Annotated in this window: 76 protein-coding genes and 1 tRNA gene (1 of these 77 running past the window's edge); 47 read left to right on the top strand and 30 right to left on the bottom strand. The window is 28.3% G+C overall.

The annotated features are described in order from the left end of the window. Positions 1-160: 160 nt before the first annotated feature. The 3 genes from ACPYPZ_RS00005 to ACPYPZ_RS00015 all read left to right on the top strand — a co-directional run bounded on the left by ACPYPZ_RS00005 (position 161) and on the right by ACPYPZ_RS00015 (position 3,070). Positions 161-1,594, top strand: coding sequence for a DnaA ATPase domain-containing protein (locus tag ACPYPZ_RS00005; protein ID WP_426461283.1), 1,434 nt, complete (start codon positions 161-163; stop codon positions 1,592-1,594). Between the two features lie 136 nt (positions 1,595-1,730). After that, complete coding sequence (locus tag ACPYPZ_RS00010; RefSeq protein WP_426461284.1) at positions 1,731-2,843, top strand: DNA polymerase III subunit beta; 1,113 nt, start codon at positions 1,731-1,733, stop codon at positions 2,841-2,843. An 8-nt stretch (positions 2,844-2,851) separates the two neighbouring features. Further along, complete coding sequence (locus ACPYPZ_RS00015; RefSeq protein WP_426461285.1) at positions 2,852-3,070, top strand: RNA-binding S4 domain-containing protein; 219 nt, start codon at positions 2,852-2,854, stop codon at positions 3,068-3,070. A 49-nt stretch (positions 3,071-3,119) separates the two neighbouring features. Here the strand turns inward: ACPYPZ_RS00015 and ACPYPZ_RS00020 are convergent, their stop codons facing one another. The 6 genes from ACPYPZ_RS00020 to ACPYPZ_RS00045 form a co-directional block, all read right to left on the bottom strand. Next, positions 3,120-4,334 (bottom strand): hypothetical protein, encoded by a 1,215-nt coding sequence (locus tag ACPYPZ_RS00020; protein ID WP_426461286.1) that lies wholly within the window; start codon positions 4,332-4,334, stop codon positions 3,120-3,122. Between the two features lie 2 nt (positions 4,335-4,336). Then, complete coding sequence (locus tag ACPYPZ_RS00025; RefSeq protein ID WP_426461287.1) at positions 4,337-5,665, bottom strand: hypothetical protein; 1,329 nt, start codon at positions 5,663-5,665, stop codon at positions 4,337-4,339. After that, complete coding sequence (locus tag ACPYPZ_RS00030) at positions 5,646-6,614, bottom strand: hypothetical protein (protein ID WP_426461288.1); 969 nt, start codon at positions 6,612-6,614, stop codon at positions 5,646-5,648. Before ACPYPZ_RS00030 ends, ACPYPZ_RS00025 begins: the two co-directional genes overlap by 20 nt. 72 nt (positions 6,615-6,686) lie before the next feature. Beyond that, positions 6,687-8,807, bottom strand: a complete 2,121-nt coding sequence (locus ACPYPZ_RS00035) for an ATP-dependent Clp protease ATP-binding subunit (RefSeq protein ID WP_426461289.1) — start codon at positions 8,805-8,807, stop codon at positions 6,687-6,689. A 221-nt stretch (positions 8,808-9,028) separates the two neighbouring features. Continuing rightward, positions 9,029-9,565: a hypothetical protein gene (locus ACPYPZ_RS00040; protein ID WP_426461290.1), complete on the bottom strand. Its 537-nt coding sequence runs from the start codon at positions 9,563-9,565 to the stop codon at positions 9,029-9,031. 179 nt (positions 9,566-9,744) lie between these two features. Further along, complete coding sequence (locus ACPYPZ_RS00045) at positions 9,745-10,371, bottom strand: ribonuclease HII (protein WP_426461291.1); 627 nt, start codon at positions 10,369-10,371, stop codon at positions 9,745-9,747. Positions 10,372-10,409: 38 nt separating this feature from the next. On the opposite strand from ACPYPZ_RS00045, the gene ACPYPZ_RS00050 reads away from it, so the two are divergent. From ACPYPZ_RS00050 to ACPYPZ_RS00060, 3 genes are all read left to right on the top strand, one after another. Next, positions 10,410-10,937 (top strand): hypothetical protein, encoded by a 528-nt coding sequence (locus ACPYPZ_RS00050; RefSeq protein WP_426461292.1) that lies wholly within the window; start codon positions 10,410-10,412, stop codon positions 10,935-10,937. An 81-nt stretch (positions 10,938-11,018) separates the two neighbouring features. Beyond that, positions 11,019-12,791, top strand: a complete 1,773-nt coding sequence (locus ACPYPZ_RS00055) for an ABC transporter ATP-binding protein (RefSeq protein WP_426461293.1) — start codon at positions 11,019-11,021, stop codon at positions 12,789-12,791. Then, entirely contained in the window at positions 12,791-14,605 is a 1,815-nt protein-coding gene (locus ACPYPZ_RS00060) for an ABC transporter ATP-binding protein (protein ID WP_426461294.1), read from the top strand. Before ACPYPZ_RS00055 ends, ACPYPZ_RS00060 begins: the two co-directional genes overlap by 1 nt. 15 nt (positions 14,606-14,620) lie before the next feature. On the opposite strand, the gene ACPYPZ_RS00065 is transcribed toward ACPYPZ_RS00060, so the two are convergent. Together ACPYPZ_RS00065 and ACPYPZ_RS00070 are read right to left on the bottom strand one after the other, a co-directional pair. Next, complete coding sequence (locus tag ACPYPZ_RS00065; protein WP_426461295.1) at positions 14,621-15,319, bottom strand: ribonuclease HIII; 699 nt, start codon at positions 15,317-15,319, stop codon at positions 14,621-14,623. A 9-nt stretch (positions 15,320-15,328) separates the two neighbouring features. Next, complete coding sequence (locus tag ACPYPZ_RS00070; protein ID WP_426461296.1) at positions 15,329-16,261, bottom strand: Cof-type HAD-IIB family hydrolase; 933 nt, start codon at positions 16,259-16,261, stop codon at positions 15,329-15,331. Between the two features lie 217 nt (positions 16,262-16,478). On the opposite strand from ACPYPZ_RS00070, the gene pyrH reads away from it, so the two are divergent. From pyrH to ACPYPZ_RS00110, 8 genes are all read left to right on the top strand, one after another. Then, a complete protein-coding gene (gene pyrH / locus ACPYPZ_RS00075; RefSeq protein ID WP_426461297.1) occupies positions 16,479-17,195 on the top strand; it encodes a UMP kinase in 717 nt (238 codons plus the stop codon). Beyond that, positions 17,195-17,746, top strand: a complete 552-nt coding sequence (gene frr / locus ACPYPZ_RS00080) for a ribosome recycling factor (protein ID WP_426461298.1) — start codon at positions 17,195-17,197, stop codon at positions 17,744-17,746. The genes pyrH and frr overlap by 1 nt, the downstream gene beginning before the upstream one ends. 77 nt (positions 17,747-17,823) lie before the next feature. Further along, on the top strand, positions 17,824-19,176 hold the full coding sequence (gene mnmE, locus ACPYPZ_RS00085; RefSeq protein ID WP_426461299.1) for a tRNA uridine-5-carboxymethylaminomethyl(34) synthesis GTPase MnmE: 1,353 nt from the start codon (positions 17,824-17,826) through the stop codon (positions 19,174-19,176). 1 nt (position 19,177) lies between these two features. Beyond that, the gene (locus ACPYPZ_RS00090) at positions 19,178-19,990 is read left to right on the top strand and encodes a TatD family hydrolase (protein ID WP_426461300.1); all 813 of its coding nucleotides are present in this window, start codon (positions 19,178-19,180) and stop codon (positions 19,988-19,990) included. Further along, positions 19,980-20,762 carry a 16S rRNA (adenine(1518)-N(6)/adenine(1519)-N(6))-dimethyltransferase RsmA gene (rsmA, locus tag ACPYPZ_RS00095; RefSeq protein WP_426461301.1) on the top strand — a complete coding sequence of 261 codons (783 nt, stop codon included), beginning with the start codon at positions 19,980-19,982 and terminating at the stop codon, positions 20,760-20,762. The genes ACPYPZ_RS00090 and rsmA overlap by 11 nt, the downstream gene beginning before the upstream one ends. Positions 20,763-20,840: 78 nt before the next feature. Then, positions 20,841-22,361, top strand: a complete 1,521-nt coding sequence (locus tag ACPYPZ_RS00100) for a DUF2130 domain-containing protein (RefSeq protein ID WP_426461302.1) — start codon at positions 20,841-20,843, stop codon at positions 22,359-22,361. Further along, positions 22,342-24,930: a UU173 family protein gene (locus ACPYPZ_RS00105; RefSeq protein ID WP_426461303.1), complete on the top strand. Its 2,589-nt coding sequence runs from the start codon at positions 22,342-22,344 to the stop codon at positions 24,928-24,930. The genes ACPYPZ_RS00100 and ACPYPZ_RS00105 overlap by 20 nt, the downstream gene beginning before the upstream one ends. A gap of 26 nt (positions 24,931-24,956) precedes the next feature. Beyond that, positions 24,957-25,448, top strand: a complete 492-nt coding sequence (locus ACPYPZ_RS00110) for a hypothetical protein (RefSeq protein WP_426461304.1) — start codon at positions 24,957-24,959, stop codon at positions 25,446-25,448. 108 nt (positions 25,449-25,556) lie between these two features. Here ACPYPZ_RS00110 and ACPYPZ_RS00115 read toward each other — a convergent pair whose 3' ends face one another. Beyond that, positions 25,557-26,585 carry an IS30 family transposase gene (locus ACPYPZ_RS00115; RefSeq protein WP_426461305.1) on the bottom strand — a complete coding sequence of 343 codons (1,029 nt, stop codon included), beginning with the start codon at positions 26,583-26,585 and terminating at the stop codon, positions 25,557-25,559. Between the two features lie 299 nt (positions 26,586-26,884). Between ACPYPZ_RS00115 and rpsL the strand changes: the two genes are divergently transcribed. From rpsL to ACPYPZ_RS00135, 4 genes are all read left to right on the top strand, one after another. Beyond that, on the top strand, positions 26,885-27,295 hold the full coding sequence (gene rpsL, locus ACPYPZ_RS00120) for a 30S ribosomal protein S12 (protein WP_426461306.1): 411 nt from the start codon (positions 26,885-26,887) through the stop codon (positions 27,293-27,295). A 57-nt stretch (positions 27,296-27,352) separates the two neighbouring features. Beyond that, entirely contained in the window at positions 27,353-27,823 is a 471-nt protein-coding gene (rpsG, locus tag ACPYPZ_RS00125) for a 30S ribosomal protein S7 (protein WP_426461307.1), read from the top strand. A 25-nt stretch (positions 27,824-27,848) separates the two neighbouring features. Then, a complete protein-coding gene (gene fusA, locus ACPYPZ_RS00130) occupies positions 27,849-29,939 on the top strand; it encodes an elongation factor G (protein WP_426461308.1) in 2,091 nt (696 codons plus the stop codon). A gap of 86 nt (positions 29,940-30,025) precedes the next feature. Next, on the top strand, positions 30,026-31,930 hold the full coding sequence (locus ACPYPZ_RS00135) for a M13 family metallopeptidase (protein ID WP_426461309.1): 1,905 nt from the start codon (positions 30,026-30,028) through the stop codon (positions 31,928-31,930). A 53-nt stretch (positions 31,931-31,983) separates the two neighbouring features. Here the strand turns inward: ACPYPZ_RS00135 and ACPYPZ_RS00140 are convergent, their stop codons facing one another. The 4 genes from ACPYPZ_RS00140 to ACPYPZ_RS00155 form a co-directional block, all read right to left on the bottom strand. Continuing rightward, entirely contained in the window at positions 31,984-33,024 is a 1,041-nt protein-coding gene (locus ACPYPZ_RS00140) for an energy-coupling factor transporter transmembrane component T family protein (RefSeq protein WP_426461310.1), read from the bottom strand. Continuing rightward, positions 33,017-34,159: an ATP-binding cassette domain-containing protein gene (locus ACPYPZ_RS00145; protein WP_426461311.1), complete on the bottom strand. Its 1,143-nt coding sequence runs from the start codon at positions 34,157-34,159 to the stop codon at positions 33,017-33,019. The genes ACPYPZ_RS00140 and ACPYPZ_RS00145 overlap by 8 nt, the downstream gene beginning before the upstream one ends. Further along, complete coding sequence (locus ACPYPZ_RS00150; RefSeq protein WP_426461312.1) at positions 34,144-34,950, bottom strand: energy-coupling factor transporter ATPase; 807 nt, start codon at positions 34,948-34,950, stop codon at positions 34,144-34,146. The genes ACPYPZ_RS00145 and ACPYPZ_RS00150 overlap by 16 nt, the downstream gene beginning before the upstream one ends. 135 nt (positions 34,951-35,085) lie before the next feature. Next, complete coding sequence (locus tag ACPYPZ_RS00155; RefSeq protein WP_426461313.1) at positions 35,086-36,405, bottom strand: hypothetical protein; 1,320 nt, start codon at positions 36,403-36,405, stop codon at positions 35,086-35,088. Between the two features lie 336 nt (positions 36,406-36,741). Between ACPYPZ_RS00155 and dnaX the strand changes: the two genes are divergently transcribed. From dnaX to rsmI, 6 genes are read left to right on the top strand one after another with little or no spacing between them, the layout of a single operon-like run. After that, positions 36,742-38,985, top strand: coding sequence for a DNA polymerase III subunit gamma/tau (gene dnaX, locus ACPYPZ_RS00160; protein WP_426461314.1), 2,244 nt, complete (start codon positions 36,742-36,744; stop codon positions 38,983-38,985). 3 nt (positions 38,986-38,988) lie between these two features. Next, complete coding sequence (locus tag ACPYPZ_RS00165) at positions 38,989-39,276, top strand: YbaB/EbfC family nucleoid-associated protein (protein ID WP_426461315.1); 288 nt, start codon at positions 38,989-38,991, stop codon at positions 39,274-39,276. After that, positions 39,276-39,863, top strand: coding sequence for a toprim domain-containing protein (locus ACPYPZ_RS00170; protein ID WP_426461316.1), 588 nt, complete (start codon positions 39,276-39,278; stop codon positions 39,861-39,863). The genes ACPYPZ_RS00165 and ACPYPZ_RS00170 overlap by 1 nt, the downstream gene beginning before the upstream one ends. A 10-nt stretch (positions 39,864-39,873) precedes the next feature. Beyond that, a complete protein-coding gene (gene tmk / locus ACPYPZ_RS00175; RefSeq protein WP_426461317.1) occupies positions 39,874-40,527 on the top strand; it encodes a dTMP kinase in 654 nt (217 codons plus the stop codon). After that, complete coding sequence (locus tag ACPYPZ_RS00180; RefSeq protein WP_426461318.1) at positions 40,517-41,446, top strand: hypothetical protein; 930 nt, start codon at positions 40,517-40,519, stop codon at positions 41,444-41,446. Before tmk ends, ACPYPZ_RS00180 begins: the two co-directional genes overlap by 11 nt. Next, the gene (rsmI, locus tag ACPYPZ_RS00185; protein ID WP_426461319.1) at positions 41,436-42,152 is read left to right on the top strand and encodes a 16S rRNA (cytidine(1402)-2'-O)-methyltransferase; all 717 of its coding nucleotides are present in this window, start codon (positions 41,436-41,438) and stop codon (positions 42,150-42,152) included. Before ACPYPZ_RS00180 ends, rsmI begins: the two co-directional genes overlap by 11 nt. Positions 42,153-42,372: 220 nt before the next feature. Here rsmI and ACPYPZ_RS00190 read toward each other — a convergent pair whose 3' ends face one another. Both ACPYPZ_RS00190 and ACPYPZ_RS00195 read right to left on the bottom strand, forming a co-directional pair. After that, positions 42,373-44,304, bottom strand: coding sequence for a DNA gyrase/topoisomerase IV subunit B (locus tag ACPYPZ_RS00190; RefSeq protein WP_426461320.1), 1,932 nt, complete (start codon positions 44,302-44,304; stop codon positions 42,373-42,375). A gap of 51 nt (positions 44,305-44,355) precedes the next feature. After that, a complete protein-coding gene (locus ACPYPZ_RS00195; protein ID WP_426461321.1) occupies positions 44,356-45,465 on the bottom strand; it encodes a DnaJ C-terminal domain-containing protein in 1,110 nt (369 codons plus the stop codon). Positions 45,466-45,900: 435 nt separating this feature from the next. On the opposite strand from ACPYPZ_RS00195, the gene ACPYPZ_RS00200 reads away from it, so the two are divergent. From ACPYPZ_RS00200 to ACPYPZ_RS00255, 12 genes are all read left to right on the top strand, one after another. Next, positions 45,901-47,142, top strand: a complete 1,242-nt coding sequence (locus ACPYPZ_RS00200) for an N-acetylmuramoyl-L-alanine amidase-like domain-containing protein (RefSeq protein WP_426461322.1) — start codon at positions 45,901-45,903, stop codon at positions 47,140-47,142. A gap of 3 nt (positions 47,143-47,145) precedes the next feature. Continuing rightward, positions 47,146-48,018: an N-acetylmuramic acid 6-phosphate etherase gene (locus tag ACPYPZ_RS00205; RefSeq protein ID WP_426461323.1), complete on the top strand. Its 873-nt coding sequence runs from the start codon at positions 47,146-47,148 to the stop codon at positions 48,016-48,018. Position 48,019: 1 nt separating this feature from the next. Then, positions 48,020-48,343 (top strand): PTS lactose/cellobiose transporter subunit IIA, encoded by a 324-nt coding sequence (locus tag ACPYPZ_RS00210; protein ID WP_426461324.1) that lies wholly within the window; start codon positions 48,020-48,022, stop codon positions 48,341-48,343. A gap of 11 nt (positions 48,344-48,354) precedes the next feature. Next, entirely contained in the window at positions 48,355-48,939 is a 585-nt protein-coding gene (locus ACPYPZ_RS00215; protein ID WP_426461325.1) for a hypothetical protein, read from the top strand. Next, positions 48,939-49,247 (top strand): PTS sugar transporter subunit IIB, encoded by a 309-nt coding sequence (locus ACPYPZ_RS00220; RefSeq protein ID WP_426461326.1) that lies wholly within the window; start codon positions 48,939-48,941, stop codon positions 49,245-49,247. The genes ACPYPZ_RS00215 and ACPYPZ_RS00220 overlap by 1 nt, the downstream gene beginning before the upstream one ends. Next, on the top strand, positions 49,247-50,710 hold the full coding sequence (locus ACPYPZ_RS00225; RefSeq protein WP_426461327.1) for a PTS sugar transporter subunit IIC: 1,464 nt from the start codon (positions 49,247-49,249) through the stop codon (positions 50,708-50,710). Before ACPYPZ_RS00220 ends, ACPYPZ_RS00225 begins: the two co-directional genes overlap by 1 nt. Positions 50,711-50,724: 14 nt before the next feature. Continuing rightward, the gene (locus tag ACPYPZ_RS00230; RefSeq protein ID WP_426461328.1) at positions 50,725-51,129 is read left to right on the top strand and encodes a hypothetical protein; all 405 of its coding nucleotides are present in this window, start codon (positions 50,725-50,727) and stop codon (positions 51,127-51,129) included. An 8-nt stretch (positions 51,130-51,137) separates the two neighbouring features. Beyond that, positions 51,138-52,226 carry a DUF871 domain-containing protein gene (locus tag ACPYPZ_RS00235; RefSeq protein WP_426461329.1) on the top strand — a complete coding sequence of 363 codons (1,089 nt, stop codon included), beginning with the start codon at positions 51,138-51,140 and terminating at the stop codon, positions 52,224-52,226. After that, on the top strand, positions 52,216-53,379 hold the full coding sequence (locus ACPYPZ_RS00240; RefSeq protein WP_426461330.1) for an anhydro-N-acetylmuramic acid kinase: 1,164 nt from the start codon (positions 52,216-52,218) through the stop codon (positions 53,377-53,379). The genes ACPYPZ_RS00235 and ACPYPZ_RS00240 overlap by 11 nt, the downstream gene beginning before the upstream one ends. A 53-nt stretch (positions 53,380-53,432) precedes the next feature. Next, entirely contained in the window at positions 53,433-54,209 is a 777-nt protein-coding gene (locus ACPYPZ_RS00245; RefSeq protein ID WP_426461331.1) for a hypothetical protein, read from the top strand. A gap of 359 nt (positions 54,210-54,568) precedes the next feature. After that, positions 54,569-64,138 (top strand): hypothetical protein, encoded by a 9,570-nt coding sequence (locus tag ACPYPZ_RS00250; RefSeq protein WP_426461332.1) that lies wholly within the window; start codon positions 54,569-54,571, stop codon positions 64,136-64,138. 293 nt (positions 64,139-64,431) lie between these two features. Further along, the gene (locus ACPYPZ_RS00255) at positions 64,432-64,617 is read left to right on the top strand and encodes a hypothetical protein (RefSeq protein WP_426461333.1); all 186 of its coding nucleotides are present in this window, start codon (positions 64,432-64,434) and stop codon (positions 64,615-64,617) included. A 50-nt stretch (positions 64,618-64,667) separates the two neighbouring features. On the opposite strand, the gene ACPYPZ_RS00260 is transcribed toward ACPYPZ_RS00255, so the two are convergent. The 11 genes from ACPYPZ_RS00260 to ACPYPZ_RS00310 all read right to left on the bottom strand — a co-directional run bounded on the left by ACPYPZ_RS00260 (position 64,668) and on the right by ACPYPZ_RS00310 (position 81,858). Beyond that, a complete protein-coding gene (locus ACPYPZ_RS00260; protein WP_426461334.1) occupies positions 64,668-69,533 on the bottom strand; it encodes a DUF4011 domain-containing protein in 4,866 nt (1,621 codons plus the stop codon). 383 nt (positions 69,534-69,916) lie between these two features. Next, the gene (locus ACPYPZ_RS00265; RefSeq protein WP_426461335.1) at positions 69,917-70,846 is read right to left on the bottom strand and encodes an NAD(P)/FAD-dependent oxidoreductase; all 930 of its coding nucleotides are present in this window, start codon (positions 70,844-70,846) and stop codon (positions 69,917-69,919) included. Between the two features lies 1 nt (position 70,847). After that, positions 70,848-71,825 (bottom strand): prolipoprotein diacylglyceryl transferase, encoded by a 978-nt coding sequence (gene lgt / locus ACPYPZ_RS00270; protein WP_426461336.1) that lies wholly within the window; start codon positions 71,823-71,825, stop codon positions 70,848-70,850. Beyond that, positions 71,815-72,771, bottom strand: coding sequence for an HPr(Ser) kinase/phosphatase (hprK, locus tag ACPYPZ_RS00275; RefSeq protein ID WP_426461337.1), 957 nt, complete (start codon positions 72,769-72,771; stop codon positions 71,815-71,817). Before hprK ends, lgt begins: the two co-directional genes overlap by 11 nt. Positions 72,772-72,828: 57 nt before the next feature. After that, positions 72,829-75,672: an excinuclease ABC subunit UvrA gene (uvrA, locus tag ACPYPZ_RS00280; protein ID WP_426461338.1), complete on the bottom strand. Its 2,844-nt coding sequence runs from the start codon at positions 75,670-75,672 to the stop codon at positions 72,829-72,831. Between the two features lie 7 nt (positions 75,673-75,679). Beyond that, positions 75,680-76,162: a hypothetical protein gene (locus tag ACPYPZ_RS00285; RefSeq protein ID WP_426461339.1), complete on the bottom strand. Its 483-nt coding sequence runs from the start codon at positions 76,160-76,162 to the stop codon at positions 75,680-75,682. Continuing rightward, positions 76,162-78,156, bottom strand: coding sequence for an excinuclease ABC subunit UvrB (gene uvrB / locus ACPYPZ_RS00290; protein WP_426461340.1), 1,995 nt, complete (start codon positions 78,154-78,156; stop codon positions 76,162-76,164). Before uvrB ends, ACPYPZ_RS00285 begins: the two co-directional genes overlap by 1 nt. Then, positions 78,156-79,727: an AlwI family type II restriction endonuclease gene (locus tag ACPYPZ_RS00295; protein ID WP_426461341.1), complete on the bottom strand. Its 1,572-nt coding sequence runs from the start codon at positions 79,725-79,727 to the stop codon at positions 78,156-78,158. Before ACPYPZ_RS00295 ends, uvrB begins: the two co-directional genes overlap by 1 nt. Next, on the bottom strand, positions 79,717-80,625 hold the full coding sequence (locus ACPYPZ_RS00300) for a DNA adenine methylase (RefSeq protein WP_426461342.1): 909 nt from the start codon (positions 80,623-80,625) through the stop codon (positions 79,717-79,719). Before ACPYPZ_RS00300 ends, ACPYPZ_RS00295 begins: the two co-directional genes overlap by 11 nt. Next, a complete protein-coding gene (locus tag ACPYPZ_RS00305) occupies positions 80,615-81,643 on the bottom strand; it encodes a DNA adenine methylase (protein ID WP_426461343.1) in 1,029 nt (342 codons plus the stop codon). Before ACPYPZ_RS00305 ends, ACPYPZ_RS00300 begins: the two co-directional genes overlap by 11 nt. Before the next feature lie 2 nt (positions 81,644-81,645). Further along, a complete protein-coding gene (locus tag ACPYPZ_RS00310) occupies positions 81,646-81,858 on the bottom strand; it encodes a helix-turn-helix domain-containing protein (RefSeq protein ID WP_426461344.1) in 213 nt (70 codons plus the stop codon). 551 nt (positions 81,859-82,409) lie between these two features. Here ACPYPZ_RS00310 and ACPYPZ_RS00315 point away from each other — a divergent pair. From ACPYPZ_RS00315 to ACPYPZ_RS00340, 6 genes are all read left to right on the top strand, one after another. Then, entirely contained in the window at positions 82,410-93,509 is an 11,100-nt protein-coding gene (locus ACPYPZ_RS00315) for a hypothetical protein (RefSeq protein ID WP_426461345.1), read from the top strand. Between the two features lie 355 nt (positions 93,510-93,864). After that, a complete protein-coding gene (locus ACPYPZ_RS00320) occupies positions 93,865-97,338 on the top strand; it encodes a hypothetical protein (RefSeq protein WP_426461346.1) in 3,474 nt (1,157 codons plus the stop codon). Positions 97,339-97,498: 160 nt separating this feature from the next. After that, a complete protein-coding gene (locus tag ACPYPZ_RS00325; RefSeq protein ID WP_426461347.1) occupies positions 97,499-98,482 on the top strand; it encodes a DNA cytosine methyltransferase in 984 nt (327 codons plus the stop codon). A gap of 36 nt (positions 98,483-98,518) precedes the next feature. Next, positions 98,519-101,101 carry a DNA topoisomerase IV subunit A gene (locus ACPYPZ_RS00330; protein ID WP_426461348.1) on the top strand — a complete coding sequence of 861 codons (2,583 nt, stop codon included), beginning with the start codon at positions 98,519-98,521 and terminating at the stop codon, positions 101,099-101,101. Between the two features lie 93 nt (positions 101,102-101,194). Beyond that, positions 101,195-104,887 (top strand): phosphatidylinositol-specific phospholipase C domain-containing protein, encoded by a 3,693-nt coding sequence (locus ACPYPZ_RS00335; RefSeq protein WP_426461349.1) that lies wholly within the window; start codon positions 101,195-101,197, stop codon positions 104,885-104,887. A gap of 18 nt (positions 104,888-104,905) precedes the next feature. Continuing rightward, positions 104,906-105,718: an HAD-IIB family hydrolase gene (locus tag ACPYPZ_RS00340; protein ID WP_426461350.1), complete on the top strand. Its 813-nt coding sequence runs from the start codon at positions 104,906-104,908 to the stop codon at positions 105,716-105,718. 15 nt (positions 105,719-105,733) lie between these two features. Here ACPYPZ_RS00340 and ACPYPZ_RS00345 read toward each other — a convergent pair whose 3' ends face one another. After that, positions 105,734-106,852, bottom strand: a complete 1,119-nt coding sequence (locus tag ACPYPZ_RS00345) for a DNA-methyltransferase (RefSeq protein WP_426461351.1) — start codon at positions 106,850-106,852, stop codon at positions 105,734-105,736. A 126-nt stretch (positions 106,853-106,978) separates the two neighbouring features. Between ACPYPZ_RS00345 and ACPYPZ_RS00350 the strand changes: the two genes are divergently transcribed. The 5 genes from ACPYPZ_RS00350 to ACPYPZ_RS00370 all read left to right on the top strand — a co-directional run bounded on the left by ACPYPZ_RS00350 (position 106,979) and on the right by ACPYPZ_RS00370 (position 112,470). After that, positions 106,979-107,965, top strand: a complete 987-nt coding sequence (locus ACPYPZ_RS00350) for an ECF transporter S component (protein ID WP_426461352.1) — start codon at positions 106,979-106,981, stop codon at positions 107,963-107,965. A gap of 9 nt (positions 107,966-107,974) precedes the next feature. After that, positions 107,975-110,428 carry an MAG1360 family OppF-related protein gene (locus ACPYPZ_RS00355; protein WP_426461353.1) on the top strand — a complete coding sequence of 818 codons (2,454 nt, stop codon included), beginning with the start codon at positions 107,975-107,977 and terminating at the stop codon, positions 110,426-110,428. A 321-nt stretch (positions 110,429-110,749) separates the two neighbouring features. Beyond that, complete coding sequence (locus ACPYPZ_RS00360; RefSeq protein WP_426461354.1) at positions 110,750-111,247, top strand: dUTP diphosphatase; 498 nt, start codon at positions 110,750-110,752, stop codon at positions 111,245-111,247. Between the two features lie 22 nt (positions 111,248-111,269). Then, positions 111,270-111,353: transfer RNA gene (locus tag ACPYPZ_RS00365), tRNA-Leu, on the top strand. A gap of 31 nt (positions 111,354-111,384) precedes the next feature. After that, positions 111,385-112,470 (top strand): M42 family peptidase, encoded by a 1,086-nt coding sequence (locus ACPYPZ_RS00370; protein WP_426461355.1) that lies wholly within the window; start codon positions 111,385-111,387, stop codon positions 112,468-112,470. A gap of 51 nt (positions 112,471-112,521) precedes the next feature. On the opposite strand, the gene ACPYPZ_RS00375 is transcribed toward ACPYPZ_RS00370, so the two are convergent. The 3 genes in view from ACPYPZ_RS00375 to ACPYPZ_RS00385 are tightly spaced (at most 33 nt apart) and all read right to left on the bottom strand, a layout consistent with a single transcriptional unit that may run on beyond the window. Continuing rightward, a complete protein-coding gene (locus tag ACPYPZ_RS00375; protein ID WP_426461356.1) occupies positions 112,522-113,433 on the bottom strand; it encodes a M48 family metallopeptidase in 912 nt (303 codons plus the stop codon). Between the two features lie 33 nt (positions 113,434-113,466). Further along, on the bottom strand, positions 113,467-114,432 hold the full coding sequence (locus ACPYPZ_RS00380; RefSeq protein ID WP_426461357.1) for a hypothetical protein: 966 nt from the start codon (positions 114,430-114,432) through the stop codon (positions 113,467-113,469). Next, positions 114,425-115,343, bottom strand: partial view of an RluA family pseudouridine synthase gene (locus tag ACPYPZ_RS00385; protein WP_426461358.1) — the 3' portion only. The gene runs 38 nt beyond the window's last position; 919 of the gene's 957 nt are visible here — the last part of the coding sequence; the start codon falls outside the window, past its right edge; its stop codon occupies positions 114,425-114,427. Before ACPYPZ_RS00385 ends, ACPYPZ_RS00380 begins: the two co-directional genes overlap by 8 nt.

Raw genomic sequence — 115,343 nt, forward strand, 5'->3', positions numbered from 1 at the left:
TTTTTAACATACTTATTAACAATTTTATTAAGATGTTTATAACTTACTTTTAACTCTATATTTAAGCATTAAAAGATGTTAATAATTTTAAATAAAAAAAGTTATCCAATTATTTATATTTTTTATTGAATTCACAAGTTTAAAATAATAAAATTATTATATGAATAATAATGAGCAAAATATTAGTTTAATGAACACTACCGCATCTTTAAATACGTACACAGAACAATTTAAAGAATTTATGCAAAGTGAGATAAATGACAATATGATGTATCAAACATTTTTCAAAAATGTAAGGATTATCAGATTTCAAAATAATATAGTTACAATCTTAATCAAACTATCTTCTCCAAGTTATACAAGCAAAATTAAAATTATGTTTAACGATAATATTAATAAAGCGATTCGTGAAATTTTTGGACCAAATATTAAATATCATTTAGTTGATAAAGAAGATATTGAATTTGAAAAAGAAATTCAAAAACACGAAATACCAACAAATGAAGAAAATACAACACCTGAAGAAAAGAAAAAAGAAGTAAAAACTATAAAAAATCAAGGAAATATGAATAGAAATTACACTTTCGATAATTACGTTGTTAGCGAATTTAACAAAGAACCTGTCGAAGTATGTAAAAAATTATTGGAAGAAAATTCAGATTTACCTATTATTTATATTTCAAGTAAATCAGGTTATGGTAAAACACACTTACTTCATGCTTTAGGTAATGCTTTTTTAGATAAAAATAAAACAGCAATTTATGTTAACCCAACAAACTTTACAAGAGATATCTCAGCTTTATTACAAGAAAATAATCAAATCAAGATTGCAAAAATTATTAAATATTATTCTGAAATAGATTTATTACTTTTTGATGATTTTCAAATTTTTGGAGATGGTCAAAAGAAAGCTACAAAAAACTTTATTTTCCAAATCATTGATGGAAGAATGCAAAAAGATAAACCAACAGTTATTGCATGTGAAAATGAAGTAAACGAGCTTTCTTCAATGTTTGATGAAAGATTAATTACTCGCTTTAGTTCTGGATTTATCACAAAGATAAAAACACCAAATAATCAAGATTTAGCGAAAGTTTTTGACTTTTTACTAAAATCTTATGAATTTAATGAAGATGATTTAGATGAAAAATCTAAGTCATATGTTATTAGAAATCACTCAACTAATATTCGTGCTCTCTCTGGTGCCGCAAGAAGAATTAGTTACTTTAAGAAAGATATTGTTAATGCTGACTATGTTTACAACGTAATAGTTAATTGCTTTAAAGAAGTAGTAAAAAGTCGTGAAAATATCACACCAGAAATTATTTTAAAAACTGTCGCAAAATATTATGGAGTATCTGTAAAAGATATCGTTGGAAAAAGCAGAGTTAGCACAATAGTAATTGCAAGACATATTTCTATGAATATGTTTAACCAAATCTTAAATTTATCTTCAACTGAAATAGGAAAATATTTTAATAGAGATCATTCAACAGTTTTAAATGCACTTAAAAAATATAAAGAAGAGAATTTAGATAAATCAACATCAGAAGCGATGAATTATCTAAAAGAAAAGATATTCGGAATAAACTAGGTACTTACTAGTTAATTATCCACAAGCAAATTTATATAAAAAGTTTATTTTTTTAATTAAAAATTATTAAATAATTAATTTTTTATTATTTATCCACTTATCCACAATATATATTTATTATTTAGGAGAATAGGCTATGAAATTCACAATTTCTAAAAATCTAATTGAACCAACAATTGATTTTTTATTCAATTATGTTGATGTAAATGATACTAATCATTTAGGAAAAATGATCGGAATCGAAATAGATTCTAATGTTCTTAAATTTATAGTTAATACAAATAACTTTGGAGTTAAAAAAGAGTTTGAAGTTGATGAAAATACAATCAAATTAGAAAACTCAGGAAAAGTAATTATTAATGCTTCAATCTTAAAAAATGTTGTTAAGAAATTTGATAAAGAAATTACATTCGAAACAAATAATGAAACTATTGTTATTACCGAAGGATTGACCAGATACGAATTAGCAACATATAATGAACACAAGTTCTTTGTTATTGATTTCTCAGATTCATCTAACCGTTTTGAAGTTAATTCAGAAATGTTAGATAAAACAATAAACGATGTTTGTGTTTCAACATCAATTGCTACTGATAAATTAAACTCAACAATGTATAAATGTGTTCATATTAAAAATGAAGATAATTTAATTAGACTTAGTGCCACAGATTCATATAGAATGTCAACAGAAACAATCAAAACAATAGTTCCTATTAATATTGATGTAGTAATTGAAGCAAAAAGCTTAAAAAAATTAATTACTAAAGAAACCCCTAAAAAAGTATTTGTATTTTTTAACTCAAGTAAATTAGGTATTTCATACGAAAATACTATAATTCAAGCTAACTTAACTTCAATTCAATATATGGATACATCAAGATTATTCAAATTTGATGTAGCAAATGTAATTAAAATTGACAAAAGCGAATTAAATAATTTAATTAACAAAGCATTATTTGTTACAAATGATAAGTCAAGACGTTTAGAATTTAAATTCTCACAAATGGGTATTAATTTAAATTTTGAAGTACCAGAAATTGGATATTCATCTGCTCATACTTCAAATTATGAATTAGAAGGTCCTGATTTTGAAATGGATTTAGATTACCTATATCTTAAAGATGCAATTAGCACTTTAGAAAATGGTAAAATTATAATATATATTAGCGATAAGTATGATAAGTTGTTATTTGTATCAGAACATGATGAAAATAATAAACAATTAATTACTCCATTGAGAAAATACTAGGAGGATATATGATTATCAAAATCAAAGGAGATAGTATAAAAGTTAGTCAATTTTTAAAGAAAATTGACGAAATTCAAACTGGTGGTGCTTCTAAATCATTTTTAGAAACTAATACAGTAAAAATTAACGGTGCGATAGCAAAAGGACGTTCATCAAAAATTCGTCCTGGTGATATAGTATGAGTTAATGATACTTTAATTAAAGTGGAATCAACAGAAGAAGAATAAAAAAGCAGAACTAGAATTTTTTTCTAATTTCTGCTTTTTATTTTGGAATTTAAACTAAAGAATAATCACGTATTCTTTCACTTAAATACTTCAATGTTTTTATATCTAAATTATTATTTAAATATAAACTAATAAAGACGAATAAAATATTTATATTTATAAAACAAAAAATCATATATATAAAAAATTGGTATTCAGATTTAGAAATAATTAAACCGATAATTAAAATAGGTAAAATAGAGATAAAATGAATAAAATAAAAATATAAGTTTCATTTATTTTCTTTTCTTAAATACTTTAACTCTAATTTATTTATCTCGTCAATGTTTATTCAATTGAAATTAAAATTAAAATAAATAAAATTATTTACGTAAATATATAAATTTGATTTTGAGTTTAATATTTTATTCATTTCGAAAATAGAGTCGTTTTGACTGTGGTATTTTGTTAATTTATATAATAAAACTCAAAAACCAAAAAATAGCTCTAATAATAAATAACCAATTAATATATAAGTATAAAAATTATGATTTTTTCAATAAATAGAAAAAAATACTATAAATAGTAAACCTAATAAAGATAAGAAAAACCAAATAATTAAACCGTATGAAATTTTTTTCTTAAAAATATATGATGAATCTAAATTGTTTTTATAATTTAAATTAAATTTAAAACTTTCTTCGTTAAAATAATGATTTATTAATTTTTTCTCCGTTTTTTTATAGATTGATAAATAAGTTATATAAATAATGAAATTAATTATAAAAATCAAATAAAAAATAATCATATCAATATCAGTATAAAATAAATTATTAAAGTTTTCTGATGTTAAAAGTAAAGATAGAAGTGGTATATAAACTAAAGATATATAAAAAATAAAAGTAAATCTATATTGAAAATATTTTTTCAAAATATTATATTTAATAAAATGTTTAATTTTAAAATCACTTAAATTAAACATTTCTTTTTTTATATTTACAATATAAGTAATTAAATAAATAATTATATTTTTTTGATTAATTTCTTTTTTTAATTTTAAGATTTCCTTAAATAAACAAATAAAAAATATTATTAATAATAATGTCGTTAAAGAAATGAAAGAGAGACAAAGAATGTTGGTATTTTCTAAATTTTTATATCAAACAAATAAAAAATCTATTTCTAGAATTAATAAATTAAAAAATAATATTATTGAACACATTAAATTAGATATAAAAAATAATTTCTTTTTATATTTAAAATATAAATTTAATTTTTTATACATAATTAATATCCACGACTAGAAATAAATTTTAATAATTCTTTATGTGTTTCTGATGTAAAAATATTATCTCTAACCTTTATATCTATCATACACATTACTAATGCTTTTATTAATTTGTTTATTGTTTTTAAGTGCATTTGATTATACTCGGAGTCTTTATATAAGGTTTTTAATGTATATTTGATATAAATCAATCCATCTAAAGCTCTAAAATTAATATATTGTTTTTCTATTTCTGAAAAAAGATTAGTGAATTCTGCAGACTGTGATTGAAAACAAGCGTGAATTCAATAATTGTAATTTTCTACAATTTTTACATAAAAATTCATAAAATTTAAACCTTTTTCGCTTGGATTTTCAACCAATTGAACATATTGATTGGTAATATATTTTAATTTAGAAATTTCCCCTTCTTTTTCTAAAGGTGTTATTTTTTTATTAAAAGGTAAACTTAATTCATTTATTTTTAGCATTAATTCAGCGATTGGTTCACAATTTTTATTTATACCTAATAATTCCAAATGATAAAAATAATTTCAATCAACTAAAATTTGATCTTTTTTAGGTTGTCTATATCCTTCTGAAAACGTATGACTCATATGTTTTGAAATTCAGTGTATTAATGTCTTTTCTACTTCGTCTTTTAATTTTATTAGAAATTCTTCACTAATATCATCGTCGCTAAATACTGAATTAATTTCCTTTCAAAATAAACAACCATAACCTTTTAAGTTTTTTTCTAAATATTTTAATAAGTTTGTTGATGAAGAATCTGTTATGTCTTTACTTATTGCTTTTTTAATAGCATCATCCACAAAAGGAGAAACAAATTTTTCAAAAAAATTAGTTACATCAATACTGTTAAAAACAGGTTTTAAAAAATTTACACTTGGTTTACCAGCAAAAATGAAGAGAATGCTAGAAATTATAAATAAATCAGATTCTAGTTGTTTTTTACGACTGTATTCACTAAAATTATCATTAGGCTTTTTATATATTTCGTAAATTTTATCTCAAATACGATTAACTTGAAAATTAAAATCTATCAATTTATTCACTTCTTCTGGCCTTGCAGACCTATCAGTATTCTTTTGTTTTAAAATTAAATCAGGATTTATATTAAAAATTATTGATATATGTTTAATTAATTTTTCTTTCTCAGATTCGGTTTTTAGATTAATTTCAAATATTTCTGACAGTAAATTTTTAGAAGTGTTTTTTATTAAATTTAAGTAAGATAAAAACTCTTTATGATAAAGGTTTTCTTTAATAATAATTTCATCATTTTCTTTTATAAAACTAGGGTTAATATTAACATTTGTGATACTCATAATAGTTCCTTACTAAAAGTAAAAATAATTTATAAAAATCCAAACAATACATATTAGAATTTATTTTTTTATAAAAAATATTATGTAAATTCACACTTAAATCGAAAATTTGATTTATTTTATTTTTTATGTTATGCATTAAAATTTTTCATAAAGCAACGTCTCTAAAATGAAAAATATTATTTTTTTCATTATAAAGATTTATATCATTTACGTTATATTTTATGATGGTATCAAAGATCACGTTTCTTAATTCGTAAATATAAAACAAAAACTTATTGAATTTTTTTAAACTTGAATTATTTTTAATTTTATTGAGATAAATAAATATTTTTCTCTTGTTTAGGTGTGTATTAAAGTAAGAAAAAGAGTTATAAATTTGATTTAAAGGGTGATTGTATGATGATAGTAAATTAATAGGCGCATCCAATAAAAAACAATTTATTATATTTAAAGAATCTCGATTATTTATCTTTAAATCTATTTTTGATAAATCGAAATTAACTCTTTGTATTTTTTTAGTTTTGTCTATATTTTTTGAATCTCATTCCAACCTTTCGGAAATGGTTAATAATTGAATAATTTTTGAAAATTTAAAATATTTATAATTAACAACTTTAATACCGTTTCAATTTTCAATAAATTCATTATTAATAAATTTATTTAATAAACTCTCTATTTTTATTATTTTATTGTTTATTTTGATCAAATAAATTTTATGTGTTAATTCATCTTTAATCTTTTTTATAATCTCAAAATTTAAAATAAATTGTTTTCATCTTTCTGTGGTTTTGCTAATCTTTTCGGTTTGAGTTTGTTTTAATATAACATCAACATCTAAAAAATTCCTATTAATTCATTTTCTTTGTTTATACATATAACTACCATATAAAACGAAAAATATATTATTATGCGAAATTTTTGTAAAGATATCGTTTAATTCTTTCATAATTAATAACACCTAAAATTATTATATTCTTTTTTTAATAAAAATACCAGTCTGTGAGACTGGTACAGCAATTTATTTAACTAATTCAAAATTATCTTTAGAAACAGTTAATACATTTTTAATTTCAGGTAACAAATCACCTTCGATAATCTTAAATGCGATAAAGCTTTCGATATGTTTTTGGATATATCTTTTAATTGGTCTTGCGCCATATTCTGGATCGTAAGCATCCTGAACAATTTTAGAAACAACTTTATCATCAAAATCTAAAATAATAGATTTGCTTTCATATATTCTATCTTTAAGTTTATTAAGTTCTAATTTAATAATTTCTTTTAATGCTTCTTCACTAAGCGGCTTGAATTGTACAATTTCATCAATTCTGTTGATAAATTCAGGTTTCATAAATTGTAATAAGATTTTTCTTAAATCTTTAAGAGGAACATTTCCATTATCTTGAATAATTTCGCTTGCTCCTAGGTTAGAAGTCATAATTACAATTAAATTACGACAGTTAATTAATTTTCCACTAGAATCTGTGATTGTACCATTATCAAGTAATTGTAAGAAAACATTTAAAACATCCGCATGAGCTTTTTCGATTTCATCTAATAATAAAATTGTGTATGGATTTTTACGAATTTTTTCCGCTAGTGTTCCACTTTCGTTAAATCCAACATATCCTGGAGGAGCACCAATAATTTTAGATACTGAGTGTTTTTCCATATATTCACTCATATCTAAACGGATCATTTGTTTTTCGCTATCAAATAATTCATAAGCTAATTTACGTGCTAATTCTGTTTTACCAACTCCAGTAGGTCCTAAGAATAAGAAACTAGCAAGAGGTTTGTTTGGATCGTTAATATTTGCTTTGCTTCTCATAATTGCTTGTGAAACTAATTTAACAGCTTCTTCTTGACCGATTAAAACTTTGTTTAAGTTTTGTTCCATATTAATTAATTTAGCTTTTTCGGTTTCAAGTAGTTTGTTAACAGGGATTTTAGTTCACTTAGAAATAATTTGAGCAATTTCTTCTTTTGTAACAATATCTTTAATTAAGCTGTCTTTGTTTCTTGATTTTTCTGATAGTTCTTTTAATTGTTTTTCTTTATCTGGTAATTCTCCATATTTAATTTTTGATGCTAATTCATAATTACCTTCGTTTTGTGCATTATTCATTCTAAATTTAAGGTTTGAAATTTCTTTTTGAATTAATGAAATTCGATTAAGTTGTTCTTTTTCTTCATTTCATTGTTTAGTTAATCTATCAATTTCGTCGCTTAAATCTTTAATTTTTCCACTCAATTCTTCAATAACTGGATCATCTTTTTTATGTGTTGATAATAATGCGGCTTTTTCGACTTCAAGTGTAATTCTTTTTTGTTGTGCTTTTTCTAAACTTTCAGGTTTAAAATTCATTTCAGTTTTAATTGTGGCAGCAGCTTCATCAACTAAATCGATTGCTTTATCTGGTAAAAAACGATCGGTGATATATCTGTTTGATAAATTTGCAGCAGCAATTAAGGCGTTATCGTCAATTTTAACTTTATGATATTGTTCTAAACGACCTTTAATTCCACGTAAGATAGTAATGGTGTCTTGCACGCTTGGTTCGTTAACATCAATTCTTTGCATTCTCCGTTCAAGAGCAGGGTCTGATTCGATGTACTTACGGTATTCATCATATGTAGTAGCACCAATTAAGTGTAAAGCACCACGCGCCATTAATGGTTTAATAATGTTTGCGGCATCCATACCAGCATTTGAACCTGCCTTACCAGTACCGATTAACATATGGATTTCATCGATAAAAATAATTGTTTCGTTTTTAGCTTCTTCAATAGCTTTAAGAACTTCTTTAAGACGTTTTTCGAATTCACCTTGGTAAGAAGCACCGGCAATTAAGGAAGCTAAATCTAATTCGATAACTTCAGCATTTTTTAAATTTTCAGGAACTTGTCCATCTAAAATTTTAATAGCTAAACCTTCAACAATAGCAGTCTTACCAACTCCTGGTTCACCTACTAAAACAGGATTATTTTTAGTTTTTCTACTTAATATACGTATCATCCTTCTGATTTCTTCATCTCTACCAATAACGGGTTCGAGTTTATTTTCTTTTGCTAAATCAGTTAAATTTCTACCGTATTTTTTTAAAGGATTTTCATTTGGTTCTCAACTTGCATTCATACTTACCTCCTATTAAAATTTTAGCATTTTGAAACTTCTCATATCACAATATAATTGATTAAAAAATACAATTAATTTTTATAAATTAGTTTCCAAAACAAAACTACATAAAAAACTTTTAGCTCTATTTTATAGTGTTAAATGATTTTTAATAAAAAAGATTACATAGAAAATTCTATGTAATCAAGAAAAAAATATTGTTTTTACAATATTTAAAATTGTTAAAAATATAGTTTTTTAACAGCTTGTTCAAATTTAAAAATATTTAAATTAAATTGTTTTTGGTAATTATAAAAAACATATTTTAATAAATAAAGAGTTAATTCCTTAGAGGTGAACTCACTAGTGTTAATGAAATCTGCTCCTAAAGTTAATTTTTGCGATGCAAATATCATTGTAGATAAAATTAATCTTTCGTAATATTGATCTGATTGTTTTGTTTTAAAAGCTAAATCATCTCTTAAATATTGATCTAAATACACTTCATTTCTACCTGTTTTATTAAATTGATACATATAAGCTTTTTTATATTCAAGTGATGGTGTAGCTTCTAAATTATAAGCTCTAAAATCATCTAAACTAATTTTGATAGGATGATTCATTTTAAAAATATAACAAACAACAAAAAATATTAAAACAATTCAGAAAACAATAGAAATTGAAAGAATGATAAACGGAATATATAAACTAAATTTAGCAAAATCAATATTTGAAGTGTTGTTTTTATATGTGTTAAATGTAGTAAAAATATAAACCAACACAAGAATAATAGTGATTAAAATCAAGCATCACAAAGTGATGAAACGATTTAAAAATTTTTGTTTTAGTTTTTTTGAATATAAACCGCTTTTATAGAGTTTTTTTAAATTATTTATATGACCAACGTAAAATAAAGTAAATAACATTAATATAGATCAAGTAAGTATTACGTAATACATTATTTCACACCTCCTTTAATTATGTTTTGAATAGGTTTGTAACTTTTTCTATGTAAATTAGTAACTCCACATTGTTGAAGTGCTTCGCTGTGCTTCTTAGTTCCATATCCTTTATGTTCGTCAAAATGATATTGTGGAAATTCTTGACTAAGTTGTCTCATATATCTATCTCTTTGAACTTTAGCAATTATACTTGCGGCTGCAACGTTTTTTGATATTTCATCCGCTTTAGCAAAACTATAAATATTTTCACAAGGAACGCTAATTTTTTCAAAATCAGTAATTACAACATCAATTTTAATATTTTTAGATATTTCATTAAAACATTGTTCCATACCTAAAACACTAGCTTTTTTAGGACCGATTTGATCGACAGTTTCGTTATCTATAAAAGCCACAAAATACTCTAATGCTAATTCTTGAGTAATTAAGTCATATAATTTTTCTCTTTTAGCTTCAGGGAATTTTTTTGAATCGTCAATTAATTTTAAATTCGACTCAGAAACATCAGGTTTTAAAACACAACCAGCAACCACAATAGGTCCTGCTCACGCACCTCTTCCTGCTTCATCTAAACCGAGTATCTTAGAATTTTTTCATTCTTTTTCTATATTATGTATATCCATAAAATAAATTATATAAATAATATTGATAAAATTAAACTATGGCAGATTATATTATTGGAAAATGCAGTACTTGCAACAAGGTACAAGAATATTATTTTGGTGATTTTGAATTAAATACAGAAATTAAGTTTTTTCTTGAAATGATCAAAACAAAACAAATTAACTTATTTAAAAAAGAAAAATTTATGGATTTTTATAAAGACTACATAAAAAATAATGTTAAAACAACAGAAGTAACTCCAGAAAAAATAGACGAAACACTTGATAATTTATATAAAGAAATAATGAATTTCTTTTCAGATGAAGAAAAACAATTGCTGCAAAAAAATATTCTTATGGAATATCAACAAGCGGTAGTGCCGGTTTATAAAACCGAGTATTTTCATAACCCTGAAAAAGGTGTTGTTTATCATCACCAACACCTATATTTAAAATTTCTAGGTGGATTAGATTATGTTAGAGATTATGATAATTATCAAATATTTAAAGCTAATGTGGAAGAAGATACAATGCTTTGTCCATTCGATGGTACGTATACAGTTAAAAAGATTAGTCAAAACGACTAATTTTTTTCTTGCTCGAACATCTTTTTATGGTTTTTACTCTTAAAAAGCTATAAATAAATTTAAAAAAAATATAATTTTTGTATGTGAAAAATATTTAAAAAGCTACCTAATTCAACAAAATGAAGAATAGGTTTATGTATCTTTATTTCAATATTTCCTAGCTTGTTTACAATGCTGATTCCACAGTTTGTCAAACAATTTATTAAAATCAGTGATATTACTCATCAAGTTAATTATGTTGAAATATTAAATTGAAAAATTTACCCTGAAACAATCAGTGTTTTATGGTTGCTTGTTATTTTAACTATTGTAGCTGCTCTGTTAAATGTTTTTGTTAATTTTGCGTCAATGCGTTTATCAGAGTACACAATCAGTCACATTCGTCATTTAGTTAGAATGGACTTATTTAAAAAATTAGTTAGTTTAAGCAGAGATGATATAGATGAAATTTCATATCCAACAATTATTACTCGTTTTGGAAATGATATTAGCAAAATAAATGGTGGTTTTTTTGTTATTTGTCGTTCATTTGCAAATGGTATTTTATTAATAATTTGAGGTTTTGTTTTTTCTTTACTGACAAGTTTAAGTTTATCTATCGCGATTGTTGTGGTTTTACCACTATTAATAATTGGTTCAATATTTGCGATTAAAAAAATCTTTCCTTATTATTCAAAAGAAAATACGTATTTAGATAAATTAAATGGAAGAGCTAAAGAAGATATCAATGGGATTGAATTAATAAAATCATACAATTTAGAAGAAGTTAAATTTAATCAATACAATGATGAAAATAAAAAACTCTTAAATATAGGTTGAAAATCAGCGAAAACTTCAGGTATAGCTTGACCTATTATTAACTTTTCTGTTTCACTAGGAAACATAATTGTTTTCTTAATATTAGGACTCACAGCCCATAATTTTACAAACCAAAACATCGGAAATCAAATTAGTAATGTCTTTTTATTTAGTTCATACTTAGGGTTAATTTCAAGTGGAGTATTTCAAGTTTGTTTTGAGTCAAACAAATTATTTAGAGCAGGAATAAGCTCAAAAAGAGTTTTTGAAATTTTAAATTTAGAAAGTTCTATTAAACCAGTTAATAGTGATATTAAAGTGGAAAATGGAAATGTAGAATTTAAAAATGTTACTTTCACATATAAAAATAATAAGAAAACACATGCATTAAATGATGTTAGTTTTAAAATTCCTGAAAATTCATCAGTTGGAATTATAGGTAAAACAGGTTCAGGAAAATCAACAATAGTTTCATTATTATTAAGAGAAATTCAACCTAATAACGGTAAGGTTTTAGTAGGCAATCATAATATTGAGCAAATTAATACTGAAAGCTTTTATAGAAATATTTCAGCAGTCTTTCAAAAACCGATGTTATTAAGTGGTAGTTTAAAAACTAATTTAAGTTTTGCTCAACCAGATGTACAAAATGAATTATTAGAAAAAGTTGCTACATTATCTTGTGCTGACTTTATTAAAGAATATGAAGATGAATATGAGCAAATAATTGGTCAACATGGAATTAATTTAAGTGGTGGACAAAAACAACGTCTTGCAATTGCTCAAGGTTTACTTAAAAATCCAAAAATTTTAATTTTAGATGATACTACCAGTGCTTTAGATAATGAAACGGATAAAAAAGTTCGTGAAAATATTTTAAAAAACTTTAAAAATACAACCTTAATTGTTATTGCTCAAAGAATTAAATCTATCCAAAATATGGATAAAATAATCGTTTTAAATGATGGAGAAATAGTTGGAGAAGGAACACATGAAGAATTATTAAAAAATAACCCATATTATCAAGAAATATATAAATCACAAAAGGAAAAATAATGAGATATAACTTTAATCGAACAGAGCAAAAAACAAAGTTTAAATTTAAAGATATTAAAGAAATCTTTAAATTAGTTCCTTTTTCTAAAAAGAATTGAGTTTACTTAATTCTTATTGTGTTATTTTCATCTGCACTAGGTAGCGGAATTTCTTGATTAACAGGGTTTATAATGAATAAATTTTTCAGTGCCGAAAATTTTGAAAGCACTTGAGCACAAAATATTACTTTCTTTTTCATTTTACTTTTAGTGCTTGCTTTATTTTATATTTTTAATCAATTATTAAATATTGCAAACAACTTGATAATAGGAAAAATATTTTCAAAATATTCATTTTTATTAAGAAAAGAAATTTACTTAAAAATACAAAGTTTACCAATGAGTTTTTTTGAAAATGAAAAAACTGGTGATTTAATGGCTGCGATTACTAATGATACTCAGAACTTAAGCGATTCTGTTTCTAGTATTGTTTCAAACATTTTAAGAGTAGGATTTACATTTGGAATTACATTAACCTTAATGTTTGTTTACGCACCAATCCTTGCATTAATTGCTGTTTTAATTATTCCTACAAGTGCTATATTTTTCTTCTTTGTAATTGGTAGAACTCGTGGATATTTTAGAAAGGCACAAGATGCGTTTGGAGCTTATAATGGTTATTTAGAAGAAGTGCTCGATGTTTTACCTCTTGTTAGAATTCATCAACAACAAGATCAAGTTTATAAAGAATTTGAAAAATATAGTTTAGCAGAAAGAGATGCGGGTCGTAAATCGGTTTTATTCTGACATGTTTTAAGACCAACATATAACTTTATTCACATTGTCAACCAATTAATTATCATCGCTTTAGCTACATACTTTTATCTACATAACATTCCAAGTTACGGAATAGTTCCTTTAAATTTTGGTATTATCACTTCATTTTCTATGTATATTAGTACACTAACTAGTCAAATTATGTCTATCATTGATTTTTCAAGTACTATGCAAAACGGATTAGCTTCTTGAGATAGAATTAAACGTATTTTAGATTTAGAAAGTGTTGATACAGATCCTAGTTTAAAAGAATTGCAATTTAAAGAAGGCAACATTGAATTTAAAGATGTTAATTTTGCCTACCCTTCTAATTTAGATAAAAAAGTTTTACATAATATTAGTTTTAAGATTAAACAAGGTGAAACGCTAGCATTAGTTGGTCACACAGGATGTGGAAAAACAACAATTGCAAAATTACTTTCAAAATATTACAAACCATTAAGTGGAAAAATATTAATTGACAACCAAAATGGAACGGATGTAACTGAAAAAAGTTGAAGAAAGAATATTGCTATAGTATCACAAGATGTTTTTCTATTCGAAGATACCTTTATGAATAATTTCAAATTAGTTAATAAAGATATTTCTGAGGGAGAAATTATTAATATTTGTAAGCAAACACAATTAGATGAATACATTTCAAAATTACCTTTAGGATATGACACATTAATTACTCATAATGGTGCAAACCTATCCCAAGGTCAAAAGCAATTAATTTCAATTACTCGTGCTCTTGTTTCTAATAAACCAATTATTATTTTTGATGAAGCTACAGCAAATATTGATACAGTAACTGAAGAGAAAATTCAAAACGCAATGAAATTCTTAATGAAAAAGAAAACAATGCTGATTATTGCTCACAGATTGAGCACGATTATTGATGCAAATCAAATTTTAGTAATTCAACAAGGAAAAATTATTGAAAGCGGAACACACGAGGAATTAATAAATTTAGGTGGAAAATATAGTTCTTTATACACTTCAGGTTTTAATGAATAAAAGAAACACACAAAATTAATTTGTGTGTTTTCTAATTTTAAAAGTTGTTTTACATACTTCGTTTAAAGCTGTTTTTCCGTGTAATTGCTCAAATTCTAAAACTTTATCCTGGACTGCCGAATTAGCTCCTAAAGGAAAAATGAAGTTTCATTGTTTGTTTTGTTCTTGCATGTGTTTTATAAGTAAATAACGAGCAATAATTGATGCACAAGCAACGGATAAACTAATGCTTTCAGCTTTTTCTAACAGAATAATATCAATATTAGGGTCTTGAATTTTTGCTCAGTTATTTTCAACTAATATATTTTTATAATATTTTAAAATTGCGTTAGTAGTTGAATATTTATCAATAATAACTAAATTAGCTTGGTTATCACGTTCAAGTAGTGTATTTAAAGCTTTAATATGACTAAAGAATTTTAATTCGTTAGCGTTGTAATTTTTAGATAGCGAGTTATAACCTTTTTGAGTTAGTTTATATGAGCCGTAGCTAATTTTTCCTATTAATTTAGGAGCAATAAATAAAATTTGCTTTTCACTAAGTTTTTTAGAATCTTTTACTCCAAGATCGATAGCTCATTGCTCTAATTCTTGTGGTAAAAAAGCAGCAACAGAAATAAGTGGTGTGAAGTAATCTCCAACACCAGTTTCATCTATTCCTATTACTTGCTTTTCTTTTAAATTGATATTATCTAAATTATCAGTAAATTTCATAATTTAATTTTATTCTTCTTCAGTAAATTTAGCAACTTTTTTAGCTCTAGTTTTTGATTTTTCAATTTCTGTTTTAGGATCATCAAGGAATTTGTTAATGTATCAACCAACTCCACCTTCTTTGTTTGTTTTATTACATCTAATTGTTGCGTATTTTTTAACATCTTTAGTAGCGTTAGACATAGCTACAGAGATGTTAGCAACTTTAAACATAGGTACGTCATTAAATCCATCACCAAGTGCAATTGTGTTATTTACGTCAATGTCATAGTAACGAATTAACATACTTAAAGCTTTACCTTTGTTAGCTGTGATGTTAGTCATATCAAAAACAGGAGATAATCCTTCACCTTTTGATCAGTAAGAGAATTCTGCTAAATCACCATAACGTCTTTTAAGATATTGTCTTAGGTGTTCAACGTCAGTATCTTTTTTAACATCAAAAATAATTCCTGTAGGCATTAAAGGTAGTTTGTGGAAATCTAAACCAATTTTTAGGTTAGATGAAGTGTTGAAACCAAACACTTTTTCTAAATCTGGGTCACGGTGTTGTAATTGAACTCAGTCTGGTCCTTCAATTGCAATGTTTGAAACTTCTTTACTTACGATTGGATCACCTAATACGTATAATGCTTCATTTAAGTTTAAATATTTAATATAAGGAATGAAAGCATCATCATAAGGGTGATGAATGTGAGCACCGTTATAGTTAGAAACAACAGTTTTTAAACCTAATTCATCATAGATGAATTTAGTACTTCTTCATGGTCTACCAGTTAAAATACAAACAACGTGTCCTTCGTCTGTAGCTCTTTTAATTGCAGCAACAGTTTGGTCGTGAATTTGTCCAGTTGCACTTGATTGTAATGTTGTACCATCTAAATCAATTGCGAATAAGTATCTATCTTTTTTGCCTTTTGTAATTCTTAATTCATCGTGCATATGTCTCCTTTAAAAATATAAAAATATTTTTCAGTCCTAAAATTATACTAGATTTATAAAATTGTGGTTTTATTTCCATAGTATTCCAGTTTTTATTTTTTCTAAAAAACTTTAATATTTTTAATACTAATTAGGTAAAATTTTGTTAATTAGGTTATATTTGTGTTATTATAGAGCAAATATAATGATGTACTTGAACTTCATTTAAGGAGAAAAAATGAAATATAAGCGTATTTTGCTTAAGCTTTCTGGTGAAGGTTTTGCGAATAAAGAAAAACACCTTGCAATCGATTATGAATTAGTTTCTAGAATTGCTGAACAATTAAAAGAAGTTGTAGCTCAAGGAGTAGAAGTTTCTATTGTTATCGGTGGAGGAAACTTCTGAAGAGGGGCTTCAGCTGAAAAAAATGGTATTCCAAGAAATAGAGCTGATTATATCGGAATGTTAGCAACAATTATGAATGGTTTAGCACTTAGAAGTGGATTTGAACACGCAGGATTAAAAGCGCGTGTACAAAGTTCATTAAATATTGATAAAAGAGTTGCTGAATACTACATAAATGAAAAAGCATTAAAATATCTTGAAGAAGGTGAAGTTGTAATTTTTGTTGGTGGTACAGGACGTCCATACTTCACAACAGATACAGCAGCTACTTTATATGCTTCAGAAATTGGTGCTGATGTAATTCTTATGGGAAAAAACAACATTGATGGGATTTACGATTCAGATCCTAAGAAAAACCCAAATGCTAAACGTTTTGATAAAATTACATATGATGAAGTGCTTGAGCGTGGTTTACAAGTTATGGACTTAACAGCTACAAGTATGGCTAGAGACAATAATATTAAATTAATGGTTTTTAACCTTTTAGAAGAAAATTCTATTGTAAGAGCTTTAAAAGGTGAAATTACACATACGGAGGTAATTAAATAATGGATTTCGATTTATATCAATTAGAATTCGAAGATAAATGTGAAAAAGCTATTAATCACTACAAATTCGAAATGTCAAAAATTTCAACAGGGAGAGCTAACCCACAAATTATTAAAGGAATTAGAGTTAACTACTATGATGTAATGACACCATTAGAAGAACTTGTTAACATTAGCGTTCCTGAACCTCAACAACTTTTAATTAAACCTTACGACATTAGTTCAGTTAAGGAAATTTTAAAAGCTTTAGACAAAGCTAACTTAGGAATTATTCCAGTAGATGAAGGTAACCAAGTACGTTTAACATTCCCTGCTTTAACAACCGAAAGACGTAGAGAAATGGTTAAAAGTATTTCAAAATACACAGAAGCTGCAAAGGTTGGTGTAAGAAATGCTCGTCAAGATGTAAATAAAGCAATTAAAAATAATGAAGAATTATCAGAAGACTTACAAAAAAACTTTTTAGACAGAATTCAAAAATTAGTTGATAAACAAATTAATTTTATTAACGAATTAGCAAAAGAAAAAGAAGATGAGTTAATGAATAAATAATTCACATTTGCTCCTTATGTATATAATATACATAAGGAATTTTTTTATATATTGACCTAATTATAAAAGGAGAGATAATGTACGATAATATTGCTGCAATCAGTTCAGGAATGCATATTAATCAACCGATTTCGATTGTAAGAATTTGTGGTCCTGATGCTGTAGAAATAGTTAAAAAGATTTTTAAAGGTAGAACAGGACAAGATCACCAAATTACTTATGGACATATTTACGATAAGGATGAGCTAATTGATGAAGTGCTTGTGATGTGATTTGTTGGGAAAGAAAAAGATGGACAAATCATTTATAACAACTATGTGGGTGAACCGCTGGTAGAAATCAATTGTCATGGTGGTATTGTGGTAACCAACACCATTTTAGAGTTATTACTTAAAAATGGAGCGAGACTTGCTGATAAAGGTGAATTTACAAGAAGAGCTTTTTTAAATGGAAAAATGGATTTAATTAAAGCAGAAGCTGTGCATGACTTAATCTTTTCAAAAACAAATTTACAAGCTAAAGCATCAATTAATCGTTTTAACGGTAAAACAAGTGGTTTAATTGATAAATTCTTGTATGAATTAGGGTATTTAATTGGACTATGTGAAGTTAATATTGATTATCCAGAATATGATGATATTGAACAATTAGATACAGGGATAATGATTGAAAAAGTTAAAGGACTAATTACTGAGTTAAAACAAATTGTTAAGATTTCAGAAGATTCTAAATATATTTTTGAAGGTGTAAGGGTTGCGTTATTAGGAAAACCTAACGTTGGTAAAAGTAGTATTTTAAACTCATTACTTTCAGAAGAAAAAGCAATTGTTACTGATATAGCAGGTACAACTAGAGACTTAGTTGAAGCTAGTTATCAAATTGATGGAATGCTTTTTAAACTAGTAGATACAGCTGGTCTTAGAAAAACAGATGAAAAAATTGAACAAATCGGAATTAAAAAATCTTTAGAACAAATTGAACTTGCGGACTTAGTTATTCACGTTATCGATCCGACTCAAAGCAAGGATGAGTTTGATGAAAAAATTGAAGCTCGTACTAAAGAATTAGGTAAATATTACATCAAAGTTCAAAACAAAAAAGATATTGAAACAATAGAAGCAAATGATTTAATTTATATTTCAGCAATCAATAATGATATTAAACCACTTGAAGAAGCACTTGTTTCTAATTTTAAAAATATCGATATTATGGATGAAAGAATCTTTAATAATACAAGACAACTTTCATTAATTAAAAGTGCATTAATGAGCCTTGAAGACTCATTAAACGCAATGCTTGATTCTCAAACATATGATGTAATTATCATTGATTTATATAATGCTTGAGATTCATTACAAAATATAAAAGGAAATGTAAACAGAGAAGACTTATTAGACATTATGTTTAGTAATTTCTGTTTAGGTAAATAATATGAGTAAAAAAAGAAATAAATTTGTCGATGCACACTGCCATTTAAGCATGGAGTATTATAAATCTCAAGAAATTCTTGATGAAATTATTAATGCTACTTACCACAATCGTGTTGAATTCTTAATTGTAAATGGTGGACACCAAAAAGAAAACATTGAAGTTAAAGAACTTGCTAAAAAATATCCTGCAGTAGTAAAACCTTGTGTTGGTTTTCACCCTGAAGATAAACCAGATGGAACTGAAGGTGCAAAATTAGAACCATTAATTGATGAAACAGTTGTTGGTGTGGGTGAAATAGGACTTGAATATTTTTATGATTGAGGTTCAACTAGAGAACAACAATTAGAAAGTTTAGAAGCTCAAATTTTAGTTGCAATCAAACATGATTTACCTGTTGTGGTGCACTTAAGAGATAAAGAAGATAGTGAACAAGCGTATGAAGATTTTTACTTTATTATGCAAAGATATCCAAACCTTAGAGTTATGTTACATACATATGCAGGAACTCTAAAATGAGCTGAAAAATTTATGGAATTTAAAAATCTTTATTTTTCATTTAGTGGTGTTGTAACTTTTGGTACTGCAGAACATACTCGTGAAGTAATTAAGTATTTACCATTAGACCGCATTTTAACAGAAACAGATTCTCCGTTTTTAAGAGTTCATCCATATACAGGTGAAAAAAATGAACCTAACACAGTTTTATATGTTGCATATTACATTGCTGGATTAAAAGGTATTGGAATGGAAAAATTTGTAGATCGTGTAAATAGAAACTTAAGAAATTTATTTAGATTAAAAGATGAAAAATAAAAAAGAAGTATTTGCTAAAAAACAATACGGACAAAATTTTTTACACGATAAAAATATTATTAATAAAATCTTAAATGTATTTCCTTATCAAAACCAAAATGTTTTAGAAATTGGACCAGGTAGAGGTGCTCTAACAAAAGAATTGGTTAAAGATGCAAAACAACTCACATGTTTTGAAATTGACCAAGATATGGTTAATATCTTAGAAAAAGAAATTGTAGCTGATAATTTCAAGTTAGTTCATCAAGACTTTTTAGAAGCAGATTTAAGTGATATTCAACCTAATACTTACGTTATAGCAAATATTCCTTATTACATTACTACTGAAATACTTTTTAAATTATTTGAAAATAGAGATAAATTTAGCGGTGTTTTATTAATGGTTCAAAAAGAAGTTGCTGAAAGAATTACAGCAAGCAAAAATTCTAAAGATTATTCTAAATTATCAATTAGTTCACAATATCTAGCTGATTGTAAAATTGAATTTATTGTACCAGCAGGTTGTTTTGTTCCTGCTCCAAAAATTGATTCAGCGATTATTTCTTTACGTTTTAAAGAACAAGAAGAAACTAAAGAATGAGAACAAATAAAGGACTTCTTTAAGTTGTGCTTCTTAGCTAGACGTAAAAAACTTTCGTATGCATTAAAAACAGTTTATAAACCAGAAGTAATTCAAGCTGCATATCAAAAATTAAATAAAGATGATAATTTAAGAATTCAACAACTAGATTTACAGGAAATAATTGAACTTTATCATTTATTAAATAAATAAATTGAGCGTAAGCTCTTTTTCTTTTCCGCAATCACTCCTAAACAAAATATAATTTATTTATTATAAGAAGAGGTTAATATGAAAAACATTAAATTTAAATTAGTTGATATTGAAAATCTTGAATTTGAAATTCTTGAAGATGCACCAAAAGGCTCACATTTTACATTAAAAGATTGAACTGTGGATGATGCTGCAATCATTAATGAATACGCTCTCAATAAAAAAGATGAATATCGAGCTGCAATTTTAAAAGAACATAATGATTACATTAATAAAAATTGAAAAAATATGTATCAATATAAAGAGTTAATGGAATCTTTTGATAAAAAAGAACTTTCTTGAAAAGAAACTGAATTAAAATATCGTTCTGAAATTGAGCTATTAAAACAAAAACAAGATATTGCGATTCAACAAGCTAAATCAGAATTCCAAAGTGAAATAGATAACTTAAAAGCTAAGGAAATGATTAATCTTGAAAGAGATAAATTAATCAAGGAAGCTCACGAAAAAGAAATTAAAAGAATTTATGAAACTGTAGAGCAAGAAAAAAGAAATCTTTCTTTTGAAAAAGAAAAAGCAATTACAGAGTTAAATCATCAAATGCAAATCCAAGCATTAAAATTAAGAAATGAAATTGAATTAGAGTTTGAAAATAAAAAACAAACTGAAATTGCAAAAATTGCAACAGAAAAAGAAACTCTAGAAAAAGAATTGCAAAACTGAAAAGGTAGATATGAAGGATTAACAGCAAGAAGATCTAGTCAAACTATGAAAACTCTTGCTAATGAGTTTGAAGATGAAGTACAAAGAGTTTTAGAAAATACATTTGGTGTATTTGACGAAATTGAATTTCAAAGAACCACAACACCTGTTGAATATTTAAATGAAAAAGGTGAAAAAGAAAGAGAAATGCCTGATTTTGAAGTTGTTTTTTATGATAAAAATGATAAAGAAAGAACAATTGGAAAAATCGTAATTGAAGCTAAGTCATTACAAACAACAAAAGGTTCAAAAGAAAATAAAGACTTCCTTAAAAAACTTGAAAGTGACAGAAAAAATTTTGGAGCAGATAAAGCTATTTTAGTGACTGAATTAAACCCTAATGATGATTTCTTTATTCAAACTGATAAAGCTTATCCAAATATTTACATCATCAGAATTGACATTTTAGCGAGCTTATTAAAACTTTTTTATTTAATAGCTAAAAAAGAAGCTGAAATGGAAAATAAATTTAATGTTTATAAAACACAAACATTGAATAAAGAAGAAATTTTAAATGAGTTTAGAAAATTTAAATCAGCATTATTAGAAAATCAAATAACTTATTTAAAAAATGGTGTTGGTGATTTGCAAAAAGAAGTTAATAACCTTTCGAACACAGTTATAAAAATGCAAGGTATTATTGATAGTAGAATTTTGAGCCATACAAGAACAATTGAAAACAAAATCAATCAATTTAATATTGAAAGAAAAATTATTTCACGTCTTGATAAAATAGGTCATTTTGAAAATGAATCAAATATTTGCAAATTAGAAGATATTAAAACTGAAACTGAAGAGGCAAAAGAAAAGGACATAAATGAGCCAACAACCAAATAATAATGAAATAGTAGTTTCTTGAAGTAATTTTAAAAAGATATTTGATAAAAATCCTACACTTATATATCGTAATGCAGAAGAATTAAAGAAAGAGTTGCAGCGACTTTGAGACAATATCTCGCAAGAAAAAATTATCATTGATGAAACAGATAGCGATGATGATTTTAATGATGAAGAAATTGATGAAAATACAATTAAAAAAATGATTCAAACAACTGAAACAAAAATTATGGAAGATGTTATGAATTTTGATGAATTCAATAATAAGACTTCACACCTTTTTGATTGATTTGAATTTAGTGATAACGAAAAAACTACACCTATTGAATTAAATGAACAATATGTTTTAATCAAAGGGAATAGTTTTAATCAATACAAAGCAAAAGCAATTGACTTTTATATTAATAAATATAGTTATAAACCAGAACAAGTTAAATATATTAGTGTTAGAAATAATGCAGCAGAAAAAGTAGAATTAACTAAGAAGCTTTTAAGTGACGATTCTGTTGATTTAATAGTAAACCCAACTTTTGCTGTAAATCATATTTTTAATAATAAAGAATATAAATTTATAGTATCAGCTAGTTTATATGATAAAAAACTACAAAAATTTACAGATATTAGTTTTAAATCTTTTGCTTCAATTATTGATAACCAAAAATGTTTATATCTTTATTTATGTTTAAAAGAACTTGGTGAAAACTTAGTTAATTTCCAAGATTACAGTGTGATAATTATTGATCCGCTCTTAAAAATAACCAAGAACTTCAAAAAAGGAGAAATTTCATTTTATGAATCTTTTGGTTCAAATTATAGAACTGAAGCGATTAATCCAAGTAAAGTTAAAGAATTAGAAGAAGTAAAAATTCAAAAACTTTTAAATGATACAGGGTTAATTAATCTACTAGAAATAGGAGATTTTAGTTCTTGAAAGAAATCGAAGTTTTCTTTTTATAATTCAGTTAAATATAATAATCAAATTTCTTACAAGACAAGTAATCCAATTTTAAAACAGAGTTGAAATTTAAGTAGATTTAAATCAATGGATGATTTTATAAATCAATTTAATGAGCCGTCTGCTTTTATTTTTAAAAGCGTTGAATATTCTGATTTTTACAAAAAGTTAGATGATTATTTAATAGTTTTAGATAAAGCTTGAGAAGAATTTGGAACAGATAAAAATATTTCGCAAGAGCAACTTAAATATTTCTTCTTAAGTAATGGTAATAAAGTAACAGAAATTCCAAACGGAGATAAAAAACCAAAAGTATTTAAAGAACCATTGATTGACTTACTTTACCAAAAATGATTTGAATTTAATCAATTAAATTATGAGTATGAAAATCAAATTAAAACTCGAGATGCAAATGCTGCGTTTATGAGTAATTCAAATAAGTATTATGCTGGATTGAATATTCCTAAATGAATTCAAAAAGATGTTGAGTTAAAAACATTATTAATTAACGTTCTGCTTGCTCATGATTTCGAAAGATTATCAGGTAAATATTATCAAGGTCGTGAAATTTATGATTATGGGTTTGTGAAGTTAAAGAATGATTTGTTTTATAAAACACAAGACTTTTTTAATTTTAATGTGGCTAATTTAATAAAAAGATTACATATTAAGAATGCAAGAATTTGCTGATATGACTATGAAGGTTTTTCTGATTTATTTCCTGTTTTAGATTATGTTAATCCTTACAACCAAGTAGTAAATCAAGTTTCAATCATCATCACACAAAATGGAAAAGAATTAAGCTGTGAAAATATTGTTAAAGATACTCAAACACTAAGCTTAAAAGACTTATGTGAAATGATTGAAGCTATTTATGCTGATAAAGCTGATTATTTTGTGGTATTTAATAAAAGCTATGAAAATACTAGAAATAAAGAAATTTTGGAGTTAGTTATTAATACCGTAAATGCTAATAAAGATATTGAGTTTTTAAATTGATTTTTTAACAGATTTGATACAGTAGAAAACTTCGCTAATATGATTAATCATATAAATGATAATACAGTCGATCTTGCTGATTCTTTTATGATTGTGGATTTAAGCAAAAATAAATATGCAGCATTTAATACTTCGACCGCTGATACATATAGTTCTTTTAGGGTTGAAAACCATAAAATTCTTAAAGAAGAAAATGCTGATAATTTTATAGCAAAAAATATCGCCACTTTCGGTCGAATGATGATTAGTATTAAGTATTTAAAATATTTTTATTCAATTAAGAAAATAGAAAAATATATTACTCACTATGAAATAGATTTAAAAAACAAAATAGTACCTTATACATCACTTAAAGAAGTTCAAAAAGGTACTGATGCAATGGAAAAAGCGATTCAAAGATATTTAGGAAGTATAGGTGATAACTTATGAAATAACCTTTTTGTTCCTAATCTTAAAAAATATTGCGAAAACGATGTGCGTGCAATGCTTATGGTTTATGACTTTGTTATGGAAATCTTAAAATCTGCTTATCCAGAAATTGAAGATTATCAATACGAATTAGTAGATGAAAATCAAAGATATGAACTTAAAGAAGGAAAATTAATTGTTATTTAATAATATAATATATATAAGGAGATGTTATGATAGAAAAAATAAAACAACTTAAAAAAATTAACTTAGCACAAATGATACTTTCTGGTATTTTTATCACATTTAGTTTTATATATATAATTGCATTTTTAGTATTTGTAATAAATTATATGAATCGCATACCTTTAGTAGAAGATATGAATTATAGTGCTGGTTATGAAGAAAGAGTGCAGGCATACATTCGTAATTGCTGAATTTTCGTAGGTGTTGGTACCACGTTTGCATTCTTGTTAGGTATTCCTATTCTAGTATTGATGATTGTTTCTTTAGTGAAATTTTCATCAATCACTGGTGAGGTAAAAAGTAGATTTGCTGATAATCCAAGCAATGAATTATTAAATAAAATCAATCAATCTACAACATTAATTTACGTATTTATAATTTTAGGATATTTAATTAATGGTTTATTTATCATCATGTATTACATTGGTGTTGTTAGAATGAATAAAATATTAGATGAAATCGAAAAAGCATATAACTAAACAGAAATTAATAAGTCACACAATTTAGTGTGACCCTTAATTAACCTTTACAGTGCAACACTTAGGTTAAAAATAGAGCCGACATTAATTTGTCGGCTTTTTCACAACTTATTCAAGTTCTGCTAACTTTTCTAGCTCCTTATTTAATTTGTCTATTTCGTCTTTTAAAACTTGATTTGAGCATTTTCATCCGAGTATTTTTCTTGGTAAATTGTTTATTTCTCAGACTGTTTTTTCTATTGCCTTATCACTAACTTTAGTAAAGTCAGTACCTTTTCTATACCTTCTGCGAAATAAACCGTTCGAGTTTTCGTTGCTACCACGTTGAAAAGAACAATATGGTTCTGCTTTGTAAATATTGAATTGAAATTTCTTAGCTATGAATTGTAGTTTATTAAATTCAAAACCATTATCAGAAGTAATAGATAAAACCGGTATATGCAAATTTCACAAATCTGTAATTATTTTATTCAGAACCTTATTGATTTCTAAAGGGTTTTTAGAACGAACTCTTTTTGCTATAAAAAACCTTGATTTACGTTCATTGAAAGTTAATATATTGTCAGTGTTTGAACTTTTCAAACCGATAACTAAATCTATTTCTCAATGTCCAAATTCTACTCTACTTTCAATGTGTTTTGGACGTAAACCAATAGGAAAAACGTATTTATTTCGTGTTAGTCTTTTAATGCCAACACTTCTTTTTGGAGTTAATGATTTATGTCTAATTTTTTGTAACTTTTCTTTATTTCAGTGTCTATCATTAACTCATTTATAAACAGTTTTAGTGCTAGGAATAGATATATTTGTGTAATTGTGTTTGATGAATTCAATAGTAGGTTCAATTTTCATATATTGCTTTTTATAAAGTAAATTAAACAATTTTATGAATGTTTGATATTTAGGATCAGTAAACGGAAAAGACTTTTTTCAAGAATATCTTTTATATGCTTTTACATTAGCTTTTTGCGGTTCATATTCTCCGTTAATTTGATTTCTTTTAATCTCTCTAAAAATTGTCGATGGTGAACGTTGTAAAATTTTCGCAATGTTTCTAATGCTTTTATGTTCGATATTGTATAAAGTATCAATTATTTCTCTTTCCTTACGTTTTAAAGTTTTAAATTTTGGTTGCATAATTTATAATATTTAAGCATCCACTATTGTTTAAGCTGTGAAGTGGATGTTTTCTTATTCAAATTTTGCAGAATAAAAGCAACACCCTAATATTATTTTACTAATAAAAGGGTGTTGCACTGTAAAGTACAATTAGGGGTCACACAATTTAGTGTGACTTTTTCAATGCAAGAAAAAAATTAAAAAATATGATACACACGGAGAAGTTGTTGTATAATAAACAAGCTATTTCAAATATAGCTCTCATAACACATTTTTATAATTAAAAATAATAATTACATGAAAGGAAGAGGAAATCAATGCCTACAACAAACCAATTAGTTACAAATGGTCGTAGCTCAAAGATTAAAAAACAAAACGCTCCTGCGTTAAACGTTAGCTACAACTCATTAGTTAAAAAAGCTAAAAAAATGGCTTCTCCATTTAAACGTGGTGTATGTACTCGTGTTGCTACAATGACACCTAAAAAACCTAACTCAGCTTTACGTAAATATGCTCGTGTTAAGTTATCAAACGGAATGGAAGTTACAGCATATATCCCAGGAGAAGGACACAACCTTCAAGAACACTCAGTTGTTTTAATTCGTGGAGGACGTGTTAAAGACTTACCAGGGGTTAGATACCACATCGTTCGTGGAACACAAGATGCAGCTGGTGTTGCAAAACGTAACCAAGGACGTAGTTTATACGGAACAAAAAAAGCTAAATAATAAAGCTTTTTAAAAACAAAATTAATTAAATTCAATTTTAAATAATAGGAGGAAAATATGTCAAGAAAAAAACAAGCGCCTATCCGTGAAGTACTTGCAGATCCTGTTTTTAACTCAGTAATCGTTACAAAGTTAATTAACCAAATTATGCTTGACGGAAAAAAATCAATCGCTCAAGATATTTTATATTCAGCTTTTGAAATCATTAAAGAGAAAACAAACAGAGAACCAATGGAAGTTTTCTTAGAAGCTGTGGAAAACATTACACCACAATTAGAAATCCGTACAAGAAGAATTGGTGGAACAAACTATCAAGTTCCTACAGAAGTTCCTGCACGTAGAAAACAAACATTAGCACTTAGATGATTAGTGCAATACGCTCGTTTAAGAAACGAAAAAACAATGGACGTTCGTTTAGCTAACGAAATCATTGACGCATCAAACAAAACAGGTGGAGCTATCAAAAAACGTGAAGATACACACAAAATGGCTGAAGCTAACCGTGCATTCGCACACTTCAGATGATAATTTGTATTTTTAGGATAAATAATTTATGGCAAGAGAATACGAATTAAAAGATTACCGTAACATCGGTATTATGGCCCACATTGATGCGGGAAAAACAACAACAACAGAAAGAATTTTATTCCACACAGGTAAAATTCACAAAATCGGTGAAACACACGATGGTGCTTCACAAATGGACTGAATGGCACAAGAACAAGAACGTGGTATCACAATTACTTCTGCTGCTACAACAGCTTTCTGAAAAGGAAAAAGAATTAACATCATCGATACTCCAGGACACGTTGACTTCACAGTTGAGGTAGAACGTTCATTACGTGTACTTGATGGTGCTGTTGCGGTTCTTGATGCTCAATCAGGAGTTGAACCTCAAACAGAAACAGTTTGAAGACAAGCTACAAACTACAAAGTTCCACGTATCGTTTACGTTAACAAAATGGATAAAGCAGGAGCTGACTTTGCTGCTTCTGTTGCATCTGTTAAACAACGTTTAGGTGGAAACGCTGTTGCTATTCAATGACCAATTGGAGCTGAATCAGACTTCAAAGGAATCATTGACTTAGTTACAAGACAAGCAGTTACATACAACGGTGAAGCTATGGAAGAAGAATTTCCTACAGAAATTCCAGCTGACTTAGTAGAAACAGTTGAAATTAAACGTCAAGAATTATTAGAAGCTGTTGCAAACTTCGATGAAGAATTAATGATGGTTGTTTTAGAAGGTGGAGATATCGATGAAGAAACATTTAAAGCAGCAATTAGAAAAGCTACTTTAACATCAGAATTTTTCCCAGTAGTTTGTGGTACATCATTCAAAAACAAAGGTGTTAAGAAAATGATCGACGCTGTTGTTGATTACTTACCATCACCAGTTGATGTTCCAGCTATTAAAGCATACGACGGAGAAAACGAAGTTTCAGTTGAAGCTACAGATGATGGTGCATTCGCTGCATTAGCATTCAAAGTTATGACTGACCCATTCGTTGGATCACTTACATTCTTCCGTGTGTACCGTGGAGTATTAGAAAAAGGTTCATACGTAATTAACTCAACAAAAGATCAAAAAGAACGTATTGGACGTATCTTACAAATGCACGCAAACAGCCGTGTAGAAATCGACGAATGTCGTGCTGGAGATATCGCTGCTGCTGTTGGACTTAAATTCACAACAACAGGTGATACATTAGTTGCTGAAAAAACAGCTCCAATCGTATTAGAAAAAATGGTATTCCCAGAACCAGTTATTTCTCAAGCACTTGAACCAGAATCAAAAGCTGCTACAGAAAAATTATCATTAGGACTTCAAAAATTAGCTGCTGAAGACCCTACATTTAGAACATACACAGACGAAGAAACAGGACAAACAATCATCGCTGGTATGGGTGAATTATACCTTGATATCATCGTTGACCGTCTTAAACGTGAATTCGGTGTGCAAGCTAAAGTTGGTGCACCTCAAGTTTCATACCGTGAAACAATTACAAAAACAGCAGATGTTGAAGGAAAACACATCAAACAATCTGGTGGTAAAGGACAATACGGACACGTATGAATTAAATTCGAACCAAACCCAGATGGTGGATTTGAATTCGTTGATAAAATCGTTGGTGGTAAAATTCCTAAAGAATACATTAAATCAATCCAAAAAGGACTTGAAGAAAAAATGGCTGCTGGTATTTTAGCAGGTTACCCAATGATTGATATGAGAGCTACATTATTTGATGGATCATACCACGATGTCGACTCTTCAGAAATGGCTTACAAAATTGCTGCTTCTAAAGCACTTACAAAAGCTAAAGACCTTATTGGAACAGTATTATTAGAACCAATTATGGATGTTTCAGTAGTTGTTCCTTCAGATCACATGGGGGATGTAATCGGTGACTTATCACGTCGTAGAGGACTTGTAAACGATCAAGAACAAAGAAACGATGGTGCTGTTATCGTTAGAGCTCACGTTCCACTTGCTGAAATGTTCGGTTACTCAACAGAACTTAGATCTATGACAAGTGGTCGTGGAACATACCAAATGCAATTTGATCACTACGAAAAATGTCCAAAAAACATTTCTGATGAAATCATCAAACGTAGAAACATTCAAGCAAAAGAAGAAGAATAATAATTTTCTAAAAAACACTAGTACAACTAGTGTTTTTTCGTATTTTTATAACTAAAATTTATATAATTTACAAATAAAGGAGAGAAATGCAAAAAGATTTATTAAAAAATGATTTTTATGAATATGTAAACAAAAAATGAATCTCAAAAAGTAAAATTCCTGCTTTTTTAGGTTCACTTAGCTCATATTCAGAATTATATTTACACATCGAAAAAGAATTAAGAAAATTAGTTGCAGACTGAGCAAGTGGAAAACAAGAAATTCCAGCTGATCCACAAATTTATCAAATGGTGCAACTATATAAAATGTTTAAAAATACAAAAATGCAAGAAAAACAAGGTTGAAAACCAGTTTTAAATCAATTAGAATTAATTGAAGAGTTAACATCATTTAAAGAACTAGATTCAAGATACTTAGAATTTAATGAATTTGCATCATTTTTACCTTATAGTTTTGAAGTTGGTGAGGATTTCATTAATAACAAAGTATACACACTTTGATTTAATGGTTTAGGTTCATTATTGCCTTCTAAAGAATATTATTCAAATGCTAAAGGGAAAAAGATTTTAGCAGTATTAAAAAAAGTCGCTCTCAAATATTATGTTGATTTAGGAAAAACTAAGGCAGAAGCAAAAAGGATGATTGATTCTGCTGTAGAATACGATAACTATTTATCACAATTCTTATTATCTAGTGTTGAAAAAAATCAAATTGAAAAGCTTTATAACCCATATTCAGCTAAAGACTTACAATCATTTAGCCACAGATTTGGATTCGTTAAACATGCAGAAGCATTAGTAAAACAAGAAATTGAACAAATTATCGTTCCAAATAAGAAATTCCTTGAAAATATTGAAGAAATATTATCAGAAGAACATTTTAAAGGGTTTAAAAACTTAATGTACTTACACGAAGTTTTAAGTGCAGGTTCATATTTATCACCTTCAACTCGTAAAGAATATTTTGAATTAAATAAAGTACTTTCAGGTGCAACAAAACAATCACCAATTAGTAGATGAGCTTATAATCAAACATTAGGTTACTTTTCTGAACCATTTAGTTTATATTACGGAAAATCACATTTTAGCGATGAAGCTAGAAAAGACGTACTTAGAATGATTCAAAAAATCATTAACATCTATAAAGAACGTTTAACTGTAAATGAGTGGTTATCTAAAGACACAATTAAAAAAGCAATTATTAAATTAGAAAAAATCGTTCCTATGGTTGGATATCCAGACTATATTTATCCATACTATGCCAAATTTATTGTTACACCTTATAAAGATGGTGGTTCATTAACTTCTAATATGAATCATTTTGATAAAATTTCCGAAGAATTCAGTTTTTCTTTATACAAAAAAGAAGTTGATCCAAATATTTGAGGAATGTCTTCATACGAAGTTAATGCTTACTTTAACCCATTAGCTAATAGAATTGTTTTCCCAGCAGGGTACTTACAAGCTCCATTTTACTCATTAGATCAAAATTCAAGTGCAAATTATGGTGGATTAGGAATGACAATTGCTCATGAAATTTCACACGCATTTGATAATAATGGTGCACAATTTGATGAATTTGGAAGCTTTAACAACTGATGAACAGAAGATGATTACAAAGCATTTAAAGAAAAAACACAATTAATGATTGACTGATTTGATGGGTTTGAAACACAATTTGGAAAAATTAATGGTTCATTAACTGTGTCAGAAAATATTGCTGATCAAGGAGGAATTTTAGTTGCTCTGGAAGCTGCTAAAACAGAACCGGATTACAATCCTGAAGCATTCTTTGAAAATTATGCATATTGTGAAAGAGAAAAATCACGTGAAGAAGTTGCATTACGTAGATTGCTTACAGATCCACACTCACCAGCGAAAGAACGTGTTAACTTACAATTAAAAATTTGTAAAGAGTTCCAAGAACACTACAAATTAGAACCAAAAGATAAAATGTTTGCAGAAGCAGAAAAAATCTTTAAAATTTGATAATCAAAGCAATAATAAAAAAATGGATATTCCTATTTTTAAGGAGCATCCATTTTTTATATAATGTTAAATCATTTAATAACTTCAGGAAAATCTGCTGGAAAGTGATTGATGTAATATGAAAATATTGATAAACCAATAATAACAATAACTACCACTAATCCAGTAAAGAAATCAGTTCATCCAGGTTTTAATAAACGATATTTAGTTCTTTTTTGATATGGATCATATCCACGAGTTTCCATTGAGTTAGATAAATCTTCTGCTTTAGCAAAGCTTGATACGAATAAAGGAATGATTAAAGTGGTTAAAGCCACAATTTTATCCTTAAAGCTTCCGTGTTTAAATGAAACACCACGAGATGTTTGAGCTTTCATAATTCTGTTTGCTTCATCTAATAATGTCGGAATAAATCTAAGTGCGATAGAAATAATCATCGCAACAATATGAACAGGAAGTTTAAGTAATTTAAATGGTCATAAGATGTCTTCAATAGATTTAGTTAATAAGATTGGTCTAGTACTATTTGTTAGAACAGACATTGCGAGAATCATTATATAAATTCTTACGAATAAAGACACAGTACGGTTCAATGCAGCTAATGATAAACCGTAGTAATTAGTTCATTCATAAATATCTTTACCATTTTCTTGGACTTGTTGAAAAGCATTTTTAATATCTAAAGCATTGTAAATTTGTAAAATTTTATCCTGTTCTTTTACAAAATTATCTAATGCATCAGGATTAAGTGGCACATCATAAATATATTTATCACTTTTAGCAAATAACACAACAAATTGTTTAGGTAAGTAATCTAGCTTAATAACACTTTGTAAGTCTAAAGTATAAATATTTACTATAAAAAGTACAATCGCAATAAATAATGGAATTTTCATCATTCTAAATGTACTTCTAGGACGATTTGTGACATGCATATGTGCAATCATTAAAGGAATTAATAGAACAATTAAACCAAAGAAATTGGGTACGAAGAAAACTAAAATAATGTAAGCAATTGTGATTAATAATTTTAATCTGGGATCTAAATTGTATAAAAAACCTTTTCCAGGAATATAACGACCAAAAATACTATTCATTAGATTCCTTTCTTGTGTTTAAAAATTCTGCTAATTCTTCAAGTGAGTGTACCTCAGGTACATCAATTCCAATTTCACGTAATTCATCAACAAAGTCTAATAATTGTGGTGGTTGTAAATTATTATCTCTAAGTAGCTTAACGTTATTTAAAACAGCATAAGGTGTATCATCAGCAATTAATTGCCCTTCTTTTAATAGAAGTACTCTATTTGCTCTTTCTAAGATGTTATCTAAATCATGCGATACATTAATGATTGTTTTACCTTGTTTATTTAAATCGCTTAAAATATCAAGTATTTCAACCACACCCTTTGGGTCTAATCCAGCAGTAGGCTCATCAACTACTAAGTAATCTGGTTCCATAGCTAAAATACCTGCTAGAGCAACCCTTCTTTTTTGTCCACCAGAAAGCTCGAAAGGACTTCGTTCAAGATATTCTTCAGGCATTCCTACTTGTAATAAACATTCCCTAGCTTTTTCGTAAGCTTGTTCTTTGTTCATACCAAATGCGATAGGTCCAAAAGCAATATCTTCTTGAATTGTCCCTTTAAATAATTGATATTCAGCAAATTGGAATGCAACACCTACTTTGCTGCGAATTCTTTTAAACTTCTTTTTACTAATAAAACTTTTTCAAGCAGTTTTCCCAGTTGTAAAGTTAGCTTCACCTTCTTGATAACTTTTTAATTGATAAATTTTATGGATAATAGGTGAGTTTTTAAGGTAATCTTGTGAGAACTTTTCTTTTAAAAGAAGTCAATCGCTTTTAGTTAGTTTTTGATTATGTTCTTTTTTATAATTGCTTTTATATATTTTTAAAGCCTTGTTTAATGCTTTATCTAATTGTTTACCCAACTTTTTTAAAGCTTTACGTTTAGTATTTTCAATTTTGCTTAAAGCACGTTTATTGTCAAGAGCTTTTTCATCAACAAAAGTTCAATCAATATAACCAGATGTAGGTTCTAAAAGATTATTTAGATGTTCAATTAAAGTTGTTTTTCCGCTTCCTGTTGAACCGATTACTCCAATGTACTCTCCTTGATTGATTTCTAAAGATACATTATTTAAAGCTTGGAATTCTCAAGGAGTATTTTTGTTAAATATATGTGAGATATTATTTATTTTAATTTGCATATTTCTTTAACCAACTCCTCTCGATTGTATGTAGGGTCAATACCATCAATTAATGAACTAAGTTTATAAATAAAAGGTGAGTCAATTTTAGCAATATCAATAATTTCTTTGTTATTTAAAATTTCTTTTGGTGAACCTTGAGCAATTAATTTACCTTGAGCAAAGACTAAACATCGATCAGCAAGAATAGCTTCATCCATATTGTGAGTAATTGAGATTAATGTTTTATCTTTATTTGCCTTAATTTCGCGAATGATTTTTAATACTTCATCTTTTCCCTTTGGGTCAAGCATAGAAGTTACTTCGTCAAAAATAATTACATCAGGATCTAAAGCTAAAACACTTGCAATCGCGACACGTTGTTTTTGACCACCTGATAAGGTTTGTGGTTCACGATCAAGATATTTTTGCATATCAACACGGTTAGCAAAAACCTTTACTCTTTCTTGCATTTCATCGTGTGACATTAATTTGTTTTCTAAACCAAAAGCAATGTCGTCTTCAACGCTAGAACCAATAAATTGGTTATCTGGATTTTGGAAGACAATACCAATTTTGTTTCTGATGTATTGCAAAGTTTTTTTGCTATATAAAACTCCATTGATTGAGATGTTACCTTCTTGTGGCTTAAGCAGTGCTACAAGTATTTTTGATAATGTACTTTTACCACTACCGTTGTGACCTAAAATAGCAACATATTCACCTTTATTTATTTCGAATGAAACGTTATTTAAAACGTTTTTAGTACTCTTTAAATCGTACTTAAATGAGATGTTATTGACTTTAATCATATTTAAATTTTATTAAATTCTTTATTTTAGAAAAATTTTATTTTTGTTATGTTTTTAATAAAAAATCATCACATTTTACCTCTAGACAATAATGGTTATATGTGATAGAGAATGTGATGATTATTCAAAATAGTTTTAAGAGAAATAGATATCGGTATTATTAAGTCTGATTAATTCTTTACGTGCATATACAAGTCATAAACTTGACATGAAGTTAAATGAAAAAGTATAAATTCCACCAATAATAAAGATAATATAAATTAAATACGTTGGTTTATAAAGTGATGCGTCAACAATATCTGTAAAAGGGTTATACAATATCAAAATTACAATAAATAATAGATTTAATAAGTCTTTACAAATTGATTCGATATTTTCTTGTAAACCTAAAGTTTTTAAATATTGATTGTAAGACTTATTGTCTAAATCAGGGAATTTAATTTTCATATTCATTCAGAAAGTATAAACATCTCTTTTAAAAGGGTTTCTAATAAATTTTGCGTCTTTGTATTTAAATATTTTTTGCATAAATGATTTTCAATATTTATAATCAATTATTACAGATACGCCTATTAAAAATAATGAGTAAAGACAAGAAATGATTATACTGATAATATCTCAAGCACTATATTTTACTGGTCTAGGAGTTCAGTTTTGCATATTTGAGAATATTGCAATAGCTCTTGGATTAGTTTTTATAATGTATGAAGTTGCAATAATGGTACCAATTAAAAACAAAATAGCTAATATATTAATTCACACAAAAATAGCTCTATATCAAGATTTCATTGGGATATTTTCAATTGCTTGAAAATTTAAATTATTATATTTTTTAAGTAATTCGTATTTATCAGTTTCAGCAGATGCAGTATCTCAAAATGTACTATATTGTCTAATTCTTATGTAAATATTATTATAAACATAGACAAAAATGCATATTCCTGTTCCGATAATCATTAATGGAACTCAATCTTTTTGTTGTATTTCTAGAATGCTTGTTAATGAACGTAATCCAGGAATAATAAAGAATCAAATTAACACATAAATGAAAAATGTATACATTATTCTTTTGAATGTGAAAGTTTTAAAAAGTTGATTTTCAGTTTTAAAAGCAAACTCTAAATTTGAGTTAAAATATATAGCTTTATTTAAAATTTTGTATAGATAAAATACTTTATAAGCCTTATATTTTAGTCTAAAAAGATTTTTGTTAATTAAATATAAACCTATTCGATAATATAATCAAAATAAGATAGTAATCAAAAGTGCAAGAGAATAAATGATTAAAATTACTAAACTATAATTTGAATTCTGAATGAAATAATCTTTATAAATAAATTTATAGATTGAAATAATGAAAACAGGAAATAACCCTGTAATAAATATTATTAAGTTAGATAGTAAATTATTTATAAACGACAGTTTATTAATTGATTTTTGTAATGCTATAGTCATAATTGTATTTAATATTAGATAAGACATCCTTGTAAAGTAAATTAAGAATTATTTATACCTAATATTTTCTCCAATCTTATATAAAGTATGTTAAAGCTATGTGTAAGTAATTTATTTTTTTTAATTTATAAAATATATTAGCGATATTAATCAAATAACTACCACACTTTAATTATATTCTTTTAGAGTTCACTATGTCATATTTATATGATTAGGTTTTTTATTTTCATAAATGAGAAAATTTTATGAAAAAAGATTAATGAGATGCTTATTTTGTCTAATTCAACATTAAATAAAATATAATATAAAACAATAAAGAATAATAGAGGTAAGTCAATGAGTTACAAGGCATTATATAGAAAATATAGACCAACTACTTTTGAACAAGTAGTTGGACAAGATCACATTATTACCACTTTAAATAATGTTGTTAATTCTCGAAAAATATCTCACGCTTATTTATTTAGTGGACCAAAAGGAACTGGTAAAACTTCTGTTGCTAAAATTTTTGCAAATGTATTAAACTGTATGCATAATGAGAATTTAGCAAAAGCATGCCCTAAATGTTTAGAAAAAATTAATTCATCTGTAGATGTGATTGAATTAGATGCAGCTTCAAATAATGGTGTTGATGAAATTCGTGATTTAAAAGAAAAAATTGAGCAAACACCACTAGAGTCTAGATATAAAGTTTATATTATTGACGAGGTTCATATGTTAACTAAAAATGCATTTAATGCATTATTAAAAACATTGGAAGAACCACCAAAACACGCTATTTTCATTTTAGCTACTACTGATGCACATAAAATTCCAGTTACTATTTTATCTAGAGTTCAAAGATTCAATTTTAGAAGAATGACTGAAAAAGAAATTGTGCAGCATTTAGCGTGAATTTTAAAACAAGAAAAAGTTACCTATGAAGTAGAAGCGTTAAAATCAATTGCTCGTTTATCATCTGGTGGTATGCGTGATGCTTTATCAATTGTTGAACAAGCAAGTGTATTTCAAAATGGAAACATTACAAATGAAGCGATTTTAAAGAATTTTGGAATTGTAAGTTATGATGAAATTATTGAATTAGTTAATAAATTAATCCAAAAAGATGCTGGTTTTGTAATTCAAGAAATTACCAAACTTAAAGAAGAGGGTATCGATCCAAATCAGTTAATTATTAATTTAGTAACTGTAATTAAAGAATGAATTTTAGTATATCAATCAAACGATTCTAAATTAGCAGATTCGCTGACAGTTAGTCAATTAAAAGCATTAAAAATAGGTTCGCTTAAACAAGCATTAAAGTGCAGTGATGCATTTTATGATATATTAACTACCATTCAAAAAACAGAAATGCCTTTTAGTTTAATAGAGTTAGGTTTAATGAAGCTAATGAGTAATCTTGATGATAAAAATGTTAATTCTAAACCTGAATACAAAATTCAAGAAATTAATAAGCCAATTAGTCCAGTCTTAAAAGAACCAGCACAGCAAAAAGTTGAAATTGTTAAAGAAGTGGAAAAACCTAAACCACAATATCAATCTGAAGTACCACAAGAAAAGCAAACTCAACCGACAATGCGTGAACTTAATTTTAAATTATCACCTAAAGAAGTTGTTGAAAAAGAACAAACTGAGACTATTGAGATTACTAAACCAGAACCTAAACCTGTGATTAAAGAGAAATTTACAACACAAAGCAGCACAATAGAAATTCCTTTACAAACTAAGAAAACTCCAGATGTAAATGAATTAAAAACAATCACAACAACAATAGATACGACAAAAGAAATTAATCCAATTGAACGTAAAATAAGTTTAGATCGTGTACATCATAAAATGACTTCTGATGACTATTTAAACTTAAGCGATACAAATCCAATTTTTAATGATGAAAAAACTGTCTCTCATTCTGATTTTGACCAAAAAATGGAAAATACTAATGAATTTATTCTATTTGATAATGAGCAAGAAGGTGATAGAACAGACATTGATGCTGATTTATCAAACGATAGTGTTGAGTACGAAACCGATAATTTAATCAATACTAAAGAAATTGATTTAGGATTTGTCTCAGCTATTGAAAACGAAAAAGATACTGAGTACCTTGCGAAGTTATTTGCTAAATTATTCTTTGATGCACAAGCTTGATCAAGAAACAAGCTTTGATTATATGAATTAAAAACAGTATTGCGTAATTTACAAATTTCTCCTAACCCAGAATATAAAACTGTTTTAAAATTATTAAACGGTTGTGAAATTTTAGGTGTTAATATTAACTATATTTTAATAGTTGCTGACGAAGAAAAAGTTGGACAACTTAACAAAAATAAAACAAATATAGCGCTTCAAAAATTCTTTAAAGAAGTATTCGGAAATTATTTAAATGTATTTCCAATTACAAGAGAAGAAAAAGAAATTATTGCAAACTATATAATTAAGTGAAAATCAAATGGTCCACAAATTATTGAAAACTTTAGAGGCCCAGAAAAATTAGAGCTAAAAAATAGTGATTTAGATCCAAAAATTCAACAAGCTTATGAGATTTTTGGTAAAGATATAACAATTAAGAAAAAGGGGTAAGATATGAATCCAGAAATGATTAAAAGATTAAAAAGAATGCAAGAAGAATTAGTTGCAAAACAAAACGAATTAGAAAGAACAGAATTTACTGTTGAAAAACAAGGAATTAAAGTTGTTGTGCTTGGTGATCACACAGTAAAATCAGTGGAAATTGATGAATTATTAATCGATCCAGAAGATAAAGAAATGATTGAAGATTTAATTGTAATTGCAATTAATGAAGCACAAGAAATGATTAAAGTAGAAAAAGAAAAATTAATGCCACAAATGCCTGGTGGATTAGGATTTTAGTGTTTAACTCTCCTACAATTGAAGAGTTTATTCAAAAAGTTAGAAAAATTCCAGGTATCAGCAAAAAACAAGCTGAAAAAATCGTGCTTTGAATTTTAAATAATTCAGAGCAAGATGTTTTTTTACTGGCTAATGATTTTAAAAGAGTTAAAGAAAATATTCAATTTTGTGAAATCTGCGGAAATGCAAAAGAAAAAAATCAAGAGTGTGATATTTGCAGTGAAACAGATAGAGATAATATTTTATTAGTTGTTGAAAACGTTGGTATTATCGAAAAAATTGAAAAAGCAAAATTCTATTATGGTAAATATTTTGTTTTTAAAAATCTAATTAAAAAAGAAGAAGATTTACCTAAAATTCAAGAAGACATTCAAAGATTAATAGAACACGCAAAGGATTTTGATGAAGTTATTTTAGCTATTTCACCAACATTAGATGGTGAAATAACAAACGCTATTTTAAAAAAGAAATTAAGAGATAGAAATATTAAAGTTAGTCAATTAGCAATTGGTTTACCACTAGGCTCATCAGTTGATTATATTGATGAAAATACTTTAAGATTATCAATTACTAACCGAAGTAAATAATGGAGGTTCTATGTTTATTACTTTTGAAGGTTTGGATGGTTCAGGAAAAACCACAATTATTTCTAAGCTACATCATCAATTAGTGAAAGATTATCCATTTCTAGAAATGGTATTTACACGTGAACCTGGTGGTGAAAATGTGCCTGAAGCTGAAAAATTAAGAGAAATTATTTTAAATAATGAAACAAAATTATCACACGTTTCTGAAGCACTGCTTTATTCAGCTAGTCGAAGAATGCACTTAGAGAGGGTGGTTTGGCCAGCACTAAAAAGTAATAAATTAGTTATTTGCGATCGTTATATCGATAGCTTTTATGCATATCAAGGATTTGCGAGAGGACTTGGTTATGATTATGCAAAGTCATTAACAGAATTAGTGATAGAAAAAACATATCCAGATATTACTTTTTTCTTTGATATTTCACCTGAAGAATCGAGAAAAAGACGTGAAGCAAATAGATTAGTAATTGATCGGTTAGAAAATGAAAAGCAAGCTTTTCACGAAAAAGTTTATAACGGTTATCAAACATTAATTAATGAAGAGCCAAATCGTTTTATGATTGTTGATGCAACAAAAACACCTGACGAAGTTTTTTATGATGTTTATAATCAATTAATTAACTCACACCAATTTAAAGAATACATTAAAAACTATGCTAAATAAAAATCAACTCACTAAAATTGAAGAGTCGGTTCAAAACAAGAAAAACCATCATTTATATTTGATTGCTGGTAAACCTAATTTCAATATCGAAAATGATTTGCTAGAATTTACTAATTTATTTTTAAATGAAAAAGTCGAGTCATTTAATGCTGAAATATTACCAAGCAATCTTTTTTTATTAGGTTTTGATGATGATTCTTCAAAAAGTAATTTAGAAATTACTTTCGCAAGAGCTATGATGAAAAATGAAGGTGATGAGTTTAAAGTAGTAGTTATTAATCAATTAGAAAAGTTTTCAATTCAAGCATTAAATGCATGCTTAAAGTTTATTGAAGAACCTAGTGATAATGTAGTTATTATTGCTAGCACAAACAATTTAAATGCAATAATTCCAACAATTCGCTCCAGAGCGCAAATAATTCATTCTCAATCTGAAAATCCAATAGCGATATATTCTCAATTTATTGCTAACGGAATAATGGAACCATTTGGTTTAATTGCGTCATATTTATCAAACGATATTCAACAAGCAAAAAAATATATCAGTGATGAATATATAGCTATTTTTGATAAATTATGTGCTGCATATATTGAAATGTTAAAACGTGATAATAAATTTTATTTATATGCGTTTTTAACAGAAAACTTAAACAAAGAAACACCAAATGAAAATGTGTTTATTTTAAATTCTATGTTATTGATTACAAAAGCACACTTATTGTTTCATAAACATAACTGAACGAACAATAAATACTTAGATAGAATAATTACTATTAGCAAAAAATTAAATGGAAAAGTTGATGCTTTTACACTGATTCAAATTATTGATGAATTTACAAATGCATTAAAAGGGAATGGAAACTTTTTATTGCAAAAAGAAAAATTTTTAATTGATTTATTGGAGTTATATGAATGGTAAGTTATATGTAGTTGGTACACCAATAGGTAATTTAGAAGATATTACTTTACGTGCTTTAAGAATTTTAAAAGAAGTTAATTATATTGCTTGTGAAGATACTAGAGTTACACAAAAATTACTGTTACACTATGATTTAGGTCACAAAAAGCTAATGACCTATAATAATTTCACAGAAAAAAAATCAACAAAGGGACTTTTAGAATTACTTAATAGTGGCGAAAATGTTGCGTTAGTTTCTGATGCTGGAATGCCAGTGGTGAGCGATCCTGGATTTGAAGTGATTAAACAAGCACGCGAAAATGGGTTTGAAATTGAAATTATACCTGGTGTAAATGCAGCTGTTACAGCATTTGTTGGTTCATCGTTTAGCAATAATTTTAGTTTCGTAGGTTTTATGAAAGATAAAACCCAACAAAGAATTAACTTTTTAGAAACCTTAGAAATCGGTACTTATATCTTTTATGTTTCACCACATAAACTAGAAGCGACATTAGATGATATTTATACTGTTTTTGAATCTAATGCACAAATTTGTTTAGCTAGAGAATTAACCAAAATGCACGAAAGCTGATATTTTGGAAATGCTTTAGAAGTAAAAGAAAAATTATTAGAAAATAATGAAGTTCGTGGTGAATTCACTTTAGTTTTAAATCTACCAAAAATTAAAAGAGAAAAAGTTTCTAAATATGTTAAAGACAAAAAATAAGATGATGATCTTGAGTTATTACTTAAGGAGTCATCTTATTTTTTATATTTTGTTTTCAAGTTATTTATCTTTTAAAACTTTCATGACTATAATATAGACATATTTGTTTTTAAGTGCTTTTAACGAATTGAACCGTTATTAAGAGTGTTTATTTTTTTGATTTATATAAACTGTGAAATAAAAGTGAGGTAATAAAAAATCTCCACATAGGAGATATAAATTAATTACTTTCTGAGCTTGCTAATAACATAAAGTCATCTTCATTTGTGAAATCAACATTAGCATCAATTCATTCACGACGTACAGCAACATTATCACCCATAAGGGTACTTACACGTCTTTCCGCTAAAGAAGCATCTTCAATCGTAGCTTGAATTAATGTTCTAGTTTTAGGGTCCATTGTTGTTTCTCAGAGTTGATCTGCGTTCATTTCACCAAGTCCTTTATATCTTTGAAGCTCAGTTTGACCTTTTTCGGATGCTAAAATATCTTTTAATTCATCATCATCTCAAGCGTATTGAACTGTTTTTTTAGTTTTATTTGTAATTTTATAAAGCGGTGGTAATGCAATATAAACTCTACCAGCTTGCACTAATGGTTTCATAAAACGATAGAAAAATGTTAATAAAAGAATTTGAATGTGTGCTCCATCGGTGTCAGCGTCAGTCATAATAATAATCTTATTATATTGAGCTTTGGATAAATCGAAATCCTTACCAAATCCAGCACCGATTGTATTGATGATTGTACCTATTTCGGTATTTTTTAGAATATCAACTAGCTTAGATTTCTCACTATTAATAACTTTTCCACGTAAAGGAAGAATTGCTTGATATCTACGATCTCTACCACTTTTTGCACTTCCACCAGCAGAATCTCCTTCGACTAGGAACAATTCTTTTTCCTCAACTTTTTTAGATGTTGCAGGAGTTAACTTATCACTTAAAATAGTTTTTTCTTTTAAAGCTTTTTTAGATTTACGTACTTCCTCACGTCTTTTGCGTTCTTCTTGTCTTAATTCATAAGCGCGTTTGATTTTTTCTAGTACTTTCTTAGCTGTTTGTTTATTTTCTGCTATTCAAGTTTCTAAATATTTAGTCACTATTTCTTCAACAACTATTTTTGCATCAGGTGTACCTAATTTATCTTTGGTTTGACCTACAAATTCAAGCAAGTTTTCAGGGACTTTTAGAGAAAGGACGCATGTTAATCCTTCACGAATATCATCACCATCAAATAAATTTTTACTTTTTAAAATATTTTCTTTTTGAGCAAATTCATTAAATGTTTTGGTGATTGCGGTTTTTAGTCCAACTTCGTGAGTACCACCATCTTTGGTTTTAACATTGTTAACAAAACTTAAAATTAAATCATTATATGAGTCTGTTCATTGGAAGGCACAAGATACTTCGATATCTCTTTTAGTGTCGGTAAATGAATATGGAACAGTAATTTGTGTTTTTGAATCGTTTAAGAAGTTTAAAAAAGCAATAAAACCATCTTGGTGTTCGTAAACTTCGATTGTATCAGTCGCTTCATCTTTAAGAACTATTTTTAGATTTGGAATTAAAAATGAACTTTCTTTTAAACGTTCAGCAATTTTATCAAAACTAAGAGCAGCTTTTTTAAAGAAATTATAATCAGGTCAGAATTGTACCTGAGTACCAGTTTCTTTAGTTGTTCCAATAATATGCGTTCTTTCGATTATTTTATCTTGTTCAAATACAGTTAAATAAATATTGTTATTACGATAAACGGTAGCTTCTAAACGGTGTGACAGTGCGTTTACAACACTTGATCCAACACCGTGGAGTCCACCTGATGATTTATAGACATTACCATTAAATTTACCACCTGCATGTAGCTCAGTGAAAACGAGTTCTACCGCAGTTTTAGATTGACCTTTAGCTTTTTCGACTGGTATTCCACGACCATTATCTAAAACTATTACTGATCCATCTTCTTTAAGGGTTACTTCGATTTTAGTTGCAAACCCAGCTAATGCTTCATCGATTGCATTATCAACAATTTCTCATACTAAATGGTGTAGCCCATGGACGTCTGTACCACCAATATACATACCTGGTCTTTTGCGAACCGCTTCAAGTCCTTTTAATTGGGTAATATCTTCTGCTGTATATTTATTTTCCATAGTAATTCAATTATAACAATAAAAAAAGTCTAAAATATAGACTTCTTTTTATTATTTAGCAGAATTTACAATATTTACAAAATCTTCATTAGTTGTATCGTGAACTTTTTCGAGGGTTTCTTTAATTAGTTTTGTATCAGATCTACTTAATTCTGGTGCAATAACTTGTATTTTGAAGTATAAATCACCAACTTTTGATGCAGTTTTTACACCTTTACCTTTAATCATTACAAATTGACCGTTTTGATAGCTTTTCTTTAATCTGATTTTTTCATTTCCGTATGGAGTTGGAATTGTAATTGTGTTTTCTAACATTAAATCAATAAATGAAACTGGAATTGTAATTAAGATATTATTACCTTCACGAGTAAAGAATTTGTGTGGTTTAACTTGAATTTTAATGTAAAGATCACCAGAAGGTCCGCCGTTATGTCCTATACCACCAAATCCAGCAAGTTTTAATTTTGTTGAGTTTGATGAACCAGCAGGTATTGTAACCTTAGTCATTTTCTTAACTTTGATATATTTTTGTCCGTTACATTGAGAACATTTTTTCTCAATCATTTTTCCAGTACCTGAACATGCACGACATTCACTCACTGACACATGTTGACCAAAAAGACCGTTTTTGACTTCTTCTTGCATTCCTCTTCCGTGACATACATTACATGTTTTTAAGTCGTTTTTGCTTTCAGCACCTGTTCCACCACAATGTAAACATAATTCATATTTAGTAAATTCTTTTTCGAATGTAGTTCCATGAATTGCATCCATAAATGAAATTTCATAAATCATTTGGTAGTCATCACCATGTTGTGGACCTTTATTTCTATTTTGTGGTCCAAAGCCTTCAAAACCACCAAAACCACCAAATATGTTTTCAAAGATGTCTCCGAATCCACTAAAACCACTAGCACCACCAAATCCAGCTTGTCCGTTTACACCGTCCATTCCAAATTGGTCGTATTGTTTTCTTTTTTCTTCATCAGAAAGCACACTATAAGCTTCGTTAAGATCTTTCATTTTTTGGTCGCTAGTTCCATCTTTTAAAACATCAGGGTGATATTTTTTGGCTAATTTACGATATGCAGTTTTAATTTCTTGTTGAGTAGCATTTTTATCTACTCCTAAAATTGAATATAAATCTTTGTTGTTATTCATAGTATTATGATTTTAGCACAATTATGGTTAATTTGCTAAATAAAAACATAATAAGTGTGCTTTGATATAAGCATCAATAATTTAAGATTAATGGTCTTTTTAAAAAATAAGGTTATTTACATAAAATTTCGTGAACAAATAAGGGTGTTTTTCCCAAAATTGTTTTACTTTTACAAAATTTGAAAAAGCACTATTAGAAATGCTAAAATATTATTGTAAAAAGTGGTTTTAGAAAAGTATTCTATAACTAAAAAATATCGCTTTCTCAGATTACCAGGTTGTAAAACCTGGTTTTCTTCTTTTTTTTCTTATATGTAAATAAATTTAATATTTTTAAATACTTCATAAAATATAAAATATTTAAATACTATATTTTAAGATAAGGGTTTTAACTAAATATAATTTTAGTGTAAAACAAATTTATAAAAGGAGAATATGAAACTCAAAAAACTCTTATATTTATCTTCTGTAATTTCACCAATTATGCTTGCTCCACTATTTACATCATGTGTTCAAAGTGAAGAAAAGCAAAAAGAAGATAAACTCAAAAATGAGTTTTTACAAGCTTATAAGAAATATGTTTTAGAACACTATAAAAGTCAAACTGCTAATTTTGAAAAGTGATCTAATTCAGAAGTACAAGCTTATAAAAAAGCTCATCAATATGAAGTGAAAGATTTTGTTGGTTTTAATAATCAAAAACGTTATTTGATTACCAATTCAGGTTCTCAAGAAATGATTAATAAAATTAACGAAGCTAAAAAAACTGATAAATATAGTTCATTAAAGACTACTGCTGAAAAAGTTACATTCATTTCAAGTCAATTTATGAATCAACCGTATTATGCAAATCGTATGTTTGGTTCAAAAGACTTACAAGAAGAATTTGTGGTCTTACTTAATGAATTAGATTGTTTTACATACTTAGATTATATAAATGCGTTCTTACTCGATCAAACCAATACAACCGAAGGGTTCTATCAATCATTAATCCAAACACGATACAATCATTCATCAATTAATTATGTAAACCGTAAGCACTTCTTTACTGATTGAGCCTACGGACAAAAACCAAGTGATGGACAATTAGGAACGATTAAAATCGTTACAGATTTAGTTAAACCTAGTGATAGCTTACCTGTAAAGGATATTATCACAGTTGAATTTGTAAAAAATGGACAAATTCAATATGAAATGAAAGACAAATTAGATGATAAAGGTAACGTGGTTAAAAATGATAAAGGTGAACCTGTTAAAGTTAAAACAGATAAAAAATTAACTGATGGAAACGGCAATGTATTGCGTAAAGATGTCCTACCTGGTGTAGCACAAGAACCACGGAGTGTGTCATACATTCGGTGAGATGCTGTTACAGACGAATTAATGAAACAGTTTAAAACTGGAGATTTAATTATGCTAGCAGCATCTGGTTCTATCAATGATTGATTAGATGTTACACACTGTGGACTATTAATTAATGGTGAAGACGGAAAAGCATATTATAGAAATGCATCTTCACAATCAACTAATATGAAAGTAGTGGATAGTAATCTAGTTGAATATCTCAAATATAGAAACACAGATAAAGAAGGAAAACTAAAAGCAAAACCATCTGTGCCTGGAATTTTGGTATATAGAATTGATGATCCTAACCAACAAGAAGATTCGGCAAAGTAATTTATGTTTAAAAATCTTTTAATTTTAGAAACTGAACAGCGAAATACTCTTACATCTGAATTATCAAACTTAAGCACTGAAGAAATCATTAGATCAATTAATTACCAAGATAGTTTAGTGGCTGATGCTGTTGCAAAAGCCACTAAAGATATTGAAAAAGCAGTTTATCTAGCGATCAAATCTATAGGTGAATTAAAAGGTAGAGTTATTTACTTTGGAGCTGGTACTTCTGGTCGAATTGGTATTTTAGATGCATCTGAAATTTATCCAACATATGGAGTTAAAGGAAAATTTATAGGTATTATTGCTGGTGGTAAAAAAGCATTACATACGCCTTTAGAAGGTTCTGAAGATAATACTGAACAAGCTGTTTTAGATTTGAAGAAGATTAATTTTTCAAATAAAGATTTATTAATTGGAATTACAGCTTCAGGACGCACACCATATGTAATTGCTGGACTTAAATATGCAAATGAAATAGGAGCTGGTTCGGTGCTTATTACAAATAATAAAAATACCGAAGGTTCAAAAATAGCTCAAATTACTATTGAAGCTCTGACTGGTTCTGAAGTAATCACAGGTTCAACTAGAATGAAAGCTGGTACTGCTCAGAAATTAATTTGCAATACAATTTCAACAACCACAATGGTTAAGTTAGGTTATGTAGAAAGTAATTATATGATTAACGTTGTACCGACAAATCAAAAATTAGAACAACGTTGCAAAAATATGATTAAAGAAATTACACACGCAAGTGATGAATTAATCGAAAGAGTATTTAATCAAACTAAAAATGTTTGAATTTCTCTTTTAATGATTCAAAACAACTGAGACTATCCCAAAGCTAAAAAGGAGTACTTGAAAAAATTAATTTAATATGGACAACAAACTTGAACAATCTTGCTTTGAAATAATTTCCTATGCTGGTGGTTCAAAAGCGTTATTTTTAGAAGCTGCTGATTTAGCACTAGAATTTCGCTTTGATGAAGCACTAGCGAAAGTTAAGGAAGGAAAAGAACTTTTAAAGCAAGCCCATAAAATACACGCAGAATTAATCACAATGGATGTCCGTGGTGAATTACCTAAAATTCCGTTGCTTTTAATTCATGCTGAAGATCAATTTATGTCTAGCGAAGATTCGCAGACATTAGCTCAAAAAACTATCAAAATTATGAAAGTAATTGAGCAGAAATTAAAATAGAAAGGAATTGTATGACTAAATATAAGCTTACAAAAATTGTTAGTCTAACAATCTTGACAGCGATCTTTTCTATTGTTGCTACCTTATCGTTCATTCCAACTATTAAACAAACTTCACAAACACAACAAGTGGTAGAACACTTAAATTATTCAAACATTAATTTTATTGTTACAGTAACGATCACTGCAATTTGTACTTTTGCTGCTTTAGTTAGTTTTATTAAGAAAATTTATACAGCAAAAAAAGAAGATGCCTTTAGCAAGAAAGATAGATTACTAAATAGATATTTAATTTTTGGTGGTACATTTGTGGTTCTTGCGGTTATTATTACTTTATTTGGTGCAATAGGTTATAAAGTATTTTTAAATGATATTCAAATTCCTGTACTTCCAGATGGTGTTAATACACAAGAACAACCAATTTTTAACCAAATTAATGGTGAATTTGCCGCTACAAATAACTACATTAAACAAATTCTATTAAGTTTTGTATACATCTATTCAATTGCTTTATTTATATTCATTGTTTACAAAATTGTGATTGCTGTACAAAATAAAAAACAAAATCAAAATGAACCCAAGGAGGTATTAGTTTAATGAAAGCGCTACTAATTTGTTCTGGTGGAATGAGTACACAAATTTTAATTGCTCAATTAGAAAAAGAAGCTCTTAAAGCTGGAATGCAAATTTTTTCAGCAAATGCTATTGGTGCTAATGAGATGGATGATTATGAAGATGGCTTTGATATCATTCTCGTTGCACCACAAATTAAATATAAATTCGATGAAATAAGCGAATTTGCGAATAAAAAAGGTGTAAAAGTTTACCAAATTGACTTAACTGAATACAATCCAGTCGGTGCTGGTAAACTCATTAAAAACCTACAAAAATTTATGGAGGAATAATGACAAAAGCTAAACCCAACGTTAAAAGCAAACTAAAAAATATGTTTAGTACTTTTGAACGTGTGCTAATGCCGTTTATGGGTAAGCTTGGAGAAAATCGTTATATTAATGCAATCCGTAATGGAATGGTAGCTATTATTCCGATTCTATTAATTGGTTCGACATTTTTAATTATTTTCTTCTTTCCAACTGGTAAGAGTTCAACATTTGGAGTTGATTACTTACTTAAAGTATCACCTAAATGAGCATATTTCTTAATGCTTCCTTACCGTATAACTTACCCTATGCTAGGGTTCTTTGCAGTAATTGGTATTACTCGAAGTCTAGCAAAAAGTTATAAATTAGACGATCAGCAAGCAATCTTTATGTCAATCGTTGTATATTTGATTTCAATTGTAGGTCCAACATATAAAAGTATTGGAAACCCTTCATTTACAACTGGACAATTAGGCGCTGCTACCGTATTTGGTGGAATTTTAATTTCTATTTTTACAGTTGAAATATTTAGATTATGTCTAAAATATAAAATCACAATTAGACTTCCAAAATCAGTTCCACCAGTTATTGCTAAACCATTTAATGCTCTTATTCCAATGTTATTAGTTATTCTTCCTTCTGTATTCTTATTCAACTTTTTAGAATTTGATATTCATAAATATGTAAGTTATTTATTATCACCAATTCAATCAGTTGTTGCAGGAAATAACTATTTTGGATTTATTGTTGTTGTAGTGTTCTTTATGGTGCTTTGAATTGCTGGTATTCACGGTGCTGCTATTGTTGGTGCACTTGCAAGACCATTTTGATTAATTGCTCTTGCACAAAACACCGCATTACTTAATCAATTAGAAATTAACCAAATTTTCGTAAAAGATGGTGCTAACATTTTAGTAGAACCATTCTTCCAATGATTCGTATGAATCGGAGGAGCAGGAGCAACATTAGGGCTTATTATCGTAATGTTACTAATCGCTAAGTCTAAATACATTAGAGCAATTACATATCCTTCAATTCTACCTGGTATCTTTAATATTAATGAACCAATTATTTTTGGATATCCACTTGTTTTAAATCCTTATTTAGCGTTACCATCAATCCTAGCACCGATTGCAATGGGAACAGTAACATTTATTCTAATGAAACTCAATTTAGTTCCAGTTCCTGTGCAATTAGTTGGTTGAACCTTACCTTCACCAGTTGGTGCGGTGCTTTCTACAGGCTTAAGCTGACAAGCAGGATTACTTGCTTTTGCAAATATTGCAATTAGTGCATTAATTTGATGACCGTTTGCGAAAGCTTATGACAAAAAATTAGTTCGTGAAGAAATCGAACAAGAATACCTTGAAAGAAGTGAATCATTTAAAAAACAAGGTATAGAATTTAATCACGAAGAACTTAGACAAGAAATTGCTAAAGAAATTAATTCACGTAGTATTTTTAAACTTAAAAAACATAAAAAATAATTAAAAGAGGGAATATGCTTTTACTAGAAAAAGAAGAAGCTGTAGTAGCACCAGAATTTAATACGGATGCTTGATTATTTATTACTTGAGCATTAGTTTTAGTTGTTGGTTACTTTATTGCGTTTTCACTATATCGAAAAACTAATTTCTTTAAGAAAATCAAAACTTGAATTATTTTAGTTTTACCCTTTGCGTTATGCTTAATTATTGCTCTACCAATGGTAATTTCAGATATTAATTTAAACATAACTACTTATGCAGCGTCATATCCAACAGTATTTTTCTTTGGTGTCGCTTGTGCTGTGTTTCTCGAACGTTGAAATGAATGACGAGAAAAGAAAACAGCAGCAGCTAAAAAAGCACATCCTTCTTATTTTGAAAAACAAGAAAGCTATAAAAATAATAAAAAGAACAAATAGGTATTAATATGTTAGGTATTTCAATTTATCCAGAAAAACAAAAGAAACAAGATATTTTAGATTACTTGTCTATGTGTGCAAAATATGGAGTTAAAAGAGTGTTTTCCTGTCTGCTAAGTGCAGAAGGGAACAAAGAAGATATTATTCAAGAATTTCAAGAAATAAATAATTATGCAACTAGGCTAGGAATGGTAGTTATTTTAGATGTAAATCCAAGAGTTTTTGATAAATTAGGTGTTTCATATAATGATTTATCTTTATTTAAAGAATTAGGTGCTAGTGGTATTCGTTTAGATATGGGCTTTGATGGTAAAAAAGAAGCTGATATGACGTATAATCCTGAAAATTTAATGATAGAAATTAATATTTCAAACGACAATAAATATTTAGACAACATTCTTTCATATCATCCTAAAATCTCAAATTTAATCTCATCACATAATTTTTATCCACAAAAATATACAGGACTATCATTTGAATTTTTTAAACGAATTACACAGAAATTTAAGGATAACAGTATTATAACAGCTGCGTTTGTAACTTCAAAAAATGCTACTGTTGGTCCTTGACCTTTATCGCACGGATTATGTTCTCTTGAATTACTAAGAGATAAATCACTTAAAGCTCAGACTAAGTTCTTATATGCTACAAATCTGATTGATGATGTAATTATTGGTGATGCTTTTGCAAGTGAAAGAGAAATTCAAGAATTTACAGAAGCATCAAAAGACTATATTACTTTTACATTAACCACTGAATCACTTTCAAGCAATTCCTTAATCGAAAATAAAATTTTATTTGAAGAAAATCACTTTAGACGTGGTGACACTAATGACTTTATGGTTCGTTCAACTCAATCACGTGTTAAATATAAGCAAGAATCATTTAAACCAAATAATACTCCTAAAATTTTAAAACGTGGTGATGTAGTCATTTGCAATAATAATTATGGTCAATATAAAGGTGAATTACAAATTATTTTACAAGAGCAAGAAAACATCGAATTAGGTCGAAATAAAGTTGGTCAAATAATTGATGAAGAACTTGTGCTATTAGACTTCTTAGAACCTTTAGAAAGATTTAAATTTGAAAAATAAATATTATATTATTGGTTTAATGAGTGGCACAAGTGTCGATGGACTTGATGTTGCATATATAGAGCTTGACATTCCTAATATTAATGAACCGTTAAATATATCTACTAAATTATTAAATTTTGATATTTTTGACTTTCCACAAGAGTTGAAAGAAAAAATATTTCGCTCATTTAATCATGCTATAGATTCTCGCTTTCTGTGTTCATTAAATTTTGAACTCGCAGAATTTTACGCACAATCTATTAATTCGTTTATTAAAAAATATAATCTTGATTCTAAAAAGATTGATTTTATTGCTTCACACGGACAAACTATTTATCACTTAATTGATCCCAACTATCAAGAAGTAAAGTCGACTTTACAAATTGGAGACATCTCGGTTTTAGCACAATTAACTAATATTAATGTTATCGGAAACTTTCGAACTGCTGATGTTGCAGTTGGTGGTCAAGGGGCACCGCTTGTACCTAAAACAGACTGATTATTATTTCATAAACCTAACACTATGCGTTTAATGCAAAATATTGGTGGAATGGGAAATGTTACAGTAGTCACAGAACGTTTCAACGACACATTTGCGTATGACACGGGTCCTGGGAATGTTTTAATTGATTTAGCTATGCAAAAGTTTTATAACAAACCATATGACCAAAATGCAGAGGTTGCTTTTTCTGGAAAAATTAATCAAGAGTTATTTGAGTTTATTCTCAGAAATGATAAATACCTTGATATAAAACCACCAAAGAGCACTGGAAGAGAATATTATTCAATAGAATTTTTAAATAATTTAATCACACATTTTCCTAATATTAAAAAGCAAGACTTTATTACCGCACTCACATATTACACTGCATATTCAATTTATGATTCATATCATAAATTTGTATTAAAGCCAGATTTACCGACAGAAATTTACGTTTCTGGTGGCGGTGCAAATAATAGTTTTATAGTGCAATCACTAGAACAATTATTTAAAAAAGACAATATTCCTGTTTATAAAAGTGATGTGTTAGGTATAGATAAAGATGCAAAAGAAGCGATTGCTTTTGGAATATTAGGTTATTTAACTTGAAATCATTTACCAAGTAATGTTCCGAGTGCAACAGGTGCAAAAAAAGAAGTTATTCTTGGACAAATAGCTTTTGTTAAGTAGCGAGAAATCGCTATTTTTCTTTTCTTAAGAATCTAATGGACTAAAATTAAATTATGAAAATAAATAAAAATTTATCACAAGAAAGTGAATATGTTTCAAAATTAATTTCTTGTACAAATGAAAATAATGATGTTTATAGTTTTATTGCAAAAGAGCTCTTAAATAATGTTAATTCAAAAATTCAAATCAAACATGCTAAGGATTTTTGTGAAACAATTGGTGTTTCACCAGCAGCTTTTTCTTATTTTAGTAAAAGAATTGGATTTGAAAATGTTAAAGAATTAGTATTTATTCATAACCAAATAATAAAAGTTAATACAAATGTTAAAAAAGAAATAGTAGATCAAACAGTTCAAGAAGCTGCAAGATTGATTGATTTAGCACATAAAATACTTTTTATTGGTGTTTCAGGTGCTGCTGGACTAAATTTAGACTTGCAGTTATCACTCCTTAGAATGGATAAAAATGCCATTTTGGTATATAACAAATATGAACAAATTGGCTTATCACGATTATTGAAGAGTAATGATGTAATGATTGTTAACTCAATTTCATTACAACATAAATGAATGATAAATATAATAAAACAAACTGAAGCTAAAGTGATTTTAATCAGTTCTTGAATACCAAAAGAGATCCAAAATAAAGTAAATGTTTATTTTCAAGTGGAAACAGATGAAAGAACTGATGGCTTAAGACTTTTTACCAGCAAGGGTCGAGAAAAAACTTTAGTGTTTTATAAAGATATTTTTAAAGAATTGCGTAATAATAAATCTAACTTTGAAAATCTGCAAAAATCTTCGTATCAAAATATCAAAAATAGTAAATAGTTGTAAATATCAATACATACTTTTTGTTAGTTTAGAGTGTATAGAAATACACTCTTTTTTGTTATTAATTTCTGGATATTAACATTTAAATAAAAGTCTCCAAATTAATAAAAATATGACATTTATTATAATTTTGTTCCAGTTTATTTGCACTTTTTTGTTAGTTTGCAACGATAATTTAATAACTTTTAACCCTAAAAAATAGAATAATTCAGTTTTCGGGCTCTCTAAGCATATAAAATGCAATTTTTAATAAAAATTTGATATATATATATTAAAAGTAAAAGTATACATATATTAATTTAAAGCAAAAGTAATTAAGTTATTACTTAATAAAAATTGGCTATAAGGAGATATATATGAAAAATAATAAACATACTAAAGCCTTGTTACTTACATCAGCAGCAGTAACAATGGGTTCTATTGTTCCTTTTACAATGTCGGCTGCAACAGATGAACAGGCTGCAAATATTCCTGCATCAAGTGCTAATTTTGTTAATTGAATAAAGGACCGTGAGACACAATATTATAGCTATTTAGACAACAATGGTGCTTTTTATCTTAACTATGATAATGGTGGTGTTTTCAATAATGATAATGTTATGTTAACTGTAAGAGAAGACTCACCAAGCCCGTTTCCAGGGTTAGCACCACTAAATGCTGCAGAAGAACAATCTTGAACAATCATCTTTAATCAAGGTTTCCCATGGGGTTATGCAAATTACACAAGTAATTTCAGATTTGGTATCTTTATTTCTAGTGATTTAGATTTTGTTCCTAACAGTTTTTGAATTAAAGCTTACGAAAGAAAAAGCTCTAAGGTTTTATTAGATAAACCAATTTCAGAATTAAGTAATCAATATCCTAATGCATTCACCACATATTCATATGTGTTTAATACAGAAAAAGGTTCTGATCCAAAAAAATACATTTTTGCTCCAAACGGTGGATATATTTCTAATATTACTACTTCGAATATTGCTCCAGGTTCTGGTGCTGATCCGTGAAATTTCTTATTATCACAAACATTGTTATTCCCTAATACTTCACAACCATACATTAACGCAAAAAATGACTTTAATGCTTTAGGACACGTAATTGGATTTTTCACTAAATTCCCATATATGTCTGGTCCTGATGCTCCTGCAGTAGAAGTTGCGTTTAAAACAAGAAAAAGAGTTTCTAAACAAAATTCCGCTTCTGTATTAAATAACAAAAATAATGTTGCTGCAAGTGGAATGCCTAACGGTGATGAATTGTATGCAAAATATGATTTAAACCCTAAACCTAACCAAACATTCGTTGCAGGATATTGAGGTGATCAACCTAATAACAATGGTTATAAAAATGGATATTATAAACGTGTTCAATCAATTTTCTACAACAGAACACAATATCAAACAGCATATGTTAATGCTAAATTAAATATTTCTGAAGTTAATGGACAAGAATTGCCTGAAATCGCTAAAACACCTAAAGCTAAATATAGTTTTTATTACAATGATTTATCAAACCAAGTGGGTGCTTTAAACTTTACTGAAGCAGATTTTCCAGCTGATGGAGTTACTAAAAAAGCTGTCTTTACTTATGATGGTTCAATCATTCCAGCTTACGATCAAAACTCAGATAAAATCAAACGTGAAGTTACTTTCTATGATGAGTTAATTGGTGAAAACTACTTTGTGGAAGGTCAATTAGCTTATGATTGAAATGTCTTTACTTATACAGATAATCAAACTTTATGATTTAACAATGATTGATATCAAGAAAAAGTTAAACTTTTAGACAAAATTAAGCAAGATGCAGTTGCAAACGGTTGAAGTCAAAACAGAGTTAATAATGCAATTAAAGAAATGAGACAAGCTGGTGAACTTAAATTAAAATCTAAGAACGAAACAGCAGAACAACTTAAATCACAACCAACAATTCAAGATGTTCAAAAAAGAATTGAATATACAAAACTAATTTTTGATAAAGTTCTTAACCCATTCCAAAGCGATGTAAATGGTGAAACTGCTATTTCAAAAACTGATAACTACATTTATGCATCACCAGACATTAAGTCTGAACTTGATAAGTTAATTAATAAATTTAAAACTTATTACAAAGATGGACCTGATGGTAAGAAAATCGAACAAGTTAATGATGATGCTACATTAAATGGTGAACAAATGGAAGATGATTATGATCGAGCTATCGAATTAATCGAACAACTTGATGGTGAACTTCGTAAACAACAACAGGAAGCTGCTCAAGCACTTGAAGATCTTGAAAACTTAACTGATAATCAAAAAGAACAATTTGTTGACCAAATGGCAGGTGCTACTACTCCAGAGCAAATGGCTAAAATCATTGAAAATGCTCAAAAATTAAATGAAGTAATGGGTGAGCTTAAAGATAAGATTGATACAGCTAATGAAGTAAAAGATGATCAAACCTATGAACAATCATCACCAGAAAGCAAAGGTGTATTTGATAAAGCTTTAGAAAACGCTAATAATCTTATAAATGATGAAAATGAACCAACTTCAATTAATCCAAGCGATATTCAAGGACTAATTGATAAATTAAATAATGCAATTGATAACCTTGATGGTGGTGTTAAATTAGAAGATGCTAAAAAAGAAACTCAAAAAGATATTGATGAGTTACCTTACTTAAACCTCAATCAAAAAGATGCACTTAAAAAAGCAGTAAAAGCTGCTAATAGCTTAGCTGAAGTAAATAATATTTGAGATGATACAGCACTTCCGTTAAATAAAGCAATGGGTGATTTACTAACTAAAGTAAATAACTTAACTGCTTTAAAACCTGAAACTAAATATAAAGATGCAACAAATAAAACTGATTTTGATAATGCACTAAAAGAAGCTAATGATTTATTAAATAAAATTTCTGGTCCAAATCAAAATACACAAGTAGTTACTAGTCTTTCTGATAAATTACAAGAAGTCTGAGATAAATTAAATGGTGAACAAGAGTTTAACACAGCAAAAGAAAACGCTCTTAATCAACTTGATTCAAATAATGTTGATGGATTAAAATATTTAACTCAAGCACAAAAAGAAAATATTACTAAGCAACTTAATGCGGCTAAATCAATTGAAGAATTAACACCAATTATGAATGCTGCAAAAGCATTAAATGGAGCAATGGAAAAAGTTGCTGCTATTCAAGAAGAAGCAGAAGCGGTTAAACAAACACCAAATTATATTGCTGCATCTAAAACTTCACAAAATGCATTTAACGTAGCTGAAAAAGATGCTGTCAATGCAGTTGCTCCAACTGCTGCACCAACATTAGAACAAGCACAAGCAATTGTGAAATCTTATGAAGATGCTAAAAATAATTTAAATGGTGATCAAGTTCTTAAAAATGCTAAAGATGCTGCTAAACAATACATTGATAGTTTATCTAACTTAAATGACGCTCAAAAACAAGCACTTAAAGATCAGGTAGATGCTCAAGAAACAGCTGATGCTATTTCTACTGTGCAAACAGATGCTAAAGCATTAGATGATGCTATGAGTGAATTAAAACAAGAATTAGCAAAAGCTAAAGCTGCTCAAAATACTCCAAATTATACTAACGCAGATAACCAAGCTGCTGTGACTGATGCAATTACTGCTGCTGATGCAGTTGCACCAAAAACAGGTAATAATGCTGATACCGATGCAGTTAAGAAATTAACAGAAGCTCTTAAAAAATCTGTTTCCGAACTTAATGGAGATGAAAAATTAGATGCTGCTAAAAAAGCTGCAGAAGATGCAATTGATGGAATGCAAGATTTAACACCAGAACAAAAAGCTGCACTTAAAAAAGAAGTTAATGTCAAAAATAACGTTGCTGATGTGACAGGTGTTCAAACTAAAGCTGATAATTTAAATAATGCAATGAATGCATTAAATGATGCTATTACAAAAGCAAATACAGCTAAAGAAACACCAAACTATACTCAAGCTACAAATCAAGCACCATTTAACGATGCATTAAGTAATGCAAATGATGCTAAAAATAATAGTGGTTCAAACTTAGATCCTGAAAGCATTCAAACACTTGCAAAATCATTAAATGATGCTACTACTGATTTAAATGGAAATAAATTATTAGATGAAGCTAAAGCAAAAGCTAATGCAAATATAGAAGGTCTTCCAAACTTAAACGATGCTCAAAAACAAGCACTAAAAGATAAAGTAGCAGCTGCTACAACAATTGCAGATGTTAATACCGCAAACACTGATGCAAACAGTTTAAATGATAAAATGGGTGATTTAAAGGCAGCGGTTGCAAAAGCAAAAGAATATAAGAATGATCAAAATTATGTAGATGCATCAACAGATACACAAACTGCATTTAATGATGCAATTACAGCTGGAGATACAGCTACTACAGCAACTCCAGGAGATAACTTAACTAGCGATCAAATTGACTCATTAATTAAGAATATTAATGATGCAAAAGCTGGTTTAAATGGTGAAGAAGAATTACAAAAAGCAAAACAAGCTGCTGAACAAAAAATTGATCAATTACCTAACTTAACAAATTCACAAAAACAACAACTTAAAGATTTAGCAAATAGTAAAACTAATAAAGCTGATTTAGCTAATGTAGTTGATCAAGCTGATAAATTAGATGCAGCTATGAATAAATTACAAACAGCTAAAAATAATGCTGAAGCTGCTGAAAAAACTCCGGATTATACAGATGCTGATGCTGATAAGCAAGCAACTGTAAATCAAGAGGCAGAAACAGCCGCAAATACATTAAAAGATACTCCAAATCAAAGTATTGATCCAAAAGAAATTGAAGCACAAGCAAACAGCTTAAATGATGCTGTTTCTGCACTTAATGGTGATGAAAAAATTCAAGCTGAAAAAGATAAATTAAATAAAGAGCTTCAAAACTTACCATACTTAAACGATGCGCAAAAGCAAGCATTAAAAACAAAAATTGATGCTGCTACTTCACTTGAACAATTAGGAACACTTCAAACTGAAGGAACAAACCTTAATGAGGCTATGAAAGAACTTACAGCTGAAGTAAATAAAGATAAAGCTGTAACAACAAAAACTAAATATGTAGATGCTGAACAACCTTTAAAAACAGCGTTTGATAATAAATTAACTGAAGCTGAAAACGCTTTAGGACAAGCCGGTACTGCTTTAACTAAAGAACAAGTAGAGCAACTTAAAAACGACTTAAATCAAGCTTATGGTGCTCTAAATGGTGATAAGCAATTACAAGCCGCCATCGAAAAAGCAAAACAAGATATTCAAGATTTAACACACTTAAATGATGCTCAAAAACAAGCTTTAATTACAGAACTTGAAAGTCCAGATACAGATACAATTCAAGCTGTTAATGATGTAGTATCTAAAGCAACGACATTAGATACAGCAATGGAAAATCTTGGAAATGCTTTAAACAAAATTAATGAAGCAAACTATCAAAAAGAACTTAATTACACAGATGCAACTCAAGTACTTAAAAATGCATTCGATCAAGCTCACAAGGATGCAACTAACTTATTAAATAAAGCTACTGGTGCAAAAATGCTTAACCCTAAAGATGTTGCTAATATGACTGATACATTAAACAATACATATGATGCACTTGATGGAATTAAGGTGTTTGAAAAAGCAAAACAAGATGCTACTGATACAATCGACAATAAACTTAATAACCTTAACGCAGCTCAAAAAGATGCGTTAAAACAAGTTGTAAATAATACTAAAAATAAAGCAGAGGTTGCACAAGAATTAAGTAAGGCAATTGGGCTAAATAATTCAATGGGTGATTTAAAAACTCTGGTTGATTCATTCCAAAAACCAAACGTATTAGATACTCCTAACTATTTAAATGCAGATCCAGAATTACAAAAAGCTTATAAAGATGTTTTAGATCAAGCAACAAGCTTAACAAATACAACAAATGCTGATACTACAGCAAACTTAGATAAAGAAGCTGTTGATGCATTAAAAGAAAAATTACAAGCTGCTAAAGATGCTTTAAATGGACAAACAAAACTAGACAACGCAAAACAAAATGCATTAACTGAATTAGAAAAATTAACTAACTTAAACGATGCACAAAAACAAGGAGTGCAAGAAGCTTTTGATAATGCTAAAACTGATGCAGATATTGCTACTGCGTTAAATAACGCAAAAACATTAAATGATAAAATGGGTGAACTCAACCAAGCAATTACAAACGCTAATGCAGTTAAGAAAACACCAAAATATACCGAAGCTACAAATGCAGATCCATTTACAACTGCGTTAAATAACGCTACAAAAGAAGCTACTCCAGCAACAGGAACAAATTTAAATGAGCAAGCTGTGCAAGCTTTAATTGATGCATTAAATACTGCAAGTAATAATTTAGATGGATTAAAAGAATTACAAGCAGCAAAAAACACAGCTAATAGTGAAATAGATAAGTTATCTAATTTAACAGATGCTCAAAAAGCAGCTCTTAAAAAACAAGTAGCAGATGCAAATACAATTGACGCTGTTAATGGAATTGATCAACAAGTAAAACCACTTGATGATGCAATGAAAGCACTTAAAGATGCTCAAACTCAAGCTAATGATGCAAAAGAAACAAATGACTATACTGATGCAGATCCTGATAAACAACAAGCATTAAACGATGCTAATGCAGAAGCTACAAACGCACTTAAAGCTGATGCAAATTTAGGATTAGCAGATATTGCAAAATTAACAGATAACTTAATCAAAGCTACAGACTCACTTAATGGTGATGAAAAAGTTGCTGCTAAAAAAGCAGAATTACAAAAAGCAATTAGAGATGCCAAATACCTTAATGAAGCTCAAAAAGATGCATTAAACCAAGAAATTACTAATTCTAATAATCTTGAACAATTAAGTGGTGTAGAAAGTAAAATTGCTCCACTTGATAATGCGATGAAAACACTTAAAGATCAAGTAGATTCATTGGCTAATGTTCAAAATACAAGCAAATACGAAAATGCTACTCAGGATACTCAAAAACCATTTGATGATGCACTTAAAGCCGGAAAAACAGCAGTAGATTACACAAATGGTGCTAACTTAGATTTAACTGCTGTTAATGAATTAAATAAGCAATTAACAGATACATACAATGCTTTAAATGGTGATAAAGAATTAGAAGATAAAAAAGCAGAAGTTGCAAAAGCAATCGATGGATTAGCAAACTTAACAGATGCACAAAAACAAGCACTTAAAGATAAACTTAATAGCCCTGCAACTTCAAATATTCAAGCTGCTAATAATGTACTTAGCGATGCTGAATTCTTAAATAATAAGATGGGAAAATTAGCAGATGCAATTAAAAATGCAAACGAACAAGTAATTCCAAGCCAAAATTATATTGATGCTACACCAGACAAACAAAAAGCATTACAAGATGCTATAGATGAAGCAAATAAATTTAATAACAAACAAACAGGTACTAACTCATTAACTGATGCAGATATTCAAGCACAAATTGATGCGATAAATAATGCAATCAACGGTTTAAATGGTGAACAAGAATTACAAAACGCTAAAGATCAAACTAAAGCAAGTTTAGCAACTGATTACCCACACTTAAATAAAGCTCAATTAACAAGTCTTGCAAACCAAATTGATAACGCTGCAAGTAAAGCAGATTTAAACACTATTGCAAATTCAGCTAAAACATTAGATGATAAGATGAAAGAATTAGCTGATGCTCTTAAAGTAATTAATGATAACAATGTGCTTAACGAAACTAACTATACAAATGCAAACGAGCCATTTAAATCATTATTTAAAGATGCATATGATGAAGCTACAAAAGTAACAAATACAAGCTTAGCTGATAATGATAATCTAGATACTGATGCTGTTACAAAATTAATTGAAAAATTAAAAGAAACAGAAAATAATTTAGATGGTGATAAAGAACTTAAAGATGCTAAAAATGCAGCAAAAGCTACAATTGATGCGTTACCAAACTTAACGGATGCTCAAAAAGCAGCTCTTAAATCTCAAGTTGATAATGCTAAAACAGTAAATGATACAGTTGCACCTGTTGAAGTGGCTCAAGACTTAAATAATAAAATGAGTGAACTTAAACAAGCAATTGCAGATGCAAATGCTGTAAAAGATACACCAAATTATTTAGAAGCAAATAACAAGGATGAATTAGACACACCACTTACAGCTGCTACAGATGCTGCTGATCCAAAAACAGGTGGAAACCTTGATAATACAGAAATTCAAAAATTAATTGACAATTTAACTGCTGGTACAGCTAAATTAAATGGTGATCAATTATTAAATCAAGCAAAACAAGACGCTGCTAACACAATTGATGGATTACCAAACTTAACAGATGCTCAAAAACAAGTACACAAAGATAAAATTAATGATCCAAGTGTAAATTCAATTGCAAAAGTAAATGAACTTGTAAAACAAGCTCAAGATCTTAATGATGCAATGCAAGCACTCAAAGATGCTAAAGCTAATGCTGATGCAGCAATGAATACATCAAATTATCGTGATGCTGATTTAGGAAAACAACAATCAGTAAGCTCACAAGATCAAAATGCTGCGGATACACTTGCAAATACTGATATTACTGATCCAAAAGCAATTACACAACAAGCAAATAATTTAACTGATGCTGTGAAAGCACTTAATGGTGATGATAATTTTGATAAGCTTAAACAAGCAATCGAAAAAGAATTAGCAGCAGCTCCTGATTTTGAAAATTCAAAAATCTTTACTAATGCTCCACTTGCTAAACAACAAGCTTATAAAGATGCAATCAAAGCTGCTCAAGACTTAAAAGAACAAAACAAATTAAATAATAACGATCTAACAGCAGAACAACTTCAAAACTTATTAAATGATATTTTAGGTGCTAAAGATGCAATTAAAGCAATTAATAAGAAAGCAGAAGATGCAATTAATAATCTTCCAAACTTAACACCAACACAAAAAGAAGATTATATTAATCAATTACGCAATAATCCAGATAGTGCAGATAATATTGTTAATAATGCTACAGGATTAAACGATCAAAAACAACAAGCAATTGATAAGGTTAATAGTTTAACAGACATTCCTGAAACAGACAAAAACAACTTTATTAATCAAATTAAAAACGAAAATTCTCAAGATTCATCAATCTTTAATGCACCAGCACAAGCTGCTGCAGATTTAAATGATAAATTTAAAGCAATTATTGATCAACTTAAAGAATTAGATAAAAATTATTCAGATGCTAAGGCTGATGAAATTCAAAAACAAATTAACGCATTAAAAGAACAAACTTCAAGTGCAAATGAATTACAAAATGCTTTAGAACAAATTACTAATAATGCTAAATTAGAAAATTTAGTTAAAGATTTAGTTGGTTCAAGTGTCCTTGATAATAATAATGTTCAAGATTTAATTAATAAGATTAACAATAATAAAGAAATAAGTGGTGTTACAACAATTCCTGGCCTAAAAGACTTAGTTGAAGAAAACAACAAAGAAAATAAAGACTTAAAAGATCAAGCAGATGCTGTGCAAGAAATTGTTAATGGAATTATGAATAATGATATTGCACAAGTTAATAAAGGAAATAGTGAATTAAACAGCATTAACATCACAAATAACAATAAATTTGTTGGTGATATCTTTACTCAAAATGCACTTAACATCTTCAAGAAAGATATTAAAGATGTTACACCAGAAGATATTAAAACACTTAAAGGAATTAGATTTGGTAAGGTTGATCACTTAATTAAATCAGCTTACGAAGAAAAATTAAATAATCTATTAAAAGATTACTTAAAAGCACATCCACACGAAAAATTAGGATGACCATGATGAGTTGCATTAGCTGCATTTATTGCTGGTGCTGCTGGTACAATTTATGGATTATTTAAAAAGAACAAAAAACAAAAATAGTTAATTTATAAGAAGCATTCTAGTTTATCTAGTTTGCTTTTTTGATTCTGACTTAATAAGTGAATAAAATTTCACTTTAGTAGATTAAAAGTGAAATTTAAAATATATATTATAAAAAGGAATACAATTATTATGAGGTTAAAGGTTAGATTATGAAACAATTTAATTTACCATTAAAAATATTTAATGTATTTTTATTTATTTGATTTTTAGTCTGATATATCGTTCTATTAGTGTATCTTGGAATCTTTATAAGTGGATTTTTTATTTGATAATAAAAAAGGAGTAATATTATGTGAATTTATGCAAGTCTAGTATTTATAGGTATGTCGGGAATACCGCTTGCTGTAGTGTGATTAACACAAATGATAATTTTATTAGTAAAAGGATATGACTGAAAGGTTGCGATTTTTCCAATCGCTGGAGTTTTTCAAAAAAACAAAAAACGTCAAAAACAAAAAAATAACAGTGAAAAATAAAAAAAAGATTTGTCAAATTAATGGCAAATCTTTTTTCGTATCTGAAGCAATTATAATAATGTAACAATATTGTCGACAACTTTAACTTTATTTTCACCTACTAAATAAGCTAAAGCTTCAGCAATGAGTTTTTTCATATTTGCAGATACTGTTTTATATGCACAATATTCACTGAATTGTTTTTCTAGTGCATCAATTGTTGTGCTTTGCACTAAAGTAAGAATTTGGTAAATTCCACTTGCTATTTCGAATTTAGAAATATTAGTTAGTTTACGTTTATTATTATCATCTGTTGCTAATCTAAACTTAATGTCACTCATAGTTGTTGGTTCGAAGATGAAATCATCTTGAATATAGACTAGTTGCATACTTTCAATAGTTTTTAAGAATTGGGTAAATTGTTCTTTCATATCTTTAGTAAGCACTTGTTTATCATATAAGGCAGGAATGAATTTTTTAAGGTCATCAAAAGCAATTGGTGAACCAGCAGAAATGATAGCTTTAAGGAATGATAAACGATCTGGGTAATCTTCTGATTTAATTTTTGAAAGGTCAGGATATGGTTCGAACAATTCAATTAAGTTTTCTGTACGTTTAACATGTTCCACGGGTACTTGTTTTTCTTTTTCTACCGTTTCTTCTTTTTCTTGTTTTTTAGTTGTTTTTTTATCTTTTGTTACTTCTTTTGTTTCTGGTTCGTTTTCTTTTATGATATTTTCCATTTTCTTAGAGTTTGCAACTTGATTTTTAAGCTCTTTATTTTGTTTTAAAGTTTTTTGTTTGCTTTCTTCAATTGCTTTTTTAATAAATTTGTCTAATTGAATGATTTGTTGTTCTTTGTTTTTGAATCAATCAGTAGATCAAATACGGTAAACTTTTCATCCACGTGCTTCAAGAACTTCTTCTCTAAGACGATCACGATCACGTGCAGATTTAGATGATTTATAAGTTGTTCCATCACATTCGATACCTACAACGAATTTTGTAGCATCATTTGGATCTACAATAGCTAAATCGATTTTGTAGCCTGAGTTACCAACGTTAGTTTGTACTTCATAACCAAGGTTTTGAAGCTCTTTAAAGACAGATTTTTCAAATCCTGACTCAAAGAATTTTTGAGTTTTTTCATTGCTTGACATAATTTTCTTACCTTCACCATATTCAGCGAATAATAAGTATTGTTTTAAGAATCTAACTCCACGAGCTTCTGTTTTATTTAAGTCAATATCATCTTGAGTAATAGATGAAACTAAAATAGTACATTCTTTAGCACGTGTTGCAGCAACATTAAGACGTTTATAACCTTGTTGCTGGTTAATTGGTCCAAAACGCATTGCAAAATGCCCTTTTTCATTAGGACCATAACAAATACTCATAATAATAATATCTCTTTCGTCCCCTTGAACTGTTTCGATGTTTTTAACAAAGAAAGGATCTTTAAGTTCACGACTAAAGAATGGTTCTAATGAAGAATCTTTACGTCTAAGTTTGTTAATTTTTTGTTCAATTAACATTTGTTGTTTCTTGTTGAATGAAACAACTCCGACGCTCTTTGTTGTTCCGAATTTTTCGTAAATAGTTTTAATGAGCTCAATAACTGTGTCAGCTTCAACTTCGTTTTGATTGTTGATAAATTTACCATCAACTTTAACGAATTGAACCCCTTCAAAACTACCAGGTTTTCTAAGTGAAGGGAATGTGATTAAGTTATCGTTATAAATTTCAGCGTTAGATGGTTGAATTAATTCTTCAAATTTACTACGGTAGTGTCATTTTAAACTGATAGTAGGTAAGAAACCTTTAACAGCGTTAAGAATTGATTCATAATCATCTGTTTCACCACGTTCATCATCAGAAAGTACATCATCTGAATCGGCATTAAAGAAGTTTGTAGGTGGTAATTGGTGTTCGTCCCCTACGATAATTCTTTGGTTTGCTCTAAATAATGCACCAACTGCATTTTCTGGAAAGACTTGAGAAGCCTCGTCAAAAATTACTGTATCAAATGTAATGTCGCTAGTTTTTAAGAATGAGCTTACAGTGAGTGGAGACATCATTAAACAAGGCTTAATCATTAAAATAAGTTCAGGAATTCTTTCAAAAAGCATTCTGAATGGCATTACACGCTTATCTTTAGTTGCTTCTTTAGCAAGAATTTTAATACTTGCATTAAGTCCTTCGATTGAATTAATGTTTGGTAATGCTTCGTAAAGTTTTTGAGCAACTTTAAGTTCAGCAATTTTCTGAATTTCTTTTTCAACTTCTCCGAATTCTTCTTTCATAACTTGGATTGCTTCACCGTTGAAACCAAAGTTTAAGTTAGCTTCTTCTAAGTAATGTTCAATAAGAAGTGTGTAGAAACGCTTCATAAAGATTTCGTAGTAGTTTGATGTGATTTTGTTTTCAATTAATAAATCAGCAAAATCTTTTAAATCACTTTTACATAATTCTAAATATGCAGTAATAAATTCTGTATATGCATTTAAGTAATTGATATTAGAAATATATGTAGAAATGTTTAATTTTAAAGCCTTAAGTGGTAATGTACTAAAGTCTACACGAGATTTATCAAAGAATGATTGTAATTCATCAAATTGTTCCAATAGTTTTACTGATTGTTCTAAACTGCTATCAATGATAGGGAATACGTTATCTTTGTTAAATAATCAACTAATTGCTAAGGCAATTTTGTCATTATCATAGAAAAGTACATCTTTTGAAAGATTTAAGAATTTTTGATATCACTTTAAGTCATAAAGTGCATTTTCAATATCTTGTTGTGTTGTTGTATTTTTAGTGTAAATAGTTCTGTTAGTTAATAACTCAATATTTGCAAGTTTCTTTTGAATTTTTGCGATTAATTGAACTTCAAGAACTAACTCTTCATAATTTGGTTTATTGTTTAATCTATAAAGAATTAAGTCTGATTTAACTTTACGGTATTCTGGACTAAATGCACGTTTAGCACCGTTTTGAAGTTTATCTAAAATTAGATTGTATTTTTCGCCAGGTACATTGTTTAAAACTTCTAATTTATAGTTTTGTGCTAGTTGAACTTTGAGAGCAGAAACAACTTTGAACTCTGAAAGAATGTCTTCGAATAAATTGATTTCTTGTGGAAGCTCGTAAATTCTTTTAATTCTTTCATCAATAGTTCTTGCTGCTTTAATGTGTTCTAATAAAGCAACAAGGTTTTTAAGTGTATCTAAGAAAGGAGCGTTGTCTTTAAAATAAATATGTAATTTATTTTTAAGGTTAGCTTCTAAATATTGTTCTAATGATTTGAGCCCTTTTTGGTTAGTTGTTAATAAGTTTTTGAAAAATTCTTTTTCACGTGTTGAATAAATTTCTTTATTAAATCCATATCATGGGTTTGAAGAAATGTCTAAATCAATATTGTTAGCTTTATTTTCAAGTGTTTCAATTTTCTTTTGAATATCAAATAATCTATCTTGATCGATTTCACCAACATTTGGAATATCAAAGAATAAATCTTGAACTTTTGCTTTTTGTTCATATAAACCATAAAGTTCGTAAAGACTGTGATTTAATGGTTTTCTAATTTTAGTAATTTTTTCGTAGTAATCATTTAAATCACTCTTAGTGTTTTTGTATCTATGAATTTTATCTTGTGCATAAAATTGAGGCACAGTAGGAATGTCTTCTATTCCTTTTTGTAAAGTTGTGTATAAATCTTTAATTACGCCTTTTTTATCAAAATCACTATCGTGGATTGGTAAGGCAAATTCTCCTAATCCGATTTTGTTTAAGTTTCTTCAAACAACGTCAAGAGCAGCTTTCTTTTCAGCAACGAAAAGAACTTTTTTACCACGAGCAATTAACTCAGTAATAATATTAGTAATTGTTTGTGACTTACCTGTACCAGGAGGACCTTCAAGCACGAAACTTTTTCCAAGAATAGCAGATTGAATTGCAGCTTCTTGTGAAGAGTCGGCATCAAGTTTGTGGTAGTAGGCTTGTGGATCAATATATTTATCAACTTCTGATTCCTTAACAAGATCAGCATCAATCATGCTTTGCTTGCTTGATGTTAATTTTTGGTAGAAGTCACTATTTAAAATTTTCTTTTCGTTATCTTCTAAGTCTTTAACTAAATTGATTTTAGTAAAGCTAAATGAAGCTAATTCAATATTGTCTAAAATTTCTCAACGTTTATCTGAGAACTTAGCAAGTTGTTGAGCAATTTTTTCTTTATATGCTTCATAGATTTCGTAGTTAGATAAATCATCTGATCAATCTTTAAATTCAAAATCTAAATCGTAATCCACTTTCATTTTACGAATCATTGAGTGGTTAACTAAAAGTTCATCATCAACAATTTTTACTTCAAATGTTGAATCAAATGTAGTTTGACTTAATTCAGCATTTAAAAACATAAGTGGTGCATAATGAGCTTTTTTATCGTTTGGTTCATATCATTTTAAGAAACCTAATGCGAAGAATAAAACATCGACAGCGTTTTCTTCTTTAAAGAATTGGGCTGTTTTCATTAAGTTTCTTAATACTTGGGTTTGTTTAGAACCACTAGCATTAGTGAATAATTCATTTTTATTTTTATTACCACGTTTGTTTTTATAAATGTCAATTAATGGTAATAGTTCAGAAGCATCATAGTAATCCTTTTTAGGTAAAACTTGTCCTAAAACTTTTACTTCTTCTCTAGATGCTCTTTTTGTTTTTGTATCATCATCTAAATCATCTTCATTCTGGTCGAATAAACGAGCAAAATTAACTGAACGACTAGGTACAACTTTTTCAAAGAAATCTTTGATGTTTGGAGCAATAATTGAAATTGTTCCAGATTTATTTTCTTTGTGATTTAAGGCTTTATTGTTTAAAGATAAATCTAATAATTTTTCTTTTCAACGATTTAAGGTAGTTGCATTTTTAGCCATAAAAAACCTTTCTAAATTTCTTTATTTATTTTTAATAAATAAATTATATAAGTTTAATTAAGGAAACATTTAAAAAGCACTTTTTTAACATATATTTTTTGCAAAAATAGAAAAGTTTTTCAGTTATTAATCATTTTGTGGAATAAAAATAACAATCAATGCAGAAGTGAGCTTTTGTTGTGCGTTGATTGTTAATAATAGTAACTTCTTTTTCTAAATGTTTATCATAATTTCTAACTAGTACATTTGATAATTATGCTATTTTTAATCAATTGCTATTCTTCTCTTCTTTAGTATAAATTGTGTCAAAAATATTTTGCTCGTTTTTTTAAGATTAAAAAAATCCAAAGCAATATAGAAATTACTTAGGATTGTATTATATATTAAGAATTTAAGGCATTTATAATGTCTGTAATTTTTTTAGCAGCAATTGAGCCATCACTTGCAGCAGTTACAATTTGTCTAATATCTTTTGTACGAATGTCACCAGCAGCGAATAAACCTTTAATATTTGTTTCCATAGTTTCATCGGTTAAAATAAAACCATTTTTATCAAAAATATCTAAGTGTTTTGCAAAATCTGCCTTTGGTTCCATTCCGATATATGGGAAAAATGAAGCGATACTTAAAGTTTGTTCATTACCATTTTGATCAACAATAACTGCAGTTTCAAGTTGCTCTTCACCATTTAATTCTTTGATTTGTGAATTACGGTAAACGTGGACATTATGTAATTTTAATAAGTCATCAACAAGGTGTTTTTCTGCAGTAAATTCAGAATCTTTAATGACAATATGAACTTCTGAAGCGATACTTGATAAATATACGGATTCTTCAACTGCTGAATTACCTGCTCCTAAAACTAATGTAGGAAATCCTTTATAAAGCGGACCATCACAAATCGCACAAAATGAAACACCTCTATTTAGGAATTGTTCTACATTTTTAATAAAGTAAGGAACACGGTTAATCATACCTGTAGCAATTAATACTGTTTTAGTGTAAAGTTTTTCGCCTGAAGCTAACTCTACTTCAAAGTTATATTCTCCTAAATGATTAATTTTAACTACTTCACCATACTTATATTGAGCACCATATAATTTTGCGTGTTCAAAGAAGTTGGTAGCTAATTTTCAACCTTCAATCATTTCGGTTCCGATTCAATTTTCAACTTTATTAGTTGTGGTTAATTTACCACCAGGAGCTCCTTTTTCAACAAAAGTAACGCTAATATTTGCACGAGAAGCATATAAAGCAGCGTTTAATCCTGCTGGTCCACCGCCAATTATTAATAAATCAATTTGATTGTTCATATTATTTTCTTTCTAATGTTTTTAATTTTAATCAATTGTATTTTCAAGATGTAACAGCAACGTGTGCTTGGTAAAATTCAGGATTTGCATATTCATATCTACGTGTTCAAGGTTTTTTAGGTGTACTTGTTAACACATATTTTACTTTTCCTAGGAATTGGTAGTAAGCAATTACTAACATTCCGACGATTGTGAATAATACAGCTACGTATTTATACACATCATAACTTTCTTCTCTTAATGGTTCCATGCTTAAACGTAAAATACCATATCAAGCAAAGTATAGTCCAGCAGCGACACCTGGTTTTGTAAGGTTAAGATAATTAATAACTCAAACAATTAAGATATATCCAATAAAGTTAGCAATTCCTTCGTATAAGAATAATGGATAACGGTATGCTCCAGCAAGTCCTAAACGAGTTGATACTTCGTCTGAAATATACATTTGGTTAGCAAAAGTATGTCCAAAAATGATGCTTGATTGTCCTGATCAATCTATTTTTCCATAAACTTCGTGGTTTGAGAAGTTTCCTCAACGTCCGACAACTTGTCCGATTAAAACAGCAGGAATAATTAAACTTGCTGCTTTACGAATGTCGATAACACGACGTTTAGTGTAAGCATAAAGTAAATCACAAATAGCGGCAAGAATAACCCCATATTGGATACTTAATCCACCTTCTCATATGGCTCACCATCTGGTTAACTGATTACCTGCGATTGCTTGTTCAATAATGAAACCTAAACGAGCTCCAATCATTGAACTAGGTACTGTAATAATGATTAATGTTAAAAGAATTTCCATTGGGTATTTTTCACGTCTTCAAAAATACACGATAGTTAAGATTGAACACACAAATCCAAGAAGCATACATAATGAATAAACATTCATTGTTCAGCTTCCGATGTGGAATAATACAGTTTGTGTTCCAGCTTGAATTGGATGTTCTGGAATATAACTTGGAGTATTAATCGTCATTGTCTTCCTCACTTTCTGCGTTTCTACGCTGTTCGATTAAATCTAAAATGTTAACATTATCCCTTCAAGCAAGATAAGCACTAACAGCCGCTTCGATTAAGCTGGCTGCTGAACCACCTTCTTTGATTGGCACTTTAATCTTACGAATATATCTTCCAAAGATATGATATTTTAAAATTTGTGTTCCTAAACGGTCTAAATCATTTTGTTGTTCTTGACGTACAAGTTCCACAACTAAATCAATCATGGCTGATTTTGCAATTGCTTTAATTCCGTATGTATATTTAATGTCAATTAAACCAATTCCACGTACTTCAAGTAAGTTTTGAGTTAGTTTAGGTGCTCGACCAACAAATATGCTTCCGCTATCCTTTATTAAAACAGCATCATCAGCAATTAATTGGTGTCCTTTTTGCACAAGCTCTAATGCAGCTTCGGATTTACCAACTCCACTAGCTCCAGTGATTAAAACTCCAGTACCACCAACAAGTACTAAAGTTCCATGCACCTGTGTTTCTTCAGCGAAGAAATCATTAAGGTAATTACCAATAGCGGTTGAAATTACTGATGAACTAGTAGTTGTTAAAGCAACAGGAATATTGTATTTATTAGCAACTTGAAGTATTCAACTTAATGCAGGTTTAGAAACCCCTTTAGATAGAATAACTAATGGTGGTTTTTGTTGAAAAACATATTCTAAGGCTTCTAAAGCACGAACTTTACCAATTTGAAAAAATCACATTGATTCACTAGTACCTCAAGAAATAACATTTAAATTAATTCTATCTGCACGAATTTTTTCACTTAATTCAAGTCCAACACGCTTAATTGCTGGTTCATAAATGTTATTAAATTGAAGTTCAGGATTATCTGCGTTAATAATGTTTAAATCAAAAAACTTAATAACTTTTTTGACATTAATTTCTTTATGACTTTTATTAGACATTTTACTCCTTATTATAATTTAGTCTAATTATATATATTTATTAGAGATATATCGTGCTTATAATACCTTTTTAAGGTATTCTGCTGTATATCCTTTTCCAAGGCTTGCGACTTCTTCTGGTGTTCCTTTTGCAACAACTTGTCCACCATTTATTCCACCATCAGGTCCTAAGTCAATAATATAGTCTGCTGATTTAATAATATCTAAGTTATGTTCGATTACTAATACGGTGTCTCCATTATCTACGATACGGTTTAAAATGTTTAATAATTTTTGAACATCATGAACGTGTAAACCAGTGGTTGGCTCATCTAAAACATAAATAGTCTTACCAGTTGCTTTCTTTTGTAAGTAAGTTGCTAATTTAACACGTTGAGCTTCACCACCACTTAAGGTTGTAGACATTTGGCCCAGTTGAATATATCCTAAACCAACATCGTTTAAAATTTGCAATTTTTCGACAATTTTAGATTTATTTTCGAAAAATTGTAAAGCTTCTTCAACAGTCATTTCAAGTACATCTGCGATTGACTTTTTATGATATTTAATTTCTAGCGTTTCACGATTATATCTTTTTCCTTCACATTCATCACATGGTACGAATACATCGGGTAAAAAGTGCATTTCAACTTTTAAATATCCATCACCTGAACATTTTTCGCATCTACCACTAGGGACATTAAAACTAAAGCGACTTTTTGTATATCCTCGAGCACGGGCTTCGTAAATGTTTGCAAAAATATCACGAATATCATCAAATACTCCAGTATATGTTGCTGGGTTGCTTCTTGGTGTACGACCAATTGGACTTTGACTAACTGGAATTACCTTGTCTATTTCATTTAATCCTTGAATTGAATGGAAATTAGCTCTTTTACGTTCTAATCCTTCAGTAATTCCAAGCATTTGTTGAATACCTGAAACGAGAATATCGTTAACTAAGGTGCTTTTTCCGCTTCCTGATACACCAGTGACTGCAACGAATTTACCTAAAGGAATTTCAACATTAATGTTTTTTAAATTATTTTCTTTTGCGCCTTTAATTAAGATGTTAACACCCTTACCTGCTCTTCGTGTTGTAGGAACTGGTATTTTTCATTCACCACTTAAATATTTACCTGTAATTGATTTAGGTTCTTTTGCGATATCATCAACCGTACCAGCAGCAACAACTTCACCACCATGCACTCCTGCAAGAGGCCCGATGTCTACGATATAGTCGGCAGCAAACATTGTATCCTCATCATGTTCTACGACGATTAAAGTATTACCCAAATCAACCATTTTCTTTAATGTTTCGATTAATCGAGTGTTATCTTTTTGGTGTAATCCAATAGAAGGTTCATCTAAAACATAAAGTACACCTGATAAATTAGAACCTATTTGCGTTGCTAAACGGATTCTTTGTGCTTCACCACCACTTAATGTTTCTGCATTTCTATCTAATGATAAATAATCTAATCCAACATTTTTTAAGAAAGTAAGTCGATCAATAATTTCCTTTGTAATTAAATTAGAAATTTGTTTTTCGTTTTCAGTGAAATTTTGAACTAAATTTTGAGTAATTGTTAATGATTCGCCAATAGACTTTTGAATGTATTCGTAAATATTCATTCCTGCTATTTTAACCGCTAATGCTTCAGGTTTTAATCGTGAACCTTTACATACTGAACAAGCTGTAGAACCTATATATTTTTTATAATACTCTCTACGCATTTCACTAGTTGTTTCATAATACAAACGTTCGATTTTACTTACAATACCTTCGATTTCAGATGTTTTACGTGATTTTACACCGTTATCTGAAATTAAAACGTGATCAATTGGTTCATCCGAACCATATTTTAAGATTTCAATTTGTTTTTTGGTTAAGTCTTCAATTGGTGTATTAATATCAATATTATAGTGATTTAAAAGAGCTGCAAATTTTTGTCATTCTAAATTAGTTGTATTAACTGTATTCTCAAAATACTTAATAGCACCATCGGCAATTGAGCGTCATTTTTCAGGTACGATTAAGTCAAAATCTGCGTGGTTTTCTATTCCTAATCCCTTACATTGTGGACACATTCCTTGTGGAGAGTTAAAAGAGAATAATCTTGTCTCAATTTTAGGTAAATTAAAATCCTTATAAATACATGAATGATTTTTTGAAAATTGTTTGACTTCACTTGTTTCTAAGTTTTCAATATTTACTAATCCATCTGATAATTCACTAGCTATATCAATAGCTTGAACAATTCTAGTAGTGTTTTCTTCTTTTACAACTACACGATCGACAACTAAATCAATATTGTGACGTACATTTTTATCTAATGTAATTTCATCATCTAAACTGTAGATAGTTCCGTCAATTCTTGCACGAATATATCCTTCACTTTTGATTTTTTCTAATAAATTACCGTGTGTTCCTTTTTGATTTTCAATTAAAGGTGCATAAATAGTTAATTTAGTTCCTTCAGGACATTCAAAAATACTTCTTAAAATATCATTAGTTGTTTGAGATGTAATTTCGATATTGTGGTTTGGACAATAAGCTTTTCCTAAACGTGCATATAGTAATCTAAAATAATCATATAGTTCAGTAACTGTTCCGACTGTTGAACGTGGGTTGTTGTGTACTGTCTTTTGTTCAATACTAATCGCTGGACTTAATCCATCAATTTTGTCAACATTTGGCTTTTTTGTACCACCTAGAAACATTCTGGCATATGAGCTCAATGAATCTACATATCGTCTACGCCCTTCTTCGTAGATGGTGTTAAAAGCTAAAGAACTTTTACCGCTTCCACTAAGACCTGTAAAAACAATTAATTTATTTTTAGGAATAGTTAATGAAATGTTTTTTAGGTTATTTTCTCTAGCTCCTTGAATTGTTAAAAATTCACTATTTTTAGACATAATTCTCCTATTCTGGCAGATCACATCCACTAACTGGTTCAAAGTTAAAACTAGTTTTTAATACTTTTGTTTTATTAGCATCGCTAAATAAATCTCAAGTAGTAACAAGATTCTCTATATCTTGTGCTTTACCTTTTAATTTTAAGAAAGTGAAAATTTCTTTCATTTCAGAAATTACTTGTTCTTCATTGTTGTTTGTTAAATATTTTTTAACATTATTGAATTTTTCTGTAATTTCATTTTCTCTTCAAATATCAATGTTAAAAAGAGCTTTTGCTAAATATAAAGCAAATTTATCTAAAACTTTTGAATATGTTCTATTTGTTTCGAAGTGATTAATTAAAAGTTCATTTCTAAGTTCTTCAGTTCATTCGATACGATCAGATAATTTTAGTAATTTAATAAATGCTTGATGAATTGAATATACATCAATAGTAAATGATTTAATATCATCTTGATTTTTAATAATTTCTTCTGTTGTGTAAAACATTATTGCTCCTTTTGTAATTCTAATAATAAGTCACGAAGTTCGATTGCTCTTTCATAATCGAGTTCTTTGGCTGCTTGATTCATTTGCTCTTTAAGCTCTTTAATTAGAATTTCTTTTGATTTTTTAGTTTCTTTTTTCTGAATGTTTTTACCTGATTGTGATTTATCAAGTAATAATTGGACCGCATTCATAATATCGTGACCATGAATTGGTTCGCTAATAGGTTTGATAATTGTCTTTGGTGTAATATTATGTTTTTTATTATATGCTATTTGTAATTTACGTTTTTTAGCATTGTCTTCAATACATTCTTGCATACTTTTTGTAATTTTATCTGCGTATAAAATTGCTTGTCCGTTTGCATTACGAGCCGCACGTCCGACAATCTGAATTAAACTGCGTGAATTACGCATAAAACTTTCTTTGTCAGCATCTAAAACAATTACTTTAGATACTTCAGGTAAATCAATACCTTCACGAAGTAAGTTAATACCTACAACTACTTCGTACGTTCCTAAACGCAATTTACGTAAAATTTCATTTCTCACAAAGGTATTATGTTCAGAGTGAATATAAGCTGCTTTAATTCCTTTTTCAATTAGATAAGTAGAAAGCTCTTCAGCCATTCTTTTAGTTACTGTTAAAATGATTGTTCTTTCATTATTTTCTCTTTGTTTGATTAAAGTATCATAAATATCTTCGACTTGGTTTTTAGTTGGTTTAATAATAATTTCAGGATCAATTAAACCTGTTGGTCTGACATATAATGGAATAATTTCTGGAGTTCGTTCTAGCTCATAATCACCAGGTGTTGCTGAAATGTAAACCTTTTTAAATTTAAATTCTGTTTCTCACTCATTAAATTGTAAAGGTCTATTTTCCAAGGCACTAGGTAATCTAAAACCGTAATTTACTAATGATTCTTTTCGCGAACGATCACCTTTATACATTCCATTTAATTGTGGTACAAACATATGAGATTCATCAATAAACATTAACGAGTCTTTTGGAAAGAAATCTAAAATTGTGAAAGGGCGTTCTCCAAAAGTACGACGATCAAGGTACATTGAATAATTCTCAATCCCTTTACATTGGCCAAATTCTAGCATATCGTCAATATCATTTTTAACACGTTGATTAAGCCTTGTAGCTTCAAGTATCTTTCCTTCTTTTGTAAAATAAGAAACCTGTTTATCTAATTCATCAAGAATTAAAGGTGTAATTTCTTGATAAATACTTGTGCTTGTAGCGTATTCGGAACCAGGCGATAAAACATATATATTGACTTTTTCTAAAACGTTTTTAGTTAATGGATCAATAATTGCAATTTCCTCAATTTCATCTCCAAAAAAACTAATACGAACAGCTTTATCTTCACTATCAGCAGGTTGGACAATAACTAAATCACCTTTTACGGTAAAAGTACCAGGTTTTAATTCCATATCATTTCTAACATATTGAATATTTAATAATTCATAAGTAAACTTACTAATCGAAATAGGTTGCCCAATAAAAAAGCGATAAAAAGCATCTTTATATATTTCAGGATTTAGTGCACCATAAATAGCACTAACTGAAGCTACAACAATAACATCCTTACGATTAATAAGTGAGTTTAATGCACTTAAACGTAAAATTTCAATTTGCTCATTTGTTTTTGAATCTTTTTCAATATATGTATCTGTGTTAGGCAAATAAGCTTCTGGTCTAAAATAATCAAAATAACTTATAAAATATTCAACAGCATTTTCTGGGAAAAACGATTTTAATTCGCTATAGAGTTGACTTGCTAGGGTTTTATTATGTGATAGTACAATAGTTGGCCTATTAAATTCTTTAATTACGTTAGCAATTGTGAATGTTTTACCGCTACCAGTAACACCTAAAAGAACTTGTTCGTCAATTCCATCTTCGATATTTTTAACCATTTTAGCAATTGCTTCTGGCTGATCACCAGTTGGTTGGTAATCAGCTTTTAACTTAAATAAACCCATTATTTTACCTCGCTTAAAATGTTAAAACGTAAATTATGAATGTTTTCTGCTTTTATAATGTTTTGTATAAAATCTAAAACATTAAAATAAAAAAATTCAATGTTGTATTGTCATTTTGTAAATTGGCACATATAAATTGCATCTTGATGAATTTGTGGTGCAACGAAAAAAGCGTACTTTTCTGTAATGCTGTTTTTATTTATTTCTGCTAAGTGTCTAGTTATAGAAGGAATTTCATAAATTGCTTGGCTTTTATTTTTGATTAAAGTTACTTCCGTCAAGATTAATGAACTTGAATCGAATATTTCAATATCAGATTGATTACCACTTGCGTGATTGATTGGAATTCCTTGGTCATCGATAATATAATTAGGATTTACTTCTAATGTAGGAAATTTCTTTTTAAGTATTATTGCAATTAAAAATTCAAACCTTACTGGTCCATTAATCATTTTTAAAATTTCATCTTTAGAAGGTTTATTAAGTATTAGATTGTTTATTTCATCAATTATTTTTGAATATGGATATATATTTGCAAAATTTAACAAAGAAATTTGTTTAATATTTTGAATATTTATAGATTCTGAAATTTCTAAATTGCGAGTTTTCACAATGTTTTTATCTACTTCAGACATATAACAGATGTAATCGGATTCATCTTTAAATTTTTTTATTTGGGAATAATTTTTTATAACATATTCAATATCGTTTTTTCTTAGTGAGTTTAAATTAATATATCTTCCGTTACCACGCAATGTAAATAGTCCTGTAATTCTTAATTTTCTAATTAAATCATCAACGCCTTCTTTTAATAATTGAGATAATTTAAATCGTTTTTCATTTTTACTATTTAAAAAATTTAAACACAATTCATATAATATTTCATCTGTTGGTGTGTTGGAATATTGCTTTCTTAAATCTAAAATGAAATTTCCAAATTCCTCATAATTATCGTTTTGTCAGCATAAAATGAGACTAATTTCTTTTTTAGAAAGACCTGCAAATTCGTTTATTTTTTGTTCTAAATATTTTAGGACTTGAACAGTAAAAATAAGTGGCTTATAATTTTGTGAAGTAACTCGAAATGGGTTTTGTGTTTGATACTTCATTAATGCGTTTAGATAAATATCGTTATCATTGATTTTGTTTTCTAAATTAGTGGATGAAAGTAGAAGTCATCCTGTAGGAGTGATTTCTAGCTTTCGATTCATTTCATAATTTATAAAACCAAATTCTTTAATTAATTTATATCAAGTATCAAACCTACTTGGCCAACCTTTCTCGAAACATTTTTCTTTATGATTTTGTGGACTATTTGTAATTATTTCATTTAGTTGTTCATTAGTAAAAGTTTTGTTTTCGTCTTTTAAAACGTTAAATAATTCGGTATTTTCTAATATATATTTCGTTTTGTATACTTTGTTTTTTATTACTTCCTTTACTATTTGAACAATAGTTTCATTATTCAAGAAAAGACCATTAAATGGTTGCAAACACTTTAAAAAATCGATAATTCGTTCTGGATTTCTTAATGTTGTTGAAAAGGATAATGCTTTAACTTTATTTTTCATAATTTGTTATATAAACCTCACGTAAATTTGGCTTTAGCTTATTATTGAATCTGCTAATGTAATTGCTTTTAATTTCGTAAACATTATATTTAGTCATTCAATTCAGTAAAATTTGATTTTCTTTTCCTTTATGATGTGTAATGTTAGAAATACCGAATTTTACTCCTACTGAATTTAAGTAATCTAAATATTTGTATAATTCTCGTTCTTTGTTTTCATTTCATAATTTGTTATATTCACTAAATGAAATCAAATATGGAGGATCTAAATAAATAAAATCATTATTATTGAATTTTTGATTTTTTAAGAATTTTAAGTAATCTTTGTTTTCAAACGTAACATTGTGTGCACTCATAAATTTAATATATTCATCCAATGCCTGATACACATTCTTATTAAAATCTACATTTCCGACAGGTAAATTAAATTGTTGTGAGTTGTTGAAACGAATCATATGATTAAAACCAAAGATTAATAATAAATAAAGCAATTCAATCTTGTTTTGATTTTTATTAAAATCAGTTCTTAATTTCAGGTATGCTTCTTTGTTATATTTTGCAAAATAAGTTTTAGGAAATTGTTTTTTCAATTCTCATGGAATTTCTGTGTTAAGTAAAAATGATGAACTTAATTTATAATGAATTATTAATTTTTCTATCTGCTTAATCAGTTTTGAAAAATCATCTTTATAACTTGATAAAAACTTATGTAATTTAATAATGTTTGTGTCAATATCGTTAACTATGTATTTTTTTGCATTAACATTTAAAAAACTACTTCCGCCACCGACAAACGGTTCATAGTAATTATTTATTTCTTTTGGAAAAAGTTCAACTAATTGACTCATTAATTTATATTTATCACCAACGTAAAATAAAGGAGATCTTTTAATTTTCATTATTATTAACCTTTGTTATAAATAAAAATTCACGGTGGTTTGAAAAATCAGTTTTTCCTGAATTAAAAAATGAGTGTTCTTTTTCTAAATACTTAGTTTCGCCAATAGAATTCAATGAATTGAGAATTTGCTCAAAGGAAATTTTATTTTTTGATGTCTTACTTTTTGGATTGTAAGTGTTGTTATATGTTACGACTATATATTTACAATTTAGCGATTTAACTAAATTATCAAACACTTGAGGAGCTTTTGCACGAGAATAATCGCTCATTTTTTCAGGTTTCGGTTTTTTAGCTGTTCCGAATAATTCTGGTTTTTTTCACTCAACTAAATTATCCAAAACGTGATAGAAACGAGAATATTGTCTGGAGTTGTAAGGTGGATCGAGAAAGACAATATCTACTGCAACTTCTTTTGCTAACTCATTAGCATCTTCTTGTGTAATTTTTATTTTTGCTGGAAAATCTTTAATAGGATTAATCAACAAAAAGTTGAACTGGTTATCTTTTAAATCTTTTTTGTGGTAAGACTCGTAGTGACCTACGGTGTTTGCGATCCGATCTGCTGAATAAATTAATGAAGATAATAAAATAGATTTTTCTTTTTTGTTAATTTTATGTTCTATAAATAATTGCTCAATTCTTTCACGTATTTCACCGATTTTCTTTGCGTCGTTATTTCCAAAATACGAGTTAGCAAAATTTAAATTAAAATAATTATCTTTAAGTTGTTTTGGCTGTAATTTACTAAATTCTATTGCTAATTCATAAATTAAATTTTGGTTGTATGGTTCTTGAGAAAGAAAACCATTATAAATTACGTTGTTTGAGCTTAAGAAGTCATTAATATGAACTTCTTTATAATAATTAGATGCTCTTCTAGCGACTACCCCTGTACCAGCAAATAAATCTAAAAATGTTTCACCTTCTGTATTGGATTGAATTTCTTCAAAAATTCAATCTAATAACTTGTTTTTATTACCTATATATCTTCTGTTTTCTAAATTAAATTTATTCATAGTTACTCACAATCACTTGTAATGCATTCGATAATATCGGATAAATCACATTCAAGTGCTTTACATATACGTAATAATATATCGGTGGTTACATTTTTGTTATTAACAAGTTTATATAAGGTGGTTTTTGAGATTTTGGCTTTTTCCATAAATTCTTTTTTGCTCATATCTTTATCAATTAATAGTTTTCAAAGTGGTTTGTAACTAAAATTCATTTTTAACTCCTATAAGAATTATAAAGTTTTTGTTAAGATGTTAAAAGTTTTTTATCGCAAACTAAAAAAACAATAAAAAATGCACGAGAACCGTGCAGAAAATTTATTACGCAGCAGCTTTTTCAGCTCTTCTTTGATCTCTTGCTTGTTCTTTAGCAAGTTTTTTAGCTCTTTTTTCTGCACGTAATTTGTTTTTAAGTCTAACTACTTTACGCATATAAGTTCCTCTTCTATTTTTATGATTTTTAAAATAATTAAAATTAACTATCTTTGTTATTTTTTAATTTTACTATAAATTTAATTTTCAAACATAGATAAAAATAAAAAGTTTTTTATAAGTTTTGTGATTTTCAAAGTCGTTTAAATGTTATTGAATATGGTTTTAGTGTATAAAAGTATTTAATTAATTCTGTCAAAATTGTCGCATGATATGGTATTTAGAAAAGTTATATAATATGTTCGTATCAATTAATATATATATATATATATTAACAAATGAACTTATATTTATTATTTTTTAATTAAATGTAAGTTTTAAAGGAGAACATCTTATGAAAAATAGTAAAAAAGCAAGAGCAATTTTATTGACTTCTGCCACTTTAACAGTTAGTGGACTAGTACCGCTCTCTTTAGGTGTTTCTAGTTCAACTACAGAAGCTGCAGTTGGATTACCTCAGCCAACTGATAACGTTCTGAATTGAATAAAAGAAGGTGAAGAGCAATACTCACCATTTGTCAAAGACTGAGGGGAATCATACTTTAATTACGATAACAATGGAGTTAATTGAAATAACCCAGAAGTTTTATATATCAAGCAAATAGATAACAAACCTCTATTTGGAAGTGATATTGCAAATAATGAAGAATGAGAATTTGAAGCAACATTTAATAATTCTGCTCCATTCAATGGAGTTAGATATTTTCCGAGTTGAATGAAAGACTTTACTTTTGGACTAAACCTTTCAAGTGATTTTCAATTTGTTCCTAATAGTTTTTATATTGAGTCTTATGCAAGCGAAGAAGATAAGACACCAATTATGAGCAAACAAATTACAGAATTGGGCGATTCTAATCCAGCTGCGTGAGATAATTTTGCTTATCCTCTGCACGACACAAACAATAAAACTTATACATTTTCAAAAAATGGTGGATATATTTATAACATTACTACTACAAATATACCTGAGAAAATAACTGATGAAAAAGCACAAAAAGCCGATCCTTTTGGTTATATGATGACTCAAGTTTTTCGTTTTAATGATGCTTATCGTTCACCTATTTATAACTTTATGGATAACTTTACTGCGTTAGGACATGCTGTAGCATTTTGAACATTATATACACCAGATAATAATGTTCCTACACCTATTATCAAGCTTAAATTCAAGATAAGAAAAAGTGCTTTAAGTCCATTGAAAAATGAGCAAGGTAACTTAAGACCAAGTCAAGATTATCCAATTGAGTTCGTTCCAAGAGATTACAACAATTTACAAATTTCATACCGTTCATTTATTAGTGCGTTTTGAGTAGATCGCCATGATGGCTCAGAAAATCCATACTATAGACGGATTAAATCTATCTTTTTAGACAGAAGCAAATTCCAAAATGCATATTTTAAAGCTGATGCAAAAGTCTCAGAAGTAAATAATGAACCTTTATCTTCTGAAGCAGTTACACCAAACTTTAGAACTGATTTTTACTACAACGATTTAAATAATCCGCTTGGTACAATGCAATTTACTGAAAAATCTTTTGCTGGCAAAGGTGTATCTAAAACAGCTATTTTTAGTTACGATGGGTCTAAAGTTCCAGCTTATCCAGCAAACTCAGATAAAGTAAAAAGTGCAGTGACTTATTATGATGAAAAAAGTTTAGAGAATTATTTTGTAGAAGAATCTTTTGAGTATAACAAAGAAACATTCACATATACTGATAATAAAATATTCTGATTTAATAACAAATGATACGAAGCAAAAAAAGAGTTAATTAAACAAATTAAAAATGCAGTAAATCAAGGATGAAGTGGAAATAGAATCCAAGCTGCACTTAAGAAAATTATTGATGCTGGGGAGTTTAAACTTAAATCTAAAGATGAAACTAAGGAACAACTCTTAGCTTTACCAAATATTGCGGATGTTCTCAAACAAATTAAATATTCACAACTTATTTTCCAAAACGTTATTACCCCATATCAAACTACATGACAACAAAAAGATAATCATACTTATTCAAAAGCATCTCCTTCAATTAAAAATCCGTTAGATACATTAATTGAAAAATTTAAATCTTACTACATATATTCACCAAATGGATTAACAGGTGGAACTGTTAATGATACTGCTAAATTAGACGGTGCACAAATGGAAGCTGATTACAATCAAGCTATGAAACTAATTAGTGAACTTGATGGTGAATTAGTTTGAGAAAAAAATGTCGCAAAAGCTAAATTGAATACTGCAGAATATATTATTAGACCACCACAATCAGATTGATTTATAAAAAGAATTGATAAATGTACGACTGTAGCTGAGGTTAAAGCTATTTATAATGAAATTGATCCGTTCAACTATGCGATGAGATCGCTAAAACTAGCACTTAAAGCAGCTGACAGGGTTAAACCAACAATTAAATATACCAATGCATCTGCAAACGTTAAAAAAGCCTTTGATGATGCATATGAACCTGCTTATAAAACTTTTCATTATTCAAATTCACAACTTCCTACTACAGACATTAATTTAATCAATAAATTAACAAATGATTTAACAATTGCCACGAATAATCTAGATGGTCAAGCAATATTTGATTCAGAAATAACTAAAGCTAAAGAAGAAATTAACAAACTTAATTACTTAAATAATGCACAAAAACAAAGTGCTTTAGACAAATTAAAAAATCCAACTAGTTCATCAGTTGTTCAAACTGCAGTTACTGATGCAACTACTTTAAATACATCAATGCAGGCTTTATCTGAAAAAGTGACTGAACTTGAAGGTAAAAAAACCAATCCTAAATATATTAATGCTACAAATCAAGAAGACTTTAATACTGAACTAAATAAAGCAAAAGAATTACTTAATAAAGAAACAGGTTCTAATGAGAATAATTCAGCAGTTACAACTCAAACAACAACTTTACAAAATAAATGAGATGCGTTAAACGGAGATGCAAAGCTTCAAGAAGCTAAAAATACTGCACTAGACAAATTCACTGCAAATAATTATCAATATTTAACCCAAGCTCAAGCTGATGACTATAAAACTAAAATTAATGCTGCTACTACAATTTCAGCAGTCACCCAACTTGATTCAAGTGCATCAAGTTTAAATGATGCGATGAAAAAGGTTAGAGATATTCAAACGGATGCAACATCAACTAAGAAAACCACAAATTACTTAGATGCTTCACAAGAAAATCAAACAGCATTTAATAATGCAGTAACAAATGCTGAAAATAATACAGTAGCAACTGCTAAACCTACTTTAGAACAAGCTGAAGCACTTGTAAAACAATACAATTCTGCAAAAGAAGAGTTAAATGGTAATGCTAATTTAGCAAATGCTAAAACCACTGCAAAACAATATATTAATGGTTTAACAAACCTTAATCCAGCACAAGCAAAAAGCTTAAAAGATGAAATTGATAATCAAACTTCGGTTGCTGGTATTACTCCAATTAAAACAACAGCTAAAACTTTGGATACTTCAATGCAAAGTTTAGCTGATGAAGTTAAAAAAGCAAAAACAGTTCAAACAACATCAAATTATATTAACGCAGATAATCAATCAACATTAAATAATGCTATTGGTGATTCTAATACCTTGCTGGGTGCTCAAGGTGCAAATAAAAATAATACTGAAGTACAAGCACAAATTAAAGCTTTACAAGATGCTGTGACAGCTTTAAATGGTAATACAAGATTACAAGCAGCAAAAAACACAGCTAATAGTGAAATAGATAAGTTATCTAATTTAACAGATGCTCAAAAGAATGCTTTAAAAGCTGAAGTTAATAAACAAACCACAATTGCTAATGTAAATACAGCAAAATCAAATGCTGATGCAGTTAATACTGCAATGGGTGATTTAAAAACTGCAGTAAGTAATGCCGAAACCAAAAAAGCTACACCAGCATACACTCAAGCAACAAACCAACAACCATTTAATGAAGCTTTAACTACTGCAAATACTGCAATTAAGTCAAGTGGTTTAATAAATCCAGCAAAAATTAATGAAATCAAACAAACATTAGACACAGCATCAAGTAAGCTTAATGGTGATACACAACTTAAAAACGCTAAGGATGCTGCTAATGCTGCAATTGAGTTACTTCCAAATTTAAACGATGCTCAAAAGAATGCTTTAAAAGCTGAAGTTAATAAACAAACCACAATTGCTGACGTAAATAAAGCAAAAACAAATGCAGACACAGTTAATGCTGCTATGAAAAAACTTACTGATGCAATTACAGAAAATACAGCTTATAAAACTAATCCAAATTACACAGAAGCAACTTCTGAAACACAAAAACCTTTTAACACAGCAATTACAAACGCAAGTAATGAAGCTAATAGTGGTAAAAATTTAACCATTAGTGATATCAATTCATTAATTAAAACAATGAGTGATGCAAAAGAAAAACTTAATGGAAACGCACAAGTTCAAGAAACAAAAACCACAGCTGAAAGTACGATTAACGGTTTAACTCATTTAACACCAAATCAAAAACAACAACTTAAGACTTTGGTAAATAATAAAATAACCAAATCTGATATTGATAAAGTTGTTACTCAAGCTCAAAACCTTGATAGTGCAATGGAAAAATTAAGTGAAGCAAAAACTCAAGCTGAAAAAGAAAAAGCTACACCAAATTACACAGAAGCAGACAAGGACAAGCAAACAGCACTTACAACTGCAATTAATAATGCAACAACCGCACTTACTGATGCTCAAGCTCAAACAATAGATCCTACGGTAGTTGAAGGTGATACAACCGCACTTACAACTGCAATTAGTGAGCTTAATGGTAATACAAAACTACAAGATGCTAAAGATACCTTTACAAAAGCACTTCAAGGATTAACTTACTTAAATAATGCACAAGTTGCAAAATTAAATCAAGAATTAACATCTGCTAATACAATTCAAGCAGTCACTGCACTACAAACAACAGCAACAGAACTTAATGCTGCTATGCAACAATTATCATCAGCAGTTACAACAGATAAAACTGTTAAATCTACTACTAATTATTTAGAAGCAACGCCTTCACTTAAAACAACATTTGATGGCGAATTAAGTAAAGCTGAAGCTGTAATTGCTAAAACAGGTTCAGCAATGGATAAAACCGAAGTAGTGGCATTAAATAAATCATTAAATAAAGCTTATATAGCATTAAATGGTGATACTAACTTAGTAAACGCTAAAACAGAAGCAGAAAAAGCTATTAAAGCTCTGACACATTTAAATAATGCTCAACAAACAGCTTTAGTTAATAAAGTTAAAACAGATACAACAAATACTGTTGAGTCTGTTAATAGCATAGTTACAAGCGCAACTGCTGTAGATAAAGAGATGGAAAATCTTGCAAACGAAGTTGCTGCAGTAAATAAAACAAATTATCAAACAAACGCAAAATATATTGATGCAGATCCAAACCTTAAAACAGCTTTCGAAACTGCATATAACAATGTAAATTCATTAGTAAATAAAACTACTGGTACTGCTAATTTAGATATAGCAAAGATTAAACAATTGGGTACTACACTTAAAGATGCTTATACAGCTTTAAATGGTGATACTAACTTAGCAAATGCTAAAAATAAAGCAATACAACAAATTAATGGTTTACCACATTTAAACCAAGCACAAAAAAATGCATTAAATAACAACATCGATTCTGCAGATACTAACACAATGTCTGCTGTGTCAGGAATTGTAATAACTGCAATACAATTAGATAACTCAATGAATGAACTGCAACAATTGGTAAATAGTTATACTAACCCAGATCTTGAAAAAACATCTGATTACTTAAATGCACCTGCTATTTCACAAGTTCTTTATAAACAACTTTTAACTCAATCACAAAATGTTTTAAAACATAATAATTCAGATAGTTCAGTTAACTTAAATAAAGATGCTGTTAGTTCATTAAAAGAACAGTTAGAAAATGCTCGTAATTCTTTATTAGGAACCTTTATTCTTAACCAAGCACAAGCTAAAGCTAATGCAACCTTAGACACACTAACTAATTTAAATAACGCTCAATTACAAGCCGCAAAAAGAGCGGTAGCAAACGCACTTGTTAATGCGGATGTAGATACAGCGGTAGCAAACGCAACTGCGTTAAATACAAAAATGGGTAATTTAAACCAAGCAATCACAGATGCTAACGGTGTAAAGAAAACAGCAAACTATACTCAAGCAACTGCTACACCTAAATCAGCATTTGATACAGTACTAACCAACGCAACAAATCAAAATAACAAAACTACTGGAACTAACATTGATAGTGCAGAAGTTCAAAAATTAATTAAAGCTTTAAATGAAGCTACAACTGCTCTCGATGGTAACATAGAAGTTTCAAATGCTAAAAAAGCAGCAGAAAAATTAATTACTGATGCTAAAAACTTAACAACTGCTCAAAAGAACGCTTTAACTACTGAATTAAATAATGCTACAACAGTAGCAGAAGCACAAGCGGTCGGAAATAAAGTTACACCACTTGATACTGCGATGAAAGCATTAAAAGATGCTGCAACAGAAGCAAATAAAGTTAAACCAACAGTAAACTACACTGATGCAGACGCTAACAAGAAAACGACATTTGATAACAAACTTACTGAAGCACAAAACGCTTTAAAAGATAATCAAAACACAACACTTGCTGATGCACAACGTTTAGCTCAAGAATTAACATCAGCTACTACAACCTTAAATGGTGATACTAATTTATCAAATGCTAAACAACAAGCTGAAACAGCAATTAAAGCACTTACACACTTAAATGATGCTCAAAAAACAGCGTTAATAAATCAAGTTAAAGATGCTAAAGTGACAACGGTTGCTCAAGTTAATACAATCACAACTACTGCGAATGCTTTAGACACTTCAATGAATAACTTAGAAAAAGCATTAAAAACAATTGATGACTCTAAATATTCAACACAAACTAAATATGTTGATGCCGATGCAAAACTTAAACAAGAATTTGATAATCAACATACAGCAGTAACCAACCTTACAAATAAGAAAACAGGTACTGCGAACCTAGATTCAGCAAATATTGATTCATTAACTACAAACTTAAATAATGCATATAACGCACTTAATGGTGATAAAGCCTTTGGTGATGCACAAGCGGAAGGAATTAAGCAAATTAATGAAACTTTAAATAATCTTAACCAAGCACAAAAAACTGGATTAGTTAAGGCAATTAATAAAGCAACAACAAAAGAAGGTGTTTCTACTGAACTTGCAAAAGCTGTGGCATTAAATACTTCAATGGGCGAACTTAAGAACTTAGTGGATGAGTATAATAAAGCAAAAGTAACAGAAAGTGCAGATTATTTAAACTCTGATCAAACTAAACAACAAGCATATACTAATGCAATAAATAGTGCTACATCACTTACTAATGTAAATAATGCTGCAGAAGATGCAAATAAAGACAAAGCTGCAGTTGATAAATTAAAAGACCAACTTCAAAAAGCTAAACAATCATTAGATGGTCAAAATAAATTAGAACAAGCTCAAAATACTGCTAATACAACCTTAGATACATTAACCAACTTAAATAACGCTCAATTACAAGCTGCAAAAACAGCGGTAGCAAATGCCAAAACTAACGCAGAAGTAACAACGGCTGTTAATACAGCAACTGCGTTAAATACAAAAATGGGTGCTTTAAACCAAACAATTATTAAAGCTAATAAAGAAAAAGAAAAACCTGCATATACTCAAGCAACTGCTACACCTAAAAAAGCATTTGATACAGCACTAACCAACGCAACAAATGCATATGATAAAGAAAAAGGAACCAACATTGATGCAGATGCAGTTCAAGACTTAATTAGAGCTTTAAATAATACTGCAAGTGCTCTAGACGGAAACATAGAAGTTTCTAAAGCAAAAACAGCAGCTCAACAAGCAATTACTAATGCTAAGAATTTAACAACTGCACAAAAAGCAGCTTTAACTAATGAATTAAATAACGCTACAACAGTAGCAGATGCTAAAGCAATTCAAGATAAAGTTAAACCACTTGATGATGCTATGAAAACACTTAAAGATGCTATTAAAGATGCTAAAGCTGCTCAAAAAACTCAAAACTACACTGCTGCAGATTCTGATAAACAAACTACAGTTAATACAGCACTTACAAATGCTGAAGCTGCTGTAAATGATAATGCTAATACTTCATTATCATCAGCTCAGTCATTAACAAAAGCATTAACAGACGCAACTGGTGCATTAAATGGTGATTCAAAACTTACAACTAAAAAAGCTGAAGTTCAAAAAGCAATTACAGATGCTCAATACCTTAATAAAGCTCAAAAAGATGCACTCACACAGTCAGTTACAAACGCAACTAATTTAACAGACTTAAATAATATTGATGCAAAAATATCTCCACTTAATAATGCTATGAAAGCATTACGTGAACAAATCGAGTCAGTTACAAATACTGCTAACACACCAAAATACAAAAATTCTAACGCAACAAAACAAGCTGAGTTCAACCAAGCATTAACAAATGCTAATAATGAAATTAATGATAAAACAGCAACCAACATTGATGTTACAAAAGCAAATCAATTGACAAAAACATTAAATGATGCATATACAGCTTTAGATGGTGATATAGAACTTGATGCTAAAAAACAAGAAGTTATTGGTAAGATAGATAAATTAACTCACTTAACACATAATCAAAAAGAAGCTTTAAAAGCAAAAATTAATAATGCTAATGTAAATACTATTCAAGCTGTTGAAGATATTTATGATGATGCTGATGCGTTAGATAAAAAAATGAATAGTTTAGCAACGGAAATTCAAGATGCTAAAACAAAGACTCTTCCAACACAAGCTTATGCTGATGCTACACCTGAAACAAAAGATGCACTTGATACTGCGATAACTACAGCCGAAACATTTAGTAAATTATCAGATGGCACAAGTTCATTAAACTTACAAGATGTACAAGCTAAAATTGATGCAATTGCAACAGCAATTAGTGACTTAAATGGTGAAAGTCAACTTACACAAGCTAAAAACAATGCAATTACAAATCTTACTAAAGATTATCCGCACTTAAATACAGCACAAATTAATTCATTAACAACTCAAATTAATAACGCTACTTCAAAAGCAAAATTAGAAACTACTTTAACTAATGCTAAAACATTAGATCAAGCAATGGAACAATTAGCTAATGCAGTTAAATCTATTCAAGATAATAATGTTTTAACAAATGCAAATTATTTAAATGCTTCTGAACCAAACAAAACACAATTTAAAGATACTTACGATGAAGCGGATAAATTAACTAATACAACTATTACTCCAAATAGAGATTTAGATGCTACACAAGTAAATACTCTTAAGGAAAAATTAACTACATTACAAAGTAAACTTGATGGAAATAACCAACTTAATAGTGCTAAAGATCAAGCTAAATTAAAAATAGATGCTTTAAATAATTTAAATGACGCTCAAAAAGACGCACTTAAAACAGCAGTAGATAATGCTACAACATCAAATGGTATTTCAGATACATTAACTACAGCAGAAAACTTAGATAAGAAGATGCAAGAGCTTAAAAACAAAGTTGACGCAATTACTAAAGGAACTAATACTCCAAAATACACTGAAGCTTCAAACAAACAAGCACTTGAAGATGCTCTAAAAGCTGCAAATGATGCATTAAATAAAGAAAAAGGTAAAAACTTAAATGATCAAGCAGTTCAAAACCTAATTAATAATTTAGATAATGCAAATAATGCTTTAGATGGTGATAAACAATTAGCTGATGCTAAAACTAAAGCAAAACAAGATATTGATGCACTTTCAAACTTAACACCAAGTCAAAAACAAGCACTTAAAGATAAGGTGGATGATAGTAAAACTAATACAGTTGCTAAAGTAGGTGATGTTGTAAAACAAGCTAAAGACCTTGATACAGCAATGAATAATCTTAAAGAAGCTAAAAAACAAGCTGAAGCTGCTAAAACAACACCAAATTATCGTGATGCTGATAATGACAAACAAACTACATTAGATAACCAAATTAATTCAGCTACTGAGACACTAAAAAATTCAAATGTAACTGATCCAACTCAAATCAATAATCAAATTCAAAACCTTACAAACGCAACTGATAATCTTAATGGTGATCAAAAATTCAATGATTTAAAAGATAAATTAGAAAAAGAAATTGCAGATAGTAAAGAGTTTGAAAATTCAAAAGTATTTAATGATGCAAATAAAGACCAACAACAAGCTTATAAAGATGCAATTAAAGCTGCAGAAGATCTAAAAGATAGTAATAAATTAAATAATCAAGATCAAACTGCGGAACAACTTCAAAACTTACTTGATAATATTGATAAAACAAAAAAAGATATTACATCTACAATCAATAGTTCTGAAGAACAAATTAAGAATCTTCCAAACTTAACTGATAAACAAAAAGATGATTATATTAAAGAGCTACATAACAACCCTGATAAAGCTAGTGATATAGTTAAACAAGCAGTTCAAGTTGATAAAGATAAACAAGATGCTATTAACGAAATTAATAAGCTTCCAAATCTTTCAGATAGCGATAAACAAAAATTTGTCGATCAAATTAAGAATGATGATTCAACCAAAAAAGAAGACTATGATAAAGTTGTAAAACAAGCTATTGATTTAAATAACCAAATTCAAGACGTAATTAATGGCTTAAACGATTTAACAAAAGATTATTCAGATGATAAAGCAAATGATTTACAAAATAAAATCAACAACCTTAAAGACAAAACATCTGAAAGTGACAAATTACAAAATATCTTAGATCAAATTAAGAATAATCAAAAAGTTAAGGAATTACTCAATGATTTAAGAAACTCAGATATTAATAATCCAAAATTACCTGAAATTATTAATCAACTTAATGATGCTACAAATAAACCTAATATTACGAACACAAACCCTGATTTAAATAATACAGTTGATAAAATTAATGATGAAGCTAACAAAAATAAAGCTCAATTTGATGCTATAAAAGAAATGCTTGACGCAATTAAGGAAAATGACTGAAATAAAGTAAATCAAGGTAATAATAAACTTAATGAATTAGGAATTAAGAATAATGATAAGTTTGTTAACTACTTAGGAATTAAAAAAGCATTAGAAATCCTAAACAAAGATATTAAAGATATTACACCAGCAGATATTCAAGCAATTCAATCTGTCAAAGAAGGTAATGCTGACAATATTCTTAAAACAGCTTACGAAGATAAAGTTCAACAATTACTTAAAGATTACGATCAAAATGGTAATAAAGAAAACTTAAGATGACCATGATGAGTGGGACTTGCTGCGATTATCACAGGAATTTCAGGAACAATCTATGGATTATTCAAAAAGAATAAAAAACAAAAATAATTATGGAAGTGAACTAGCTTAAGCTAGTTTGCTTTTTTAATTAACTTTTATCGTTCAATTTTATATAAGTTTTAACCAATTATGTTATGTAGCAATTAATAAATATAAAACGCACTTCCAATTAATATGTCTATAAAATAGGAACAAAAAATTGTATGAAGGTCGAATTTAGAAACTAATAAATTGATAATCAAAAAAGTATTAAGAGAAAAATAGATTTCAAGCATTCCGTTTTTGACAAATTCTTTTTAAAAAAATCAAAAAGTTTATTTTATTATCAAATATAATTAAAAAAATAGCTTTTTGATAAATCTATTTAATTTAAACGAAAATTACTATATGGAGGTATTATAGTATGAAAAATAAAAAAACATGATTATTAGTTTCTTCAACAGTAGTAGGTGTAATTCCTTCTCTAGTTGCGTTATCTAGCATTACGGAAGATTCACAGAAAAATGATGCTAATAATGAGTTAAAAAAACTAGAACATTTAAATAATAAGCAGAAGAACTTTTTTGCTGAAAAAATTGAGCTTGCAATTACTGAAGCAGAAGTACAGAGTGTAATTGCTACAGCTAAGATGTTAGATGCTAAAATGGAAGCTTTAAATAGTGCTGTGCAAAATGGTAATGCAATTAAACAAACTCAAAATTATAAAGCAGCAGAAGATGATTATAAACAGGATTTCGATACAGTTTTATCAAATGCAACAAATGCATATGATAAAACTAATGGACAAAATATTGATGCAAAAGGAATTGAAGATTTAATTAAAAAATTAAAGGTTGCAAATAACAATCTTGATGGTGATGAGTTTATAGCAGAAGAAAAGGAACGAATACAACCTATTATTAGTTATTCAAAAAACTTAACAGAAGCACAAAAAAGCAACTTAAAAAATGAACTTGAAGAAGCGCAAACATTAAATCAAGTGGAAGAAATAGAAAAACTTAACAGCAGATTAGATGAACTTATGTTAAGCATTAAAAATTTAGTAGAAAAATTTAATTCTAATGTAGAAACATTAAATTACAAAGAAGCTAATAAGGAAGCACAAAAACAATTTGATGAAGTTTTAGCAGAGAGCAAATCTATGCTGCAATCAACTAATATAATTAATTTTGATAATTTGGATAGTTATTATAGAAATTTATTAGATGCAAACGCTCAACTTGATGGTGAATCTAGAGTTAGATTTAAGAAAATTTCTTTAAAATCTACAATAAATAAAGGACCTTTAAATAATTCTCAAAGGAATTTCTTTTTAGATATTTTAGAACCAACTAATACAATAGCTGAGTTAGATAAACTTGATTCTCAAGTAGAAAAACTATCAGAAGCGATGAATCAATTAGATACTGATGAAAAAAATTTTTCACCAGTAAGAAGTGAAAATAAATATAAATTTGCTATAAAAGATCTTAAAGAAGCGTTTGATGAAGCGGATACAAACGCAACTAATGTTTTAAATATTAATTCAGAAGCAAATCTAGATGTAAATGCTGTTAAAGAGTTAAATAAGAAACTAAAAGAAGCGTACGAGGCTTTAGATGGTGGAAGAAGACAAGAAAATGCAAATAATGAACTTGATACTCTAACACACTTAAATAAAGCTCAAAGAAAAGCTATCAAACAAGCAATTCAAGATGCTACAAGCGACCAAGAAATTACTGCAGCAATTAATGATGCTAAAACATTAAATGATAAAATGGATGATTTAAATAAAGCTATTACAACAGCAAATGAGGTAAAATCAACTCCAAAATATACTGAAGCTACCAATAAAGATATTTTTAATAATGCTTTAACAAACGCTGAAAGTGCAAAAGATAATGATCTTGGAACTAATGTTAATGCTAGCCAGGTTAATTCGTTAATTAATTTATTAAATGAAGCTAAAGATAATCTTGATGGAAATAATGAGTTACAAAACTCAAAACAGGATACTGACGCAAAAATTAATGATGCTAATAATTTAACAGAGAATCAAAAGAATAATTTAAAAGAGCTACTTAAAAATGCTAACACAGTTGCAGATGTAAACAATGTCGAACAACAAATTAACCCATTAAATGAAGCTATGCAATCATTAAAAGAAGCAATTTCTAAGGCTAATGAAGTTGCTACGACTCAAGATTACTTAGATGCTGATTTTGATAAACAAGAAACGTTTAATAATTCTAAAACTAATAGCGAAAACACAATTGTTCTAGGAACTAATCAAAACCCTAAAGAAATTGAAGCACTTATAAATGAGTTAAATACATCAACAGAACAATTAAATGGTGCAGAAAAACTAAATACAGAAAAAAATAACTTAGATAATGCAATAGTTCGTGCTGAATATTTAAATAATGCACAAAAAACAGCATTACAAAATGAAATTAAAACTGCTTCAAATCTAGAAGACTTAACACAAGTTGAAACTAAAATTAAACCATTAGATGATGCAATGAAATTGTTAAGTGAAAAAAGTGACGACTTATCAAGCCAAAAAAGTACAATTGAATATCAAAATGCTACATCAACACCAAAAGAAAGCTTTGATAATGCACTAACAAATGCTGAAAGTGCTATTAATTATGAAAATGGTAAAAATTTCGATATTGCACAAGTTATCGAATTAACAAATCAGCTAGAACAAAAGTATCATGCTTTAGATGGTAAAGAAAAAATAGATAATGCTGATAATGAAAAAGATTTGGTAGAACCACAAAAAGGCGAATCAACAGTTGAGTCTGTTGCTCAAGAAACACAATCAAATCCAGAAACTAAAGAAGATGAAACAAAATCTGATGAAGACCAAAAAGCAAAAACAGAAGACTCAACAAGCGAAGAAAAACAAATAGATCCTGAAAAAGCACAAAACAATGCACAACCCAAAGATAGTACACAACCAAAAGAAACTAATTCTAATATCGTAAGCAATATTGATAAAAATCATATAGAAGAAAATCAATCTATACAAAAAGCGATTCAAAAGGTTAATGATTTACTATATCTATCTGATGTTGATAAATCTAAAATAATTTCTGAAATTCAGAATAACATTAATAAAGATAAAGCTACTTACAATAAAATTGTGAATGATGCTATATCTTTAGATAAAGAAATTGAAGACATAGTTAAAACTCTGAACGATTTAATGAATGGCTATTTACAAGATAAATCTAAATCAGCTCAATCTGCTATTGATAAAATCAAAGATAAAAGTAGTCAAGTAGGGACCTTACAGCATACTCTAATATTAATAACTAATAAACCAAAAATTCAAGCATCACTTTATGACTTAACCTATTCAAACATTACCGATCCAAAATTACAAAATGTTATTGATTATTTACAAAACACAATATCAAAAAATGTTTTTGGAGCTAATATTTATAGTTTAAATAATGTAATATTTAAAACAAGTCAAAAGCAAAAACAACAATTTGATGGAATTCAAGAAATGCTTGATGGACTGAAAGAAAATAATTGAGATAAAGTAAATTTAGGAAATTATAAACTTAACAAAATAGAAATTAAAAATAATGATCTTTTCGTTACTGCTTTAAAACTACAAGATGCTTTTAATATTTTTAAAAAGAATGTCAAAGACATTACTTTAGAAGATATTTATAAAGTCAAAAATGTCAATTTTGAAAAAGCAGATAATGTACTTCGAACAGCATATCAAGAAAAGTTAGATCAATTGTTAAGTGAATACACTAAATTATACGGAACAGAGAAATTAAGATGACCTTGATGAGCTGCTTTATCAGCAATCATTGTAGGTATAGGTACTACAATATTTGGTTTAATAAAAACCAATAGAAGAGAAAAATAATTTTAAAGAGTAAACTAGATTCAAGCTGGTTTGCTTTTTTGTTTATTGCAATTTTTTAGGTATAAAAATATGAAAAGCAAAATTAAAAATTCACTTTTTAGCACTCTTATCTGCTAATTTAAATATAATTAAAATAATATTTATAAATAGAAAGGAATGGATGAGTAAACACAAAATTATTGACTTGTTTGCAGGTGCTGGTGGACTAACTTACGGTTTTTATCATAATGATTTTGAAATAGTTGAAACTGTAGAATTCTGACAACCTGCTGTGGACACTTACAACTTAAATTATGGTACAAAAGTTACAACAACTGATATTACACAAGAAGGCTTAGTTCAAGAAATTGCTAATAATTGAAAGGGTATTGCTGATGTTGTAATTGGCGGATTTCCTTGTCAAGGATATTCGATGGCTGGTCGTAGAGACCCACACGATGACAGAAATCAATTATATAAATACACAATTAATTTAATAGGTCTAACACAACCAAAAGTGTTTGTGTTAGAAAATGTTAAAGGAATTTTATCTTTTAAAGAACATGACGGTGTACTTGTTACTGAAAAAATCCTAAAAATGCTAGATGATTATGGTTATTATGCAAAATTTCAATTAGTTGATGCGTCTAAATTTGGTGTTCCACAAAAAAGAGAAAGAGTAATTTTTATTGGAGCTCCTAAAAAAGATTCCGATAAAGTGGACCAAGTTATAAATATGATTCAGAATTATCAAGTAAATGAACAAACTGTTTTTGCTTCTATTAGTGATTTAGAAGACAAACCAGAAAATTACTTACCTAATCATATTTTCACTAAGCACACGTCAGAAATGATTGAAAAATTAAAAAATACACCTTGTGGTAAAAGTCCAATGAAAAATTATTCCGATGCATTTAGAAGACTGTATTATGATAGACCTTCATATACCGTTAAAGAAAATCACGGAGGTGTCCACGTTCATCCAAAATTAAATAGAGTGCTTACTCCTAGAGAATTAGCGAGACTACAAAGTTTTCCAGATGATTTTGTATTTTGCTCGACCAAAAGTAATATTTTAAAACAAATAGGTAATGCAGTACCTCCACTCCTTTCAAAACGTATTGCAAAAATGGTTAAAAAAGTATTTTTTGAAGATAATAAATAATTTTAGATTTATCAAATAAAGAAATAAAGGTGAATTATGAAAAAAGAAGAAGTATTAGAAAAGTTAATTAACCAGTCATTGGAAAAAATTATGTCTGATCGTTTTGGTAAATACTCTAAATATATTATTCAACAAAGAGCCTTACCAGATGTTCGTGACGGTTTAAAACCTGTTCAAAGACGTATTTTATATTCAATGTTTGGATTGGGTCTTGAATATGACAAACAATACAAGAAATCTGCTCGTATTGTTGGTGATGTAATTGGTAAATATCACCCTCATGGTGATATTTCAGTATACGAAGCAATGGTTAATATGTCTCAATGATGAAAAATGAATATTCCACTTTTAGATATGCATGGTAATATCGGTTCAATTGATGATGATCCAGCTGCTGCAATGCGTTATACTGAAGTTAAAATGTCTAAAATAGCAAATTACATTTTAGGAGATATCAAGAAAAACACAGTTTCTTTTGTTCCTAACTTTGATGATTCTGAAACCGAACCAACTGTGCTTCCAAGTATTTTTCCTAATGTGCTAATTAATGGAGCTAAAGGGATAGCAATTGGTATGGCAACTGAAATGCCACCACATAATCTTGGTGAAATTTTAGATGCTACGATTTATAAAATTAAAAATCCTGCTGCATCACTAGAACAACTAATGCAATTTGTAAAAGGGCCAGATTTTCCAACTGGTGGAATTATCTACGGAACAAAAGGAATTTATGAAGCTTTCGAAACTGGACGGAATGAAAAAAATAAAATTAAGCTATTTTGTAAATATAACGTATTTACAAAAGGTAAAAACCAATTTATCCAAATCACTGAAATCCCTTACGGAATAGTTAAATCTAAATTAGTTTATGACATTGATGTTTTAATTAATAATCACGATATTGATGGTATTTTAGAAATCAAAGACCAAAGTGATCGTGATGGGTTAAATATTTTAATTACTTTAGATGAAGGTGCTAATATTAACAGTATTTTAAGCTATCTTTTCCAAAAAACCCAAATGCAAATCACTTATTCATACAACAATGTTGTTATTAAAAATAATTCACCTAGAACACTTAATTTAACGAAATTATTAAACGCTTATATTGAACATATCTCAGATGTAAAACAAAAAACTTTGGAATATGATTTACAAAAGAATTTATTACGTTTAGAACTTGTGGAAGGATTTATTAAGGTTGCTGAAATTACTGACCAAGTAATTAAAGTAATTAGAAAATCAGAAGGTTCAAAAGCAGGAGTTATTGCTGATTTAATTAAGCACTTTGGATTTAGTGAAAATCAAGCTCGTGCAATTGCGGAACTTAAACTTTATCGTTTAAGCAAAACAGATAAAGAAGCATATTTAAAAGAAAAAGAAGAACTTGAAAGTTTAATTGCAAAAATTAAACACTTATTAAGTGATAAAGATGCATTTAACGATTTCTTAATTGCACAACTACAAGAAATGAAAAATGAGTTTGCAGTTCCAAGAAAAACAATTATCAAGGATCGTGAATTTGACTTTAGTTATGATGAAACCGACTTAATTAAAGAAGAAGAAGTTAACATTGGAATTTCACGTCATGGTTATATTAAACGTATTTCACAAAGAGTGGCTGATAGTAATGATTTTGCAAACTATGTTTTAAAAGAAGAAGATTACTTAATTCACTATGAAAAAGCTAATACTTTAAATAATTTATTAATTTTTACAAGTATGGGTAATTATGCAATCATTCCAATTTATAAAATTAACGAATCAAAATGAAAAGAATTAGGAATGCATTTAACTGATTTTGTTGATATTCACCCTCAAGAAGAGATTGTTTCAATCATCGAAGTTAAGGATTGAGATTCATTAGTTTATGTTGCTTTAGGTACAAAAAACGGAATGTTTAAAAAAGTTTTACTAAAGGACTTTTTAGTGACTAGATTAAATAAAGTTTATACAGCAATTAAAATCGAAAATGATGACCAAGTGGTTAATGCTTGTTTAACAAATGGAAATCACGATATTATTATTCTTACTAAAAACGGTCTTTCAAGTAAATATTCAGAAAATGATTTAGGATTATATGGTCCAAAAGCAAAAGGAAATAAAGGAATTTATTTATCACTTAAAGATTCTGTTTCAAACTTTACAGCAGCTTTAAATGAAGATGTTATTACTTTCTTAACTGATGATGGTTACCTTAAGAAAATGAGATGTAAAAAAATTCCTGCTATTCCAAAGAATATTAAAGGAAAACCAATTTTTAAAGAAGAAACAAGCACCACGGACTTTAATGTTTCAGATATGTATCCAACACGTGAAGATGATCAATTATTAATTAAAAATACATTAGGTCAAACTTTCTTAGAACCAATTAAACAATATTCATTCTCAAAAGCTAATCCTCTATTAATTGAAATCAAGGTTCCGAATTTATATAAAGTTAGAATTAAAAAACATTATCGTGAATGAATGATGTTAGGCAATCAAAACTTATTTACTAAAGAAAAAATAGAAGAAGAACAAAAAACTTTCGAGGAAAGCAAAAAAACAATTGATGAAATTGATTTTGATGCAATCGATAAAAAACTTTCTGAATTTAGAGAAAAATACAAAAAATAATGTAATTGCAAAAACAATGAGCATAAGCTCATTTTTTTGATATTTTTGTGAAAAATAATAAAATTATATTAAAGAGAAAGAATGGAGTTTTTTATGAAAAAAAGATTATGAAAACTTGCTTCACTCACAGCCTTACCGATAATTCCTATTACATTAAGTGCTAGCGATTCAAGTGAAGAAATTTTATTTCCGAATTTACACAATCAATTAAATTTATCACTGTTAGATTTTGATAATAATAATGATGCGGCATTTCAACCATATGCTAAATATCGTTATAACGATTGAATGAAATATGTTAATGGTAATAAGACACTATTCCAAATGAGTATACCAGGAACACACGATTCTGCAGCATTTCAAGGGACCGGTTTTAATTGAGGAGTATTTTGAAAAAAAGCCCGTACACAAGCTATGAGTATAACTAGACAGCTTAATATGGGTATTAGAGCTTTTGATCTACGTGCTGATTATGATTTAAATATGCGTCACGGAATTACTTATTTATCTGATAATTTAGATAGTGTTATGTCTCAAATGAAACAATTTTTAGCAGAAAATCCTAGTGAGTTTGTTATTTTTAGAATTAAAGATGAAAGTATGGATGTTAACAATGAATGACAAGCTAAAACCGCAAGCCAAAATTATATGAATACTTTAGCAAAGTATAAAGATTATTTATATAATCCAAACGGATTACCACCAGATCAATTAAGCTGAAAACTTGATGATATGCGTGGAAAAATGGTTATTTTAAATATGTGGCACCATAAAGTAAATCTTTCATTAGTTGGAGGAACTTTATATTGAGCATTAGTTGGTAAAGATTCTACTCAACAAGACCAATATGAAAATGTTACAGTAGATCAAAAATTAAGATTAATTGAGTCAATGTGAGATAGATCAAATATGGAAAAATTTGATACCACTGCACTTTATGTTAATTTTATGAATATTGCTGGAAGTCTATCTGCCTCACCTATTTCTTATGCAAAAAGAGTTGATTTACCAGCAAATGAATATTTAAACCTCAATAATGATTTATATAAATTAGGTATGACGTATATGGATTTCCCTGGTCCTGCTTTAATTCAAAATGTTTTTAGACGTAATTTTTATTTAACTGATGCCCAACTTGATGCTGGATATTATAATGGTTGAAGTCATACAAACAGAATTAATATCGCAAATAATCTAGTAGTTGGTACAAATTTAATTCAGCTTGAAAGTGATAATTTGGCTGATTACACAATTGAAATTCAAGTTAATTCTGCAGATAATCCTAATGAATTTACAACTATTCAAACTGTTAAAATCCCAAATGAACGTGCTAATACTTGAAATATCAAGTTAAATAATTTCGCTTTTAAGGAAAATCAAAAAGTTAAATTGCTTGCATATCGTTGACTTCCTCAAAATGTATTTTATGAAGGAAGAAAATTCAATACATTCGAACAAGAAGCAAATACGGTTTTAAGTAAATATGTAATTGAATGAAGACAACTAAATAGCGACATCGATAATTACTTAACTAATTATCAAATTGATTCCGATTGAAAAAACTTTATTACACAAAATTTCGTTAATAAGCTAAATGACATTCAAGTAGAAAGTCAAAATAATTGGTTTATTTTGGACGATTTAAAAAGTGCTTTTAATGTTTTAACTAATAAGAGGGTTGAAATTAATAATAGTAAATCTCAAGTTGAAACTCAAGTACAAAATATTGGTGATTTAAAATTTATTAATCCAGATGTAATTAGCTCTATTAAGAATTTTCAAGAAAATTGACATAATTTCTTCAATGAAATTTTAAATAACAATTCAGAGACAGTTAATCAGAAATACGAATCATTAACTGTTTTCTTAAATAACTATCAAACATTAATTGAAAAACTAAATGAAGTAAATAATCAATTAGCAACTGCTAACACACAAGTTAATGATCTGAAAGATAGTTGAACTTTAAATGATTATGACTTTAGTTTTTGAATTAATAAAATTAATCAATTAGTTACTCAAAACTTTAAAGAATTTGCTAGTGATTTAGCTTCACAACTAGGTGGTGAAAATTTTGCGAACATAATTGATACTGTCACATCTAATGTAAATGCTTTTATGAAACAAGTTGAAGTGTTAGGTGATATGACTAACGAAGTAAAAAACACATTTACTAGTCCAACGCTAACTAAGAACTTTATGAATTTATTTACTGTAAACATTCAAGAAGTGTTAGATAAGCCAACCATTCGCAATCTGCAAATATTACAACAGAATGTTGCACAAGTTATAGATAATGTTGAACATATTCAATCAATCATTGAAGGCAATAATGACTTTGTAAATAATTACCAATTACAAAAATATAACTACGGTAGTTTATCTTCTGAAAATAAAAACTTCATTGAAGAATTAAATAATTCTTTAACAAAGCAATACTCAAATCTTGAAGAATTCTTAAATAACACAAACGAAATTGCTAATAATTTAAATCAAAATCAAAATACAATTACTGATATTTGAGACGCAAAAGAAAACTTACTTAACACTATTAATAATTCAAACGTATTATTTAACGAACAAAAAACAGCTTTAATTAATAAGCTAAATAATATTTTTGAAAATTACTCAACACAAAATAACTTTGATGATCTCAATAGTCAAGTCCAACAATTAATTAATATTAATCCTGTTGATAAATTTAATTCTTTAAAATGAGACGTTCTAAACACTGCTAGCTCACAATATTACGAAAATAAAATCAAGCCTGTGATTAATGTGACTGCATTTACAAACTGAATTACATATGTAACTCAATTAGTTAATTATGTTCAAGCTTTAAAAGATGCCTTTATAGAAATTAAAAAATTTGAGGATCCTCAACTTAAACAAGTGTTAACTAGTGAACAATTTAATCAGTTTACAGACTTTAAAAATGAAATTAATAGTTTATTAAACAGCGAATTAGAAAAACAAGATAATATTTTAAGAACAACAGAAGAACTTAAAAACTGAAAACAAATTATTCAACTGCAAATTTTAAGATATCAATACACTCAAAAGATTTCTGCAATTTTTAATGAATTCCAAACCAAAAAAGAATTTAAAGATAATACTGCAGAGATTCAAAAACAAATAACCAACAAAACAGCAGAATTTAAAAACACAATTTCTAATTCTGATAATGAGCAAACTATGATTGATGCGGTTAATGATTATCAAAAATATTTAGACTCTATTAAATTAATTCCTGCACCAGAGCCAACTCCTGAACCTGCACCAGAGCCAACTCCTGAACCTGCACCAGAGCCAACTCCTGAACCTGCACCAGAGCCAACTCCTGAACCTGCACCAGAGCCAACTCCTGAACCTGCACCAGAGCCAACTCCTGAACCTGCACCAGAGCCAACTCCTGAACCTGCACCAGAGCCAACTCCTGAACCTGCACCAGAGCCAACTCCTGAACCTGCACCAGAGCCAACTCCTGAACCTGCACCAGAGCCAACTCCTGAACCTGCACCAGAGCCAACTCCTGAACCTGCACCAGAGCCAACTCCTGAACCTGCACCAGAGCCAACTCCTGAACCTGCACCAGAGCCAACTCCTGAACCTGCACCAGAGCCAACTCCTGAACCTGCACCAGAGCCAACTCCTGAACCTGATAAAGAAATTCCTAATAACAACAATTTAAAATATATCCTAGGTGGTATTTTTGGTGGATTATCATTAATTTTCATTTCAATTGCTGCTTATTTTGGATATAAGAAGTTTCGTAAAAAGAAATAGCAATATATAATTTAAGATATGAAGAAACCTAAAATTATTTTTATCGATTTAGATGGTACTGCACTTGATGCTCCAGCAGAAAAGTGATTTCAAAAATTACCATCAGATTACACAATTAGTGTCGTAAATAAAGTTTCTAAAACAATTCCAGTAGTACCTTCAACAGGTAGAGGTGTAAATCCAACGACTTTTAAATTAATGGAAATGTTAGGTAAGAAAGACTTTATTGCATGAAATGGTGCTCAAATTGTAAGGGATAACCAAGTTGTTCATAAAGAAGTAATTAAACCAGAAGTTGTTAAAAAACTTTTTAATGAAATTGCTAGACATAATTGCTTTGTTGTATTTAATTCAAATGTAAAAGAACAAGCTTTTGTAAAAAATATGTTTTATAAAATGCTTATGCATTTTGGCAAAGCTACAGCAAGAACCTACGGACAATTCAAAAACGACTTTGAAGTAAATAAAGCTTTAGTTTGAACAGTTTCTAAAAGAAAAATTGCTAAATTAGCAGCAGAATGACAAGAAAAATTTAAGGGCGAACTAGAAGTTTCAATCAGTGGTGCTGGTAATAATATTTTAGAAATTACAGGATTTGATGTTTCTAAAGGTTCAGCTGAAGAAAAATACTGCAGAATGTTAAATATTGATCCAAAAGATGCAATTCACATTGGCGATTCATTAAACGATGCATCAACAAAAGGTAGAATCGGAAAACTTGTTGCAATGAAAAACTCTGTACCAGAATTAATTGCAGTGGCTGATCAAGTAACTGAATATTCATGTAATGATTCAGGATTAGCAAAATATTTAGAACAATTTATCGATTAATAAAAAATCAAGTGCTTAATTTACACTTGATTTTTTTGTGCTCATTTTGCTTTGACATTGATATCTTAATTCATCAATTAAAATAATTTTGTCTTTATCTTGCTTATAAAAGTAATTTCAACCATTTAAATTGATTTTACCATCGTATTTTGCACCCATTTTATGAATTGAAAGTATTTCTTCACCATCGGTCACTTTCCCATTTTCTAAAATTGTACAAATTGGTTCGAGTTTTTTATTAAATAGTGTTTCACCTACGTTTAAATACCCTTCTTGAATTAAAGTAGAAATAGATATACGTGGTGGTTTAATTTCTAATGCTAAATTATTAATTAAGCTTTCAGAACCAAAAGATTGTTCTAATCTTCTTTCTGAATATTTGATATATTTTAAATCTCTTTCTATACCGATATAGTCACGACCAAGTTTTTTAGCCACTACACCAGTTGTACCTGTTCCAAAAAACGGGTCAAGGACAATATCATTCGGTTTTGTAGTACTTAAAATCGCTTTATAAAGTAATGCTTCTGGTTTTTGAGTTGAGTGTAACTTTTCACCATTTTCATCTTTTAATCTTTCTTTACCGCTACAAATAGGTAGTTCTCAAACTGATTTTTCTTGCTTGTTATTATTTAAGAACTTCATTGTTTTATAGTTAAAGGTGAATTTAGCTTTTGGAGATTTAGAACACCATAAGATGGTTTCATGTGCATTACAAAAACGTTTACCAGCAAAATTTGGTACTGGATTTTTCTTATGTCAAATAATGTCGTTTAATATTCAAAATCCTAAATTTTGCATATGAAAACCTAAACGATAAATATTTTGGAAAGAACCCATAACCATAATAGTCCCAGTATCTTTTAAAATTCTTTTACATTCAGAGAGCCATTTAATTGAAAATTCATCATAATGAGCAAAATCGTCAAATTTATCTCATTCATCATGTGCACCATTAAATGTTTCACCGCTAAAACGCTTTAATTCTCCATGTGTTTGCATAAAGTAAGGAGGATCTGCAAAAATAAAATCAATTTGTTGGTCAGGGATTTTTGATAGTACTTCTAATGAATCTCCTTGAATTATCGTATTTTTAATTTTTGCTACATCATATATTTCTTTTGTTTCGTTCATTTTAATCGCTCCAATGTCTATTTATTAAATTTTACAAGTATTGCATAAAAATGGTTGAAAATACCTAATTATAGAACTTAAAAATTAAACAGAATCGTATAAAATTAAATTAATAAAAGGAGAAACATGGTTAAAGGTAAATTAGATTTTATAAACATTAAATTATTCCCTAAATGAACCATTCGTAAAATGGCTTTTGTTGCAATTTTAATTGCGATTTCAGTTGCTTTTACGGTTGTTTCAGCACAAATTATGCCTTTAATTACTCTCTCTTCATACAAATTTGCTTTTATTGGACTACCAGTAAAAATTTCAGGATTTATTTTTGGACCATTTGTTGGATTATTTGTTGGGATTGTTAGTGATTTATTATCGCTGTTATTTATTCCGCCAGCTGGATACTCACCAGTTTATACAGTCGCTGTAGCAATTAACGGAATTGTCTCTGGTATTTTTGGATACTACTTTATGCAATTTACAAACAGAGCATTTTCAAGTGAGTATCGTTTAGCTAAACTACAAATGAAAATTCATATGTATAGTTTAAAATATCAAACTGCTTTAGCATCACAAAATTATGTTGAAGCTGAAAAATTCGGTAAAAAAATAATTGATTGTTATAACAAACAAAAATTTATTACACCAGCTAGTTCTAATCGTCTACTTGCTAATATTTACTTAATTAACGGTGTGGTGTTTATTAGTATTGTATTAATTATCATTCTGACATACATTTCATTAGTAATTACTCCTTCAATGCTTGAAAGAAGCTTAATTCCAAATAAACAAGTATTAATGATTTTAATGACTGCTGGTTTATTCTCAATGATTATTTTCATTATTATTGGTCGTTTTACTTTAAAACTTGAACGTTATACAGTGCTTGTACCAATCATTGTATTCTCTGCATTTTTAGAGTTAATTAATTTACCAATTTTATCATACGGTGATGTTCTAACTCTTGGTGGTGGAGATATGAGTCAGTTCTTCTTCTGATTATCACAACATATTTTAAGTTCACCAATTAAGATTTGATTTAATATGTTTGTTATTTATTATGCATATTTAATTGTGTCAGGTTTAATTCACAAAAACGAGCATTTAAAATACTAACGAGGCAATATGAAAGAAAATAGAAGTATTTTAACAATACGTAATATCTTTAAAAAAGTTGAACAAGCAGATAAAACGGAATATATTAGTATTCCGTTTTTAAACTTCAATAGAAATGAAAAAACAGCACTTTACATTAACAACCAAAATGATTGTTTAACATTCGATCGGATTTGAGAAGCGTTACTACACGATCGCAATGTTACTTTAGCATATACCAAACAAAATACTAATAACCATAACATCGATACTCGTGTGGTAATAGACCGTGGTGAAATTTTAAAAAGAATCGCTGTGCTTGATATTTTGGAAATTGCAAAAGAAACTAGCGATGAGCTTCCGTTATTTGACCTCTGAGAAAGAACTAAAACGCTTCCTAATACTGAGAAACTTAATGAAGAAGTTAATTTATTAGTTAAAGATTTTGAAATTATTACTAAAAATACTTTATACAACATCATTTCTAAATATTCACAAAAAATTATTGATATTAACCAGGAAAATATTAAGCAAGCTAAAATGATTTCTACGAAACTTAAAAAAGGTAGCATTATTACAAATCGTGCTTTGTTTCACGACTATTTAGCTGCACTCGAGCAAATCGGTAGTGCATATCGTAATAACATCTTTGATGTCTATATGGATTTTTTCCAGACATTAAAAGAAAATCACCTGCAACTTCTTAAAAACTACCAATTAAGTAACACGATTGCTCAAAAGAAAATTGTTAAAGATGGACAACTTAAATTGCAGTATATGCATAAAATTGATAACACATCAATTAATAAAGTTGACAAAGATTTAAAAGTATATAAATTAAAAGTTGAAAGAGAGTTTTATTTAAATTACAAAAAGCAAATTAACGATAAAGCTCAATACTTAATTAGTTTTTTAGTGCGTTCACTTAAAAAAGAGCTGCGTATTTTATATCTTAAATTAGAACAACTAAACAAATCATCACCAGAATATTTTGAAGTTTATAAAGACATTATTTTAAAGAAGCGTGTTTTACATATGCTTTATAAAAATAAAAACAAATTACTTTACTTACAACCAAAGAGAATTTGAGAGCTTAATGATTCCCTTAATTCTGAAATTAAAGTCTTTGTTAATGAATCATTTAGATTTAAACAAAACGAAACATCAAGTAGAGTGCTTCATAAACTAAGAAGAATGATTAAATATGAATTTAGTTTTAAAATCGATTCATATTTAATTGAATCTAAAGAAACTGCAATAGATATTCAAGCTGAAATTAATAAAATTAATCGCGAAATAGCAGAACTAAATAGTTATGACTTTAAAAAAGTAGCAAACGCTAAAAATGAAGTTAAAATCGAGCAATTTGAGCAACAAATTAGATTAGCTAAAGCTGAACTAGAATGATCTAAATTTAGCGAAAACAAGTTATTTAATAGTCTTTTAAAGAGCAAGGAAATCAAAATCAGAAGATTAAATAACAGTTTACGTGATTTATACAATGAAGTTAATACTTTAAGATTGCAAATTCTAGATTTAAACAAAAACTATCAAAGTGCTTTTGAAAATGAAGAAGATGTGTTTGAAGTATTACGCGGACACTTTAATTTTATGCATAATTCAAGTTGAATGAATGAAATCATTGCACAACTTGGTAACTTTACAATTTCACGTTCTTCAACCAGTAAAAAGATCGTTAACACTTATAAAAACGTTATGAAATTTGTTGATATGGTTGAAAGTATTTCAATTTCTAAAAGTAATTACCTAATACCTTATAAAGATTTAAGAGTAGTTGATAATGCAAAAATCAAATTAATGCAGTTTGTGCTTTCAGAAACTAAAATTTTATTTATCAAGGACAATAACAAAGATATTCCGCTCGAAATTCGTCTTGAATTTTTACGTGTATTATTTAAAATTTCGCACAAATATAACTTTAATTTTGTGTTCGTTACACAGCACTTAGGTTTAATTAAAGGTAACTTTGATAAAGTGCATTTCTTTAATAATTATTCACTAGTTGAAGGTGGTACGGTTACTGATGTATTTAATGAACCAAAGCATCCAACTGTAGTATCGCTACTTAAAAGTAAAAAATACTTAATTCCTGATACACGTGAAACTGATTTATTTATTTATGATGATGTTTTTTATGTAGATAATACTCATTATGTTTATAGTTCTTTATATCAATTCCAAAAATGAACTGACTCAACATTCCGTCAAAGTGTTTTAGGAACTGATATGCTTAAAAACAATGAATATAGTCACAATGACTTTGTAATGAAGGAAGAAGAAAGTAACATATTATTCGAAAGTGTTTTTGAAGGTGCAGAATTTGATTTAACAGAAACACCTAAAGATGAGTACATTGATAAATATATTGATAAATGTGATTTTAAATTACTTAAGCAACTAGTTGTATTTGATAAAGAACATAGTCAAGATATAATCGATGAAAATATCGAATTAGCTTATTAAGAGGTTTAAGTAAAATATAAAACAGCAGATTTATTTGCAAGCTCGGTGGAATTAGAAGAGGTTTTGAACTTACTGGTCAATTTGAAAATGTTTTATCTGCACAGATTGACAAATATGTTTGTTTAGCTTATAAACTTTTTGGTAATTCTGTATATATTCCGATAATTCAATCTATGGCTGAATATATGCTAGATAGATTTAATGAATTTAAAAAGAATAAAAACAATTAATATATTTTTATATTTCGTATTTTGACAGACAAAATAGTAAAGTGGTATTAAACTGCTTTACTTTTTTTAATAAAAAAAGTATAATAGTGCTATGGATTTAACAAAAATATTTGAAATGCAAAAAGCACTTGATCAAAAAATTAATTTAAAAAGACTTAAAAATCACCCAGAATTATCTTCACAACAAGTTGAAGTGCAAAAAACGCTAGCTTTAATTATCGAAGCTGGCGAGTTTATTAACGAAGTGCAAAGCTTTAAATATTGAAAGATTCACCGTAATGTATCTGTTAATAATGTCACTGAAGAATTCGCGGATTTAATTCACTTTTTAGTTAATTTTGGATATGAATACCACGTAAATCCAGTAATTGAACCAGTCTTTGTTTCTGATGATATTAATAAACAATTTCAAGAATTATTTATTAGTATTACAGATATGATGAAAAACATTAATAAAGACACAATTTACCGTGTATTTCAAATTGCGATCGGTTCATTTATAATGCTTGGATATGATTATGGACAATTATTCCAAGCTTATTTCTATAAAAATCAAAAAAACTATAAACGTTATTATAGTGATTACTAATTTAATATAATTTATTTATTATGCCTCAGTGGTGAAATGGTAGACGCTGCGGACTCAAAATCCGCTGGAGAAATCCGTGCAGGTTCAAGTCCTGTCTGGGGCACCATATGTAAAATACACCAAAAGGAAGGAATATTATGGATAAAAAATACGAACACTTAGCTTCTAGATTAGATAAATATATGTCAATCGAAGCTATTTCAAGATTTGAAGAACCAGTTGTTGATGAATTAAAAGCTAACTTAAGTGATAAAGATTTTGAAATTTCAAGAGATAAATTAGGTTCAGTAATTTTCTTTAAAAAATCAAAAATGGCTAACGCACCTAAAGTTATGATTGCTGCTCACATGGATGAAGTTGGATACATGGTTAGAGAAGTTAAAGACAACGGTAATATTTTAGTTACAACAATCGGTGGAGTATGACCTACAGTAGTTGTTGGTACAAGAGCTGTTGTTGTAAATAAAGAAGGAAAAAGATTTGATGGTGTTTTTGGACACACATCAATTCACATTTTAGAAAGAGAAAAAGTTTCTAAAGCAATTATTGCTGATGACTTATTTGTTGATTTAGGATTTAAATCTAAAAAAGAAGTTGCAGAAGCAGGAATTGAAATTGGAGACAAAATCTTCATGACAGGTGAAACAATTCACTTTGCTAACAACATTATTGGTGGTAAATCAATGGATAACCGTGCTGGAGTTACAGCATTAGAAGCAATCGGTAAAAACATTGAAAACCTAGATTTACCATGTGACTTATATTTAGTTGGAACAGTGCAAGAAGAAGTTGGAACACGTGGTGCTAAAACTTCAGTTGCTATCTTAAATCCAGATGTTGCTTTTGCACTTGATACAGGTGCAGCTCACGATACAACAGGAGCTAAACCTGGTACACCAGTTTTAGGAAACGGTGTTAGTGTGCTTGTAAAAGACGGTGGTACATTACCAGATCCAAAATTAATTGATTACTTATTTGAAATTTCTAAAAATAAAGAAATTCCAGCATATAAATATGTAGCTGGTGGTGGTGGTACAGATGCTGCTGAATTACAATTCGCACCAGGTGGAGCAAGTGTTACAACAATCTCATTACCACAAAGATACCTTCACAGTCCAATTGGATTATGTTCATTAGTAGATATTCAAGCTGCTATTGATTTACTTACAGAATTTGTTAAATCATTTGATGAAAAAGCCTACGATTCAATTTCATACAAATAATTTAAGCTATTAAAAAACTTATAAGCCTATATTTTAAGCTTATAAGTTTTTTTACATTTCTTTTTTGATTTCTTTATAATCTGGACAGTATTGCTCTAATTTCTTGTAAAACTCTTCACCGTGACCTTTAGTATTAATGTGTGCTAATTCATGGCAAAGAATATATCTAATTACAGGAACACTTAAAAAGTATGCATTTTCATTCATAATAATTGAATGAGTTTTGCGTGAGTAACTAGCTCATGAGGTTTTTTTGCTTTTTCATTTTAATTCTGGTGGATTTTTAATTTTTAGTTCTTTCAGAAGCTCTAAATAAAGAATTTCGGTCATTGCTGCAAAATATTGTTTTACTTCATATTGTAAGTCATCTCGAATTCCATCTAAAATAGTAAAACCAAAATCCTCTAATTGTTCGTTTTTGTTAATTACATCTAGGATATCTTGCATATCGACATAATCAATATAGTGAATTAAACTCAAATTATAATTAATGTCTGGAAAGACCAAGAAACCAAATGCTATTTTATATTGATTGATTTGTTCGTTGTATTCTCCAATTTTTAATTGAACTGTTTCTCCTAAAAAACCAAAAGTATCCTTTGTTGCTGTAATCCTTCTGTCATATTCTTTTTTAAGATGTTTAAAGTGCTTTGTAACAAAATCTTTTTCGAATTTAGCAATCATTTCATCATCAAAAGTTTTTGAATTACCATTAATAGTTATTTCAATAGTAAAACCATAAATATAATCAACATTAATTTTCATTGACGTAGTGCGACTTTTTGGATTAAAGAAATATCTGACTTTGTAGATTATTTCTTCATTAGTAAGCTTGTGTGTTGCTCTATGTCAATCTTCGTTTAAGTCAACTAAAGGATTACCCTCTTCATCAAATTTATGCAGAATGCTTGTAATGTCAATAAATGAAATTTCTTTTTTAGTTAGTTTTCTTTTAACTTCCATATAGCAAATAAAAAAGTAGTTTATATTAATAAACTACTTTCCTCCTTGTTGTTTTCCCATTTCAGTAGCATAGTTATAAATAATTTCTGCTAGCTCTTGTTTAGACATTGATTGGTAACCGTAAATGTTTAACATTTTAGCGATTTCTTCAAGTTGTTCATTAGGTAAGCTAAGTAATCTCTTGATTTCTTTTTGTTTTTTAAGTTCTTCAGGAGATTTTTTATCATCAGCTTTTTCGTTATCTGTTGTTTCTGGATTTTTTTCTTCGTCTTTTTCTATTTCATCATCGTATTTTTGAGCAGTTTGTGAGAATTGATTAAAATCAAAATTAGCATTTGCGTTTGGATTGTTTTGTAAGTTTCCAAATCATTCCATAAAAGCTTTTTGAGCAGCTTCTGCTTGTCTTTTTTTGTGAATAAATAAGAATGCTCTTCTGATTTTAGCAACAGGCATTTCTAAGAAAATTCAAACTACAACAGTTGCGATAACAGTTGTAATGTTTAATGCTCAGTATACTTTAACTGTATTATCAGCTTGGAAGTTAACACCTACGTAGCTTCCACTAAATATCATGCTTAATAAAGTAATTAAGTTTCAGAACCCTAAAATCATAATTACGATTAAAGTTACGTTAGAAATTTGTGAAAAGTCTTTTGCTTTATATGATTTGTAAATACCAACACCATATCAAGCAGCTGCACCAATAATAGCACAACACATAAAGGCATTATTCATAATATAGTTATATAAAATCAATTGTTTTACAGCTGTTTCTGTGATGTTTAGGTTTCCTTGATTATTAGCCATTAAATAATCATAAGTTTCTTTTGCTAACTCATTAATTTTGACTGCTGGGTAAATAGTCATTGTAATAGTGAGACCTAAAATAATTAAAATACCAACACCTAATGAAATAATTCATGGTCTAAATGTATCTTTTTCATGAGCTCAAAGTTCAGCAATTGTGTTTTTTGAGCCATATTCACTTGGTTTAAGCATTTTTCTCCTTTTCTTTGAGTTTATCTAATTCCTGATCGTTTTTAATAAATTCATCAAAGTCAAAATTAGCAACAGAGAAATCTTCTGGTAATTTTGAATAAAGTGTAATTCTTTCTTTAGTTACAGGGTGAATAAAAGTAAGTTTATAAGCGTGTAACCTTTGTCCGTATTCGTCTACTGGTTTATTGTAAATTGGATCACCGTAAATTGGATTTTTAATATAAGCCAGGTGCACTCTAATTTGGTGAGTACGTCCTGTTTCTAATTCACATTGAACTAGAGATTTAGGTTTATTATCTAAATAAAAGGTTTTAAGTAGAGTTACATAGGTAATAGCGTGTTTAGAATTTTGATTAGTAACTGTCATTTTTTGACGATCTTTGGTACTACGACCAATCGGCAAGTCTAATTTTAATTTTTTATCTTGTAAGACACCATCACAAATTGCGATATATGAACGGTGCACATCGTGATTAAAGAACATATCTGCAAGCAGTTTATGTGCTTCATTTGTTTTAGCGACAATTAACAATCCACTAGTATCTTTATCAATTCGGTGCACAATTCCTGGTCTTAATAAACCATTTTCATTTGAAAGATTATTTTTAAAATGATATAAAAGTCCATTTACTAATGTTCCTTCATGGTGCCCAGGTGCAGGGTGGACGATTAAACCACTTGGTTTATCAATCACACATAAATAATCATCTTCATAAACAATTTTTAATTCCATTTCTTGTGGTTCAATATGAATTTCTTTATCAATTACTTTTTCAATAGTAATGATTTGACCTTCACGAACCTGAAATTTAGGTTTATTAACTATCATTCCATCTACTGAAACGACATTTTCATCAATTAATTGCTTAATGTCGTTACGTGAAATTTCTGTATTATTTGCGATATATTTA

The organism is Mycoplasma hafezii (assembly GCF_049942695.1).
In the GTDB taxonomy this organism is placed as follows: domain Bacteria; phylum Bacillota_I; class Bacilli_A; order Mycoplasmatales; family Metamycoplasmataceae; genus Mycoplasmopsis; species Mycoplasmopsis hafezii.